Here is a 115,343-nt window from a genome sequence, read left to right on the forward strand (position 1 = left end):
ATGGCTTAAGGACCAGTATGGCGTCTCCTGGCAAATTTCACTGGGAAAACTATCCGATGTAAAACAAAAATTTGTCCCTTCACTGAAGTTTGTCGGGCAAAAATTCGGAAAAGTGGAGGCGGCCATTGACTTTTACTTGGACACCTTTAAGCATTCTTCTCTGGAGGGAATTACCCGGTATGAGGAGGAGGATCCCGATGAAACCGGCAAGGTCAAACATGCTCAATTTTACCTTCAGGGCTGCACCTTTATGATGATGGAAAGTTCGCTGGCACATCATTTTGACATTACACCGGCTATTTCTTTTATTATCTTTTGCGATAAGCAGAGCGAAATTGACTACTACTGGGATAAGCTGACCCAAGGCGAAGGGGATGCCGTGCAGTGTGGCTGGCTATATGATCAGTATGGCGTTTCCTGGCAGGTAGTTCCACGAATGCTGGCAGAAGGAATGAAAGATCCGGAAAAAACCCCCAAATTAACTGCTGCTTTTATGCCTATGAAGAAACTCGATATCTCGGTTCTGGAAAAGGCACTTGAAAGATAGCCGTAAAAGTAGACTTCCAAGTATTTGGAACGCCCACTAGTTTTTATTCATTATATTCAAAACACCTTATCATGGAAACGAATAGACAGGATTTCTTAAAAAAATTTAATGAAGCCTTTGCAACTAGTGATGTGGATTTTATCCTAACCGCTGTTTCGGATGATATACTTTGGACCATCGCCGGGGACAAGGTTATTCAGGGGAAAGATCAGTTTGCCAGTAGCTTACATGAAATGGCTTCACCGGAGCCCATGAAATTGAAAATCCGACACCTTATCACGCACGGAAAAGAAGCAGCGGTGGAGGGAACCATGACTACACCTAATGGGAAAACCTATTCCTTTTGCGATATATATACCTTTAATGGCTTCAAGGATGCCCAAATAAAGGAAATGAAGAGTTATGTGGTTGAAGAACATTGATGCAAAAAAGTAGTTTTCCTGCCTTTATCTGCAGGGAATAGCACGTCGGTTGTAAATTTTCAAAGTGCTGCAGGAGTTTTATCCTGTGTTTCCAGCTTTTGCTCCCTGTAATGTCAAGCATCCAGTTCTGGCTCCCCTGGTTTGAAGGGCATGATATTTAGTTTCGCTTTTTTGTTGGCTCCATAATGAAGGTTGATACCTGTAGGACCACCTTGGTGGAGCGTAACCGGTGCCCCATGCCCCGGGTAATCAGGAGTCGGGCTTGCGGCCATACAGCTGCCAGTTGTTTTGCGTTGGAATAGTGGACACGATCATCTTCCTTGTCGTGAATAATCAGACCGGGACTGGACAGGTTCCTGGCCAGTTGCGCTAACTCAAACGTTTCCAGGCCGCCAGGCGTGGAACCCTTCATTTCCTCAGTCATCCGATGCATCGTCCCTGGATTCAGGCACAGTGTCTTCCGAAATAATGAGACCAAATCATTGAGACTAATCGGGGGAGCCATCAATACCCATTTTTTTATTTCCGGCAGCGGATGTCTGGAAGAGGCGTATAGCAACGAAAGACTGCCCAGGGAATGGCCCACCACGGCTTCGAAATTACCCTGTCCATTCATCATCCGATGGATTAGTTCCGCATTTTCAGGTATGGTAAATTGCTTTCCTCCACTCAAGCCATGCCCAGGTGCGTCAAAAGCAAATAAGGTAAATTCGGAGCCAATCAGCATTTCGACCAGGGGTTTCCATCTTGCGGAAAGGCTTTGCCATCCATGAACCAAAAGTACTTTTTTGGGACCCGTTCCCCAGGTGTACGTACGGATGGATTGCCCGTGAAAATCTACATCACTCTGACTTGCGGTCTGAAGGAATTCCAGCTCTTCCCGATTAATTTCCCGGGGTTTTGGGGTACAAAATAGTTTAAAAACGGTTTTTCCACCCTTTCGTGGCCAAAATCGAGTAAGGGCATTAAGATACATCCCCAAAAACCGATATACAAATGTTTCCTTACTCACCAAATCTAAAAATTTATCATCCTCTATTTTTCTACTCCTGCCTTTACGGGTACTTTTTCCAGCACCGCTTCCGTGTCTACCACTTTAATTTTTCGAATCAAGGGAATACAGGACAAACTGAGAAGAATCGCAGCATATCCCACCCATTCAAAATGCATCAATTTACCATCTACCCCTTCTACCAATACCATGCCTGCCAAAAAGGAGGCTATTCCAGCACTCAATTGCTGGACAGAAGAATTAAAACTCAGGAAACTTCCCCTGTTCTCGGACTTGGCAGTACCGGTGATCAAAGCGGCAGCAGGGACCATTCGACCGTTTGAGGTAATAAAGAAAAACGTGGAAACAAGCAGAGCAAACAGGATCGGGGTCACACCCATTTGGGTTAGAATGGCAATGGGAATCACATTCAAGCTCATAAATACGGTAAATACCTTAACCTTTCCATAGGCATCGGTCAATCTTCCCACCCAGGGGGAAGTAAATACGGTGAAAAATCCCCCTGCCATGTAAATATAGGTCAATTGTATTTCGGAAAATCCCACATTGGATACCATAAATGGGCTTAAAAACGGAATGATCATGAACTGCCCCAACATCATCAGTACGGTGAGCGATATGGCGCGCATCTGATTGCCATTGCTGGTAACCCTGCGGATGACCTGCATCGGACTGGGCCTGGAATCGACTTGCTGAATATGTGCGGTAATGGAAGGCACAAATCGGTATATCAGCCCGAGGATAAGCAAGGCTAGAAATGCCAAAAAGAAGAAAGGCGCATGCCAGTTGGAAAGGCTGGCAATAAATAAGCCAAAAGGAACCCCAATAACCGAAGCGACAGAAAATGCTGCCATGACCAGGCCCATGGCCCTGCCCCTTCGGCCATCAGGAATGGCATCTCCAATCACTGCAAATATTAATGCAGAAGTAAGCCCTCCAAATAATCCGGAAACAATTCGGGAAACCAACAACAGCAAATAATTAGGTGAAAGGGCACAGGCCAGGGTTCCGACTAAGAAACCGACAAAAACCCATAAGAAAATGCTCCGTCGGTCGTATTTATCCAAGATAAAGGCCCCAATAAAACTGCTAATTCCAGCGCTAAAGGTATAGGAAGACACCAACAGGCCAAATTGCTGGGGAGAGATGTCAAAGACACGCATCAATTGCGGACCCAAAGGCATCATGATCATGAAATCCACTATATGGGTAAAATTAACCGCTGCCAGTGTCCAGAGTAAAAGTTTTTCCTTATTCATTCCCTTAAAATATCTTCAGTGAAAACCGGATAGGCAGACCGAAAGTTCTAAGCCTGGACAATAAACTTAAGCCTGTATAAATACGTAACCCTATCGGGTACCTATTTGAATAGGCTCCGGCCTATTCTCAATTTTGTCTACAAAATGGCTTATTTCCTGATATTTTGGCTTCTGTAGCGTTTTCCTTTCAATAAATCTAGCTACCTTTACAAGATTATAAAAGAAACGGGTAAGATAACAGCCGGTAAAAACGAGAATTACGCCCTTTTCCGCATCTTAAACCATCCTCCAAAATCGTCCTTTATGAGCAGATAGGAATCTTTCCGACTGCAAAATTCTCAAATGGATACCTGATCAAAATTCGCCTAAGACCCGACTTTTCTTTTTACAACAAATCATCTTATTATTTTTGGCCGACATGGCCATTTGAACCATGCTATTACATGACATTTAAAGAACTAAATTTAATCGATCCATTACTGAAGGCACTTCAGGATAAAAATTACGTTGAGCCGACGGCCATTCAGCAGAAAGCCATACCGCAGATTTTAGCCAAAAGAGATATTCTGGGAAGTGCCCAGACAGGTACTGGCAAAACGGCCGCATTTGCCTTACCTATCATCCAATTACTGCACACCGACCATTCACAGGAAAGGGGACGTGTCGCTATCAAATCACTGATCGTCACACCTACCCGGGAACTAGCCATTCAAATCCATGAAAACCTGGAATTTTACGGAAAGTACACCCGACTCAAGCATGCCGTCATTTTTGGTGGGGTAAAACAAGGCTCTCAGGTAAGCGCCCTGAACCGAGGCGTGGACATATTGGTAGCCACTCCCGGAAGACTTCTGGATCTGATCAACCAAGGATACATCAAACTGGATCAGATAAAGTTATTCGTACTGGATGAAGCCGACCGAATGCTGGACATGGGCTTTATCAATGACATCAAAAAACTCTTAAAATTGCTGCCGGCAAAAAGGCAATCGCTCTTTTTCTCCGCCACCATGCCTGCCAATATTGTAGAACTTTCGGATAAAATCTTAACCAACCCTGTTAGAATAGAAGTAAGTCCGGTTTCCTCTGCAGCCGAAACCCTGCAACAAAAAGTATATTTCACCAATAAGTCTACCAAGAAGGATTTATTATTCCATATTTTAAAAGACAAAAATATGGATCAGGTGCTGTTGTTTTCCCGAACCAAACATGGAGCGGATAAAATTACCAAAAATCTGAAAGCCGCAGGCATTCAGGCAGCAGCTATCCACGGCAACAAAGCACAAAATCACCGGCAAAAAGTATTGAGTCAGTTTAAGGACGGCAGCATCCGGGTCCTGGTAGCAACGGATATTGCAGCCAGAGGGATCGACATCGATAAGTTGCAATACGTGTTGAATTACGATATTCCAGAAGATCCGGAAACCTACGTACACCGGATAGGCCGGTCAGGAAGAGCAGGAGAGACCGGTACGGCCATCTCCCTATGCGAGCCGGAAGAAAATACGGACCTGAGGGCCATAGAAAACCTGATCCATCAAAAAATTGAGGTGGCGGATAACAACCCTTTTCCCCAGACCGACAAACCCATGTCGGCGCAGGAAAAGAAAGAGCACAACAAAGAAAAACAAAGGAAAAAGCAGGCCTTTTTTTCCAACCGGAAAAATTCACGGTGAGAACAAATTCACTTGCGTTCGATCATATAATAATATCACCGTCCGAACAAAATCAAATCCCCACTGACAGGGGATAAGGGGAATTTTGTAACGTAAACAACCGAAATACAAACGGATACAAGTTTAAAATATTCGAAAAAATTCTCCTGATTCTGGTCGGAACAGACTCTTCGCCCCATTAGGAAGGGGAAATTAGTTCCAATTTGGCTTAGGTAAAGAAGGAAACCGCTTGACAAAATAAACGCCATCATTGGTAAGTATAAAAATCGAATTGAGGATTAAAGGTAACTGATAAACTGCTTGCCTCTATGTGTTACCAGGATTTCCTGTTCTTTGCGAATGCGATCCCGGTGCTCCTGACCCGGACTGGACAATAGTTGAAGGTTGACTTGCCAAACTTCATTTCTCCAGGAACTGATAAGCTTTGAAAGCAACCATTCATCTGCCCTGCACATAATGATGTCCAGGGCGGCCATGCTCCAGGAGGAGGGATTTACGATACTATCCTGCACCGAGTCAATGGTTTGAGCAATTATTTCGTTTACCAATTCGTGGTCCTTCTTTAGCGTTTGTTTATGGGTTTCTGGCAACTGGAACCAGTTTTCCGCCAAACAATCATACAAAGCCAACGGCAGATCGTAATTAATGTGGGCATTTACTCCGAGTAGCAAATTTTGGATAACATTGATCTCCGGGTCCTTACTGGCGTCATGAACCTGGCGCCAAACCATGGGAGATAATTCCGGATTCTGATCGTAATGCTTCAGCGCATCAAAATAATACTCGGAAAATCGGATGAGTAATTGAGACACCCAGGGTGCATGGAAAAATTGGCCCTTATTGACGGCCTCGTGCATGGCTTGGCTCATCATGGAATAACAGCCCAAAAATACATGCCGCCGGTCACCGGTGCTTTTCCACCCGTCAACTCTTTCTTTCATGGTCAGTAATAGGGATGGGATATCCTGCATCATGGGTTAATTTTTTAGGATTGAACCAGCAACTACGATCACCAAACAGTAGCTTTAAGCCGCTGGTTACACTAGGTATATACCTTGACTGTTTTCAAATTTCAATATACTGATCCTGGCAAAAAATCAAATCATACAGAACCCTTTATGATTGAAAAAAATGCCGGGGCTCTCCGTCAAAACTGAATTTTCCATTCTCCATTACCAGTACCCGCTGTGCCATGCGGCTAATTTCCGATGCATCATGGCTCACCAGAAGCGTAGTAAGCCCGTATTCATTATGAAACTGAACCAGGTATTCCTGTAGTTTGGCCCGCATTTTCATATCCAGTGCAGAAAAAGGCTCATCCAATAAAAGTATTTTGGGTTTCCGTATCATGGCCCGGGCCAAAGCCACCCGTTGCTTCTGCCCGCCCGACAATACGGATGGCTTTTTGGAAGCCAGCTTTTTCAATCCAACCCTTTCCAGTAATTCCTGCACAATTACTGGGTTTTGGCCTTTGCTCAAAGCAAATTCCAGATTTTCGGAAATGCTCATATTGGGAAAAAGCGAATGCTCCTGAAATACCATCCCAATATTTCGCTTTGTGGGTTTCAGGTTGACAGCTTCGGTTTGTGAATACCAAACTTCCCCGTCTACTTTCAACAAACCCCGTTCAGGCTTCATCAGACCGGAAATCAGGCGCAGGATACTGGATTTTCCCGCTCCGGAAGGTCCATAGATCCCAATCAATTCCCCATTCTCAATTTGACAGGAAACCTGCAATTTCATTTTGCCTTCCGGCCCGAATAATGATTTTTCCAGCACCAAGTCAATCATAGCTCAGAACTCTGCTTTTATCACGATTCAGCCAATAGGTAATCAGCAAAACCAGAAAGGAAAATCCAATAAGAATCAAACTGTAGGTATTGGCCTGCGCATAATTCATGGCTTCCACTTCGTTATAAATGGCGACTGCAATCACTCGCGTTTCGTCGGGAATGTTTCCTCCCACCATCAATACCACCCCAAACTCCCCCACGGTATGTGCAAAAGACAAAACACCGGCTGTAAGCAGTGCACTCTTCATATTGGGAAGCATGACCCTGCTTAAGGTGACCCACCTTCCTTTACCCAAGGTTTGGGTAGTATCAATCCAGGCCTTTGGAATTCCGGTAAACCCGGAACGCAAGGGCTGAACCATAAAAGGCAAACTGTAAATAACAGAGGCCAGCACCAATCCCGGAAAAGTAAATACCAGCCGTAGATCAAAATAGCGATCCAGGAAGTCGCCCACCGGATTTTCCGGACTAAAAAACAAGAGCAGGTAGAACCCCAAAACCGTAGGAGGCAAAACCAAGGGTAAACTGACAATCGCCTCTACCACATACTTAATCCGAAGCCTGCTAAAAGCCAGCCAATAGGCCAAAGGAATGCCAATCAGGAAAAGGATTAGGGTGGTAAACAGTGCCAGCCTCAGGGTGAGAAAGAAGGGGCTAAAATCCATCAGATTGAAGGTTGGGAAAATCCAAAATAGCGAAAAATACCAATCGCCTTTTCACCTTTTAAAAACTCCATAAAGGCATACGATTCCGGACTACTTTCCCCGTGACTGGTAACTACCGCACCCTGTACTAAGGGAGAATGACTTGATTCCGGAATTAAAAAATATGATTTCTGAAGCTTCTTCATGGCGGGCGAGAGGGCCAAAGATAACGCAATAATTCCCAGATCTGCCGCTCCGGTAGAGACAAATTGGGCAGCCTGAGAAATGTTTTCTCCTTTTACAAACAAGGGAGCCAGCCTTTCATACAACCCATAAAAGGCCAGGGACTCCACCGCCCGTTTTCCGTAAGGAGCATGATCGGGATTGGCGATTGCTATCTTCCTTACCCAGGACTGCTGAAAAGCCTCCATCCCAAGATCCTTTACATCATACTTTTTGCTCCATACCACCAGCCTGCCTACTCCGTATAAATAAATTTCAGATGCCGTCATGCCCTTTTCGGCCAGTAATTCCGGATAGCGCACATCCGCCGACATGAAAATATGAAAAGGTGCCCGGTTGGAAAGCTGTTCATATAATTTCCCGGAGGATCCATAAATGGGCTTAACGGTGATTTCCTTTTCATGGTTAAAAACCAAAATAATCGAGTCCAGAGCAAATTTTAGGTCCGAAGCTGCAGCTACCAAAACCGGAGGCTCCCGGTGCGCATTTGCTGATTGAAAGAAAATCACAAAACTCAAAAACAAAAAAATCACTTTACCTTTCCTTTTCATAGATAGTCTTTGATTACAAAAATTATTCTCTCGCATCTTTTATTTCTATTTCAATAACTTCTCGTACCCACCTGGCCTGCTTTTTTTCATGGGCAACCACCAATCGCAGAGGGCCAACCCCTGGTCTGAGTGGGTCCCCATTTATCAAAAATGCAAGGAGAACAGACTGATCGGTAAAGGACGGGTCAATCTCTGGCAAGGCAAATACAACCTTGTACCCATCCCGGGCATGAATTAGAATGTATTTAGACAGGTTTTCTCCTCTCAGAGCTCCTTCCATTGGCATACCTGTTCTGTTCAACAGTTCCCAAAGATCAACCCCCTGGTAGATGACTTGATCGCCATTTTGGTTTTTGACCACCACTTCCCGAAGACCCTTTGCTACCAAATCTTCCATAGCCAAGTCCATCGGTGGTCCTGGCTGGCCGCTTATTCGAAGGTGTGTCGGGCCCTGATCTTGCGCTAACATCAATTTTGGCAAGCTTAGCATCATCATCAGGGTCAGAAGGCTGACCGTAATTGTAGATTTCATGAAAGAAACAACAGAATGAATATCGATATGTTTATAAATATATATCGATTTTGGTTAAAAGCAAAAACCACCACCTTTTGGGCAGTGGTCCACTATTCGGAATGCCATGGGAAATAGGAGAGGAATTAAATACTATCCAGGATTTCAACTTCCTCTTCCGTTATCTTTTCTAACTTTTCGGACAACTTTTCAAACTTCACAATGAGGTTTCTGGCATGTTCCGTGATTTCTGCCCCCCCGCCTTTTTCTCCCCCTTTTTTCAGGAGGACGTAAGGCTGGCTTCCCCGGCTGTTGAGGTCATTGATCATCTCCCAGGCTTTTTTGTAGGACATGCCCATTTGCTGGGCGGCTTTGGAAAGAGATCCTTCGGACTGGATCAGGGTAAGGAGTTGCAGCCTTCCCGGACCGAAAAATTTCTCCTGATCCAGGGTAATCCAACACCTGATTCTTAGTTTTTTTTCCATGAGCTAAATTTTGAAGCAGGGTTTTAAGATGAAAGAAAACGTATACCGGGCCATAATAAACTGACAGCGATCCGGAACGCATTCTATATCCAGAATTAAAAATACGATCCTTTTTGCTATTTTTGAATGAATCATTTAACTCTACCCAGAATTAATTCTGACATTTTTGTGGAATTATTTATGGGTGATCCGTTTCTAACCATTTATAAGGAAAATGGTGAATACTTAAATCCGAATATCGGGCAATTGTAGCATAAGCCCTCCACGGCTTTTTTTGTTTTAAGAGACTTTTTTACAGAAAGGATTGTTTAGTTCGTGATTATTATTAATTTACAATGTATTCAATTCTTTGTGCATTTAAACAACTTTTTTTATCATGAATCCATTCCCACTCTCTTCGATTCTCCACATTTTTTTGAAGGTCAATCGCTTTTTCCGACTCAAGTTAATTTTTGTTTTGGTTTTTTCCTTTGCTATTTCCTTTAGAGGAACGGCTCAAACAGAAACTGTTAGATTTACTGCAAAGCAGGCAGTCTATCTTGAGGTTGGTGGAAATGCGGGCCGGTATGCATTCAATTATGGGCGAATATTCTATCAAAAAGGGAAACTAAAGCTAAATGCGAGTGCAGGTTTTTCAATGTTTCATCACAGATTAAATGCTAAAACTACATGGCTCCCGGTAGTACCCTTAGAGATATCAGCATTTTATGGTAAGTCAAACCATCATCTGGAATTAGGTATGGGAGTTACTTCTTACCTAACCAGAAGTATAGGCTTTAATTCTGAGACGTTTCAAACAATTGATAAAGTGGTTTTTGATGCGGCCATACCTTTAAGAATAGGCTATAGGTATCAAAAGCCTGAAGGTGGATTCTTTTTTAGAGTGGGGTACACCCCATTTCTTGCCATGCCCATTAAGCCCCGCAAATATTGGGCTTTTCAGCCGGTTTTTGCAGGCTTGAGTTTGGGACTGAGTTTTTAATCGCCATCAATCAAACTCGTTTGCATGCTTACGATTGAATGAGATGGAGGAAGATGGACGATCCATTCTCAAAAGTCTCTCCCTCTCTTCGTTCTCTCCAGTCTCCCCTTCTCACACATCTGTACAAAAACTTTCTTTAGTAAAAACCATACTCTCCTAATTCAATGAACGGCCCTCCTAAAAGAATTTTTTACCAGCTCCTCGCTCCACCCCTCCCAGGGCCACCACGGTATCCTCCCGGTCTGTCGCCTTCATCAGGCAGATCAGACTTTTTGAAATTACCGATGATATAGGTAAAGGAAACCATGGCATAGCGGGTCAGTACATTGGAGTACACATCTGTCACAGCCACATCCGAAACAGTCCTGGAAATGCTGTTGTTCTGCTTGAGCAGGTCAAAGACATACACCTTCAATTCCCCTTTGTTGTTTTTCAGGAAGCGGTAACCTGCTTCGATATTCCATAACCAGACCGATTGGTCCAAACCCTCAGAAAGACCCCTGTAGAGCATGTTGTTGACATTATTAGCAATAAAAGTTTTTCCGTCATTGGGAGAATAATAAAACCGTAGGTTACTGCTTTGAATGAAATAATTTTGGTCAAGATTGCTTTGAAGGCTGCTGTTCACGATGGTGTAAGTGGCATTGGTGGAGAGATTAAAATCCACATCTTTGCTGATATTGCTGGCAAATGTGATGCCCTGCCGTATGTCGATATTTTCGTTCGTGTTCGTTTGTCCGTTGATCATTCCCGGGGTACGGCCATAGCTGATGCCCGGGTTCAAATTCACCTTCGTTTTCCATTTTGGAATGCTGGTTCCATAACTAAAAAATAGCCGCGCATTCATTTGTCCATTTAAATTTACCGGACTGGTGATTTGCCCGCCTCTCCTGAGCAGTACTTCATTATTTATCAGGGTGTCCTGAGGAGCCACAAACGTACTCGTCCCAATGTAATTATTATTCAAATTGGTAAACAAAAACACGAAAAAGGATTTGTTTGTCTCCATATTGAATTTAGACATGTTGACAAACATGGAGTGGTTGTAACTTTGCCCCAGTGAAGGATTACCTACGGAAAGATTCAAGGGGTTACTGTTATTAATCACATTTTGCAGTTGGTTTACGCTAGGCTCATCCGTACGAGTCCGGTACCGGAACCGGTAACTGGTACCCGTTTCGGTTCGGTAATTCATGGTCAGGGTAGGCATGATATTTTTAAAATCCCGATAGAAGGTTCCCTCTGTGGGAAACACACTTTCATTATCCAATACCGCATATTGGTAGTCCAGGTCCATATTGATATTCAATCCCTTGTTGTTGTACCGATATCCTAATCCGGCCCGCTGGGTCAAAAATTTATTATCAAATTCGTTGCTTAACGCCGTATCCAATACCATGATTCCCTGTTCGTTGGCCAATTGAAAGGTCTTCTGATCCGCAGCACTTTTATTGTTCCCAACCTGATAGGAGAATGTCGCTACCGATCTTTCGCTAATCGGCTCGGTATAGGTCAGGTTGGTCCGGTAATTAAACCCATCAGACAAAGCCGTTGTTTCCTGGACCAAGGTATCGAAAGCATTTCTGACGTAATCTTTGTTGGAAGAGATCAGATCCGTTAACTCATCCCGTTGGTTCCAGGAGGTAAATAAATCGACGGATACCGTCCGGCCCACCTTATCGAACTTATACCGGTAGGTAAGGTTATTGGAAATGGAATAGCCCTGAGTTTCATTCTCGGTTAAGTTTCGGGTGTCGCTAAGGGAATCCAGGGATTGATCCAGATTCAGGCCCTCCAGGTTGCTATACCTGTAATTATCCTGGAAATTAATGCTAGGGCTGATAATCAATGCATTCTTTTCATTGATATCGTATTCCATCCGGGCATTCATGCGGTGATTGTTATTATTAATGGTGCTGATTTGGTCTTCCTGATAAATCTGACGCTGGTCTTCCGTGATAACGGTTTCTCTGTTGGTATTTTCGAAAACCGTATTATCGGTGGCGTTAAAAAAATAACTTCCGGTAAAATTGATTTTCTCGCCCCATTTATCGCTGTAATTTAATCCCAGCGAGTTGGTAGTAACGATTCCATTGTTTGATCCTACACCGAAGCTATTTCCGCCCGGTCCACCTCGTCGCCCTCTTCGGCCACCGCCACCGAGACCTCCACTTACTCCCAGCAGGTCGTCTGATGCAAAGTTTTGCTGGTTCACATTATTGGACATACCGATAATGGAAATTCTTCGGTCTCCATTAAAAAAATTGATATTTCCACCTACCGAATAGGTATTGTCGGTACCATAACCACCATAAACCCTTCCGAAGTAGCTGTTGCGCATGTTTCCCTTCGTGATGATGTTGATCGTTTTGGCGTAATTACCGTCATCCAGTCCTGTAAGCCGTGATTGGTCGGAGCGTTGATCCAATACTTCGACGCTGGAAATCGCATCAGCGGGAAGATTCCTTAAAGCTATCGAAGGGTCATTTCCAAAAAACTCTCGTCCATCAACCAATATCTTTTGCACTTGTTCACCTTGAGCCTGGACCTGACCGTTTTCTATGGTAATGCCTGGAAGCTTGCCAATAAGGTCTTCGGCCATGGCATTTTCCTTTGTTTTAAAGGCACTGGCGTTAAAAACTGCCGTGTCTCCCTTCATTTCTCCTACCGAATTTTCCCCTTCTATCACCACTTCACCTAGTAATTGACTGTCCTCCCGAATGGAAATAATGCCAAGATCCAAAGGCATCCCTCTGGAAAATTCACGGGTGATTTTTACAAAACCCACATAGGAAACTTCCAATTTGAATACGGGAAGGCGGGGATAGGCAATTTTAAAAGTTCCGTCCGGACCAGTGGTAGTACTACTGATCAGGGTATCCCCTTGAGTTTTGAGTACTACGTTAGCGCCAATCATGGGGTCTTCACTGCCCTGCTCCACTATTTTTCCCTGGATCATGGGTGGAGTTGGTTGATCCTGCCGGGCTTCCAACTGGGTGCCCGCCATTAACATGCCCAGGAAACAGGCAAAAAGAGTACTAATCCTCATCGTATTTTTTGGTTATCATTTACGAGGATTAGACAGGCATTCTTCCGCTGGGTTTAATGACCAGAGAAAAAAAGTACCAGGGGATAAAAAAGAGAATTTAACGGTAAAATTCGGGGATAGTCTATTGACGCCTGGATTATACCGCTACCGAAGCAATGTCCCGATAGTTGATTCCCATATGGCTATTGTCGTAAATCGCTTTTCCATCTCTGATCACAATCACCTGTGGAGAGGCATGGGCTACTGCAAACTCTTTTTCAATGGCATTGGAAACATCCCTGTGAGCAATCAGGTCCAAAAAATAGGGGGATAAACGCTGGCTGTCCGCTTCTTGCCAGCTTCTTTCCATTCGATTCCAGGCCATGCTGCTAATGGAACACCTGGAAGAATGCTTGAAGATCACCACGGGCCTTTCCTTGCTTTCTTCCTTTATTTGTTCAATTTGAGATAATTTTTCTAACTTTTTCCAGCTCATATACTTTATTAATTTCAGAATAAATAACCAAAATCTTCGTCTTTTAAGTTCAACAGCTGTCCAAAAATTTGGAATAATTCTATATTTGTTCTTTCAAAACCAACTTAATTCTGGAAGTTGTATCCGGAGTATACAATTTCTGCGTTCTAACTATAATGTACCGATACCTTTCTAATACCTGTATTTTTATCCTTCTATTCACCGGTCTTGCCTGTAAGAGTCTGCAGCCGGGCAAACCCGGGTCTCCCCCAGCAAAGCCTAAGGCAATGGCAAGTATTCGTTTAAATCTGGATGTTCCACTGCCTTTTATTGAAGCCCGGATCAACCAGGGATTAAATGAGCAATTGGTAGATGAAGAGGGATTAGAGCTAGGAGATGGACTGGTAGCAGATCTTCTTCTCGAAAAAAGAGGAAACCTTTCGCTTTCAGCTACGGATCAGGGCAAACTCCAATTGGGGTTGCCGGTATTAGCGAACGGATCCATCCGGCTGGAGAAACGAATTTTTGGTCAAAAAGTATCCACAGCGCTGCCGTTCCGAGAGGAACTAAGACCCGAAATCCTATTTTTGCCAGCCTTACAAAATGACTGGAGTTTTGATTTGGAAGAACTCGACATACTTTCCTTGGGAAAACCGCTTTCTTTGGATGTTTTGGGCTTTCAAATGGATTTTGAACCTTTTGTGAAAAAGCAGGTGGCGAGCATCATGGAAAACCAATTACGAAACGGAGCGCTTGCAGCCCTTGATTTTAAAAATTTGGCTGAAAGTTTCTGGAGCAGCTTTGGAAAACCCAGGTACATTTCCAACGGCCTGTCTGGAAATTACGTGTATCCCCAACCGGACGAGTTAATCATCCACCAGCGATTCACATCCTCCCAGCAATTGCAAATCGGAATAGGTCTGACCGGTGAAATGCTCAGCCAAAAGGACAGGCCCCTGGCCACTGAATTACCTTCGCTACCTCCACTGACCTTGGCGGAAGTGGAAGAAAACGAATTGGACCTAACCTTCCCTATTGTCCTTAGCTATGAGGAAATAGCATCCTATCTGAACCAAACCCTGAAAGACTCTGTGCTTGTTCTGGACAGCAAAACCCGAATGCTTGCCGAAAATTTTACCTTGGGGCACCATGGTGACAGGGTATTGGTAAGCATGCAATTTTTAGGCTTGCGGGAAGGTAAAAAAGACCTGCAAGGAACCTTTCACCTGGCCGCAAAACCAAGGTTCAATAAACAAAACCAAACCATCGAATTTTCGGATATTGAATTCAAACTGGAAACGCCAGATTTCTTCACCAATACAGCCAATTGGTTGAAAAGAAGGAAAATCAGAAAAACCATCCAAAAACGGGCCGTCATTCCAGTTAATGAGTACCTGGAACCTGCAAAAGCTTCCCTGATGGAAATGGGGGCATGGCAAAGTCCGATTGCCAGTTTTGGACTACAAAACCCGGAAGTACAGGTAAAAGGCATCTATCCCACCCGAACTGATTTGGTCATTCATGTACGGGCCACCGCGGGTATTGAAACGCGGTTTATAGAGTAGGGATTAGCCCAACAAGTCTCCATAGGTTTTGATTCCCTTTGCTTCGGCGACCTTTAATAGCTTCACTAGAAGCTGGGCCGTCAATAAAGCATCTCCGGCGGCCGTATGCCGGTCATCCAGGGCTATCGCATACCGTTCACAAAGACGATCCAGAGAGTATTCTTTAGCAGGTACGGTGTGTGGATCGTAATACCTGCCTCTATCCAGCCGGACTGCCAGATCGTATGTATCCAGACCCGGATTTTTTATTTTGCGTAATCCCATGGATTTACCGACCCGCTCCAGCATAGCCAAATCAAAACCCAAATGATGTCCAACCAGTACCTTCTGCCTGGCATCTTCTAGAAAAGTTCGGATGAGCCGTTCCCTGCTTACATAGGGCCTTTCCTGTACCAGGCCATGGACTTTTATGGCTTCCCGATTTCTTTTTTTTGGCTTAAGGTAAAATTCCCTTGAGTTTGAAATTTTGATTCTATTGTCAATTACGAGTACGGAACCATAGGAGAGCACATGATCCTTTTTGATAGTTAAGCCAGTCGTTTCCGTGTCCAACACCAAGAACTCCACTTCAGATAACGGCTTTCCTTTTGGAAATTTTCGTTCCATGGACTTTTCGTAAGCTCTGATGAAATCCGGCTTGGGTAGCGAAGCAAAACCGAAAAATTTTTTCCAGTCCATATCAGTTGCCAAAATAGTCCAACTGAAAGCGCACTTTCAAAATCTTTTGGATTTCTTCAATCGGGAAAAAGGCATTTTTTAGAAGCTGCCGCTGCAATTTCCCCAGGGAATCGGGTTGAATGAATCGACCGGAAGACTCGGTAGCCAAACCTTCGAGGGCCCGAATGCGCATAAATATTTCGTAAGCCTTTCCTGCATCCCTGAATAGCGAAGCTTGGTTGGGTTCCAGTTCGGCCAGCCTTTCGTATCGCTTGAAAGTGTTATTGATTCCTACTACCTGATGACTTAGAATCAAAACCCTGGCCGCATCTGCCAAAGGCATCATTGCCCGGAGTTTGATATCAAATTTCTCTGCATGCTTCCCCGATTTTTCCACCATGAAATTCCTGAAAAAGCCCAGGGGAGGAGGGTTTAGCAAGGCGTTTTTGGCAAAAAAATTCAGGAAAACCTTTTCCTGATGGATTTCCTCATACACATGTTGCGTCAAAGCATCCGCCAGGGCCTGTTTTCCACCTACTGCCCGAAAGTCAAAAAAAATAGTGCCCATCATCAGCGATTGGGGATCGGGTTCCCTGATCCACTCGCTGAAATAACGCTTCCATTGGGAAAGCGGTTGACACCATCGGGGATTGTTAGCCATCATTTCTGCCGGGCAAGAGTGAAAACCACAGGCAAAAAGCACCTCCATGACATCCCTGCTTATTAAGTGCATGAAATTTTGAGCCTTTTCTTCCAGTTTATCAGGCACATCCTGATATACCAGCGCGTTGTCCAAATCGGTTCGCAATAGCTGTTCTCCCCGTCCTTCCGAACCCAGACCCAAAAAGCAAAACTCCAGATCCTGTACCTCCGGAAAGCTGGGCTGATGTTTGGTTAATGCAAGTACTATGGCTCTTCGGATGATCGTATCATTGATTTCCGTGAGGATTCCCGCTATGAAATCAATGGCCAATTCATTATCCAGGTAATACTTCAACATACCCTCTGCCTGATTCCTGAGTTTGGCCATCTCGTGGATGTCTTCACTCTCCTGCAAGGCTTTAATCAGTACTGCCGGACTGTTTCCCTGAGAAAGCAAAATGTCATGATCCGATATAATTCCCAGTAGGGGCGAATCCGGGCTTCCGTCCTCCGTGAATACGAGGTGATGCAAACGGTGCTTGACCATGGTCAGATAAACCTGGGAAAATTCCAACTCCTTACTGGCAGTCACTACCGGATGACTCATGATCTTTTCTACCGGCGTATCGTAAGGAAGCCCTTTGGCGATCAGCCGGTTTCTCAGATCCTTATCCGTAATGATTCCTTTGGGATGTAGGTTTTGATCTACCACCATAATGGACCCCACACTTGCCTTGCTCATTTTAGTAACGGCGGTGAAAACCGAAGTCCCTACCGGACATTGAACTACCGGATGGGAATACTGCAATGTTCGCTGTCCGGACAATAACATCAAACCGTTTTCGTCCGATTTTCTTCCAAGCAAATTCCTGACTTTCTGGCTTTGGGATAATCCGGAACGGACTACTACCTGACCGGAAGCAAATCCCGAAGCAAAATAGAGGCTAACCTGACTGTTTTCATTCAAAATCTTTTCAAAGATACCAACCGGTACAGCTATTATCAGACTGGGCTCGTTGGCTCTGGCATTAAGAATGTAAGGACGCTTTCCCAACAATGCCAGGACCCCAAAAACATCTCCTTCGTCACAGAACTCTACCGTTTCTTCTTTTCCTGATACATCATCGGTGAGCTTGATTGCCCCTTCCTTGACTACAAAAAAATAACTCTTTGCCGGCTCTCCTTTCTGAAATAGAAACTCTTCCTTCTCAAAATAGATTAAATCCACCTCGGCAGCTACCTGACTGAGTAATTCGCTGGACAAAAAACTGAACGGTGGATACTTTTTCAGGAAATCAATGATCCTGTTGACAATGACATTGGCCATAGGAATTCATTCTAGGAAAGGAAAGGAGAAGCACGGCTGATGCCATGCCTCCCTAAAAGAAATTGAATAAATTAAGGAAATTAGCTTATTCGATTCTTCCTTCGATTATTTGGTCTACCACATCCGGATCCAGTAGGGTAGAGGTATCCCCCATATTGTCCATGTTGCCTTCCGCCACTTTTCTCAGGATCCGGCGCATGATTTTACCAGACCGGGTTTTGGGTAGGCCCGGGACTATTTGAATTTTATCCGGCTTGGCAATAGGGCCTATAATTTTGGTAACCGTGTCTTTGATCTCTCCCACAAGATTCTGCTCGGTACGGTTTTTCATGTCGCAGATAACATAAGCATAGATTCCTTGTCCTTTTACCGGATGAGGATATCCAACTACCGCAGATTCAACTACCAACGGGTGCTCGTTTATTGCGTTTTCTACTTCCGCTGTACCCATTCGATGACCAGAAACGTTAATCACATCATCGACTCTTCCTAAAATTCGGTAGTAGCCATCGTGATCTCTTTTTACCCCATCACCTGTAAAATACATTCCTTTATAAGCAGTAAAATAGGTTTGTTTACACCTATCGTGGTCACCATAGGTGGTCCGGATCATTCCCGGCCAGGGAAATTTCACGCAAAGATTTCCCTCCACCGAGTTTCCAATCATTTCGTTTCCCTCGGTGTCCATAATCGCCAGTTGAACGCCCGGCAGGGGCAGCGTAGCATAGGCGGGTTTGGTGGGGGTTATTCCAGCTAAAGGTGACACCATTATTCCGCCGGTTTCGGTTTGCCACCAGGTATCTACTATCGGGCATTTTGTTTTTCCAATATGGGTGTGGTACCAGTGCCAGGCTTCCTCATTGATAGGCTCGCCAACGGAGCCAAGTACCTTCAATGAATCGAGTTTATAGGGGGCAATGGGATCGGTTCCATGTGCCTGAAGCGCCCGAATGGCGGTGGGGGCCGTGTAAAACTGATTCACCTTGTATTTATCAACAACCTGCCAAAACCGGCCTGCATCCGGATAGGTAGGGACGCCTTCAAACATGATGGATGTCGCTCCGGACAACAAGGGCCCATAGACTATGTAAGAATGGCCGGTGATCCAACCTATATCCGCCGTACACCAGTAGACATCCCCCGGATTGTACTGAAATACATTTTCAAAAGTATATTTAGAGTAAATCATATATCCTCCACAGGTATGAACGACTCCTTTTGGCTTTCCTGTGGATCCGGAAGTATAGAGTATAAACAGGATGTCCTCACTGTCCATTTCTACTGCCTGATGTTCGGTGGACGCACCGGAAATGGCATCCTGCCACCAGTAATCCCGGCCTTCTTTCATGGTGACCTCCTGTTGGGTCCGCTGGTATACGATAACCGTTTCAACGGTAGAAGTTGTTTCCAGCGCTTCATCTACGACGGCCTTTACTGGAATTTTTTTCTTTCCCCGAAAGTTCCCATCTGCGGTGAGGACCACCTTTGCCTCACAATCGTTGATTCTATCCGAAAGGGCATTGCTGGAAAATCCGGCAAAAACCACGGAATGGATGGCCCCAACCCTGGCACAGGCAAGCATGGCCACCGCAGCCTCGGGAACCATAGGCATGTAGATGATTACCTTGTCTCCCTTTTGTACTCCTTTTTCCTGCAGTACATTCGAGAAGCGGCAAACTTCCTCAAACAGTTGTTTGTAAGTAAGCGTCCTGCCCTCCTCATTGGGGTCATTCGGTTCCCATACGATAGCTGGTCGGTCACCGATGGTGTACTGGTGTCTTTCCAGGATGTTTTCGGTGATATTTAATTTTCCATTCAGAAACCATTTTACATCCGGTCCATCAAAATTCCAGTCCAATACTTTATCCCAGCGTTTTTTCCAATGAAACGAATCCGCAACGCGCGCCCAGAAGTTTTCCGGATCTGCCACGCTTTTTTGGTATTCATGGAAATAGCCGCTTAATGTATGAATTCTATCACTCATCGTCTGATATTTTAGGTTTTTATAGTTCTATAAAATTACAGTAAATTATTTCTCTATGCACCCTTTGGCCTACATAATCCGAGGTGACTAATGGTCCTGGGCCTTGCCTGCTCCTCTGGGAATCCGTATGTCCTGAATCATTTCCTGCACATCTTCCGGAGGAGCTGGCGTAAATTTAGAAACGATGAAACAGGCTACAAAATTGATCAGCATACCCAGGCTACCGATGCCCTCAGGGGATATTCCAAACCACCAGTTTTCGCTGACATTGGCCTCCGGACTAATAAATTTAAAATAGATGATGTAAGCCAGGGTAAATACAAGGCCACTGACCATTCCAGCAATGGCGCCTTCTTTGTTCATCCTGGTAGAGAAAATACCCATAATGATTACAGGAAAAAAGGAAGCGGCGGCCAAACCAAAAGCAAACGCAACCACCTCTGCTACAAAGCCGGGAGGATTGATCCCAAAATAACCGGCGATGACAACGGCCACTGCTGCCGAAACGCGGGCAATGATAAGTTCGGTTTTTTCGGTCATTTGAGGTACAAAAGTCCGGAAAAGGTCCCGCGATACGGAGGTAGAGATTACCAAAAGCAAGCCCGCAGCTGTGGATAAGGCTGCAGCCATTCCACCAGCAGCCACCAAACCTACTACCCAATTGGGCAGTTCGGCGATTTCGGGTGCTGCCAAAACCATGATGTCCTTGTCTACTGTTAGTTCGTTCTGATCCGGATCGGCCAGGTATTGGACCACCCCATCCTGATTCAAATCGTCCACGACAATGAGGTTCGTCTTCTGCCAGTTCTCTACCCATACCGGCAATTCGTCTACCGGCTTTCCAGCCACGGTATCGATGGCATTGTATATTCCAAATGCCGCCACTGCCGGGGCAGTAGTGTATAGAATCGCTATGAATACCAAGGCATACCCTGCCGAAAGGCGGGCGTCTTTTACCCTGGGAACGGTAAAAAAACGGACGATCACATGCGGCAATCCCGCCGTACCCACCATCAATGCAAGCGTGATGGCAAAAATATCCGTCACCGATTTTCTGCCTGAAGTATACTCATGAAACCCCAAATCCACTAGGATACCGTCTAACTTGTCCAGCAAGTAGCTGCCATCTTGGACCGTACCGCCAAGTCCAAGCTGTGGTACCGGATTCCCGGTGAGTTGAATGGAAATAAAGATCGCCGGGACCATAAAGGCAAAGATCAGAACGCAATATTGCGCCACCTGCGTGTACGTAATACCTTTCATGCCCCCCAAAACAGCATAAAAAAAGACAATCGCCATGCCGATAATGACTCCTTGTTCAATTTCCACCTCCAGGTACCTGGAGAAAACGATTCCAACACCGCGCATCTGTCCGGCCACATAGGTAAATGAGATAAACAAAGCACAAAACACGGCCACTACCCGGGCTTTATTACTGTAATAACGATCTCCTACAAAATCAGGAACAGTAAATTTTCCAAACTTTCGGAGGTAAGGGGCCAGCAGCATGGCCAATAAAACGTAGCCTCCGGTCCAGCCCATCAGATAGACGGAGCCGTCGTACCCGGAAAACGCAATAATACCCGCCATGGAAATAAAAGAGGCTGCCGACATCCAATCGGCGGCGGTAGCCATGCCATTGGCTAAAGGAGAAACCCCTCCTCCTGCAGTGTAAAATTCTTTGGTGGATCCAGCCCGGGTGTAAATAGCAATCCCAATGTACAAGGCAAATGAAAGGCCTACCAAAATGTAGGTCCAGGTTAATATATCCATATCAGGTCAATGGGTTTAGAAATTATTTTTCGTTGACATCAAATTCCTCATCCAATTTGTTCATGCGATACACGTAAACAAAAATCAATACTACGAAGGTAAATATGGATCCCTGCTGAGCAAACCAAAAACCCAGTTGGTATCCTCCTAATCTTATCGCATTTAACGGTTCTGCCAGGATAATCCCAAAACCAAAGGAGACGATGAACCAAACGGAAAGCAGTATCAATACCGTTCGGATGTTTCGCTTCCAGTATTTTTTCATTTGTTCTTTATGGGTAGGCATGTGCGGGCTTGTTTGTGCTTATCGTTTAAGAATAATCCTGAAAATATTCAAAAATTCCGTAACCATCAGCATGAATCCGTTATTCTCCTCAAATTATAACAGATTCGGTGAAAGAACAAGATAATTGGTTCTCCGATTTACGGGCTTGGGCCCCATTTTCCTTTACTTCTATTTATTACTTGGATAGCAGATTCCAGCCGATTAGTCTCAGATCCTGAAATTTTTACCCAGGGAACCCCCGAGGCATCCAGTTCGCTTTCGTACTGCGCCATGAAATGGGTTCGCAGATCCGGGTCCGGATGTTCCCTAAGCGGATCCTCCTGCCAGGGCATGTCAATATCCGTAAGCAGGTATAGATCATAGGCCCTTACTTTTATTTGCTGTCTAATCCAAGGGTCGGTAGTTCTGTACTTGTGTTCACTCCAAATTTTTATGACCCGCAAATCCGTATCACAGAATAGGAGTTCTTTTGCCTGGCCATCCAATTCCTCTTCGGCTCGGATTTGTCCCCGGGCTATTTGCAATAAGTCATCATACCGGTAAGGCCGTCCCAGTCCTTCCAGGTATTCCCGGGCATATTCCGGAACCCAGGGTTCGCCGTAGTGCCGGGACAAGGCCTCACTTAAGTGGCTCTTACCAGTCGATTCAGGGCCGATAATCACAATTTTATACATTGACTTCTTCGTATTTTTGGGCAGCACGGATCCAGGCAATTAAGCCCATTACCGCCAAAACTGTAAAGACAAAAAACTGTAAAGATGTCAGGATCAATCCTTTGTAAAAATACAGCGGCACCGACACCAGATCCGTAATAATCCAGGCGATCCAGTTCTCTACCTTCTTTTTTGCCATTAGCCACATCCCGACAAAGGCAGAGGCAGTGGTAAAGGAGTCCCAACGGGGTACGTCACTATCGGTATAATAGCGTAAAAGGTAAAATAGTACGCCATAGCCCAGCAGAAACAAGGCCAGGGATTGTAGGATTTCACGAGCATTCATCCAGGTAACCGGTACGGCCGTTTTGCCCGGCTTTGGATGGGACCATACATACCAGCCAAAAATAGACATGGAAAAATAATAGGCATTGATTCCCATATCCGCATACAAACCAATCTGTAAACAGATCCAAACATAAATTAGAGTGCTGATTATTCCGGTAGGAAATACCAATATGTTCTCCTTTATGGAATAATAAACCGAAGCCAAACCAAAGAAAACCGCTACGGCTTCCAGCCAGCTCATTCCTTGCAAGCCTGAAACCAGACCATCTACCATGTATTGCCCGTTCACGGATTGAAGTTGAGATAAATACCTAACATAAAAAAATCAGAAAGCGCTTCACCTTAATGAAGACTTTCTGATTTAATAAAAACCCGAGAATTAACCGATGTTTTTCTTCTTTAACTGGTCCACGATGTATTCGGACGTTCTGATGGAAAGGGCCATAATGGTCCAGGTCGGGTTTTTGTCTGCCTGGGATACAAATGAGCCGGCATCTACCACAAATAGGTTGTTGCATTCATGGGCCTGCGAATATTTATTCAAAACCGATGTCTTGGGGTCATTTCCCATACGAACAGTCCCTACTTCGTGAATAATACGTCCCGGTGCAGCCAGTCCGTATTGATTTTCCGGTCCGGGCTTATTGCCCATTACCTGAGCACCCATGGCATCAAAGATTTCTTCAAAGGTGTCCTGCATGTGGCGGGCCTGTTTCACTTCGTGATCGGTCCAATTATAATGAAACCGAAGTACCGGAATCCCGAATTTATCCACCGTGTGGGGATCGATTTCACAGTAATTATCGTACTGGGGCACGCTTTCCCCCCGCCCGGCAATACCTACCGTGGCGCCGTAAACACTTCGGATGTCCTTTTTCAACCCTTCCCCGTATCCACCGTTCGGCCTGGGTTTTCCAAATTCGTCCTTGAGATAATTCCTGACGGAATCCATACCAAAACCAAATCCATAGTTTGGCATTCGCATGCCTCCGCCAAATTCCAGGTGGTATCCTCTGGGAAAATCCAGCTTTTTATTATCCAGCCACCAGGGAGTATATACGTGCATGGAACCCACGCCGTCTTCATTGTACTTATCCCTGGCTAAAAACTCCGGCATAAGTGCAGATCGGCTTGCACCTGTGGAATCGTGCAGGTACCGGCCAAGGGTGCCACTGCTATTCGAAATTCCGTTGGGGTGCTGAGGTGAACTGGAGTTCATCATGATCCGGGCACTTTCACAGGCAGATGCTCCCAGTACCACTACCCTGGCCTTAAGTTTGTATTCCTGCATGTCTACCTTGCTCACATAGGAAATCCCGGTAGCTTCTCCTTTTTCGTTGGTGGTTACCTTGCGGACCATGGCATAGGTATATAAGTCGACCTTACCTTTTTTGATGGAAGGTTTTACCAGGACCGTACCTGCAGAAAAATCCGCGTAAACCTGACAGGCCCGATTACATTGCGCACAGAAAAAACACGCTCCTCTTTCGTTATTTACAGGCCGGGTCAGGACAGAAATCCGGGAAGGAATAACCGGAAGATTTATCTTTTTACCACCCTTCATAAATGCCAATTCATGCAGACGGGGTTTGGGGGGAGGAAGGAAAAAGCCATCCGGTTCGTTACGAATGCCCTCTTTGGTTCCAAAAACACCCACGATTTGATCCACCCGGTCGTAATAGGGTTTTACATCTTCATATCCTATCGGCCAGTTATCTCCCAGCCCGTCAATGTCTTTTCTTTTGAAATCATCCGGCCCGAAGCGGAGGGAAATTCTACCCCAGTGGTTGGTTCTTCCGCCTACCATTCGGGACCGAAACCAATCGAATTGGGTGCCGTCTTTTCGGGTATAGGGCTCTCCTTCAATTTCCCATCCACCGTAGGCGGCGTCAAAATCACCAAAGGCCCTGACCGTATTTGCTCCACGCCGGGGGGATTCCCAGGGCCAGCGTAGTTGGGTGCGGTATTCTTCCAAAGCCGGGTCAAAGTCACTTCCTGCTTCGACTACCGCTACACTCAAGCCAGATTCCGAAAGGATTTTACTGGCCATGCCGCCCCCAGCTCCCGAGCCTACTATGATTACATCGTACGTGTCCATGGATGATTGTATTTCAAAACTCATTGGTATTGATTTGATGTTGATTTTAATTGACGGCCTAAAATAGGGGATTCTCCCTAAACTTTCATCATCTCCCTTCAGAATCCTCTCCCCGGTGCATTGAAAATCGTAAATGGTTATCTAATTTTCTGCCTGTAAACCGGAGAGTGTCAGAATAATGATTCCTAGAAATTCTGTAAACCCTTTGCATCAGGTCGGAAATTGAAATCCCCTGTCAGGAAGACGATTTTTGAATTGTAAAATTTTATTTTGCCCAAACATTTGCTAATCTTATACTTTGAATCGAATAAAAGGACTACCATTCACTGGAAGTTACTTTTCTAATTGACAATAGAATCCAAAAAGATGAAGAAAAAGGAAAGGAGAAGCCAGGGCTGGTTTGGTAAAACCGGCAAGGATGGTCTGATTTACAGGTCCTGGTTTAAAAAACAGGGTATACCCACACACGAATTGGGAGGAAAACCCATGATCGGTATCTGCAATACCTGGTCTGAACTTACCCCATGCAATTCCCATTTCCGGGAGCTCGCTGAATTTGTAAAAAAAGGAATCCTGGAAGCAGGAGGTTACCCGGTGGAATTTCCCGTCATGTCTCTGGGCGAAACGGTAATGAAACCCACCGCCATGCTCTATCGAAACCTTGCCAGCATGGATACCGAGGAGTCCATTCGTGCTAACCCCTTGGACGGCGTGGTGCTATTGTGTGGTTGTGACAAAACCACCCCCTCCCTGGTGATGGGGGCTGCCAGCGTAAACCTTCCGACCATCGTGGTGTCCGGCGGACCCATGCTGACTGGAAGGTACAGAGGAGCCGAAATTAGCACTTCCGATATCTGGCGCTTTAGTGAAGAATCGCGCTCCGGAAAAATGAGTCAGGAAGACTTGTACGTGGCCGAATCCGGACTTTGCAGAAGCGATGGACACTGTGGGGTCATGGGTACTGCCTCCACTATGGCCTGTATGGTAGAATCTCTGGGACTTTCCCTTCCGGGAAATGCCGCCATTCCGGCACCCGACACGGGAAGAAAGGTAATGGCCCACCTATCCGGTATGGAAATTGTAAAAATGGTGGAAAATGACCTGAAGCTTTCGGATATTCTGACAAGAGAAGCCTTCGAAAATGCCATCATGGTTAATGCAGCCATTGGCGGATCCACCAATTTTGTCATTCACCTACTGGCCATCGCGGGTAGAATGGGAATTCCACTTACACTCGAAGATTTTGACAAGTTTTCTTCCAAGATCCCCCTATTGGCTAATTTGCAGCCTTCGGGAACGTACTTCATGGAAGATTTCTATTATGCTGGCGGCCTACCACCCGTCATCCGACAATTAAAGGATCATTTGCACAATGAGGCCATAACCGTAACCGGGCAGGCAATTGGTAAAATCAACGAGCGCTATGAAAATTACAACGAAAAAGTTATAGCAACCCTGGACCGCCCCTTCAATCCCCTATCGGGAATTGTGGTGCTAAATGGCAACCTATGTGAAACTGGCGCCATCATCAAACCCTCTGCCGCCAGTCCCGAATTAATGAAGCATACCGGAAAAGCCGTGGTTTTTGAGGACATCGATGATTATAAAAACAAAATCGATGATCCGGATTTGGATATTGATGAAAATTCCATCATGGTGCTGAAAAATGTGGGACCCAAGGGCTACCCCGGCATGCCTGAGGTTGGCAATATGGGACTACCTCCAAAGGTTTTGGCCAAAGGGATCAAGGATATGATACGGATTTCCGATGGGCGAATGAGCGGAACCGGGTTCGGCACTGTTGTATTGCATGCCACACCGGAGGCAGCGGAGGGCGGAAACTTCGCCGTGGTTCAAAATGGAGACCAGATAGAATTAGATGTGGAAAACCGAAAGCTAAATCTCCTGGTATCAGACGAAGAACTTCAACAGCGAAAAGCCGCCTGGAAGAAACCTGCCCCGATGACCGAAAGAGGATATGTTAGCCTTTACGTCAAACATGTAGAGCAGGCCAACCTGGGAGCGGATCTGGATTTTCTGAAAGGAAATTCCGGTAGCGAGGTTACAAAAGATTCACACTGACACCTCTTTTATAGTTAGGGACGGAACTTTTGCCTATCCTAAATAATCTACAAATCCTATAAACTAGATGAAATCGAGCATGACGTACCCGTCACACCCTGGGATGATTATAAGCCATGCGAGATTTCATCTGACCGTTGAAAAAAAATTATAAACAGATGAAAGCGCAAGATAAACCCGCCCATCAGGTAGCTCTGGTCACCGGCGCTGGTACAGGCATAGGCTACGAAATCTGCCGCTTGCTGGCCTCCCGAGGAATCTACGTGATGCTAAATGATCTGAAGCAAGAACTCACAGTTACGGCAAGTGCAAGAATTAACGAAGAATTTCCCGGTTTTTGTAAAGGCTTTGCTGGCGATGCTTCCAATACGGGTTTTATTACCCGATTGGTGAACGAGACGGTTTCCGAATTTGGTTCTCTGAACATAGCGGTAGCCAATGCAGGCATTACCGTTTTCGGGGAGTTTTTGACTTATAAGGAGGCAGATTTTAATAAGGTACTGCAGCTCAATTTGGTGGGAAGTTTTTTTCTGGCTCAGGCGGCTTCGAAACAAATGATTGCTCAAAATAGTGGAGGTAGTCTGCTATTTATGTCTTCGGTAACCGGGCATCAGGCACACAAAAACCTGGCAGCCTACGGAATGAGTAAGGCTGCCCTGGAAATGCTGGCAAAAACACTGGTATTGGAGCTTTCGCCACACCGGATAAACGTGAATGCAATTGCACCGGGAGCAACTATTACCGAAAGAACAGCGAAGGAGGAGGGATACGAAAAAACATGGTCCCGGATCACTCCTATGGGTAAACCCGCCCACCCCGAGGATATCGCCGAAGCTGTTGCCTTTCTGGTATCCCCCCGGGCAAGACATATCACCGGTCAAAGCCTGGTCATAGATGGGGGCTGGACAGCTACCAGTCCCTCCCCGTATGAGTAAAGGATTATCGAATAGAAGGATGTCAAAAACAGCTCTTTTTATTAAATTTTTCTGGTATTCAGGCTCTTTTAATGAAATTTGAATTGTTTTTGTGGAACGACCGTAGGGGCAAAGTGTATTTTACCTTTCAATCAGCATAGAACAGGACAGTTAAAAACTAATAATAAATTATATTCGCTTAATTTAACTTAAAATCAATTCTATTTAATTAAAATATGGCAGTTACGAAAAACACTTTTAAACACGTAGATTACCTGTGGGATGATGCTAAAGCAAAGTCATTGGGAGACGATCAAATCGCCCTACTGCTTTACAGATCCAACATTTTGGGTGCAGACCTAAGAATAACCAACTATGGTGGAGGCAATACCAGCTGCAAGACCATTGAAAAAGACCCCCTGAATAAGAAAGATACAGAAGTAATGTGGATCAAGGGATCCGGTGGTGATATAGGTACCCTAAAAAGGGACGGTTTGGCCGGATTATACATGGACAAACTGTTGGCCTTAAAAAATGTGTATAGGGGATTGGAATTCGAAGACGAAATGGTGGCATTATTTAACCACTGTATTTACGATCTGGACTCAAAAGCTCCTTCCATTGACACGCCCCTGCATGCAGTGCTACCCTTCAAGCACATCGATCACCTGCATCCTGATGCAGCCATTGCCATCGCTGCTTCTAAAGAAGGAGAGAAGATCACACAGGAATTATTCGAAGGCCAAATTGCCTGGGTTCCCTGGCAGAGACCGGGTTTTGACCTGGCATTGAAATTGGATCAGGCCCTGAAAGAAAACCCTGGCATCCGGGGGATCATGCTGGGAGGCCACGGACTTTTCACCTGGGGTGAGACTTCTTATGACTGTTACATTAATAGCTTAGAAGTAATTGATAAAGCCTCGCAGTACCTGGAAGAAAATTACGGGAAAAAGCGGCCAGTATTCGGCGGACAAAAAGTAACCTCACTTCCCGAAGAAGACAGAAAGTCCCAGGCATCAAAGATTGCACCCCATCTGAGGGGTCTTGCCTCCAGCTTTAATCGCATGGTGGGGCATTTTTCCGATGACGAGCGAGTATTGGAGTTCATCAATAGCAAAGATCTTGAAAAACTTGCTCCTTTAGGTACAAGTTGCCCTGACCATTTTCTGCGGACTAAAATCAGGCCTTTGGTATTGGAAATTCCCGCAGATAAAGACCTCACGGACATGACGGATGTGAAAGCTTATCTGGAAAAGGAATTCGAAGACTACCGGCAATATTATACTAAATACTACGAAGATCACAAGCGGCCCAACAGCCCAGCTATGAGAGATTCCAATCCGGTGGTCATCTTGTGGCCGGGAGTAGGTATGTTCTCCTATGCCAAGAACAAACAAACTTCCCGTGTGGCAAGCGAGTTTTACACCAATGCCATCAACGTAATGAAGGGAGCCGAAGCCATTTCGGAATATGTTTCCCTCCCGTTGCAGGAAGCATTTGATATCGAATATTGGTTGTTGGAAGAGGCCAAGTTACAACGCATGCCCAAAGAACAGCCCATGTCCCGAAAAGTGGCTTTTGTCACTGGCGGAGCTGGAGGAATCGGAAAAGCCATTGCGGATAAACTGGCCAAAGAAGGCGCCTGTGTTTTTATCACGGACATCAATAAAGAAAACCTGGATCAGGCACTTGATACCTACAACAAGGATACGGGATCAGGAGCCCTTATGGACGTCACCAGAATGGAGGATATCGAAGAAGCCCTTCGATCCGCTTGTCTTAAGTTTGGAGGAGTCGATATTATTGTAAACTGTGCAGGTTTGGCCATCTCCAAGCCAATTGAGCAGACTTCCGAAAAAGATTGGGATATTCTTCAAAACGTATTGGTTAAAGGACAGTTTGCCGTATCAAAAGCAGGAGTGGAAATACTCCGTGCTCAGAATAAAGGCGGAGATATCGTCAATATCGCCAGTAAAAATGCACTGGTTTCCGGACCCAATAACGTCGGCTACGGAACCGCGAAAGCAGCTCAGGTGCACATGAGCCGCCTATTGGCTGCCGAACTGGGTAAGGACAAAATCCGTGTCAATGTGGTCAACCCGGACGCGGTAATCGAAGGCAGCAAAATCTGGGAAGGCGAGTGGGCCAAAGGCCGTGCAAAGGCCTATGGTATCACCGTAGAAGAACTTCCCGCTTTTTACGCTAAGCGAACCATCATGAACGAAATCATCGGTGTAGAGGACATTGCCAATGGCGTTTTTGCTTTTGTAGGTGGCCATCTAAGTAAAAGTACCGGCAACATCCTGAATGTAGATGGGGGAGTTGCGGCCGCTTTCGTGAGATAAAACAGCCTTATGCAACTTGATAAAAATCAAATTAAATCACTCAATGACCAAGCTCTCCCGGATCACCGGGAGAGTTTTGAGTATCTAAGCCAACGGTTGATCCATCAAAATCTGGAAGTAGAAAAACTAATCCAGAAAATTCAGGACTTCCAGGTGGCTATCCCTAGTTGGGCTCTCGGCACGGGCGGTACCCGATTTGGCAGGTTTCCCGGTGGTGGCGAACCCCGCTCATTAGAGGAGAAAATAACCGACGTGGGCATGCTGCATGCACTTAATGCAGGTTCCGGAGCCATTTCTTTACACATTCCCTGGGATATTCCAGGAAATGTAGAAAAAATCAAAGCCCTGGCCACGGCCAATGGTTTACTCTTCGATGCTGTCAATTCCAATACCTTCCAGGATCAGCCCGAACAGGAACTATCCTATAAATTTGGTTCGCTCTGTCATACCGATGCAGGAGTTCGAAAACAGGCCGTAAATCACAATTTGGAAGTCATTCGCTACGGGGAGATGCTCGGATCCAAATCCCTAACGGTCTGGTTGGCTGATGGTTCTTCTTTTCCCGGTCAAATGAATTTCAGAAAGGCATTGCAGCGGACCTTGGATTCCCTGAAGGAAATCTACGCCGGCATGCCAGAGGACTGGAAGCTATTTGTTGAATACAAGCCTTTTGAACCCAATTTTTACCATACGGTTATCCAGGACTGGGGCACCTCTCATTTACTTGCGTCTCAATTGGGCGAACGGGCATTTACCCTGGTAGACCTGGGTCACCACCTTCCCAACACCAATATTGAGCAGATCGTAGCTACCCTGATGATGCAAGGAAAACTAGGCGGGTTTCATTTTAATGATTCCAAATTTGGGGACGATGACCTGACGGTAGGAGCGATGAAACCCTATCAGTTATTTTTGATTTTCAATGAACTGGTAGCCGGAATGGAGGACAAGCAGTCCACGAACCCTTCTCCTGCCTGGATGATCGATGCCAGCCATAACCTGAAAGATCCCATGGAAGATTTGCTCCAATCTATTGAAGCCATTCAGCTGGCTTACGCTCAGGCATTATTGGTAGATCGGGACGCACTGGAAAGCGCCAGGGAAGATAACGATCCGGTTTTTGCTCAGGAAATTCTTCAGGCGGCATTTCGAACAGACCTTAGACCTTTGATTGCAGAGGCACGGTTTCAGGCAGGCGCTGCCATACAACCCATTTCGGTATACCGAAAACTGGAGGTAAGAAAGCAACTCGTCCTTGAACGCGGCAGCAAAAGCCAAGCCACTGGGCTCTAAATGAAATCCATTCTATATTCCATTCTAAATTTACTATACAATGCCCCAACCGGTAATCGCTATTTTTGATATAGGAAAAACCAACAAAAAGTTTTTTCTCTTTGATGAAAACCTCAACGAGATCAATGAAACGTATGTAAAATTTCCTACTATAAAAGATGAGGATGGGGATGAATGCGATGATTTGGATAAAATCACCCAATGGGCCAAAGATACCGTAGAGGAATTGTGCAGGAATCCCGAATACGATGTAAAAGCACTTAATTTTTCTACCTATGGGGCCTCTTTTGTCTCTATTGGAGAAGACGGGAAACCCGTGACCCCTATTTACAATTACCTCAAGGATTTTCCGGAAGACCTTCACGAAGCTTTCTACAAACGCTATCCCGAAACAAGTATCAATCAAACTACCGCATCCCCCACCTTGGGAATGCTCAATTCAGGTTTGCAATTGTATTGGTTGAAGAAGAAAAAGCCGGAAACCTTCCGAAAAATAAAATATTCGCTTCATTTACCACAGTACATTTCGTATTTATTTACCGGAGAGGCCGTTACCGAACCCACCTCTATTGGCTGCCATACTAAATTATGGGATTTTCCGAAAGGAGATTACCACGAGTGGGTGTACGAGGAGGAGATTGACAAGAAACTCCCCCGCCAGGTACCTACCACGCACAGCTTTGAGAAAGTGATTTGTGGTAAAAAAGTACAGGTGGGCGTAGGCATCCACGACAGCTCTTCCGCATTGGCTTCCTACTTAATCAAAATCAAAGAGCCTTTTGTCCTGATCTCCACAGGGACTTGGAGCATCACCCTCAACCCTTTTCCAAAAAGGGAACTAACCACAGCCGAATTACAAAACGATTGTTTGAATTTCCTTTCCATCCATGGCAAAACGGTAAAGGCCAGCCGGTTTTTTCTGGGCTATGAACTGGACAAGCAATTGGAAAAAATGAATGCTCATTTTTCTAGAGAAGCAAAATATTACAAAGATATTCTCCCGGATGAAGCCTTGGTACAATCCTTACTGAGTGGTAAGACGAGTGGGACATTTTATCCGGAAACCATTGCAAGAACGCCTTTGGTAAAAGAAATATTCCCCGATAATCATTGGGAAATTTCAGCCTTTTCCGATTTTGACACCGCTTATCACCATCTGGTATTTGGATTGGCCAGGATGCAGGTGGCCTCCTTAATGATGGCCAAAGGTGCATCGGACACGAAAAAAGTGTATATTGACGGGGGCTTTGTGCATAATAAGGTGTTTATTCGGTTTTTAACCGAACTTTTGGAGGACTATGAATTGGTCTTTTCGGATTTTCCACTAGGATCTGCCTATGGAGCAGCCTTGATGCTAAAAGCATTTTCCTAATTCCTATAGTAAAATACTATGAAATCGAGCATGACAGGAACGGCACACAGTGGAATAATTATCCTCCATGCGAAATTCTCCCGATTTAAGGTCAGGACAGGATATCTGACCGCCGAAAAAAAATTATAAACAGATGAATAAACCGACCCTCCTTGCCTTCTTGCTTATGCTTACCGGTGTTTCCATGGCACAAACGTCTCCCCTAACTCTGGATATTTATCCTGGCGAAGTGCCCTTCCAAAAAACTACGGACGTTACCGAAACGATCCAAAGTAACGATATACTGGTGGTCAGCAAGGTTCAAAATCCCCAAATCCAGGTATTTCTGCCGGCAAAAAGATCGGCTACAGGCAAAGCAGTTATTATTTGCCCCGGAGGCGGATACGGTGTACTGGCTTACGATTGGGAAGGGCTGGACATCGCCAAATGGCTAAACAGCCACGGAATTGCAGGTATCGTCCTCAAATACCGACTTCCTTCTACTGAAACCCAGACTCAGTCTCATGTGGTACCCATGGCCGACGGGCAGCGGGCCATTCGCCTGGTTCGGCATCATGCTGAGGAGTGGGGAATTGACCCGGACCAAATTGGGATCATGGGCTTCTCTGCAGGAGGCCATCTGGCTTCCACTCTAGGCACTCATTTCGATTCGGGAAACCCGGGCAACGAAGATGCCATTGAACACCAATCCAGCCGACCTGACTTTATGATTCTGGGTTATCCCGTGATTTCCTTTACCGAACACATTACTCACATCGGTTCCCGAAACAACCTGCTTGGTGAAGATCCGGATCAAAAATGGGTAACCTATTTCAGCAACGAAAAACAAGTCAGGGCAGACAGCCCACCAACTTTTATTTTTCATTCTCAGGACGATGCTGCCGTACCGGTGCAACACAGTTTGCTGATGTATGAGGGTCTGTTGGAAAAACAGGTTCCCGTGGAAATGCATTTATACCCTACCGGAGGGCACGGATTTTCCCTTTCCATTAACAAAGAAGGTACCCAAAAAGGATGGATGGAAAGTTGTATCCAATGGATGCAACATTTGCCGTGAAGCCTTTAAAAATAAGTAAAAATGCGCGCTACCTGGAAAAATCCGATGGGGCACCATTTCTTTGGTTAGGAGATACCGCCTGGGAACTACTACATCGGTTAAGTCTTGAGGAAACCCAGTTTTATTTTCAAAACCGAAAAGAAATCGGTTTTACGCTTATCCAAACCGTCATCCTTGCCGAACTGGATGGATTACACTCCCCCAATGCCTCGGGGGAGATCCCCCTTCACAACGATGATCCGGAAAAACCCAACGAAGCTTACTTCAACCATGTGGATCAGGTAGTCCGACTGGCCCATGAGATGGGTTTGTACCTGGGCTTGCTCCCAACATGGGGGGACAAGTTTAACAAAAAATGGGGGCTTGGCCCGGAGATATTCACTCCGGAAAATGCACGAAAATTTGGTGAATTTTTGGGGCAGCGTTATGCGGATTTCCCACATATTATCTGGATCATGGGTGGAGACCGGGTTCCGGAAAACCCGGATCATGAAGCCATCATTGAGCAAATGGCATTAGGGATTCGCAGCTTTCTGCCGGAGAATCTCATGACCTACCACCCCAATGGGGGCTACCTGGCCAGCGACTTTTTCGCCAACTCTTCCTGGCTGGATATGGATCTCTTCCAAACCCGCCACCAAAAAGGGTTCCGCGAATACCGATTCACCCGCAAAGCAAGAAAACGAACCCCTACCAGACCGGTAATCGATGGAGAACCCGGCTACGAAAACATTCCCAACCTGCTAAACAAATGGCATTTTCAGCGTTTATCAGCAGCAGATGTCCGCAGAGCAGCTTATTGGAACTTTCTGTCTGGCGCTGCTGGTCATACCTATGGATGCAATGAAATCTGGCAGATGTACGACGGAAAAACGGATGCCAGATTCGGTGCGCAATTTTCCTGGAAAGAAGCGTTAGAGTTATCCGGAGCCCGTCATATGGGAATTCTTCGCCGGCTATTCGAAAGTTTGCCTTGGCAACGAATGAAACCGGATTCTTCCGTGATAGCAGGGATAACCTGGAAATGGAACCCGGTAAAAATTGCCCTTTCTACAGCCGAAAGGGATTGGATCCTGATCTACAGTCCCCAAGGCAAAACTGTTAAAATCAAATCCAGTATCATCCGTGGTGGAAAAAAATGGGCCTATTGGCTGGATCCTGAAACCGGTCTAAAAAGTGAAATACATGGGAGACTGACCGCTGAGTTTACCGTTCCCAACGATCAGAAAGACTGGCTGCTGTTGATCCTGGATGAATCCAACAATTCGAAATGGCCATATCTCTCCCAATCCACAGATTAAACGGATTTTCTAAATTGTGGGAACACTTGTTTGTATCTTTATTACTGAGTGCAAGATTACCTCCTGAGTAGTTTTTACACAATTGCCATACATAAACCCTAGTTTTCTATTAACTTTACGCCTCCTTTTGAGGAAGTTGTCCAGCGTTGGAAAAGCGAAAAGAGGGAATACCAAACCGAAAATAGTATCTATTTGCAGTGAAAAAATATAAGGAGTATAAACAGGTAGCGTATCCCAAAATAGGGGAGGATATATTGGCTTTTTGGAAGAGCCACCAAATTTTTGAAAAATCAGTCGAAAACAGGGAAGGAGCCCCCAGTTACACCTTTTACGAAGGGCCCCCGTCCGCCAATGGCACTCCGGGTATTCACCATGTGATGGCCAGAGCCATCAAAGATGTGTTTTGCCGATACAAAACGCTGAAAGGATTTCAGGTGAAACGAAAAGGAGGCTGGGATACGCATGGTCTCCCTGTAGAACTCCAGGTAGAGAAAGAGCTAGGAATTACTAAAGAGGATATCGGGAGCAAAATTTCCGTAGAGGCCTACAACCAGAAGTGCCGGGAAACCGTCATGCGCTATAAGCATGAATGGGATGATCTGACCGAAAAAATCGGGTATTGGGTAGATCTTGACGATCCATATATCACATTCGACGCAAAATACGTCGAAACGTTGTGGCACCTGTTAAAGAAACTGTACGAAAAGGATCTTCTGTACAAAGGCTACACCATCCAACCCTATTCCCCCGCAGCAGGAACCGGTCTTAGTTCGCACGAACTCAACCAACCCGGTTGCTACCGAGATGTGAAAGACACCTCCATTACCGCTCAATTCAAAGTTCGTGGGGAAACGGATCTCTACATCCTTGCCTGGACCACCACTCCCTGGACCCTTCCTTCCAATTCTGCCCTGGCCATTGGGGAGAAACTGGATTATGTGAAAGTACAAACATTCAATCCCTATACCTTTGAACCCCAAACCGTAATTCTTGCAAAGGACAGGATGATGGCCTACCTTCATCCCGATGGATCCAAGGTCGAATTGGAAACCTACAATCCTGGAGATAAAATTATCCCTTACCGAATCGTAGAACAGCTCAAGGGCAAGGAATTACTCGGCCTGAAATACGAGCAACTGTTCCCCATACCGGAGTTGTCCCTTCCAGACCCGGCATTTTCGGTAATCGCCGGGGATTACGTGACCACCGAAGACGGTACCGGAGTTGTACACCTGGCCAAAGCCTTTGGTGCCGACGATTTCAGAACCTTAACCCAGCAAAATGTACCCGGTATATTTCTCCGGGACGACCGGGACCAGGAAATTCCTGTGGTAGACAAGAAAGGGAAATTTCTCCCGGTAGTGGGCAAGTACCTGAAATCCAAAATGGCGGAACACGATATTCAAGCTCACAAGCCGCTGGAAGAAAATGACTTTTTCGTCAAAAATTATGCACTGGATGACGAAAATGATAAATCCTATAAAAGTACGGATGTCATCATTTCCATTATTTTAAAAAATGAAAATAAGGCTTTTAAGGTAGAAAAATACGAGCACAGTTATCCCCATTGTTGGCGAACGGACATGCCTATCTTGTACTATCCACTGGAGAGCTGGTTTATCAAAACCACGGCTTACAAAGATCAGCTGGTAGCACATAACCGAACCATTAACTGGAAGCCGGAATCCACCGGAACCGGCAGGTTTGGTAACTGGCTGGAAAACCTGGTTGATTGGAATCTCAGCCGCTCCCGTTATTGGGGCACTCCTTTACCCATTTGGAGAAACGAGGCTGGCACCCAAACCAAATGTATCGGGTCAATTGCTGAATTGGAAGCAGAAATCGAGCGCTCCATCGCTAAAGGCTACATGAAGGAATCCCCTTTTAAAGGGAAAGAGCCGGATTTGCACCGTCCTTATGTGGACGAGATTGTATTGGTGGCGGAAAACGGTGACAAGCTTTTCCGCGAGGCGGACCTGATTGACGTTTGGTTTGATTCCGGAGCCATGCCTTATGCCCAGTGGCATTATCCTTTTGAAAACGAAGAACAATTTAAGGCCAATTACCCGGCTGATTTTATTGCAGAAGGGGTAGACCAAACCCGGGGTTGGTTTTTTACCCTCCACACCTTGGCGGTGATGCTTTTTGACAGCGTGGCTTTCAAAAATGTCATCGCAAATGGACTGGTGCTGGATAAAAACGGCAACAAAATGTCCAAACGATTGGGCAATGCGGTAGACCCCTTTTTGACGTTAAAAGAATTTGGCCCGGACGCCTTGCGCTGGTACATGCTTAGCAACGCCAATCCCTGGGATAACTTGAAGTTTAATCAAGAAGGAGTAGCCGAAGTACAGAGACGGTTTTTTGGAACACTTCAAAACACCTATAACTTCTTTGCCCTTTACGCCAATCTGGATGACTTTGTCTACCAGACAGAGACTAAGATTCCGGTAAAAAACAGACCGGAGCTGGATCGATGGATCCTTTCCAAGCTTCAATCGCTGATCCGGGAAACCGGTAATGCCTATGAAGATTACGATGTGACCCCTGCCACACGTGCCATCATGGGCTTTACCGTGGACCACCTGTCCAACTGGTATGTACGGCTGGCCAGGAAACGCTTTTGGAGAGGAGACATGAATGCTGACAAGCAGGCAGCTTACGAAACCCTCTACGAATGCCTGGAGATGCTGTCAAAGTTAATGGCACCTGTCGCACCTTTTTATGCCGATTGGCTTTTCCAAAACCTAACCGAAAGTCAGGATAAAAGCCCACTTTCGGTACACTTAACAGACTGGCCTAATGCTGAAGAAACGCTATTCAATCAGCAATTGGAAAATAGCATGCAGCTGGCTCAGGAGATCTCCTCATTGGTGCATTCGCTGAGAAAAAAGGAAAAACTAAAAGTAAGGCAACCCTTGCAGAAAATCCTCATTCCGGTTTTACAAGCGGAAACGCAGGCCTACATCCAGCACGTGGAAGAATTGATCAAATCCGAAGTAAATGTTAAATCCATAGACTACATCGACGATACCTCTGGCATTCTGGTTAAAAGCATCAAACCCAATTTTGCCCTATTGGGAAAAAGATTTGGTCCGAAAATGAAATTAGTTAATCAGGCGATACAAAAATGGGGTAAACAAGAAATCGCTACCATTGAAAACGAAGGTCGGAAAACAATATCCCTCGATGGCACTGAGGAAATCATAGCATTGGAAGAGGTATTGATTCAATCACAGGATATTCCAGGTTGGTCGGTAGCCAGTGATAATGGATTGACGGTGGCGCTGGACGTGACGCTTACTACCGAATTGAAGGAAGAGGGAATTGCCCGGGATTTTGTAAACCGGATCCAAAACCTGAGAAAAGACCTTGGCCTGGAAGTTCAGGATAAAATTCGCATCAAAGCGGCCGCTTCGGATCAACTGGTAACCGATTCATTGAGCCATTTTTCGGATTATATCCAAACCGAAACCCAGGCTTTAGAACTGAAAATGGAAAACGAAATAGAGAATCCAACCGTACTGGAAATGGATGAGTACGAACTCTCCGTTACTATAGAGAAAGTGTAGCTATGAACTATTTGAAATATTTTGGCATCACCCTTATTGTGATCCTCCTGGACCAGGCAGTGAAAATGTTGGTGCATAATGGTATGGATTTCGGTACCGTCGGGCAAATAAAAGTTTTTGGAGATTGGTTTAAACTGCACTATACCACCAATCCTGGCATGGCATTCGGCATGCAACTGGGCTCTGAATACGGTAAATTAATCCTAACCAGTTTTCGGTTGATTGCCATGTTTGGAATTGGTTATTACTTGTATGCCCTAATCCAAAAAAAGGCACACCCGGGATACATCGTCTGCATTTCCATGATTTTAGGAGGGGCAGTTGGAAACTTAATTGACAGTGTTTTTTATGGGGTTTGGCTGGGAAATGCTCCCTTTGATGCACCCAACCCCTGGTTTCACGGTCAGGTAATCGACATGTTTTATATTGATATCTGGGAAGGTTTTATTCCGGAATGGGTTCCGCTGATGGGTGGAAGCTATACGGCACTTTGGCCCATATTTAACATTGCCGATGCCTCCATTTTCGTTGGGGTGGCGATCATTCTCCTCTACCAAAAAAGGTTTTTTGAAGAAAACGACTCGACCGAAGAAGAAGATGAAGTGCAGCGGCAATTTATCGATGAAAAAAAAGCGTAGCATGGCTTCCTTACCGAACTAACAGAAACGATCCTGATTTTGTCTCCTGCCCTCCGTCCGGTGCCGTATAGGATAGCCGGTATACGTAGCTTCCAGCCGGGGCAACTTTTCCCTGGTAGTATCCATTCCATCCCAGGGACTCCTCATCGTTGGTATAGAAAATCACTTCTCCCCATTTGTTAAAAACCCAGAATTCAAGCCCGTCAATCTTTGCAAAAACAGGAAAATAATGGGCATTGCTACCATCTGGAGCATCGGGAGTAAAGCCATCGGGCATGCGTATTTCAAAAGCCAAAATGGTCACCTCCCGGGTAAATTGTGCTGTACAGCCATTCCCATCAACCAGGTCCAGACTCACCGTAAAAGTGCCTTTTTGCCGGTATTGGTGGGAAGGGCTGGCCTCCTCGCTCTGGGTGCCGTCTCCAAAGTCCCACAGAAATGTTGTAACATTCCCTGCGAATTCAGCTTCAAATTCAATTGAATCTCCTATAAAAAATTCGGAAGCGGATCCATTTCCGGGTCCTGAATAATCAAAACTGGCATCCAGCACATAGGGTAGTACTTCTACCTCCTGACTGGAGGAACATCCTTTGTCATCCTGGACAGTAACCGTATAAATTCCCGGTATTACGTTGACCATGATGAATCCATCATCCGCTACTTCCCCTCCGGTCCATTGAATATCAACGGCATCCGCTTCCTCCTCCAAAATCACCAAAAAGGTGGTTTTTAACCCCGGCTCCCCGCAAATTACCTCGGTAGAGGAGGCAATGGTAAATTCCGGAGGCTCCGGAGACTCAATGGTAAACGTTTCTTCCCGGCTACACCCGGAGCTATTGGAAATGACTACGGAATAGGATCCGGGCCCAATACTCTCAAGTGTCGGTGTGGTGGCTCCGTTGGACCAGGCATAGGTAAGCAAGGCCGGATCTCCATCCGGAAGGATAGCGATGGATGCTGATTCCGGATTTTGACAGCTTTGCACAGGTGTAACATCCAAGGCATAGGAAAGAGCTTCGACCCCTCCCACCTCAAAAGAACTTTCTTTTAGGCAACCATTGGTATCCAAAGCCCGAATCAGGTAACTCCCTGCTTCCAAATCCCCAAAGCGAATATTTCTGCCCATCTCAAAATCCCGGCTACCGACCCTTTCTTCCGAACCATCTCCACTTATAAGATATAAGTCCGCGCTAACGGGAGCGGTTCCACCCTGAATTTCAAAGATTACCCATGCTTCTTTCTCCGGATCACATCCCAAATCCAGATTGGAGGCCTCCGTATCCGGAAGGATTTCTAACTGCTCCGGCTGCTCCAATGTCACGGAACCACTTGCAGTACAATTCTGGCTGTCGGTAATTAGGACGGTATAGGTTCCCCGAGGAAGGTTTTCGAGGCTGGGTGTAGTACTATCCGCTTTATCATCCCATTGGTAGGTATAGGGGGGATTGCCTCCTTCTACTTGCACTGAAACCGCGCCGTCGGATGCCCCAAAACAGGAAACAGGAAGTCCACCATAATCAGAAGTAACCGAAACCATGGCCTCCATGGTCTCATGTACCAAGGTAAAGGGCCGAAAACAAGATCTCTCATCACCCAGTACCGCTACAAAGGACCGAGCCTCACCTGATTTGGGGAAAGGATTGCCTGCCGTGTATTCCACAGCGTCATCCTGAACAGGAAAAGTATCGTAAAATCGGGAACCATCCGGGAAATAGCCCAGTATCTCGGATACATCAATCGCATCGTCCACCACATTGCAGAGCTGGATGGCAAGCGGTTCTCCGGCATCCGGACAAGCACCTTCTTCCACCAATACATCAAAATAAATCGGGTCGGACAAGGGACTGAGGACACAGTCGACATCGCTGGCAAAGCCCTGAATGACCGGGCTGGAAAAAGCAACATCGGTATTGGCATTTTTTCCCGTTACCTCTCCGGAAAGGTTAAAATTGGTTGCACATTGAAATCCCGCCGGCCCGGAACAGTTGTCAGGAGCGATTAAGATATACTCCATGTAACCTATTAAATCATCCGGATCTCCCGAGACGGGCACTTCCCCGATTTCCCAAACCAAGGTTCCTCCGGGACCTAGGGATGGATTATAATTGATGCCACCTGGCAGGCTTCCATTCCACCAAACCTCTTTTACTTGTTCGAACTCAACTGATGGCGGCAAGGGAATTTCCACTCTTGCGTCATCGATAGCCTCCTGCCCCTTATTTCTGATTTCTACCCGAAATTCTAATGGCTCCTTACCCATTACCTGATAAACATCATCCACCTGCGGGTTTTCTCCGGTAAACTGCTGGATAACCTCAAGCTTCGTCTGACGGGCATTTATCGAAAAGGTAATATTAAAAATGGCGTAGGTATCGATGACAGAGGCATAATTAAAACGGGTTTGCGTTTGTCCGTTGGCAATGACGCTGTTGTCCTCGTTGGGAACCTGAAAAACAGCCAGGTCCATGCCTGTGTTATTGATAAGTTCCGGTTTTCGGGGATTTCCACCAGTAAAGATACTGCTATTGAAAAAATTAAAGGTGTCGTTTATATCGTGTCGAAGCCGTACAAATTCCCCGGAGTTTACGCCTTCTTCTATTTCAAAATAATCTCCTGTACCGCCCCGTTCGCCTTCTGCTGCCATTATTCCCAATTTGACCTTCACCGGTCCGGATTCCACAGCGGAAAATCCCTGCAAATCAAGAATATTGTCCTGGTTTAGGTAAGATTCGACGTAAGCAAAGCCATCAAAAACAACAACATCTCTGGCTTCCATCAGGGCATTTTCGTAGACCACTACCATTCCCCAGCCTCCAAAAAAACCGATGGAACCACCCGTCCCTTCCTGCAAAGCCAAATCCGCCAGCCAGTACTCTCCCGATCCGGCAGATTTTACCAAATCAGTCACGTCCGCATAGCCAACAAACAAGCCATCCTGTTCCAAATAGGATTCGGGAAACCAGATTTGGTCATTTTGAGCCTGCACGGTAGTGTACTCCGCTTGTCCTGGAACTTTTATACTAACCTGCTTTTTATCGAGATTTTTGGTGATTCCTGATTTTGTTACGTTGAACCGCATGTCTTCAGAGGAACGTCCTGTCCAGTAGAGTCCCGCAAACAGCACTTGGGTACAGGCAGGATCTGCACCGTTTTCATTGGAAAAAACCAGGGTTGCAGCTGAGGAATTAAAGGTTTCCGAATCGTTATCCTCATCCACATACACCATGGGGTAGTTGTTTTGAAAATTCAGGCTGTAATCCTCTAGCGTCAGGTTCGTATTACCAATGATGGTAAAATCTCCATTGATGTTGTATATATTTGTGCTCGGGCCGCTGGGTGTTGATCTGGGCAAAAAGGGCTGAAGAACCTGAGCAGTAGCTGACAAAGCCTGTAATGTCATCCACAACAACAGGATGGCGTACGTTTTTCGCCAAATCTTCTTTTGAAATTTTTGTTTAGTAACCACCTGAAATCCAATTCACATTCCCGTTTTCAAGTATACAAAAAAATTTGAACGGAAATTGAATTACCTAATAAAATAAAACTTCAATTAATTCCTAATAAACAATAAGAAACCACCTATTCGGAAAATAATTCCATTACCTTTTCTTTGGGCAGGGCTTTTATCTGCCTACCATTTTTGCCCTTCATATCCTCGGCTGCAAACAAGGAATTGATAATGGCTTCCTCCGTCGCTTCGATGGCAGCCAAAAACAGAGGTGTAATGGCATTGTTATCCAGGGCTGCTATCGTTAGAGGTGAGGATATCAATTCTTTTAATGTACTAAAAGCAAGCACATAATCCCCGCTTCCATTGGAGGCAATCCCCCCAGTTCGGGCCAGACCCATGATGGCTCTTTTTGCTATGCGTTCCAGGTTCCGCGAGTCGACGGGTGCATCCGTTGCTACCACAATCATGCAGGATCCATCGGCAGATTCCAGTTGGTTTTTAAAGCTATATTGCCCCAGTATTTTACCCACCGGTTGGCCTCCAATTTGTAAAACACCTCCAAAATTACTTTGTACCAGCACCCCAACCGTATAACCACCCAGGTTTTCCGGTAATTTCCGGGAAGAAGTGCCAATTCCACCTTTAAATCCAAAACAAATTGTGCCGGTACCTGCGCCTACATTTCCCTCCTTTACTGGACCGGTTTTCGCTTTTTTAATCGCCTCTGTCACGTGTTCCCGCTTCACATGCCTTCCTCTGATATCGTTAAGATACCCATCGTTTGTTTCTCCTACTACTGCATTAAGGGATCCCACTTTTTCGTTGCCCTCCAAAAATAGCATGTAATCCAATATCCCCTCCATCCCGGTACCCACACTCAATGTATTCGTAAGGATTATCGGAGATTCAAGGTTTCCCAATTCCTGGATTTGCGTACTGCCCGCCAATTTTCCAAAACCATTGCCGACATATACAGCTGCGGGAACTTTCATTTGGAATAAATTGCCCTGATGCGGCATTATGGCCGTGACCCCTGTTCGCACTTCCGTGCCTTCCACCAGGGTAACCTGTCCGACGGCCACTCCGGGTACATCGGTGATGGCATTCCATCTTCCAGGATCCAGAACACCCAATGAAATCCCATAACTTCGGGCACTATTCTGGGCCTGGACTGTGGAATGAATAACCAGGGCCAATACAATCAATACAATTGAATTTCGCATCGTATCAGGAGTTTTGTAAAATGGAGGCCAAATCAGCCGGAGAATAGTGGATGGATTTTAAGGTTTTATTGTCGGTTGTCCGGTAAACTAAAAAGACATCGTCTGCTGGCACATAGTAGCAATCCGTGCCCTTACTTTTATAATACCGTACCGTTTCTTCCGCCTCTTTTTCATTTTTACATGCCTTGCTCATATTGGATCGTTGAACCTCTTCGAACAATGCATGAAATTTGTCCGCCAGGCCAAACTCCAGTATAGCACCGGATAGTACATATTGGATATCACATAATGCATCTGCTACTTCGACTAAGTCCTGCTTTTGGATCGCTTCTTCCAGTTCTTGCAATTCCTCGGCAATTAAAGACAGACGAAGCTGACAGCGGGATGGGGAGGGGATGGCCGGGCTTATTACCACCGGATGCTTAAAGGTCTGGTGAAAACGGGCTACTGAGGACAGGCTCTGCGGATCTTTCATAGGTAGGTCATTGGAATTCCTACCAAATAAAAAAAGAGCCTGCCTAGGAAGCAAGCTCTTTCAAAATAATTTAGACCTGGAATTAGGAATTCTTTTCAAAATTGACGGAGGCTTCCAGATTACTTTCTATCTCATTGTACAGACTGGCATTGCCATCGGCATCATTCGGTCCAATTTCTATGACTCCATCGGAATTTCCATCCACAGCCGCATCAAAATCCACTCCTTCAAACAACGTCTCCAAATCAAAAACGACCATCAGTTCGGTATTCTCGTTGACCTCATGTCCGTCATCGTTTACTGCTTCCGCATGTAATTCTTTTTCTGCATCCATCCAAACTTGAACCGGGTCTCCATTCATTTCTCCTCCTACCCAAAGTGACTTGTTATACAATGGATTGTCCGTCTCAACGGAGGTATTTTTATACAGATCGAATTGAATTTCCTGGTAATTTCCTTTCGGCGTATTCCCTTCACCTAAGGCAGACACTCTGGTCTGGCCTTCACTAATCAGCACCAGGGTTTGGGGCTCAGAGGCGGAAGTGCCCAATTCGGTATTTACATTGGACTTCAGACTGATACTTCCCAGGTCAATTCCGGCTACTATATCCGCTTCAGCAGCATATTTCATTTCCATTGACTTAGTTCCCACCTGGAAATCGGTGACCACAATTGTATTTAACAAGCTTCTGGCGCTGGCATCGGGATTGGAAGGTTGTCTGGCCGTGGATTGCAATTGCACATTTCCCTGATTATCAGGAGGCGTAACATCTTCTTCTGATTGGCAAGAAAATAAAACCAAGGCAATTCCAAAACTCAACCCTGAGGTAATCAAACTTTTTTTTGATACATACATAATAAATTGGTTTGGTTTAGGCGAACTGCTAGACAATCCATATGCCAAAAATTAAACCAACATTCTAAATTAGATTGTAAACAGTTTATTTTAAGTAGTTAATGACATTTTAAAAAGTTTCTTTATATCAGAAAGGAAAGGTGCTTTCAGGCTAATAGTTCAATTTGTGTGAACAATTTCCTCGATTAGAATCCTAAGTTCTTTCGAGGTAAGGAAACCGGGGCATCCCTGATCACGTATCTTTTACCAAGCCAACCCGTCAAAATGACTGATTGACTTCATTTGCGGAGTTTACCCGGTAAATACCATAGTAAATTGAATATAAGCCCGTAATTTCGAACAAGATGATTATTTTTGTAATCGCTTCAGGTATTGGTGGGGTTTTTGATGTGCTTAAGGCACAGATCCCGTCATGGAAAATGTTCTATTTACATTCCCCTGTTCGTCTAACTGGTTAAAATTCAAATGACTATAACGTTTTATAAATATCAGGGAACCGGCAACGATTTCATCATGGTAGATGGACGCGAACATTCCCTGGGAAAGGATCCGATTCCTACGATTAAAAATCTCTGCCATCGAAAATTCGGAATTGGTGCAGACGGTCTAATCCTCTTGAAAGAGAAAACCGGTTTTGATTTTGAAATGGTCTATTATAATGCAGATGGTTCCCAGAGTATGTGTGGCAATGGTGCCCGATGTGCGGTAGCATTCGCTAATTATTTGGGAATAATTGGAAACAGCACCGACTTTCTGGCCATCGATGGCTCTCACCAGGCCGAAATCAAGGGTGATTGGGTGGCCCTGGAAATGGGAACAGTGAAAAAGATACATTCTGCAGGCGAAGATTATTTTGTGGATACCGGATCTCCCCATCACGTGAGGGTTGTTGATGAATTGGCGACTTACGATGTGGTAGGAACGGGAAGAAGCATCCGCAACGATAAAGTAAATTATCCAAAGGGAACCAACGTAAATTTTCTAAAGCCGCTCAACAAAAATCACATCGAGGTAAGAACCTTCGAGCGGGGTGTGGAAGATGAAACCCTTTCCTGTGGAACGGGCGTTACCGCTTGCGCCTTGGTTTATGGCTCCCAACAAGGTCAAAACGAAATAAAAATTAGCACACCGGGAGGAAACCTGGAAGTCAGCTTTGTTGTACATCCAAGTGGAAGCTTTGAAAACATCATCTTGGCAGGTCCTGCCAAACAGGTATTTTCCGGGAAAATTTCGCTTGCCGAAATAGCATGAGGTAGCGGAAATAAAGAATTTAAGAAAGTGATAAAGCAGTAATATATATGATAGAAGCAATAGCAAAAGGGTTAGCAAAGGTTTTTGGTACAAAATCAGACCGGGATATCAAAAGCTTAAGCCCGGCAGTTGGCCTGATAAATGCAGCCTACGATAAACTGGCAACTATTTCGGACGATGAACTGAGAAACGAAACCAGAGCCATCCGAAGCGTCATTAACGAGGACTTAAAAGAATTTGATGAACGCATCGCTCAACTAAGAAGCGAAATTGATGCTATGAGTCCGGATCAGGTTCAGGCCAAGGATGCTTTATTTAACGATATAGACCGGGTAGAAAAAGAACGAGACGAAGCCTTAGAAGTAAGTCTGGAGAAGGTATTGCCCCGAGCCTTTGCAGTAATCAAAGAAACGGCCCGACGCCTGAAAGAAAACGAGCAGCTAACGGTAGCTGCATCCGAAGAAGACCGGGAAATGGCCGCCAACAAATCCTACGTGGAAATAGAAGGTGATCAGGCCATTTGGCACAACCGCTGGTCAGCGGCAGGTGTTGAAGTAACCTGGGACATGTTGCATTACGACGTGCAGCTTTTAGGTGGGGTGGCACTTCACCGGGGAAACATTGCGGAAATGGCTACCGGGGAAGGTAAAACGCTGGTTTCCACTTTACCTGCCTATCTCAATGCACTTGCTGGAAGAGGTGTTCATATCGTCACTGTAAACGATTACCTTGCCAAACGAGATTCTGAATGGAATGCTCCCTTATTCGAATTTCACGGATTGAAAGTCGACTGCATAGATAAGTATTCACCGAATTCTGAAGGCAGAAGAAAAGCTTACCAGTGTGATATCGTCTATGGAACCAACAATGAATTTGGTTTTGATTACCTAAGAGATAATATGGCACGCGACTCCAAAGACCTGGTTCAGGGGAAGCACCATTTTGCCATGATTGATGAGGTAGATTCTGTTTTGATCGATGATGCAAGGACCCCATTAATAATTTCCGGTCCGATTCCCAGAGGAGACGAGCACGAGTTTTATGACATGAAACCCCGGGTTTCCACCCTTGTCGACGAACAACGAAAACTGGTGCAAACCTATTTGTCCGAAGCCAAAAAGCTTATCAAGGAAGGTAAGGAAAAGGAGGGAGGGCTCTCCTTATTCCGAGCTTTTAGAGGCCTTCCTAAATACAAGCCATTGATCAAGTACCTTTCAGAACCCGGAATTCGGGTAATTCTGCAAAAAACTGAAAATTTTTACCTTCAGGATAACAAACGAAACATGCCTGAGGCGGATGAGCCCTTATTGTTTACCATTGATGAAAAATCAAATACCGTAGACCTTACCGATAATGGTATTGAAGTCATTACCAAAAAGAACGAAAATGCCAGCTTCTTCATCCTCCCGGATATTGGGAGCGAAATCGCTGATTTGGAAAAAGACGAGGCGATTGATGAGCGCGAAAAGCTGGTACGAAAGGAAGAGCTCATTAAAGACTATGGTATAAAGGCGCAGCGCATTCATACTGTCAACCAGCTCCTGAAAGCCTATTGCATGTTTGAAAAAGACACGGAATACATTTTGGTGGATGGAAAGGTAAAAATCGTCGATGAACAAACCGGCCGTGTCATGGAAGGACGCCGATATTCTGATGGACTACACCAGGCCATAGAAGCCAAAGAAAATGTAAAGGTGGAAGATGCCACCCAAACCTACGCCACGATTACCCTTCAAAATTATTTCCGAATGTACCACAAACTTTCGGGCATGACCGGTACTGCCGAAACGGAAGCAGGAGAGTTCTGGGAAATTTACAAGTTGGATGTAATTGTCATACCTACCAATAAACCCATTCAACGAAAAGACCGGGAAGACAAGGTTTATAAAACCGTTAGGGAGAAGTTCAATGCGGTGGTAGATGAAATCAACGAGTTGACGGATGCAAACAGGCCTGTACTGGTAGGTACCACATCAGTGGAAATATCGGAATTACTCAGCCGGATGCTGAACATCCGAAAGATCAAACACCAGGTATTGAATGCCAAGCAACACGCCAGGGAGGCGGACGTGGTAGCGGAGGCCGGAAAGCCAAAAACCGTGACCATTGCCACCAACATGGCGGGTAGGGGTACCGACATTAAGTTGACTCCGGAATCCAAAGGAGCTGGAGGTCTTGCAATTATCGGTACGGAAAGACACGAATCCAGACGAGTGGACCGGCAGTTACGCGGTAGATCTGGTAGGCAGGGAGACCCAGGTTCTACCCAGTTTTTTGTTTCCCTGGAAGACAACCTGATGCGTTTGTTTGGATCCGAAAGGATTGCCAAATTAATGGACCGAATGGGTCTGGAGGAAGGAGAAGTCATTCAGCATTCCATGATTACGAAATCCATAGAAAGGGCTCAGCGAAAAGTAGAGGAAAACAACTTTGGCGTAAGAAAGCGCCTACTGGAGTACGATGATGTCATGAACAGCCAGCGGGAAGTCGTTTATCGCAGAAGGAAAAATGCGCTGATCGGTGACCGTCTGGAACTTGATATCCTAAACATCATGTACGATGTATCCGAAGACCTGATAGAAATGGCCAAATCTACCGAAGACCTTGAAAACCTTCGGATGAATATTTTCAGTTCCCTGGGAATTGATTATCAATTTTCTGAATCGGATTTGAAGGATAAGGATCTTTCTACCCTTACCCGAACCCTTTTCAATGCAGCATACGAAAACTACACGAAGAAAAACCAAAGTATTTTAGAAAGGGCCATGCCCATTCTTCGGGATGTTCACAAAAACCGCGGGGCAACCGTAAAAGAAATCATGGTGCCCATCTCGGACGGAATCAAACAAATCGGGGTTGTAATCAACCTGGAATCTACCCTCAATAACGAGGGTAGGGAGCTGATTCGTGCGATAGAAAAAACGGTAACCCTGGCCATTATTGATCAAAACTGGAAAGAACACCTTCGCGACATGGATGATTTGAAACAATCGGTCCAAAATGCAGTGTACGAGCAAAAAGACCCCTTGCTTATCTATAAGTTTGAAGCTTTTGAAATGTTCAAACGATTTCTCGGCAAGTTAAATGATGATATTGTATCGTTTATTTCCAAGTCGGATTTGCCCAAACAGGATCCCGATCAGGTGAAAGCCGCGCAAACGCAACGAAAAAGGGAACCGGCGGTAACGGCTTCCAAAGAGGAGGCAGGAAACAGTCTGGGAAATGCTTCGGGACAACGCGCCGCTTTGGCCAATAGCAGGGCCCGCCCATCCCGTGAGCCGGTGCAGCCTAGAAAATCAGATAAATCCTACGGTAGAAATGACAAGGTAAGCGTAAAGTATGTGGACGGAAAGGTCAAAAAAGATGTGAAATACAAAAGTGTGGAACAGGATCTTTCGGACGCAAAATGCGTGATCATAGAAAATTAAACAACATCCCCATGGCCGGAAAAAAAAGTCTTCTCATCGTATTAAGCCTTATACTATTCAGCAGTTGCGGAATAATCAACATTCGAAAAAGCGGAGGAAGTGCAGAAATGTATTCCAATTACTCGGAAGATCTTAGTAGCACTCGAATTCAATTTGAGCCACTTCCTGATCCCGAGGATTCGAATTTTGAGCCCGAAGGCGACGCTGACCCTATAGATCAGGAACTCGGCCAAAGAATCAATCAAATCATCATGGAAAACGACAAGGAAATGTTCCTGGATGGTTTCACGATCCTGGTTTACAGCGGAGTGGGTAGGGATGCTGCTTTCGAATTACGAAACGAGGTCTATTCCGAATTTCCGGATATCCAAACCTACATGGAATACGAACAACCCCGGTACCTGGTAAAAGTAGGTCGGTACATTAATAAAATAGAAGCCCTGGCAACCTACGAAAAATTAAAACCTCTTTTTCCGGGCTCCCGAATTATTTCTGCACGCTTTCTAAAAGATCATGACCAGCAGAAAAAAGAAGAAGAAAAGATAGAAAATGCTGAAAGATAGAATTCAAAAACTAGCGACCAACTACAAGGAGGACACCATCAAGCTGAGAAGGCATTTACATGCCCATCCGGAATTATCGTTTCAAGAAAACAATACCGTGGCTTTTGTAGAAGAAAAGCTGCGTGGCATGGGTATTGATAAAATTGAACCCAAGGCAAACACCGGATTAGTAGCTTTGATTGAAGGTAAAAATCCTTCCAAAAAAATCATTTCCCTTAGGGCGGATATGGATGCATTACCGATCAACGAAGCAAATGACGTCCCCTACAAATCCACCAATCCGGGCGTGATGCACGCATGTGGACACGACGTACACACCTCCTCCCTACTCGGAACAGCACGAATCCTAAACGAGATCAAAGAAGACTTTGAGGGCACCATCAAATTACTTTTCCAGCCCGGAGAGGAAAAAGTTCCTGGTGGAGCATCGATGATGATCGCCGACAAGGCCCTTGATAATCCCAGACCTTCAGCCATCATGGGTCAGCATGTCATGCCCTTGATTCCTGTGGGGAAAGTTGGTTTTCGGAAAGGCATGTATATGGCCAGTGCTGACGAGCTTTACCTAACTGTGAAAGGAAAAGGGGGCCATGGCGCCATGCCTGAATCGCTGGTAGACCCGGTACTGATCACTGCTCATATACTGGTCGCGCTGCAGCAGGTGGTAAGCCGAAAAGCTGACCCCAAAACTCCATCCGTTCTTTCTTTTGGGAAAGTAATGGCCGATGGAGCTACCAATGTAATTCCGGATGAGGTAAGCATTGAGGGTACCTTTCGAACCCTCGATGAAGATTGGAGAAAAAAGGCACACGAACAGATGATCCGGATTGCAAAAGGAATCGCAGAAGGAATGGGTGGATCAGTAGATTTTGAAGTTCGCAAAGGTTATCCCTTTCTTAAAAACGAGCCCTTGCTTACAGAGCGATGTATACAGGCAGCAAAAGCCTATCTGGGTGATGAGAATGTGGTGGACCTGGATATCTGGATGGCTGCAGAGGATTTTTCCTACTACACCCAGGAAATAGACGGGTGTTTTTACCGACTCGGTACCCGAAATGACACTAAGGGCATCGTATCTGGTGTCCATACCCCTACATTTGATATTGATGAGGATGCCTTGGGGCTAAGCATCGGATTAATGGCCTGGCTTGCTGTTGAGGAATTACAGTATCGCTAATTTTTAATTCTCGCTACCAAAAATGAAAAAAGCAGCATTTTCTTTCCTATTTGCAATAGGGATTTCACTGAATACCTTTGGATGGGGTCAAACCGGTCACAGAGTAGTCGGGCAGATCGCTAGCTGGCATCTCAATAAGAAAGCAGCGAAGGCAATAGAACGAATACTGGGTTCGGAGTCCCTTGCCATGTCCGCAAATTGGATGGATGAAATCAAATCAGATCCGAAATACAGGTATCTCAATCCCTGGCATTACCTGACAGTCAAAACCGGAGAGAAGTACAACCCGGATACTCAGGAAGAGGGAGGAGATGCTTTCAGCAAAACGATAATGATCATTGATGCGCTTCAAAATGGAAATCTGGATGCTGAAACAAAAATAGCTTACCTTAAGATATTGGTGCATTTGGTAGGTGATTTACATCAACCCTTGCATGTAGGCACGGGAGAAGATCGGGGAGGAAACGATGTCGATGTATTCTATTTCAATCAGCAAACCAATCTGCATGCCGTTTGGGATACCCGGATCATCGAAGGAAAAAATTTAAGCTATACCGAACTGGCTGAGCACCTGAACAAAAGATCCAGCAAATCGCTGGTTCAGAATTATCAACGTGATCCCCTTGAAAACTGGTTACAAGAAGCAGTAGACCTGCGCCCCGTCCTCTATAATTTACCTGAAAACAACCGCCTTTCCTACGAATACGTATACCATACCTTTCCGGTCATAGAGGAGCGCTTGCTGGCAGGGGGAATCCGGTTGGCAGGAATTTTGAACGAAATATACGGTTAATATACTATTTCCCGGCGGCCAATACTGCCAAATCAATGCTTTGTGGATGAAATGCTTGCAAGGTCTGGGCACAGGCAGCCAAGGTGGCACCAGTGGTCATCACATCGTCAACAATTACAATTTTTTTATTTATTACCATACCAGGATCAACTACGCTAAATACATCGCTCACATTTTCCCAGCGTTCCATTCTGCTTTTATTAGTTTGGCTTTGGGTTGGAACCATTCGTAGTAAAAGATTAGCAGGGGTTATTTCCAGAGCGGAAGCGAGGCCCTTCGCCAGCTCCTCACTCTGATTATACCCTCTTAACCTGTATTTTTTTTGGTGCAAAGGGACTGGTACGATCAGGTCCCAGGTCTCCTGATACCCATTTTCTTTCAATAAGGTTCCGTACATTTGCCCTAACAACCTGGCGAGGGCAGGTTTATTTTTATACTTTATCTGATGAAGTATTTTTTGACTCATTCCACTTTTAGAAAACCGCAAGTACGCCATGACCTTATCGACAGGGGCCAATCCCAAGACTTTGGTTTTTAGATCGTTGTTTTCCGGAAGCAAATGATAATCCGTCAAGGGTAATCGCGAAATGCATATTTTGCACAACTGGTCTTCGAAAGGAAAAAGGCTTCGTTTACAAATGCAGCAGGTTTCAGGAAAAACCAGGGAGAGAAAATCCTGCCAATAATTGAAACGCATACCTAAAATGGGTTGTTTATAATTGTTGAGCCGTTTTACCTGTTATATTTGTAAGCGCTTACTGGAAATGAATTTACCTAAAATTCACAGCGAATAAAAGGTTTTGAACCAAGAAAACTAACAAGTCATGGCATTAGTCAAAAAGGACCTGGATCTGGAAAAAAGATGGGGAAAACTATTGGAAGGATTGCAAGAACTCCTCGGAAAAAAACCTACAGACATGAATGCCGTATTGTTTATCATTGGTGTTCATGAATTGGGCAAGGGACCAAGGCATTTTTCCAAAGAAGAGAAACAGGATTTGATGCACATCGCTACATGCAAAGTGCTCAGTTTTTCCGGTTTTTATTCCCTGGATTTTATTGACCAGGACGGATGGCCGCATTGGAAATTAGAAAAAACCTTACCACATTTGGACAGTACCGAACAGGAGAAAATGCTAAAACTTCATGTCTTGGAGTATTTTGAAGAGGAATTTGAAATAGATATACAATGAGAATTGTTTCATACAATGTGAATGGTATCCGTGCAGCTCTCAAAAAAGGGTTTCTAGACTGGCTTAAAGCTACAGACCCGGATATTGTTGGCCTTCAGGAAATTAAATCCCTTGAGAATCAGATTGATACCACTCTTTTTAAAGACCTGGGCTATGAAGTTTATTGGTATCCAGCCGTGAAGAAGGGATACAGTGGGGTTGCCATATTGACTAAGCAAATCCCTGAACGAGTAACCTATGGTATGGGCGTAGATGCGTACGATGACGAGGGGCGCATCATCCGGGCGGACTACTCTGATTTTTCCTTTATCAGCGCTTATTTTCCTTCCGGTACCACTGGAGACATCAGACAAGAATTCAAATACCAATTTCTGGACGATATTTATGGTTACAGTCAAGATTTAAGTCGAGAGCTACCGAACTTAATCGTAAGCGGGGACTACAATATATGTCACAAGCCAATCGATATACACAATCCGGTAGCGAACAAGAATACGTCCGGATTCTTACCTGACGAGCGGGCATGGATGGATAAATTCACCAGCTCGGGATTTGAGGACAGTTTCCGGCTTGTCAATCAATCGACGGATCAATACACCTGGTGGAGTTACCGGGCCAATGCAAGAGCCAATAATAAAGGATGGAGAATTGATTATCACATGACCAGTCCCGAAATGAGTAGGCGTGTTAAACATGCAGAGATTTTATCGGAGGCACATCATTCCGATCATTGCCCCATACTGTTGGAGTTAGCGTCAAATGAAATAAAATCATGATTAAAGGATAAAGAATCAATGAAATCAATAAAAATAGCAATTCCTTCTTTGATTGAAAATATTACAATCATTGAAAGTTTCATTGATAATGCCCGAGAAAAGTTTCACATCAACGATGACATTTACGGCAATATCATGATTTCGGTCACAGAATGCGTCAGTAATGCCATCGTGCATGGCAACAAGGAGGACAAGAGAAAAACGGTCCGCTTAGAATTACGTTTTCTAGACGACCAGATAAAATTCATTATCGAAGATGAAGGAGAAGGCTACGATTACCAACATCTAAACGATCCCACCTCTCCTGAAAATTTAGAAAAATCTGGTGGAAGAGGGGTATTTATAATGAAAAACCTTTGTGATGAAATTCAATTTGAAAATGAAGGAAGCAGAATCGTCCTTACTTTTTATATGAATTGAAATGGCCATATATTTCTTTGAGGAAGAAACTCAGGCAAGGCTCAAGCAACGAAGATTGGTAAAAAGATGGATACAAGACATCTCTCTACAGAAAGGCTTTCGTATACAATCGTTAAATTTCATCTTTTGCACTGACCCCTATTTATTGGACATAAACATCAGTTATCTCAAACACGATACGTACACAGATATAATCACTTTTGATCAATCTGAAATAAAGGGGAACATTGAGGCTGATATTTTCATTAGTACAGACAGGGTTAAGGAAAATGCTTACCAGCAAAATTCCAATTACCATACCGAATTATTGAGAGTAATGATTCATGGGGTTTTGCACTTGTGCGGGTACAAGGATAGTTCACCCGAAGAAAAAAACCAGATGCGAAGGGAAGAAACCCGAGCATTACAATTATTCGAAAGTCTAAGTGTTCCACGTGGAACACCAAAACGATAAGAATACTAAAATCAACTGTTCCACGTGGAACACCAAAAGAAAAATTATGTTTCCAACATACGATGTGATAGTAGTAGGTGCCGGCCACGCTGGCTGTGAAGCAGCACATGCTGCAGCAGCAATGGGTTCCTCGGTTCTATTGTGTACCATGAATATGAATACCATCGCACAAATGTCTTGCAATCCTGCTATGGGTGGGGTAGCTAAAGGGCAAATTGTAAGAGAAATCGATGCCTTAGGGGGTAAGTCTGGGATCATTTCAGATAAATCCATGATTCAGTTCCGCATGCTAAATCGATCTAAAGGCCCAGCTATGTGGTCACCGAGATCACAAAATGATCGAATGCGATTCGCTGAGGAGTGGAGATTGACCTTGGAGGCTACACCTGGTGTAGATTTCTGGCAGGAAATGGTTACGGGATTAATCGTTAAAGATAACCGCATTCAGGGAGTGACAACCAGCCTGGGTTTAGAAATTAAATCCCGAACTGTGGTACTAACCAATGGTACATTTCTTAACGGAATCATCCATATTGGGGAAAAACAAATGGGAGGGGGGAGAACGGGAGAGCGAGCGGCAAAAGGTATAACCGAAACCCTGACAGCCCTTGGATTCGAGTCCGGAAGGATGAAAACAGGAACACCCCCACGGGTGGATGGCAGGAGTTTAAATTATGACCTGATGGAGGTCCAAAAAGGGGACGAATTTCCGGAAAAGTTTTCTTATTCACCTGATACAACACCTCCAACAAAGCAACGCAATTGTTGGATTACCTACACCAATAAAGAAGTTCACCAGGCACTAGAAACAGGTTTTGATCGGTCTCCTATGTTTAATGGGCGCATACAAGGTCTCGGCCCCAGGTACTGTCCAAGCATTGAAGACAAAATTAACCGTTTTGCTGAAAGAGATAGGCACCAGATCTTTGTTGAGCCGGAAGGGTGGGATACCGTAGAAATATATGTCAATGGTTTTTCAACTTCTTTGCCAGAGGATATACAGTACAAGGCTTTAAGAAAAATTCCCGGATTCGAAAACGCTAAAATGTTCCGCCCTGGGTATGCTATCGAATACGATTTTTTTCCACCAACCCAACTAAAGCAAACATTAGAGACTAAAATCGTAGCCAATCTGTTTTTTGCAGGGCAAATCAATGGCACTACTGGATATGAAGAAGCGGCTTCCCAAGGATTGATTGCGGGGATGAATGCCCATAATTCCGTCCATGATAAGGAGGGATTTGTGCTTAAACGATCCGAGGCTTATATAGGAGTGCTCATAGATGATTTGATCAATAAGGGTACAGAAGAACCTTACCGGATGTTTACATCCCGAGCGGAATACCGATTACTACTACGGCAGGACAATGCGGATTTGCGCTTAACAGGCCTGGGCTACGCGCAAGGCCTTGCAACGGAAGCGGCTTTCGATTTGATGAAGGAAAAAGAAACAAAAACAAAGGAATTGATAACCAAACTGGAAAAATTGCGGTTCGCTCCAGACACAATTAATTCGAGTTTGGAAGAGCTCCAGACTGCAACCATCAAAGAGAATACCTCTGCTGCCAAACTCCTTAAACGACCACACTTAGGACTAAAAGAACTCATTGAATTAAGCCCTCAATCAATAAAAGAGGAGTTAATGGCCTACCCAACAAATACCCGCGAGCAAGCCGAAATTAAGATTAAGTACCAATCTTATATAGAAAAAGAACGGTTGATGGTAGAAAAGATGAACCATTTAGAAAATCTAACTATTCCCACACAAATGGACTATGCAAATATTAAGGCATTATCAGCAGAAGGAAGACAAAAACTTAATCGTATAAAACCAGCAACTCTAGGACAAGCATCCAGAATAAGCGGGGTATCTCCCGCAGATATGTCTATTTTGACCATCTATCTAGGAAGATAATATGTACGAGCGATTAACCAAATGCCCATTATGCAAAAGCGGGCTATTTATTAATCAACTGGTCGTGGAAGACAAAGCTATCAGTAAAGAATCATTTATTATATGCGCTTGTAAGAATTGCGATTTATGGTTCACCAATCCCAGACCAAACCATGAAAATATCCAAAACTACTATGAATCTCCTAATTACATTTCTCACCAGGAAAAAACCAGAGGAATAACCGATTTCCTTTATCTAATAGTTCGTAAATATACTCTACGACAAAAACTAAATTGGGTTAACTCCCGATTCCCTAAAAAAGGCAGACTACTGGATTATGGCTGTGGTATCGGACTCTTCGGGAAAACTTGCCAGTCTGATGGATGGGAAACTTACGGTATAGAACCAAATACTAACGCGGCCCAAATCGCAGAATCAAAAAATAAGCTAACACTAATACCTAATCTGGAGGCTTTACAGCAACAGAAAAAATTCGATGTCATTACATTATTCCATGTACTGGAACACGTTCATTTACTAAACAAAACAGTAAAAGTCCTGTTGGGTAAATTGAAAAAACGAGGATTACTGTTCATTGCTGTACCAAACCGAGACTCCCCTGATGCTAACGACTTTCAGGAAAATTGGGCCGCCTGGGATGTGCCACGCCATTTATATCACTTCAACGTAAAATCTATGAACTATTTGGCTAATAAACATGAATGTCGAATAGTTGAAACAATACCAATGAAATTTGATAGTTTTTACGTTTCTCTTTTAAGTCATCAATACATCGGCTCAAAAAACAAATTTATTAAGGCACTTAAATCAGGCTTATCCTCTAACCGTAAAGCCAATAATACCAAAAAGAATTATTCCAGCTTACTTTTTATCTTGAAAAAGAAATGAAATTAATCTGCTCCCTTATTTGCCTAGCCCTGGCAGTAATCTTCCTAAGTTCATGCGCTAAGCAAAGTTCACCTATGGGAGGGCCAAGAGACGAGGATCCACCCATCCTTATCAGTTCTTCACCAGAAAACGAAAGTACTCAAGTAAAACCCGAAAACATTTTTTTAGAATTTAACGAGTTCGTCAAACTCGAAAATCCAAATCAGAATATTATCATAACCCCTAAATTGGAAACAAACGAAATCGAATTTTTAGCTATCCAAAATCGCATTTCCATCAAATTAAATCAGGACCTGGAAGACAGCACAACGTACCTTTTCAATTTCCAGAATAGTGTCCAAGACATCACAGAAAATAACCCAGCAGAACGACTTAAACTGGTTTTCTCGACCGGAAGTACCATTGATAGTTTATCCATATCAGGAACAATAGATTTCATTCACCCATACGATAAACCTGATTTGACGAATGTCATCATTGGTTTATACCAAAATTCAGATACTACGGACCTATTTACTTCAGCTCCCTATTACATCACTCAGGCTGACTCAGCTGGTAACTTTGAAATTACTAACATCAAAGAAGGAACATTTCGGGCTTTTGCCTGGTATGACGAAAACAACTCTCTAAAGGCAGAATACAGAAATGAAGCCTATGGATTTTTAAAAGAACCTTTAGAAATAACCGAAAACCTATCAAACCTTCACATAAACCTGGCAAAAGCAGACCTATCACCATTAAAAATAAACCGCTCTGTGAGCACCGGATCTAATTTTGAAATCATATTAAGTAAACCCCCGGCTGAATTTAAAATAACACATCCAAGTATAAATGAAAGTCTATTTTATAGACTTAATGATAATACCATTCGCTTATACCACCGAAATTTAAACAACGATAGCACACAAATACAACTTCAAGTACGAGACTCAGTAGGAGTAGAAATTGATACGCTATTAATGGCAACCTTTGAAGAAAGCGAACGATCAAAAGAAAACCTGGAAGTTACTACTAATTCCAACCAGAACTTCGTTAACGAAATTCAAGCAATATTAACCTTTAATAAACCAATTATTCACATTAATTACGACTCACTTTACTTCACCTATGATTCAGCGAATATCCTACCCATCAAACCAGAGATGCTGACATTAAATGATAGTACCCACTTACGCACCCAAATTCTGATAAATCAAATCATTTCAGATTCCATACCACAAACGAAATTTACCTTATATGCCTCTGATTCTACTTTCCAGGATGTAGAAAATAGTTGGAATACGGAGGAAATAAAAGCAACCTATACCCGACTAAAAACCGATAATCTCGCTGATGGAATCTATGGAAAAATTAATACCCCGGTACAACCCTTACTAGTCCAATTACTAGATAGTAAAAATCAGGTTGTAAGGGAACAATATTTATTAAATACCACCGATTTCGAATTTACTAATCTAGAAGCCACAACTTATAAGCTCCAGGTAATTCAAGATACAAACGGGAACAGGCGATGGGATCCTGGCAACTACAACAAAAACATTCAGCCAGAACTGATTTTCTATTATATCGATGAGGCCACCGGTAATGACGAACTCATTCTTAGAGGAGGGTGGACATTGGAAGATCAAATCATACAACCAAGAAGGAGTTCCGGATTCGAAATACCAGAATCCAAAGAAATCGAATACGACGAAATCGAAATCCCGTTAGATGTACTAATAATAACACATGAGGATTTAGTTAATTGATAATCAATTACTTATATAACAGGAATCTTTATTATTTGAATGTGTATAAGCGATCATAAAAAGAGGATAACCTGTAGAAACTTTAAGCAATTCCACATTCAAATAGACCGAATACCCACACATTTCAACCAATCTTCAAACCATGGGGATAAGTCCCTATTTGTGCACAGCAACCAAAGAAATTACCCACAGACAACTTATCCAGAACCTCCAACAATAAGTTATCCACTTCAACGATAACAATTTTTATACTTAATTCATTTTCAATACTTTATATTTAAAATTCCTGTTAATACTTTGTGTACATAAGTTCTATAACATTCGAAACCGGTTATTAACTTATTAAGATCAATCTTACCAACATATCCACCGTATAATAATAACAACAGTTTTCTTTTAAATTAATCTCTCCAATTAAAATAGGGGTGTGGACAGCAGTTACCCAGAGCTAATCAAAATTTGGTAGTAAATTCAGAAAAGACAAGGTCTTGAAAAAATAGTTTTTATTATGCATGCATAATTTTTTTTAGTAAATTGATTGGAGTATCGCAAAATGAAAAAGGAAGAAACGATAGACTTTCATATTAAATCCTGTTGGCATTCGATTTCGAGAATTTATAACCAAAAAGCCCAAATCGAAGGGATTACAGGATCAATGGGTTTTGTTTTGATTAACATTCATTCTTCAGAAGGTACTGCTGCCACTAAAATTGCTCCTATGATGGGCTTGGAATCTCGTAGTTTAACGAGAATACTAAAAACAATGGAGCAAAAGCAGTTAATAGAAAAGCATCCCGATACTAAGGACGGGCGATCGGTAAGAATCTTCCTCACGCCGTTTGGAAAGGAAAAGAAAATGGTAGCGGTAAAAACCATCAAGGAATTCAACGAAAAGGTTCGCAATGCGTTAACAGATGATGAGATCAACAATTTCTTTAGTCTGTTTAAAAAAATTCATGCCGTCATAGAAAAAATCGATAAATAAATCAAACCGGAAATAGTTAGCCAGCTGAAATTAAAACCCTCCATGAGACGAACGATAAAAAAAATAGCAGTTTTAGGATCCGGAATCATGGGGTCCAGAATTGCTTGTCATTTTGCCAATATAGGTGTAGAAGTGTTACTTCTTGATATTATACCTAAAAGTATAAATGAAAAAGAAAAACAAAAAAACCTTACACTCCAAGACCAGGCGGTTAGAAACAGAATAGTCAATGAGGCATTAGAGAGCGCATTGAATTCCACGCCGTCGCCTATTTATTCGACCGATTTCGCTAGCCGAATTACTACAGGAAATTTTGAGGATGATTTGCCAAAAATAGCTTCATGTGACTGGATCATTGAAGTAATTATAGAGAATTTGGAAATTAAGCAGGGTCTTTTTGAAAAGGTAGAACAATTCAGAAAAAAGGGTACGCTGATTACATCCAACACATCTGGCATCCCTATACATCTAATGGCAGATTCCCGATCGGCTGACTTTCAGGAATGCTTTGCAGGAAGTCATTTTTTCAACCCTCCCCGGTATTTGCGTTTATTGGAAATAATTCCCGGACCAAATACTTTACAGGAAAATGTAGATTTTTTGATGGATTATGGGGATCGGTTTTTAGGAAAAGAAACGGTTCTTTGTAAAGACACTCCAGCTTTTATTGCCAATCGAATAGGAGTGTATGCCATCATGGCTGCAATCCATACCATTGAAAAGATGGGACTTGGTGTATCGGAGGTCGATAAAATGACAGGAACAGTAATTGGCAGAGCCAAATCCGCAACATTTAGAACGTTGGATGTGGTCGGTTTGGATACGACGGTACATGTAGCCAATAATCTCCATAAAGTACTGGAGCATGATGAATCCAGAGATACATTTAAACTTCCAAAGAGTGTTCAGGTTTTAAGTGAAAACGAATGGTACGGTGATAAGAGCGGAAAGGGCTTTTTCCACATGATCCGCCACGAAGACGGCAAAAAAGAATTAAAGGAAATTGATTTTCAGACTTACGAATACAAACCTGCCGAGAAGCCAAAAATTAAAGCCCTTGAAAAAGCGAAGGGCATCGATAATCTTAAGGAAAGGATTCGTTTTCTGGTAAATTTTGACGATACGGCTGGAGAATTTTACAGGGCTACGTTTTATGATCTATTCCGCTATTGTTCTTTCCGGATTCCAGAAATCGCAGACGAACTATACCGGATTGACCAGGCTGTAAGTGCTGGATTTGGTTGGGAATACGGTCCATTTGAAAATTGGGATATCCTGGGAGTAAAGGAAACAGTTTCCAAGATGGAACAAGCAGGCGAGAAACCGGCAGCCTGGGTTTATGAAATGCTGGAAGCGGGTATCCCTTCTTTTTACACCGTAGAAAAAGGAAAGAGGCACTACTATGATATTTCCGACAAAGCGTATAAAGAAGTTCCCGGGCTAGAAGAGTTCATTTTACTTGATACTTTAAAAGCGGCTAATCGAAAGGTATGGTCTAATGAAGGCGCCAGTATTTATGATATGGGAAATGATGTTTTAGGACTGGAATTTCATACAAAAATGAACTCGCTGGGTCAGGAGGTGGTAGAAGGAATCAATACTGCTATTTCCACGGCTGAAAAATCCTATAAAGGATTGGTTATAGGAAATGAAGGAGCGAATTTTTCGGCTGGAGCCAATCTGGCCATGTTGTATATGTTTGCAGGAGATCGTGATTTTGATGAAATCGATGTGATGATAGCGCAGTTTCAAAAAACGATGATGCGGGCGAGGTACTCTTCCGTTCCAGTAGTAGTCGCTCCCCATAACATGGCCCTGGGTGGGGGCTGTGAACTTTCTTTACATGCGGATAAGGTGCAGGCACATGCCGAGTTGTACATGGGCTTGGTAGAAGTGGGCGTGGGTTTGATCCCAGCTGGTGGTGGTACCAAAGAAATGGTTTTGAGGTTTTCGAAAAACCTGGTTTCAGGAGACGTGGAGTTAAACCGGCTGCAGGAATCATTTATGAATATTGCTACGGCCAAGGTTTCTACCTCAGCTGAAGAAGCAAAAGGATTGGGATACCTCGAGCAAAAGGATTCAATTTCCCTAAACCGAAAACGGCAATTGGCTGAGGCAAAGCAAAAAGTGTTAATGCTTTTTGATGCAGGCTATTCGCAGCCCATTGAAAAAAAGGATATTCGTGTTCTTGGGAAAATTTCCCTCGCTTTGTTTGAGGCGGGCATCACTGGCATGCAGTATGGTCATTACATTTCGGACCACGATGCAAAAATTGCACGAAAATTGGCCTGGGTAATGAGTGGCGGAGATTTATCTGCACCAACTGAGGTTAGCGAAAGTTTCCTGCTGGAATTGGAAAGAGAGGCTTTTCTTAGTCTGACCGGCGAACAGAAAACCCTGGAAAGGATTCATAGCATATTATTCAAAGGCAAACCGTTAAGAAATTAATTGGTTAGGAAAATAGCTGCTGAGATAGATTGTGTTTCAATCAAGTAAATCGACAGAGAATTTGGAAAATTAATTTAATCAGCAGCTCAACCGAATCTAAAGTGGTATACGCAAATTCGTAAAGACAATAATAATGGATGCATACATAATCAATGGTTACCGATCGGCAGTAGGAAAGGCAAAAAAAGGAAGTTTTCGTTTTTACCGTCCCGATGACCTGGCTGCAGATGTAATCAAATACCTGGTTGCCCATACTCCCGGATTGGAAAATAGACGGGTAGATGACTTGATTGTAGGAAATGCCATTCCGGAAGCTGAGCAAGGAATGCAAATGGGAAGGATGATTTCTCTTTTGGCACTTGGAGAAGAAAACCCCGGTTTTATTGTGAATCGCTATTGCGGTTCCGGATTGGAGGCAATAGCCCTGGCTACCGCAAAAATCAATATGGGGATGGCCGATTGCATTATTGCTGGAGGAACAGAGTCCATGTCCTTGTTGCCAATGATGGGTCACAAGACGGCATTAAACTGGGATATTGCATCCAATAACCCAGATTACTACCTGAGTATGGGATTAACGGCAGAAGAATTGGCCAAAGATTATAACGTAAGTCGGGAGGATGCCGACCAATTTTCAGTCAAATCTCATGAAAAGGCTCTAAGTGCCATTAAGGAAGGACGCTTCAAAGATGAAATTGTTCCAGTAGAAGTGGAAGAAACCTATCTGGACGAAAATGAGAAAAGAAAAACCAGGAAAAATACCGTGGACACAGACGAGGGGCCTCGTCCCGGTACCAGTATGGAAGTATTGGCAAAATTAAAGCCTGTATTCAGACAAGGGGGACAGGTGACAGCAGGAAACTCCTCGCAAACCTCTGATGGAGCGGCTTTTGTAGTAGTGATGTCCGAGAAAATGATGAAGGAGCTGGGTCTGGAACCCATGGCTCGGTTATTATCTTATTCAGTGGCAGGAGTCGAACCGAGAATAATGGGAATAGGTCCTAAATATGCCGTTCCCAAAGCCTTGAAGCAAGCGGGACTATCCCTGAATGACATCGACCTGATAGAGTTAAACGAAGCTTTCGCTACCCAGGCCCTGGCTGTAATCCGTTCCCTGGATTTCAATCCAGACATCGTTAATGTAAACGGAGGAGCAGTGGCATTGGGTCATCCCCTTGGCTGCACCGGAGCCAAACTTTCGGTGCAAATCATAAATGAACTTAAGAAGCGGCAAGGAAAATATGGTCTTGTAACTGCCTGCGTAGGAGGTGGGCAGGGAGTGGCCGGAGTAATCGAACTGTTACAATAGTTGTCTGAGATTTTTCTCAATGAATTAACGCTTTCCCAAATAATGGTATATGGAAAAATTGCGCAAGAAAAACAGCTTAAACGGAGGCGCGTTTCTAATTCAGGAAACCAACTTTTCGGATATTTTTATTCCCGAAGCCTTCAGTGAAGAACAAATGATGATGGCTCAGGCTTGTCAGGATTTCATGGACAAGGAAATCTTGTCCCGGATGGAAGAGATTGACAGCATGAAGCATCCCGATCTTGTTCCTTCTATACTTAAAAAAGCGGGTGATCTGGGATTGTTGGCCATTTCCGTTCCCGAATCTTATGGAGGGCTGGGAATGAGTTTCAATACCTCCATGCTGATAGCGGATATAATTGGCGCAGCAGGATCTTTTTCGACGACCTATGGCGCACACACGGGCATCGGAATTTTACCGGTATTGTATTACGGGAACAAAGAACAGAAAGAAAAATACCTACCCAAACTATCCAATGCCGAATGGGCTGCCTGTTATTGCTTGACGGAACCCGATGCTGGCTCGGATGCCAATAGTGGAAAAACCAAAGCGACCCTAAATCCGGAAGGAAGCCATTACCTCATTAACGGGCAAAAAATGTGGATCTCAAATGCTGGATTTGCGGACTTTTTCATTGTTTTTGCCAAAGTAGATGACGATGCCAACCTTTCTGCTTTTTTGGTGGAGAAAGGTTTTGGCGGCATCAGCATGAATGAGGAAGAACATAAGATGGGCATTAGGGGCAGTTCTACGCGACAGGTTTTCTTCAATGATTGCCCGGTTCCAGTAGAAAACATGCTTTCCGAGCGAGGTAATGGATTTAAGATTGCGGTTAATATTCTGAATATCGGGCGGATTAAATTGGGTGCAGGTGTTTTGGGTGGATGTCGTAGGGTGTTGGGTCTTGCGATTCAATATGCTGCACAACGAAAGCAATTCGGAGTATCCATTGATTCTTTTGGAGCCATCCAAGCCAAGCTTGCGGAAATGGCGATCCGAACCTTTGCATGTGAGTCCCTTTGCTACCGGGCTGGACAGGATGTGGAAGACCGGATAGAAGCATTAGAGGGAGAAGGAATGGAACCAGCCAAAGCCCGGTTAAAAGGAGTAGAACAGTTTGCCATTGAATGTGCGATCGCCAAAGTACATGGTTCGGAAGTGCTGGACTATGTAGTGGATCAAGGGGTTCAAATTTACGGAGGCATGGGTTATTCAGCGGAGGCTCCGATGGAGCGGGCCTACCGTGATGCTCGCATTTCCCGGATTTATGAAGGAACCAATGAAATTAACCGCATGCTAATGGTGGGCATGTTGCTCAAACGCGCAATGAAAGGCGAGTTGGACATTGCTGGTTCCGCCAAGCAGGTGGCAGAAGAACTAAAGGCGGTTCCGGATTTTCCGGATAGAGATTTTTCTCATCCGCTTTCAATGGAAAAATCTGCTTTGAAGAATCTGAAAAAACTTTTTTTGATGATTGGTGGACAAGCGGCCAATACGCTGGGGGAAAAACTGGAGGAAGAACAAGAAATCATGATGAACCTGGCCGATATCATGATAGAAATTTATGCCGCTGAATCAACTTTATTACGAGCAGAGAAGCTTTTCGAAGAAAAAGGGGAGCAGGCTTCGAAACATCAGCTTGCCATTAGCAAAGTTTACTTGTATGAAGCCGAAGAAAAAATTCGCAGTGTGGGCAAAGAGGCCATACTTTCTTTTACCTCCGGTGAGGAGCAAAAATTCCTGCTGATGGGGCTAAAAAGATTTACCCGTTATGGCGAAGCAGTCAATCCAAAGGAACTACGAAGAGAAATTGCTGCGGCATTGATTGAACAGGGAAAATATTTCTTTTTTCATGCCTAACAAGGAAACCAGAAAACTAAGAATATGAAATCGAGCCTGCCTGAGGCAGACAGGCATGACGAGAACGTAAAAGAGTGGGATGATTATAAAGCATGCGAGATTCCATATCGCCGCTTAAAGACAATTATAACCATATGAAACAACCGGAAGTGTGGCTTAGAGGACCTGTTCCAGATATCCCCTTTTTTTTGCAACCTGCGGCTCATGCAATATTACAGACCTTGGAAGAAGTGGAAGGGTACATGGGGGACTTTCCGGAAAAATACTTATGGAAAACCGTAGCAGGAAGAGCCTCGGTTGGTTTTCATTTACGACATTTGACGGGAGTGCTTGACCGCTTGCTTACCTATGCTGAAGGAAAGGAGTTGAGCGGAGCCCAGCTGGAATATCTGAAAAATGAAACCATTCCGGATTCTGAGGGGAGTGAAGCGTTGGTGCAGCTTTTTCGGGAAAAGGTTCGAGAAGCACTGAATATTTTCAAAGAGACTCCAGAAGAAAAATTGCGGGAGCCCAGAACGGTTGGAAGGAAAAAACTACCCAGCAGCGTTTTGGGGCTGTATTTCCATGCTGCCGAACATAGTCAACGACATTTGGGGCAATTACTAACTACCATCAGTTTCGTAAAAAATTTAGCGGACGCTTCTGCTGGATAATCTGATACCAAATTATTTTTTGCGGGTCTATAGTGACCATATCACGCATTCAAAACTTACCTGGTAGATCAGACGTAAACCTATTTGAAAAACCACTAACTTTCTAAATCTCCGCAACACTGTCTTGAAAAGACCAATCGGAGCCATTAACATTGGATGATAGAATAATAATCGTTCATGAAAAGAAGACATGCTACGCTGAGTGATATTGCAAAAGCCCTAAATGTATCCGCTTCGACAGTTTCCAGAGCTTTGCATGACAGCCCGTTAATAAGAAAGGAAACTAAGGATTCGGTTATAGCTATGGCCAAAGCGCTGAATTATCAGCCCAACCAACAGGCCATCGGCTTACTGAATAAAAAGACCAAAATAATCGGGGTAATCGTTCCTGAAATAACTGGGTATTTTTTTGCTACAGCCATTAACGGCCTCCAAGATTTTGTGGAAAATACGGGATACAAGTTAATAATCGGGCAATCGAACGAATCCTTCGATCAAGAAGCAAAATTGATGGAAACCCTGTCTCTTGCAAGAGTGGACGGGCTTATTATTTCCCCAACATCGGAAACAACCAGCAATATCCACTTAGAGAAATTTAGGGAATCGGGGATTCCGGTGGTTGTATTTGACCGGGATTGTCCCAATTTTTTATCTGACAAGGTATTTGTCGATGACTACGAAGGTGCTTTTCAAGCGGTGGATTATCTAATAAAAACCGGTTGCCGAAAAATTGCCCATCTAGGAGGTCCCGCAAATCTGACCACCTGCCGTTGTCGGAAAAGGGGATATCTTGATGCCCTTACTCAGAATGGAATTACGCCTGATCCGCAATTGATTTTGGAAGTGCCAGGCTTTACACCTGATTGTGGAGAGGAGATTATCCGGGATCTTTTGGACAGGGAGGCGATTCCAGATGCCATTTTTGCCGTTAACGATGCGGTAGCCATAGGTACCATGCCTGTTATTTTAGAAAAAGGATTGCGCATTCCCCAGGATATTTCCCTGATTGGTTTTGATGATGAACCCTACAGTCAGTATTTCATGCCGTCACTTACTACCGTTTGGCAACCAGTATACGAGCTGGGGCTGCTATCCGGTAGGATACTTATGAATCATATACTCCATAGTCCGGAGGAATACGACTATAGGTATGAGTTATTAAAACCGGAACTCATTGTCAGACAGTCTTCCAAGCCTTTGGTCTAAACCGATAGGATTAATATAGGTAACGTTTTCCATGGCAATAATCTGGTATGCCTATGGCGTTACGCTACTCTATTTTTTAACGAGCTAATGGAAAGAAGTGAACCAAATATCATTCGCTGAATCTCAAAACAGCCCCTGGAAAACCTGAGGGTATCAATGGTGAATTTTTATTATAGATAGTTAAATAATGAGGAGCGATGGTATTGCTTCCAAAAAAAAGAAAAAGAGCGGTTATTTAAAACTTAGTATTTACAAAATTTAATTCTGAACCTGATGGTATAACAACACCAAATAGGAATCAATTCTTCCATGCAAACCTTTGCATAAATATTTTTGTCAGACTGCACATTAACGCTTTAATTTGGTCCTTTCTTACGCTGGTAAGGTGAATATTCAGAACCGATATCACTAAACCAAAAAACTTTCCAAGTCATCGTTTTTCTAGAAAGAAGCGTGTCAAATTAAAAACTATCTAACCAATTTTATGAGACGAATGTTACAAATTGACCGAAAGGGGAGGTGTTTTCCTTTCCTAAAAAGCGGCAGCTTTCTGCTGCTGTTATTAATTTTCCTTAACCAAGGCGTTTTTGCTCAATCTACCGAGGTTACGGGCACTGTAATTTCTGGAGAGGATGAGCAACCTATTCCCGGTGCCTCTGTGTTGGTAAAAGGTACATCTACTGGTACAGTGACCGACCTTGATGGAAACTTTACCATTTCAATCTCTGATCCTTCCGATGCGGTATTGACCTTTTCATTTATTGGCTACCTTACACAGGATGTACCAGTGAATAACCGTTCGAATTTATCTGTGACATTATCTCCGAATGTGACGGAAATGGATGAAGTAGTGGTAGTAGGCTACGGTGAAACAAGTCGGCGCGACCTTACGGGAGCTGTAGTATCGATGGACGCCGATAACATTAAAGAAACAAATAAAGTAAATGCGTTTCAATCTCTTCAGGGACAGGTAGCAGGAGTGAATATTCAAATGGCGGATAATAAGCCAGGAGGGGGATTTAATGTACGAATCCGTGGATCCAACACCATTAATTCAAATGAGACGGTATCCCAGGGAGGCTTTACTCCTGGACAAAACCCGCTATTTGTAGTGGACGGGATGTTTGTTAATGACATTTCATTTTTAAATCCTGCGGACATAGAAAGAATGGACGTCTTAAAGGACGCTTCTGCTACTGCCATTTATGGTTCCCGCGGAAGTAATGGTGTAATCATCGTAGAAACCAAGAAGGGAAGTCAGGGAAGAGTTTCCGTGCAATACGATAATTATATAGGTGTCAAACAAGCCTATGACTTGCCGGATATGCTGCAAGGGGAAGAATTTGTGGCCTATTTCCGGGATGCCGTAGTTGGGAATGCCTATGCATCAGGAAATTTTGGTCTATCACCTGAAGATGTAAACCTGGAGGACTTCATGCGACCTAATGAACTTGAAAATGTGGCCAACGGAGACTATGTAGATTGGATTGATCTGGTGAAGCACAACGGTATCCAACAAAACCATTCCTTGGGATTAAATGGAGGAAACGAAAATACGGTTTACGGTTTAGGAGTTGCTTATACCCGGGATGAAGGTACGTTTGAGGGAGAAAATTACGAACGGTATACCATCCGGGGTAACATGAGCAGTAAACTTTCTGAATTGTTTTCCATGGCGTTTAGCAACTATGCCACCTTTTCTATCCGAGATGAAGGTAGCCGGGAGGGATTGAGAAGTGCTTACCGCTTGCGGCCGACGGGTACTCCCTTTGATGAAAACGGAGATCCATTATTCTTTCCATTGCAGGGTGAAACCTTTATCACCAACCCCCTATTTGAGCCTGATAATATTACCAGAGAAACACGTACGCTTAATTACCTGAGTAACCTTTCGCTGTCATACACGCCCCATCCTAACCTGAAGATAACTTCTAATTTTTCCCCAAATATTGAGTTTAATCGGTATGGAGAATACAGAGGACGTTATGCAAAATCCACCAGTGGCAATATAGGTAACAGAAGAGCAGACGTAACCAACGGAAATAGGATTTCCTATACTTGGGATAACATTGTCAATTACAAATGGGAACCTGGCGCAGATCATGTGTTAAACGCGACCTTGGTATATTCACTTTTTTCGGACCGGTATGAAAACTATCGGATTGAGCGAAGAAATTTTCCAACAGATGAATTTCTGTTTTACAACATTGATGCTGGGTCCGATTTGAGAACGGCAGAAGGAGGATTTTCCAAGCAGACCTTGATCTCTTATACGGGCCGGTTTAATTATGCTTACAAAGACAAATACCTGGTAACCGTTACTGGTAGGTACGATGGTTCTTCGATATTGGCGGAAAATAACAAATGGGCATTTTTCCCTTCTGCCGCAATCGCCTGGAGGGTCATTGACGAAGGTTTCATGCAAAACCAGAGCCTTTTTGAAGAATTAAAACTTCGATTAAGTTATGGGGAGACGGGCAATAACGGTTCAGGCGGAGGACTGGCCCCTTTAGGTTCCCTTTCGTTGATTGGTAACAATTTTACCAACCTTGGGGATCAGGTAGCCCAAACCGCATTTGTAACCAACCTTGCCAACCAAAATCTTACCTGGGAAAAAACCAAAGAGGTAAACTTTGGTGTGGATTTCGGTCTTTTCAACAACCGCGTTTATGGTTCCCTGGAATTGTATAACCGTAACAACACGGGAATTATATTTTTCCGTCCAACAGCACAAGTTACCGGATTTTCAGGGGTTTTTGAAAACGTCGGGGAGGCAAACAATAAGGGAATAGAGTTGAGCATCAATTCTGTAAATGTCGACAATGGAGATGTTAAATGGACCACTTCTCTAAACTTTGCGAGGAACGTTAACAAGGTAACCCGACTTTACGGGGATCTTGATCAAATCCTTTTTGGAGTTCAGGCGGGGTCTTACATTCATAAAGTCGGAGAGCCATTAGGCTCCATTTTCACCTATGAGTTTGATGGAATATGGCAGATGGACGAAGTGGACGTTGCCCAAAGCTTCGGCCAACAGCCAGGCCAGGTCAAGGTAAAAGACTTGAATGATGACGGTGTAATTGATGCCGATGACCGAACGATTATCGGTGCCAACCTGCCTGATTGGACCGGCGGTATATCTAACTCGTTCAATTACAAGAACTGGGATTTTACGTTCTTCGTTCGGACCAGCCAGGGCGCGGTTTCACCAAGTTATTTCCATATTTCTCACTCCGGAGGTTTCGATGGTACCCCTGCAAGATTTAATAGTTTGCATACCAACTACTGGACCCCAGAGAATCCATCGAATGAGTGGTATCAGCCAAGTAACAACGGACCCTTCGCCGAACCGTTGATTTACAGAGATGTGTCATTTGTAAAAGTGGGGTACATCACCTTGGGCTATAATTTTGGGCAGCGGCTTCTCGAAGGACTTAAGATCAACGATCTTAGGCTTTATTTTACAGCCCAAAACCCCTTTACTTTTAGCAGTTATGAAGGCTGGGATCCGGAAAACGCAGCCCGTAATAGCTGGGGCTCTGCCTATAACTCCCGGATTCTTATGGGCGGTATCAATGTGAAATTTTAATCAGAAGGCATCATGAAAAATAAAAGCATATTACTACTATTATATACGGCCGCACTTTTCACTTTTACAGCCTGTGCGGACTATCTGGAAGAGGAAAACAGGAACTTCCTTTCTGATCAGATCTTGCTTAGCAATCCCCAGGCATTGGACCAATTAGTGGCCAATGGATATGACAAATTGCGGTTAGCTACAAGTAATTTTGACCTGGACCACCAGGGTACCGATGTATTTACACGTCGGGATATCGTGGCAGGTATCAGCGATTTGAACGACTATGTAAACCTACTTCCTACAAACGGTGCTGTCGGTGCGTATTGGGCAAACTACTACAATGTAATTGCCGCAGTAAACACGGCCATCAGCAGGGTGGACGAGATACAAGGTCTCAGTGCTGCTGACAGAACCAGAGGATTGGCGGAGGCCAAATTTCTAAGAGCCTACGCCTATTTTCATTTGGTAGAAAATTACGGAGGAGTTCCCTTAATTTTGGAAGAAATTCAAACAGCTCAGGCAGAATTTAATCGTGCCAGCGAAACGGAAGTTTACAGTCAGATCATTTCGGATCTCGACGAAGCCTTGGCCGGTGTAGAAGAAACTCCCAGCCTTTATGGCAGGGCTTCGAAAGATGCCGTTCGACACCTGAAAGCAAAAGTATTGCTGACCAGAGGATACAAAGATTTTGGGAGTGCATCCGATTTTACAGAGGCAGCAGCATTGGCAGAAACAGTGATTGGGAACCGGCCTCTAGTGGATGATTTCGCGTCTCTGGTTTCGAGGGAAAATCAACGAAATAGTGAAGTAATTTTTGCCGTTCTGTATGGAGCAGACCCGGTAGCCAGGGGAATTGGTAATTTCCGGCATTTGTTGTTTAAGTTTGTTTATGATGTGTATCCCGGACAGACCCGTTCTACCTTATATCACAGAGGCCTTGGACGTGCACCTACACCTTACTTTTACGAACTATTTGAAGAAGGTGATGATCGTGAAGCCGCAACCATCCGAAGGTTGATGATCGCAGAAGTTAATAGTGCAGAGAGAGCTATCACAGCAGGTGATACCAGCATTTATTTTCCTAAAAACCCTTGGTCTCAGGAGGAAATTCAAAGTAAGGAGTATGAAGTAATTAATCCCGGGGAATACTATACGCCAAATGGAATTACCCAAGTACATTTTCCCATGTTCAAGAAGTTTGATGATCCCGGAGTTCCTTACACCAACCCAGGTATCAACCCGGATGGAGAAAGGGATGCTGTATTGATGCGTTCCGGGGAAACCAGACTAATAGCTGCTGAAGCGTATTTGCAAGCCGGAAATGCGACAAAAGCTGCCGAACATTTAAATGCACTGAGAAGCAGGGCAGGTTTGGACAATCCAATCGCGCCATCCGAGGTGACACTGGATCGTATTTTAGATGAAAGTGCCATTGAAATGGCAGGAGAGATCAGCCGGTGGATGGATTTAAAGCGAACCGGAAGGTTGATCGAACGGGTGTTGGCCCATAATCCGCATGCTGCACTAAATAACGCCATTAAACCCTTCCATTACCTAAGGCCCATTCCTCAGAGTGAAGTGGATGTGAGCGGAGGCACCATCGAGCAAAATGAAGGGTATAACTAATTCCTAACCCTAAATTTTAAGAGACCTTTCATGCTGAGAGGTCTCTTTTTTTTAAATCTTTGTATTTTGCATCTGCCAATTGCACCACCCTACTAGTAATATGAAGAAAATCACCAGAAATACATTTCTGAAACAATCCCTAAGTATGGGGGCTACCATGTATGCCTTGCCTAATTTCCTCTTAGCAGGAGATTTATCAATGGACGGAAAAAACTCATTTTCCGAACTCTGGAAGAAAATGGTTACGGCAAATGATGCCCATGTTTCATCACTTTTGGAAATGGGTGATGCTGCCAATAGGCATGGTGGAAGAAGTTTTGGTTATAATTTTGCCTTTCTGGCCGCCGCTTATGTCTGCAAGGATTCCGAATACTATCAGGCCAACAGGCTGATTCCCCTGTTGGAGAGTACCGCGGATAAATTGATTGCCAGCCAAAGACCGGACGGTACCATTAATGCCGGAAATCTGGAGTCACCTCCGGATACAGCCTTTATCATGGAGCCCCTCTGTGCCGGAGTTTATATCCTCAGCACACTACAGGATAGGCGCCTGAAACCGGTTATGTTGAAAATCGAAGATTTTATCAAAAAAGCGGGGGAGGCATTGGTAGTGGGTGGAGTACACACGCCTAATCATCGTTGGGTAGTGTGCCATGCACTGGCCAGGATCAACCAGCTATATCCAGATGGAAGGTACCTGGACCGCATTGACGAATGGTTGAGTGAGGGGATTTTTCTGGATGAAGACGGCCATTACCCGGAAAGAAGCATGAATTATTCCGATGTGGAAAACAACGCCTTTATTACACTGGGCAGGTTATTAAACAGACCGGAACTATTTGAAGCGCCCCGGAAATCGCTGCAAATGACCTACTATTACATGGAGCCCAACGGAGACCTGGTCACGTTTGATTCCAGAAGACAGGATCAATATTCCGCTCGAAGCATTGTTGTTCAGTACTTACACTACCGTTTTTTAGCCATTTACGATCAAGATGGAGTCTTTGCATCCATCGTTAACATGATAGAGGGCTTTCCTGGTTTTGACCGTGTCATTACCCGGGAGGCCTTGTTCTATTTTATGGAAAACGAATGGTTGCGAAAGGAATTACCTCATCCCGCACTAGTTTCAACCAATTTCGAAAAAGTTTTCCAAACCAGCAGCCTGCTTCGGATCAGACGCGAAGAAACTACCGTTACCCTATTTGGTGGTGTGGATTGGCCTCTGATTATTGCTTCCGGCCGATCGGTTAGCCCCAATTTTTTCTCTTTTAGAAAAGGCAATGCCATCTTGAAATACATGCGTATGTCGGCAAGCTTTTTTAGCATGGGGTATTTTAGAAGTGAAGGCTTATGGAAGGAAGGTGAGCGGTACGTGCTTTACCAGAAATTAGAGGCGCCCTACTACCAGCCTTTACCGGATCATCTCAAAAACGAAAGCGGAGACTACGAATTGACACCCAGTATAGATGGTCGATTTTGGAGCAAAATGGCTTTTGATAAAAGGCCTGTAAGCAATGTAAAAACCCTGGAAAGCAGGGTGACCCTATCCGAAGAGGACGGAAAAGCTTCCTTGCTTTTTGAAGTGAATGGGCTGGAAGGAGTGGCGGTTACCATCGAAATGTGCTTTGATGAATCCGGAAAACTTACCGGGGTAACTCCTTCCGATACCGAAAAAGACAATTATTTTCTGCCAGAGGCTTATGGAACCTTTAATAGAGAAGGCGATACCCTCACCTTTGGTCCTGGAATAATGGAACACCAACGAATCAGCAGGTTGGCCGGAGAGCAATATAGTGTCCATTTTGGATCGCTAAGGACCGCAGGGAATCACGTTTACCTGACTGGATACACCCCTTTCAAACATACAATCACTTTTGAGTAAGGAAAAAGCAACGTTTACATGCAAATTTCAAGGGAGTCGGCGCACAAATAGGAACACTTGGTGATCCCTTTAGAAGTACCAAATTGAAAACCAGGAAGTTAAATTATGGTTAATTGACCGAAAAAGCGGCGTCATGAAGGGAATGAAAAACGAAATCCGTTATCTTTATTCCTATGAAAAAATTAGCGCTTCTTTTCATCACGATGGGGCTCTCTTACGCAGTAAAAGCTCAGGAAATAACACAAACAGAGAATGTATTTTTGATTACGGTGGATGGCCTTCGTTGGCAGGAATTATTCCAGGGGGCGGACTCCCTTTTTGTGGACGATACCGGCATGATCGAGAAGCAGGGATCGCTTCTGGAAGCATTTTGGGATCCTAATCCCCTGAAGCGTCGCCAAATGTTAATGCCATTTACCTGGTCAACACTTGCCGAACAGGGGCAACTTTACGGCAACCGAGCCTTTGGAAATCAGGTGGACATGCGAAACAACATGCTTTTTTCTTACCCCGGGTACAACGAGATATTGACCGGAGTACCGGACGACGAACAGATCAATTCCAATTCAAAAACCAATAATCCGAATATTACCCTGCTGGAACACCTGCAGGGTTTACCCGACTACAAAGGAAAAGTATTAGTCTTTGGCAGTTGGGATGTTTTTCCCTACATCGTTAATGAAGACCGGAGCGGTATCCCGGTGAATGCCGGATTTGATAAGGCAGAAGGTCCCAACCTGAGTGAATCGGAAAGGATCATCAATAGGCTTCAGCAAGAGATCCGTGGTCCCTGGGAAGGAGTACGATTGGATCCCTTTACCCATCATTATGCCCTGGAGGCCATAAAAAAACAAGCTCCAAGAGTTGTTTTCATTGCCTATGGAGAACCCGACGATTGGGCGCATGATAACCGCTACGACGAATACCTTCATTCCATCAAGCAGTTCGACGGATACTTGAGGGAATTGTGGGATTACATTCAATCCACCCCAGCATACAAAGATAAAACCACCATGATTGTTACTACCGATCACGGCCGGGGAATCGACAAGTCCAGTTGGACAGGACACGGAACCGGAATTCCCCGGTCCAGGGAGGCCTGGATAGTAGGCATCGGTCCCGACAGTCGGGCATTGGGGGAGGTGAAAAAAGAAGGGTTATTGTATCCGGCCATGATTGCACGGACTATTTTTCAATTGCTAGGCTTGACTTATCCCGATGAAAATGCGGATAAGGTAATAACGGAAATACTGCCATGAGATTTCGGAACTGCTTAGCTTGGGCGATTCTTTTTTTGCCGGCTTGCCAGTCTGACCCTGCTGTACCCACCTATTTGGAGCCTTTTCTGGCGCAAGAGCGAAAGGTAGCCGGCATGTTCCCAAGTGAATTTCCGAAAGAGCCGTTGATGAACCTGGATTCTGGCTGGGTTTTCCTAGGTCGGGATTCCATTGCTGGAATTCATCGGGACTGGCCCGATCAGTTTTCCCATCCCAAAACCGTTTCCTTGCCACATCGCCTTCCGTTGCCCAATCATTCAATGTGGTATTCCTGGGAGGGAATGCTGGAACCAGGTATTCTTCTTGTCGATGCTGACGACGGGGTGCAGTGTTGGGTGAACGAAAAACGGATTCTCCGGTCCGATGATGGTGATTTTTTTGAGGTGGAAGCAACGGGAAAAACCGAACTGGGCCTTCGGGTGGTTAATAATGCGATGGCCGGAGGTCTACGTCGTGTTCAATTCTTTTCACAGACAGCTTACCAATTCTGGAAGGGTAAAAGAAAGCAAATCATTGATGGAATTTTGGTGGACCGAAAACTGGAATTACTGCAGGATCCTGATCTCAAACAGGACTGGGAAGGTATGTCTTATCCGGAGTTGAATGCGTTGCTAGCAGATTATCCGATTCTTTTAACGCCACCGGTATTGATTTGGGGCACGGACGGCAGGCCCTATGTACGGTGGGTAAGTGAATCCCCTGGTACCGCTATCCTGCGGCCGGAGCAGGGAGAAGAAATCCTCATTGAATCTACCAATGGGGTTTTTACGCATGAAATGGAAACTGGATCCAATATTACCTTTCATTTGTATCAGGGTAAGTCCTATCATGGAAGCTTTTCCATTAAAGCGAACAGTGTTTCCGATAGCATCAAACTGGCACTTTGGGGAGACTCCCAGGGAGGTTGGGAAACCTTTCGGGAAGTTGCCGATGCCATTAGCACACACCAGGCTGATCTTAGCGTTGGGGCTGGCGATTTGGTCAACAACGGTTCGGAGGAATGGGCTTACCCGCGATTCTTACAATTACTCTACCGTATGCAGACCCCTCAACTACTGGTTCCAGGCAACCATGATTACGATGGCTATTACGATGATTTGCATGCCATTAAGATGAATAAATACCTGTTTCAGCCAGAAACGCCTACCTATGGGATGCTGCGATTTGGCCCTGCAGCGATCCTGACCCTGGATCCAAATATTAATTTCCCGGTATCCGTACCGGATGAAACCACGCAGTGGGAATGGCTAAAGGAGCAATTGGATTCAGATACCTGGAAGAACGCACCTTGGAAAATCATTGTTTTACATCAGCCGCCTTATTCTCAAGGTTGGCCCGGGTATCAGGGTGAATGGACGATTCGTCAACTCCTTGAACCTTACTTCCATCGCGGATTGGTAGATCTGGTGCTGGCTGGGCACACTCACGATTACGAGCGGCTTTCCCGGAATTTTTCCGGGAATCCCGTTCATTTTCTGGTAGTAGGCGGGGCTGGTGGAGGCTTGGAGCCGGAAGGAGCACAATCGAATGTTCCCCAAATGGACCGGCTTATCAAAAAGCACCACTACGGAATCTTTGAGGTCAAAGCCGGTCGGATGCACTTTAAAGCCTACGACCTGGAAGGCAATATCCTGGATGAATTAATTGTAAGAAAATAAACAGTTTAGGTAGCTGTTACGGGATTTTGTGGATGGTTTGAAAAGCTATGCAGGAAGCCTTACCTTTTTTTTCCCAGGAGATAGTTCCCTCCTAAAATCACGGTTTCCAAAATTGCTCTTGTCGGAGGAAAAGTAGGTTCTGCAATGGATGATGGGTGAGGGTAGGGGATGACTAAAAATCTTTCTACCTTGTTACGAAATAGGGGTTTTGAATTTTGATTCCTGCCGCTATTTAATTTCTTTTAAACCGGACTAAAAAATTACAGACATGTTTTTAAGACTATTAACTGTTTTACTCTTATCGTCTTCGGCGCTCCGGGCGCAAGAAGGTCCCAGTTTTGACCTGGAAGCTTATGAAGTACATCTGGATGCGGAAAAGGAAGGCCAAAGGGTATTTCGATATGCCATCAAAAATTCCGGATCCTCCACTGCTCCGGCAGAAAGTTACCGGGTCTTTTTTAAGGTAAATGGAAAAATGATGAGTTTTGATAATAAAACGAATCCCATCAAACCCGGGCAAACCATTATTTATACCTCACCAGAAAAGATCCCAGCCAACCAGCCGGGAAAAAAACTCAAGTACAACCTTATCATTCATACGCGGGATGCCAATTCCAGAAACAACAAAAAGAAGGGTGAGATTATCTTATAATTCAATAATTCAATATTGGCTTTTTTGTGAATAGCTAGTCCGAAGCGCCTCATTTTCGGAAGGTTTTGTTGCGTTATTGTTTTCCCATATTTAGGAGACAAGTAAATATGCTGCAGGAACTTAGCTGTATTAAGCAAGTAGTTATTCTATACAGGATACAAATATTCGGTTTCACTTTTTTCTTATATATAATCAACGTATTTATTTGAAAAAACGTGAACCGCTGCCTTTTACCCTACCGCTTTGCCTTGCTGCTTTGCGCCCTCGTTGCTTTCTCATGAAGAGAGTCTGAGGCTCCCATCCAGGAAACTAAGTATTTCCTTAAATTTAAAGCCAATGGAGAATGGGTGGAAGACAAAGCGTATGATTACCAACTCGTAGTGTTTAGCTACGACCCCAATGGAAAAACGCATAACGCGCAGATTCAGGCCTTGGGTGAGGGAAGTGACGGAACAAGAGATTTTTTCAGTATTTTTTATATAGTGAAACGCCCTTTGAGGAAAAAACTACCAGATGCAAGAAGGCGTCCGGGACTATAAGAATTCCTTTTTACCGGGCTTAATTTTTACCCGCTCAGACCCAGCCGGAAATTTATAGAATACCTCTTTGCTCAAAACCAACTATCCTACCTTGGACATCCGGGATAGCGGGCGCCTGCACCTTACCCAAATTGGTTCGGATAGGGTGGACGGTACCTTTGAAGCCACGCTTTTTGGACCGTTTGCGGAAAATACCAGCCGGGGAAGCACGCAAATCAGCATTACGGATGGTTCATTCAAAATGAAACTTATCCAAAACTCCATACAGGATTAGCGGACGAGGTACTACCTGGCGGTGGGGAATTGAAAAACTCCATTGGGTTTTGTTAACATTTGCTTCTATTTTTGGTTTAGGAAAAGCAAAAACGAAAACCAATGAGTCAAAATAAAGCCAAAACAGGCATATTACTGGTGAATCTGGGTACGCCTGATAGCACTGCTACCGGAGACGTACGAAAATACCTGAGGGAATTTTTAATGGACGGCAGGGTAATCGATATTCCCGTGATTCCTCGTTGGCTATTGGTTAATCTAATTATTGCCCCTTTTCGGGCACCCAAATCTGCGGGGGAGTACCGGAAGCTTTGGACGGATCGGGGTTCTCCGCTGCTTTTCCACACCATGGACCTGAAAGAAAAACTGACGCCTCTGATTGATCAGTCCCGTTTCCAGTTGGAAGTTGCCATGCGATACCAATCCCCGGGGATTGAAGAAGGGCTTAAAGCACTTAATAAATCCAATGTAAAAGAAATCGTGGTATTGCCGCTATTCCCCCAATACGCCTCGGCTACCAATGGTTCGGTGATCGAACGGGTAATGGAACTCGCTACAAAATGGCAAATAATTCCCAGTATCCGGTTCATAAGCAATTTTATCGAACACCCCCTCTTTTTAGACGCCTGGGCAGAGTTGGGGCAAGAGATGATGGTGCTTCAGGAGTATGACCGCTACCTGTTTTCCTACCATGGTTTGCCGGAAAGGCAAATCCGGAAAGGATCTGTCGATGGGTATTGCCGCCTGAATGATACCTGTTGTGCACGATACACCAAAAAGAATCAGTTTTGTTACCGGGCACAATGCTTCCACACCACCCGCTTGATTGCCGAAAAGCTCCAACTTCCAGAAGAAAAGGTAGTCACCTGTTTTCAGTCCCGATTGGGCAAGGATCCCTGGATCAAGCCTTATACGGAAGATTTGGTTAGGGAAATGGCCGATAATGGGATCAAAAAAGTATTAGTATTCTCACCCGCCTTTGTAGCCGATTGCCTGGAAACCACGGTGGAAGTCGGTCAGGAATACAAGGAGCAGTTTTTGGAGCAGGGAGGAGAACGTTGGGACCTGGTTCCCAGCCTGAATTCAAGGGATACCTGGGTAGATTGTGTGAAAGATCTTGTTACCTCCAAGTCCTGAATTGAAAGGAATCCGGTGGTTAATCCAGCAGGTCTATTGCCATTTTTTTGTACTTTTCAAGTGAGGGAACGGGCACTTGGGTTTCCTTGGCTTTTTCATCCCATTCCCGCATCTTTAATATCAGGGCATGGTTTTCATCTGCTTCAAATGCCCGTGCTTCCTCCGGGCTCATCACTCCTCCCTGGTAGTTGAGGGTTTGCCTGCTGGCCTCAGATAAGCGGTTAAAATAATCCGGGTTTTTATACGTCAGGTATCTTTTGGCTTCAACATGGCTTTCCACCAAGCGGGCTAGCAGTTCCGGGAAACCGAATTTACGCAGGTAATCGGCTCCCAGTTTTTCATGGTCCATTACGCCAAATCCACCCATCTGGGAGAGTTGTTCCCGTTGGGCAAAAAGGTGTCCCAGGTCATGAAAAAAAGCGGCCAGAATCACCTCAGGTGGATAGCCTTCTGATTCAGCTAGCTGTGCCGCCTGACTCATGTGTTCCAACTGAGAAACAGGCTCGCCTATATAATCCGCATCTCCAAAAGCGGCGTAAAGGGCAAAAATTTCATCCACAATGTCCCGGTTAGTCTTATTCATGAGTTTGCTATTTTATTTTGAAAATACCCATATTCAGCAATAATGCCAAGCCGTATTCACGATAAATTAACAGAAGGATGAAAGCGTTTGGTTTTCTTCTATTATTTTTTTTACCTATTTTGATCCCAAAATTAATTTGCAATTACCAGTATTCACAAATGTATGAAAAACCCCATCAAATTGGCTGTTTTTGACATGGCCGGCACCACCATCAAAGATCAAAGCAATGTGGCAGAAGCTTTTGTCAGTGCTTTTGCCAGTCATGGTTACTCACAGGTAAGCTTGCAGGAAGCCAACGAAAAAATGGGTTATCCGAAACCTCTTGCCATCCGGGAAATGCTACAGGCCCATACCGAAGAGGTGACGGACGAAGAAGTGAAAAAAATCCACGATAGTTTTGTGAAGGAGATGATTCGGTTTTATAGGGAAAGTCCGGATATCGCTCCGATGGATGATGCGCTGGAAGTATTTGAATCTTTGCAGCAAATGGGAATAAAAGTGGGACTGGACACTGGTTTTAGCAGGGATATTGCAGATGTCATCCTGGAACGGATTGGCTGGGTGAATCATCCGCTGATAGATATTACCGTGTGTAGTGATGAGGTTAAAAAAGGCCGGCCTCACCCGGACATGATTTTAAAGATGATGGCTGCACTGGGCATTGGCAGTCCTTTAGAAGTAATCAAGGTTGGAGACACTGAGGTAGATATTCACGAAGGGCTGAACTCTGGTTGTCTGATGAGCGTGGCAGTGACCACGGGTGCTTATACCGAAGCAGAGCTAAAACCCCACCAACCTACCCACATCGTTCACCGGCTATTGGACATTCTGCCTTTGGTGGCAAAGGAAATCGGTGAGCCCGTGCAATAATGTTTGTTATTCCCTCTCTTACCAAAAAACTTGCTGTCGCTCCGCCACTGCTGATGAGCCTTTTTGCCGGGGTCATGGCATTTCTTACCTACAGTTGCATGTATGCGTTTCGGAAGCCTTTTGCTTCAGCAACCTTCGCAGGGGAAGAATGGTGGGGACTTGACCTGAAAGTATGGCTGATATTGATGCAGACGTTGGGGTACATGGCGAGTAAGTTTTACGGGATTAAAATCATTTCTGAATTAAAAGCTTCCGACAGGGCCAGACTTACGCTGAGTCTGATTGGTGTTTCCTGGCTGGGATTATTGGGATTTGCATTGTTACCTGCCCCCTGGAATATTTTATGCTTCCTGATCAATGGTTTTCCGCTTGGGTTGATTTGGGGATTGGTTTTTCATTACCTTGAAGGCAGGCGATTTACCGAAATGATGGGCAGCATATTGGCGGTGAGTTTTGTGTTTTCGTCGGGATTTGTTAAAACAGTGGGCCGTTATCTTCTGGTTGACCTGGGAGTGGACGCGTATTGGATGCCATTTTTGACGGGGGCCATTTTTATTCCGGTTTTGTTGGCAAGCGTTTTTCTTTTGAACCACACACCGCCCCCAAGTAGCGGGGATATTATCCTGAAAACGGAACGGAAATCCATGAATAGGGCAGATCGACGCACTTTCTTCCAGCAGTTCCGCTCTGGATTGATTATACTGGTGCTGGTCTACATGGTCTTGACAGCCTTCCGGGATATTCGCGATAATTTTGTGGTAGAAATATGGAAAGATTTGAGGATAACCGTGCCACCCGAGTTGCTTACGCAAACTGAAATCCCCATCACCCTTATCCTTTTGCTTTTGATGGGCATGCTGGTTTTGGTGAAAAACAACTTCAAAGCCTTGTTTATCTACCACTTGATCATCATCGCAGGATTGCTACTGGCGCTACTTGCTACACTAGCCCTGCTGAATGGCTGGCTATCACCAATATATTGGATGGTTGCAACCGGGACCGGTACCTATATGGCGTATATACCCTTCAATTGCCTGCTATTTGATCGGTTGCTTGCTTCTTTCAAATACGCGGGAAACGTAGGTTTTCTCATGTATTTGATTGACAGTTTCGGTTATTTGGGCTCTTCTGGAATCCTTATATTTAAACAATTTGGAAACTATGAGAGCATGAGTTGGTTGGCATTTTATTCCCAGGGCCTGATTTTGTTGATGGGGCTGTGCGTGCTCCTTATGGCGGGCAGTGGCATTTATTTTTATAGGAAACTTCAAGCCTATCACCTGCTTTCAGAACGGGAGCGATTGCCCGGTTTGCTTCACTAACGATCTGCCTGCTTAAACAAAATCAGGTTCAGGAATTGTCCTGTTGCCGCTTGTATCGAAACCAAAAATAGGCAGGAAATACGAGTGCCTTCAAGCGCCAATCGTTTTTTTCGTGGAATGAAAGGTGGGGATTTTTATTAATATGGCGGTAAAATAGGCTGGCAATTAGCAAATGGACCAGAACCAGTAGTAAGGCTGCAGAATAAATAATCAGTTCGTTCATTTTTTAATTCGGGGTATAATGGCAGGAATCTCTTTCTGATAAGCGGCATAGCGGTTGCCATGTATTTCCAGCAGCTTTTTCTCTTCATAATAAATGCCCACCGGTAGGTATAGCAAAAGGGCTGATAAATGAATGAGCGAAGAAAGATTAGGCGCGTATAAGAAATAACCAATAAAAATCAGAATCAAGCCTGCATATAGAGGATGCCGCATGTATCCATACCAACCTTCAGTAACCAGTGGTTCGGTTTCGGAAAGGTCATCTTTGGGACGAAGGCCGATAAACCTTCTGGCCGAAACGTTCCGCATACTCTTTACAGAAATAATAGTGCCGAAAGTAGCGAGCATAAAGCCCAGATAAGTGCTTACCGGACCGGAGCCAAAAAGCCAGATCCGGGGAATACTGCCTGCATACAGGAACAGGGCGAAAAAGAACAGGGTTGAAAACAAACTGTAAGACAGCCGGTACCATTTATACAGGCCTTTAAGCTGGGACCTGATTTTTCTTTTTATATTGAGCATGGCAAGGAAAGTGTGGCTGCTGTAAAATAGCATCCAACCAAGTCCCAGAAAGAGGTATTCCATAGACGCTCAAATATCCGTATTTTGATTGATTATGAAAAATTTACAACGCTATATTGAACACAGTGCCTTGCATCCTGTAGTGGATGAGCAAGCGATTCGGTTGTTGATCAGCCAGGCTTTAAAATATCAGTTTCGTGCCGTGTGCATCCCTCCGTTCTGGGTGAAGAAAGTCAAAAGAGAGTTGGCTGAGGAGGACATTCAGGTTGTCACCGTTGTTGGCTTCCCTTTCGGCTATAACATGAGCCAGACGAAGCTTGCCGAATGCAATCAAGCGCTGAAAGACGGAGCCGATGAACTGGATGTGGTCTGGTCGCTCTCGGCCTTCAAATCAGGAATGAATTGGCCCAAAATAGAACTGGCTCAGCTAGCAAATCGAATCCATGATGATGAAAAATTATTGAAAGTAATTGTGGAGACCGCCTATCTTAACAGCGAGGAGTTAGAGCAAGCATGCGTTATTTGCAGGGATGCGGGTGCTGATTATGTCAAAACTTCCACTGGATATGCACCAAAGGGAGCGGAAGTCGGGACGATTCTGGAAATGCGCCGGCTCCTTCCAAGTCAAATAGGTATTAAAGCCAGTGGAGGCATAAAAACCCTGGAGCAAGCCCTGGAAATGATCGATGCCGGTGCCGACCGGATTGGGACGAGTAGTGGCGACCAAATCATGGATGATTTTCTCAGGAATCATTGTTGATACTACCCACTTCTTCTGTCTTGGGAACGTCTGAGGGTGAATCGGTAGCCTTGTCAACATCCGACTGATTGAAGTAAATCAGGAAAAAAGGGATGATAAAAAAGGTTAAAAGAATATAAGCAAATCCAAGGAAACGGGTATTGGCTGTTTTTTTACCAAAATTCCGGGCAAGTATTACGGGGATTTCGCGCAAAGCGGGGAAAGGAAGGAAAAGTAAAGACCCGATAAGGTTAAACAAGACATGAACAATTGCCACGCTGATGGCTGCTTCAGTTTTATACAGTGCGGCGATAACGGCTGTAATGGTAGTACCCAGATTGGCGCCCATTATAAAAGGGAATACTTTCCGCAGGGCGACTTTGCCCGTGGCTACTGCTGTCACCATCAGAGAGGTAGTTATTGTGCTGGACTGGACGGCGGCTGTAAAAAACATCCCATAGGCAAAAGAGCGGTAGGGAAAACTAAAGATATGTTTCCGGATTTTTTTAAAGTTTGGAGTAATTAATGAGCGATAGGCCAGTGCTGAGAGGACCTTGATGGAACCTACCAGAAGTAAAATTCCCACAAGCAAGCCAAAAAGCGGCCAATGAAGCCATTCTGCCAGGTAATAACTTAGAGGCCGAAGAAAAAACCCTTGATAGCTCAAGTTTCCGTCAAAAGTATTGCTTCCGGCTCCAAGGCCACGGGTAATCCAGGCAGCTATTTTACTTAGAAGGCCAAAATAAACCTCCAGGGGGAGCAAGATTAATACCGTTATGATATTGAAAAGATCGTGTAAAACACCGGCTGAAAGCGCCTTACGGAAAGATTTTTTCTTCATAATGTATCCAAATGCCACCAGAGTACTTGTGAGGGTAGTTCCGATATTCGCTCCCATTATTAGCGGAACAGCCTGTGTCAGACTTAGATTTCCGGAGGCGACCAGTACCACGACCATGGCAGATACTGTAGAACTAGATTGGATGAGGGCAGTAGTCAACAAGCCAATAAACAACCCTACAAATGGGTTGCTGGTGGCCATAAACAGGGTATTGGCTATTTCGTTGTTTAATTTGGCCAGAGAATAGGTCAAAAAATCAATTGAAAACATGAACAGCAGCAGACCAAAAATAACGGTAACTGCCAAAATCAGATTTTTTTTATAGGATTTGCCCGCCGAAGTAGTGGTCATTCAAAAATCAAATTAGAAATAACTTCTTTCAATTCGCAAAATACGTATAGACACTATAGAAATACACACTTTTAGGATAAAACTTATGTTAAAATTAATTGCTGCCCATTTGCTCAGGAAGAAATGATTAAAATCCCAAAAGGGGCTGGGAAGAAATAAAATCTTTCTATTTTTGAGAAAGAGAGGGTTGCCAGAGAATCCGTGTATTATTTCATGTTGAAACCTATTTGACAGGGACTTAACAATTTGGTAACATTATCCTTAATTATTCTTATTTAATTTGCGTCCGTATTTCCAAGCCAAAACCAGCTTATGGCCAAACTTAAAGATCAAAACATTAACCAGGATACCTTATCCAAGGCAGCCTATTCACTTTTTGATTTTACCAAAAAAGAAAAATCCTTTCTTTTAATCATCTGCATTTTGATATCCATAGCAGGTATCATTACTCCTTATACCTATGCTGCCATGTGGTTTGGATTTGCGTTAGCGGCGTACTCGGCAATTGCCAATGACAGCATTCAGACCATCGGAACCTTTATCGCCTCCAACCAAAGTAGAAAATGGTATTTCTTGTGGTTATTTATGGGGCTGATCTTTGTTGGTACCGTTACCTACAGCTGGTTCACGTATAACGGTGATGTGAGTTATCAGCGACTTCAGGTAGATGGTCTGGATCAGGCACCTCAAAGTTTCGTCTTTTTGCAGATAGCGGCCCCTATCGTATTACTTGTAATGACTCGGCTCAGGATGCCGGTTTCGACCACGTTTTTACTCTTAAATGTATTTACCTACAAGGCAGGAACCATTATAGGTGTTATGCAGAAAAGTTTTATTGGATACTTTTTAGCATTTTTTGCTGCCATTATTGTCTGGTACGTATTGGAGAAATTCGTTACCAATTATCTTAAAGGAAAACCAGGAAACTATTGGTACCCGCTTCAATGGGTCACATCGGGTTGTCTTTGGGCAGTATGGGTCATGCAAGATGCCGCCAATATCGCTGTTTTCCTTCCAAGACAGCTTGGTGTTTGGGAATTTTCGGCCTTTACAGGTTTCGTATTTCTCGGATTAGGAGTACTTTTTTATATGAAAGGGGATAAGATACAGAGGATCGTGAATGAGAAGACCAGGGTTACAGACGTGCGGGCCGCTACCATTGTAGACTTGGTGTACGCTATTATCCTGTTTTATTTTAAATCTTACAGCAACATGCCCATGAGTACCACCTGGGTCTTTATCGGTTTATTGGGTGGAAGGGAGTTATCCATCGCATTAGCGAAATCGAAAAAACTTAAAAAACGTAAAGCCCGGCTGGTAAGGGCATATCGACTGGCCAAAAACGATTTCATCAAGGCTGGCATTGGACTGATTGTGTCGCTAATACTTGCGCTGATCATTAATGAAGGGGTTCGGAAAGAAATTTTTGACTTGGTTTTTTAAGAGAGGATTATTGGAAATATACTCAGATGAATATTGGATGAATGAAGCCCTGAAGCAGGCTCAAATCGCCTATGATGAAGGGGAAATTCCAGTGGGAGCCGTGATCGTGGTCAGGAACAGGATCATTGCCAGGGCATATAACCAGACGGAAAAACTTACCGACGTCACCGCCCATGCAGAAATCCTGGCCATAACGGCGGCTTCCCATGCTCTGGGTGCCAAATACCTAACGGAGTGTAAATTGTACGTGACGCTGGAGCCCTGTATCATGTGCGCCGGGGCTAGCTTCTGGTCTCAATTGGGAGAATTGCACTTTGCCAGTAACGACCCGCAAAGAGGATATTCCCGCATACCTCAACCTCTTCTCCACCCAAAAACGAAAGTCTTCAGCGGCTTGCTGGAGGATAAATCTAAGAAATTGTTGCAGGCATTTTTTAAAAATCTCAGAAATTAGAGATTCACCCGAATAAAAGAACCATTTTTCAAGTTCCTTGGTTTGACTAGTAGGTTTTTTAATCCGAACCTATGCCAACATTATAATTTTATGTTTCACTATAAATAAAAAAAAAATGGCTTTTAAACTTCCTAGTTTACCTTATGAAAAAAATGCGTTGGAGCCTCATATTGATGCAAAAACCATGGAAATCCACCATGGCAAACACCATAATGCCTATGTGACCAAGTTAAATGATGCCATTGAAGGCTCTGACCTTGCCTCGAAAAGTATTGAAGAAATAATGCAGGGAATTTCCTCCGCACCAACGGCAGTTAGAAATAACGGCGGTGGCCATTACAACCACTCCCTTTTCTGGACTATTCTTTCTCCAAAGGGTGGTGGAACTCCTAGTGGTGAGCTGGCAGCTGCTATCGACAAAAAATTCGGTTCTTTCGAAAAATTCAAGGAAGAATTTTCAAATGCAGCTGCTACCCGCTTTGGTTCTGGCTGGGCATGGTTGAGCGTTCATAACGGTGAGTTACAAGTAAGTTCCACCCCAAATCAGGATAACCCACTGATGGATATTGCCGAAACTAAAGGAACACCCATTTTGGGATTGGATGTTTGGGAACATGCTTATTACCTTAATTACCAAAACAGAAGACCTGATTACATTGCCGCTTTCTGGAATGTGGTCAATTGGGATGAAGTAGCCAAAAAATATGCCGCTGCAAAATAATTACAGCGACACATGCAAATATAAACGCATCCCTCCGGAAATTCCGGGGGGATTTTTTTGTCCGGTTACCGCACAATAAAAGTGTACGGTATTAGTACAGCCACTTAAACATGTTGTTTTATAAATAATTGATAATCAATGTTTTAAATTTTTTATTTTCGTTTGGCACCCTTTTCCCATGGCATTGCAGGAAACCATTAATTGCGATTAGCCATGAATTTTAGCAGGTATATCTTTGCCACCGTTTTATTTTACTTGTTGGGTCTTAGCCATCTGGCAGCCCAGGATCTTCCAGCTCAGGTAGCTGGAACCGTTTTGGATGAAAATGAAGCTCCCTTGCCCTTCGCCAACGTATTTTTACTTGATGCGGTGGAAAAGGAGTTGGTAACCGGAGCCATTACCGATGAGGCCGGAAACTTTTACCTTCCCGCTACCACGAGTCTACCACTAACCCTGGGCGTTTCCACCATTGGATACGATACCTTTAATAGTCAACCATTCCAGTTAAAGCCTGGAGAGAAAAAGAATTTCGGTACCATCCAGTTGACAGTCCAGGTTTCAGGTCTGGACGAGGTAACGGTAAGAGCAGCACGACCAGATGTGCTGATTCAGGCTGATAAAACGGTGGTGACGGTGGAAGGTACCGTGATGGCAGAGGGGAATAGTGCCCTGGATGTCATCGGGCGTTCGCCAGGAGTATTTGTAGATGCGGATGGAAATATCAATCTAAATGGCCGCACAGGTGTAATTGTTCTTGTCGATGACCGGCAGACATACATGAGTGCCGAAGACCTGGCCAATTTCCTCCGTGCCATGCCGGCGGACAATATACGAAGCATTGAGGTGATCCAAAACCCTCCTGCGAAATACGACGCCGAAGGTGCCGCTGGTGTAATCAATCTGGTTTTGAAGAAAAACACGCTAAATGGTACCAATGGTAACATACACGTTGGCAGTCAGTACAACGGAATACACACGCCATCAGCCGGTGCTACACTGAATGTAAAAAACAATAAATGGACCTCCAATGCCAGCCTGAATTACAACGAATTCGGGCGCTTCCTGGACCTGGAGATCTTTCGCAGGTTTCAATTGGAAAACGGCCTATCAGAGTTTGATCAGGAGGCCCGTCTGAAGTTGCTGAGAAAGAACCTGTTTTTTTCAGGGGGAACCGATTACCAAATCAACGAAAACCATACCCTGGGAATCAACCTTCAGGCTTCGTCTCAAAAAGGAACCGAGGATGGCAATTCGCTTACGGCCATCACCAATCCTGAAAACGCCAATCTGAATTATTTGAACGCCCTGAATGACGGCGAATCAGACAATACCCGGGTTTTTGGCAACTTCCACTATACCGGTAAACTGGATACCCTTGGAACAAAGTTATCGGCAGACATCGATTATACCCGCATGGATGCCGGAAGCCTGAGTTTGCTGGATAATCAATATTGGCTTAATGAAAACACGTCAGACGGGACTTCCGATAGGATTCGGACCGGAAACGAGATGGCCTATTCTATTTTCACAGCAAAAGCAGATTTCACGAAGCCTTTTGGCAAAGAAAAAGTATTGGAAACCGGGGTCAAGGGGAGTTGGGTGACCTCTGATAACCTGTTGGAAATCACCAAAAGTGTGGAAGAAGGTCCCTTTGCTCCGGATCCCAACAGCAATCACTTTATTTACAAGGAAAATGTGCTGGCTGCCTATGCTTCCTACAAGGCGCCGTTAAGTGAAAAACTGAGTTTTCAGGCTGGATTGCGAACAGAATACGCAGCGATAGAAGGGAATTCAATCACGGGTTCGGAAATCAATACGCAGGAGTATCTAAACCTGTTTCCCAGTGCCTTCCTGCAGCATCAGGTGTCTGAAAATTACCAAATCGTATACAATCTCAACCGACGGATTACCCGACCCTATTACCGGCAATTGAACCCTTATGTTTTCTACATAGATCCCCTTACCACCGAGGAGGGCAACCCCAACCTCAGGCCTCAGTATGCCAACAACCTGGAGATGAACCACATCATCAAAAATGCCTATCAGTTTTCACTTTCTTTTTCCCAGACCGAAAATGCCTTTGGACAAATAATGGTTCAAGATGATGAAACGAGGAAAACACGCATACAGATGCAAAACCTGGATCGGACGCAAAACCTGAGTCTGAGAGCAGTAGTTCCGGTAGAATTTGCCAGTTGGTACAGTACCAGCAACATGCTACAATTAAATGGCAATACCTTTCAGTCTCAGTTGGGAGATGAGTTATTGGATGAAAAGCAATTTTCCTTCATGGCCCGAACGCAGCATAACCTGATCCTTCCCAAGGGGTTCAAGTTGGAACTGGTAGGAATCTACCGAAGTCCGTTTCGGGATGGTCAGTTGGTGATAAACGCCATGGGCTGGATGGATGCCGGTATCACCAAAACCTTTTATGAGGACAAATTAAGCCTTACCGTAAACGGATCGGATATTTTTCGAACCATGAAATTTAAGGGGAACATTGACTTTGATCGCATTGATACTGACGTGAGACAGTATAATAGTGTTCAAAGCGTACGATTTACATTGCGTTGGAAGTTTGCACAGGGAGAGCAATTTAAGGTAAACCAACGAAGCGGAAGTACGGAAGAAAGAAATAGACTGGAATAAGTTTAGATTAGGTTTTTTAATAATACTAAAAACAGCGTCCGGTGGATGCTGTTTTTGTTTTATCTCCAGGAAAAACCATTCTAACAGCGAGTTTTATTCAAAATGGTAGAGAAAAATCAAATGGGCAGACAAGGCGGGTTTTCGCTCTCCCTTGATTTCAAGCTTCACCTTCATTTCCGTTTTGATGGTACCTCGAAGATCGCTGATGTTTGCCAGGGTAGCGACCATCCTGATCTCGTCGTTTACTTTTACCGGGTTGGCAAAGCGGAGATTTTCGATCCCATAATTGACCATCATTTTAAGGTTGTTTACCTGTACGATCTGATTCCAGAGATAGGGGACCAGGGAAAGGGTCAGGTACCCGTGGGCAATGGTGCATCCAAAGGCACCTTCGGCTTTCGCTTTTTCCGGGTCGGTATGGATCCACTGATGGTCCAGGGTCGCATCTGCAAACAGGTTAATCTGTTTCTGGCTGACCTGGTGGTAATCCGATACCCCTAGCTCTTTTCCTATATATTGCTGAAAATCTTCAAAGCTATTTATGATCAGTTTGCTCATGATTGGGTTGGTTATAAAAAAATAAAAGTATCAAAACCCCCTTGATTTAAAAACAATTTTCCAAATAAAAGCCTGCCAACCTTTTTTTTGGTCGGAAATACCTAGCTTTTTTTCCGGAAATACAACCACCCCAATGTCAGACTGCTGAGAAAAAACAGTAATGTGGTCCACTCATAGGTCCTTTTTTTTCCTTTTTCCTGCAGAATGTCCTCATCTCTCTCTAGCAAGGCTCGCTTCAATTTCACAATATCTGCTTCCGCTTTCTGGGCAATGTATTTGTAATCTTCTTTTTCGTATCCGATTTCAGTGGTTTGAATATCCTTCAGCATTTCCAACTCCTGCATGATTTGATTGTCTTTTTGAATGATCCGCCCCATCCATTCGTTGGTTGCTTCCATGTCCTTTTTAGTACGGTTTCCAAAGAGGCCTGACTTTTTGCTTTCGGAAGTTTGCCATTGCTGATGGAGGGTTTCCCTTTCCTGAAGCAACCGATTTAATTTTTCCTGCGCTACCGCCAGGTTAGGCAAGGTCATCAGCCACACCACTAATCCCAAAAAATACACCGTCCGATTATTCATACTACTCTTTCTTTCTTGGCCTATTGTTTCTATCCAAACTAGCCCTACTCAAAAAACATGCCTAAATCTAGTCGCTTTTGGTTTCCCGGATTATGGAAACCTTACTCTTTATTTCCCGGTAAAAATTCGTTGAGTACTTGCCGAAGGTAATCCCGGTCCAGGTGGGTATAGATTTCCGTAGTGGTGATGCTTTCGTGCCCCAGCATCTCCTGAACCGCCCTCAAGTCCGCACCACCTTCCACCAGGTGAGTGGCAAAGCTGTGCCTGAAGGTATGGGGACTGACTTTTTTGGTAATGCCAGCCCTTGCTGCCATTTTTTTTATGATTAGAAAAACCATTACCCTGGAAAGCTTCTTTCCCCGATTGTTAAGAAAAAGGTATTCCTCATGTCCCTTGGCTATGGGTCCTTGTTTCCGGACGTCTTCCAGGTAGATGCGCAGGTATTTGGCTGCCGATTTACCGACTGGCACCAGCCGCTCTTTGTTGCCTTTTCCCAAAACGCGCAAAAACCCAATATCTTCAAAATAATGCCCCTTTTTCAATTGGGTTAATTCTGATACCCGGAGTCCGCTACTATAGAGCATTTCCAGCATAGCCCGGTTACGATGACCTCCGGGCTGTCCCATTGGTACGGCTTCCAATATGCTTTCTATTTCCAGATAACTCAGGGTGTCCGGCAGTGTACGGGTTAGCTTTGGAGCCTCCAGAAGCAAAGCCGGGCTATCTGCAATTTTATCCTCGTATAGCAGGTACTTGTAAAAGGCTTTGATACCGGATATGATTCGTGCCTGAGAAAATTCAGAAATGTTTCCGCTGGCCAGTTTGTTGACAAACTGCCTCAAATGATACAATTCAGTGGTAACCGGGGTACAGTCAGGAAAATTTTTCTCCATAAAGGCAGCCAGTTTTTCCACATCCTGTCGGTAAGCCAAGAGGGAGTTTTCGCTCAGGGAGCGTTCTATTTTGAGGTAATACCCAAAGGCATTGATCTCCTTTTCCCAGGTCATCCGGTAAATTTAAGAGGTACTGCTGGTATTATCTCCATTAAAACAAAAACAATGGAATAAATCCCCTAATTAAGGGCCGATTGCTTACCTTTGTCGCTTGAATCCGTACCAATTAAAACGCCAGAAAACGTGAAAATAGCAATCATTAACGGACCCAACCTTAACTTGTTGGGAAAACGGGAACCGGAAATTTACGGGAGCCGCTCGTTTGAAGATTATTTTGGAAACCTGGTCCAAAAATACCCCGATCTGGAACTCTCCTATTTCCAAAGTAATGGGGAAGGAGAGCTGGTCAACCAGTTGCATGCCGTCGGTTTTGAAGTGGACGGCATACTGATCAACGCCGGGGCCTATACCCATACCTCGGTGGCGATAGGCGATGCTCTGGCGGCCATCAGCAGCCCTGCGCTGGAAATCCACATTTCGAATATCTACCAGCGGGAAGAATTCCGTCATAAAAGCTTTTTGTCCCGACAATGTGTGGGCATGATCGCAGGTCTGGGATTGCTGGGGTACGAATTGGGATTGCAGTATTTTATAAAGAAAGAAAATTCTTAATGTCTATGCTAACATTTGCTCCGGGACCTTCCAAAGTATTCGATAAGCTTCCCGATTATTTTCAGGATGCCTATCGGCAGGGAATCCTAAGTGCCAACCACCGAAGTTCCGTTTTTATGGACCTGTATCGGGATACCGAAAAACGGATGAAGCAAAAGCTGGAAATACCTTCGGATTACCGGTTACTGTTTACCTCCAGTGCGACCGAAAACTGGGAAATCATTACTCAATCTCTCGTGGAGCGGGCATCCTTCCATGTTTACTCCGGTTCATTTGGAAAAAAATGGTTTGGCTTTGCCCAGCACATTATCCCTGAAACGGACTCGCTGGTATTGGACAAGAACAAGGCATTATCCGTTGAAGACCTGGAGATCAGTAGTGCATTTGATATCCTTGCCATCACCCAAAACGAGACTTCCAATGCCACGCAGGTACCTAATGAGAAACTGGCAGCTCTGAGAGAGAAATTCCCAGACAAAATGCTGGCAGTTGACACCACCTCCTCTATGGGAGGTATTTTCCTGGATTTTAAGCTCGCGGATATCTGGTTTGCTTCGGTACAGAAATGCTTTGGCCTGCCTGCCGGGTTAGGCTTACTGGTACTCTCCCCCAAAGCCATCGAAAAGGCAAAAAGTATTGGGGAATACGGCCGATACAACAGCCTGAATTTTATGCTGGAAAATGCGGACATCTACCAGACTCATTACACGCCGAATGTATTGGGCATTTACCTCCTAAACCGGGTACTTGGAGACATGCCAGGCATTCGGGTCGTACAGGAGCAAACCGAAAGCAGAATGAGGCAATTGGAGCAACTGGTGGAAAACTCACCTTCCCTGGCGTTTTTGGTAAAAGAGGCTACCAATAGAAGTCGCACTGTACTGGGTGTGGGTGGAGAAGAAGGCTTTATCCAGTCGATAAAGAAAGCAGCGGAAGCCCAGGGGATGCAAATGGGTAGTGGCTACGGCCCCCTGAAACCCACCAGTTTCCGGATAGCTAACTTTCCTGCCATTACTGATGCTGAATTTACCAAATTGATCCGTTTTCTAACGAATTATTGACGCAATGGCCGCATGTTTGATTTCAGGGAAATACTTTCGGTTACACTGATACTCTTTTCGGTCATTGATATTTTGGGATCCATCCCCATCGTTATCAATCTCCGAAAGAAGGTAGGACATATTCAAAGCGGAAAGGCCACCATTGCCGCGGGGATATTGATGGTATTGTTTTTGGTTTTGGGTAAATCCATTCTGGAACTCTTTGGCATAGGAGTCGAGGATTTTGCCATTGCCGGGGCGCTCATCATCTTTGCTTTGGGTGCAGAAATGATTTTGGGAATAGAGATTTTCAAGCCCGATCCTTCTGCCGGCTCCACGAGTACCTCCATCGTACCCATCGCATTCCCGCTAATCGCCGGTGCAGGTACCCTGACCACCATCCTGACACTGAAATCTGAGTATTCCCAGGCTAATCTTGCCGTAGGCATTGTGCTAAACCTGATCATTATCTTTGTGGTACTAAAAAGCACCAATTGGCTGGAGCGGAAATTGGGGCAGACCGGTTTGGATGTACTGAGAAGAATTTTTGGGATTATCTTGCTTTCCATAGCCATCAAGATCTTCAAAAGCAACGTATTTCCAGAACTCTAAAGGCCTGTCAGCGGGAAAAACCGGCAAGGCGGCTCAAATTATTAGATAAATTGTTTTTATGATTTTTGATTTGCAAAAAAAAGAACTACTTTTGTCATCGCTTTGGGAGTAAAACCAAAAGCACGGGGTGTAGCGTAGCCCGGTCATCGCGCCTCGTTTGGGACGAGGAGGTCGCAGGTTCGAATCCTGCCACCCCGACCAATGCACAAAAAAACCTACCTTTTTAAGGTGGGTTTTTTTGTGCTTTAAACTTTCAATTCCTACAAAGTGGCAGGACGAGAACCGGGGTTCGCGTGGGGCCGTTCAGCATGCCTGTGGGTTACGAGTAATCCTGGCACCCCGACACAATAAAGGTGCGTTAGGCGGGGAATTTGCAACTCCTATCAGAGTGTTCACGCCGATACGGGCCAAAGCGATCGTAAACACCATCACTTTTTCCAATTAGACACCTAACATTCAAAAATAAGGCCCGGCCGCCCTCAAAAGAGTTTGGCCGGGCCCGATCCATCAACCTCAAAGACTGATTACGTTTTTGACTGAAAGCAAAAACTCAAATGGCAACCTGGAATTGTAACACCAGCATTCCTTTTCTATCTGTTTGATTAATTATTCCTTCCTGCACCGAATCAAAAACGGGTCTGCTCTGGTAGTTTAATGACATTTTTGTGGCATTCCCATTTATCAACCAATTTATACCATATTCATACATGAGCATGGAGTCGTTCAAACGGTCCCAATTTGCAAATTGGCTGGCAATGAAGGGTTGTAACGTCCCCCATCCTTTCAGCAAATTTTTCGGAAACAAATACCCCGTTTGGAAATAGGCTGCTTTTCCGGTTCCTATCATCGGGAAAGCGTTACCGGCTCCGTTGAAGCTTCCCTGACCGGGCACCACGCCATTGGTAGGGTTCATAACCCCCAGGTTTCGGATATAGTCTTTTCCATAGTTGTCAACATGCAGTGACGCATAAGCGGTCAGGGCAGTACCTGTTTTTTGATTCAACGGTTGATCGTAGAAAACGTCAAAAGCCAGCAAGCCCAAATCATCGTATTGGACGGGACCGCTTTCGCCCTGGGTAAACCACATCGCATCTTTTTGGTACAAAAATCCCGCACCCAAATTAAACACTCGCTTTTTGCCCAGATAGGATCCGGTATTGTAGGGCGTTAGATTTGATTCCTTGTCCAAAAACTGAAACATCAAATATCCATGGAACTGAGGATTGGGTGGTCTTGCGGAAAAAAGGGCATATTCCATGGGTTCGGATCCCTGAACGGCCGTATTTTCCACGGTCATCGGCTTACTGACGGCCACCCGATAATCCAGGATACCAATTTTACCTTTGGCATAAATGCTGTATTTCCGTAGAAACTGGTCCGTTACATCATTAGTAGCTTGTTGGTAGAGTGGCGCATCCAGGGACAATATGGAGCCAACTGACGGAGAAGAATACCTGGAAAGGCCATTCCAACCGGTAAGACCAGTACCAATCGAGAGGTGGTCTTTCACAACTTTCAACTCACCGAGCGCGTCATGAAAAAACAGCCCCTGTTTCCTGGTGCCTACATAACTCAGGTTATTGGTTCCGAATTGAGTGTAGAAAAACACCCGATCAGTTAGTTGCCCGTATACTTGCAGCCTTGTTCGTCTTAACCCGATATCGAAGGTTTGTTCCTCCGAATATCCATCAACTGTTGAGCCGGGGTTATTTTGGGTGCTTCTGATCCAGACTTGATTGAGAAAGGTGAATTTTACATAATTGGATCCGTTCTCATTAAGTTTGAATTTCAATTCAGAATTGGGGATATCTTTATCTTTTTTTTTCAGCGATTGGGAAAACGTTTGTCCAACGATTGAAACATAGATAACGACTATGAGTTTTACTATGCCTTTCATAAGATTAATTTAGCGAATTAATGAACTTGGGAAAATAGTCCAAATCAATCTCCCTGATCACGTTTTCATGGTTTTCGTCGATGACGATTCCTTTTACCAGAATGTCAAGACCGACTTTTTCCAGATAGCCATGGAGGATTTGAACCTGAAGGGTAGTGTAATGAACCATAAATTTAAGCTTGTCCGCCTCACTCATCTCCGAGTACCTGCCCAGCCAAATCTGTAATTGGTTCAATAGACTCTGTGCTTCGTTCCAGTGTGGATTATTGGATTCATCATCAAACAGGAATTGAATAACATGACAATCACAATGTCCGGCAATAATGATTTGCTCAATACCTTGTTCCTTTACCATGCGTTTGAACCAGTTTTTATCAAATCCGGTTTTCGGACTTACAAGGTTTGCAAAAGCTGTTGTTACGACGAAACGTGAATTTCCGATAACCTCGTTGGTAGTAAAACAATCATTGCAGAAGACAATGAGCGATTTAATATAGATTTGGTCACAGTACGATTTCAAAGTATCCATGGTAATTAATTTGATGGGGTTAGTTTTTTTGTTGAAAGTGGGTGATCGGAAAGGGAATCGTGATTGTCAAATCCAATGATTTGAAAATCCCCTCCTTTGTCATTGTATTCGTTTTTGAAGTGGGTGATAAAAGCCATAAAGGAATGATCCACTAATTTGGCCGCGCTGAAATCAATTTTTATTTGAAATTTTTCAGGAAAAGAGGTCACTAATTTTTTATATCCGATCAGGTTGGAGAAGACCGCTGCGTCGTACACTTTTATGTGGTAAAAATGGTCCGATTTATCCAGGTCATAATTGACTTTGAACAGGGATTTCAATGAGGCACCATTGTAAATATGGATAAGAAATTTTACCAGAATACCGGCTGCAATACCCATAAGAAGGTCTTCAGCCAAGGTAACGATGATGGTCGTAAGGAAAATAACCAGCTGTTCTTTTCCTATGTGATAGGTATGAAGAAACTCCCTGGGAGCAGCCAACCGGTAGCCGGCAAAAATCAACATGGCAGCCAAAGCCGCATTGGGGATCAGCTCAATCAGCGGAATAACGAATATCATGGCCAATAGCAGAAACCCTCCATGGAAGAAATTGGACCATTTGGTTTTGGCACCAAATCCGATATTGGCAGAACTCCTTACTACCTCCGAGATCATGGGCAATCCCCCAAGCATACCGGAAATAAAGTTACCAGATCCAACACCCATAAGATCACCATTGTAGCTGGAAGTTCTTTTGTAGGGATCCAGGTTGTCTACTGCTTTTACGGTTAGCAGGGATTCCAGGCTGTTGACAAAAAGAAACATAAACACGTATTTCCAGAAAGTACCTGTGGCGATCATGGAAAAATCAAAATTGAATCCCAGGGATCCCCAAAAATCTCCAATGGAAACCAACGAATAATCGGGTTCGGTCTCATTAAAATGCCAAAACACGGACAAGGGGATAGCTAATAATAAGACGACCATCGGCGCGGGCACTTTTTTAAGGAATTTTATCCCTATCATCGGAAGGCCAAACATTATCAACACTCCCAAAATACCCACAACGGCAATGTGCCAATGGGCGTGGGTGATGAAATTAGGTATGTCAAGGATTAGTTCAATCGGGCCTTCTCCTTTATAGATGGCCGGGTCATCCCCCAGCAAAACCGGAATCTGTTTGGCGATGATAATGATACCAATGGCGGCCAGCATACCGTGGACGGCGGAGTGAGGAAAGAAATCACTCAGTGACCCTAACTTTAACAGGGCAAAGGCAATTTGAATAACCGCCGCTACCATGATGGCAGCCGTGGCGATTTTCCAGCCTTGTTCGCTCCCGCCAAACTCTAAAACCGCTCCGGAGCAAATCGTAATCAAGCCCGCGGCAGGACCTTTGATGGTGAGTTCGGAAACCTTGAAAAACACGGTGAATAAACCGCCTACCATCGCGGTAAGTACGCCCATTGAAGCAGGGAATCCGCTGGCTTTTGCAATCCCAAGACTTAGGGGAAGGGCCAGCAAAAAAACCATAAATCCGGAAGGCATGTCCACCTTCCAATTTTGTTTTAATCCGGGAAATCCGGTCTTCGGAGAAACAATCGTATTTTTATTCATCTAGATGTCAATTTTTGTTTGTAATCAGTTAAATGCTTAATTCAGTTGGGTGTTGATAATTTTTGGTAAAGCTTCCCAGAAATACCCGGGTATAGATTCTGATGACAGCTATACCCAGAATAATAAAGGTTAGGGAGACCAAAGTGGCCAACAGGTATTGATCCGCTTTTATGTGGGTCAGAATCAGGTCCTCCCCAAAGAAGGTAGTGGTAATGGGAAAACCGGTCAATCCCAGGCAAGCCAGCAGAAAAACAAAGGCACTGATCGGGTGCTTATCGACCAGGCCATGAAAGCTGTTCAGGCCTATTCTGTGTTTTTCAAACGCCCTGACCCTGTACAGCATCCAATAACCTAAAATGCCCGACAAGGCAACTCCGCTTAAGTAAATTCCCGCTTCTTTTAAATCAAGGTGATCGTTAAACGTAACGGCGAGATCAATAAAGAAATGAGCAAAAACCAGGAGTAGCCAGGCTAAGCGACTGCTGCTTCTTTCATTGTAAGCCTTCATCACCATCATCAGCGCAAGCAGTCCGGCGATACCGGCCAGGTAATCTTTGGAATCCGCAAGAAATCCTGCCTTGGAATAGGCCACATATACTCCCGCCAGGTACAGCGGAAGCAGGATCCCGATGATGCTTTTCAGGCTTAGAAATCCCAGAAAATACCTGAGTTGCTTTAATGGTTTAAAAATGATTTTGAAAATGAAAGTGTCCAGATTCCATTCCTTTACAGCCATCAGGTACATCGCCGATTTAAAACGGTTCAGCCTTTTCCGGGGATTTTCCCTTATTTCCGAGGCTTCATAGGTGTAAAACTGTTCCCTTACCAGATAGGTCACTACTGAAGGCGATACCAATAACTGATAGGTCCTCAAAAAGGCATTGCCTACAAAATGAATGAGCGCCATCCAGTAAAAACCGGCGGCAATTTCAATGAAGATGATACCGATTTGAGCGGAAGAGCTGTACGCAACCTGCCCCTTAACAGTTGGCTGTACTCGTGCAATCATTGTAGTAATCACCGCCGTGAGTAATCCCATACCGCCGATTAGCCAGCGGACCAGTATTTGATGTTCCCAGAAAGGGAACGTTCGCATCAATAAAAAGGCACCGATATGCACCGATAGTGAACCGTAAAATATGGCACTGGAAGGAGTTGGGCCTTCCATGGCACGGGGGAGCCAGGCAGTAAAAGGGAGCTGCGCTGATTTGGCCAATGCTGCAACCAATAACATCAATGAAATAAATATCCCTATCTCACTTTTGGAGGTCAAGTGCTCATTCACCAATTCGTAATTATTCAATTGGAAAAAGGTGATGTTCTCGTGCCATAGATGATGACTCATCCACATGGCCAGTAAGATTCCCACGTCACCGATTCGGTAAATGGTAAAAACCTTTAATGCATTTTTTACCGGAAGGTACCGTAACCGGTAAAAGGCTATCAGCAGAAAAGAAGAGATTCCCAAAATTTCCCACCCAATAAAAAGGGTTTCAAAATTTCCGGAGAGCACGGTTATGATGTAACCGATATAGAAAAAAAGAATGGTGTTGAAAAAGCGCTTGTAACCAGACTCTTTATGCATGTAATACCGGCTGTATACCGACACCATAAAACTGATGATATTGCCAACCAGGAGGTAAACAGCAGCAATTTCATCGAAATAGAAATCAATGAAAAAGTTGAAATTTCCCTCGGAATACACGGTCCAATCGTGTAGATTGAAATTTTTAGCACCATCTGCTACCCAATAAATCACAAACCCCATCGAAACGATTAAATTTAGGCCTATGGTGTAGAAAACGACTTTTGATAAAAGAGCTTCTCTGGATTCGCTAATGATTAGGCTAAGAAGAAAACCGATTACCGGAACGATAACAAATAAATGAACTATATTTTCCATAGCGGATCTTAATTGGTGATTAGAACAGGGTCATTTTTATAAAACGCCGATTGGATTTCAATCTCGTTTTTGACTTTTTTCAATTCTCCTCCAAGAGAGACATAGGGTTCAAAAATGCCCTCGCGGAACCGGTAAATCATTCCGTTTTCAGGATTTTTTACAGTAAGAAGAACCCATTCATTGGCAATCCATTCGTAAACAGAGGGGTTGGACTGAATGACTCTTAATACCACATCGGGATCGTGCTCAATGATGAAAAGTATCCGTACCGGATCGTGTATTTCCACCATCTGACTCGGTAATCCAGGTCTTAAGTCACCGTCAATCCCATTCGCTACTGCGAATAAGCCCACGACATTGTGGGGCAACTTGGTGCCCGCTCCTAATTTTTGCTGATCTACCCTGGAAAAATAGTATTCGAGGTTTATCCCTCCACAAACGGGTACGGCAGCACTCAGAATGTTCATGAGGTATTTTCCATCCGGATCCTGGCTGCAATCATAGGAATTGATAAAGGGCCTTTTATCCAGGTAAAGGTGCTTATACAGTCCTTTTCTGCCCACGATGCACAGCGCATTGGCTGTATGATTCCACTCCGGTCGAGGCTCAAACAATGAAACGGATCGCTTTTTTACTTCCTGATGTATTTTCTCCTGATCCCACTGGCTGTTTACGGTATCAAACCGAAAGGACCTCTCTTTTGCATTCAGGCTGAGGGCTTTATGAAACAGCGGCTTGTTTTCTTCGTGTAACAATGCCTGGGGGGAGTCAGAAATGTCCTCTTCATAAAATTCTATTTCGTCCCTTGTCGTGTCGTGCATGGCACCAATAAAAATCGTAGACTCTGGTATGGTAATCCCCTCTTCCTTTAGCTTTTCCCTTACCTCTGGTTTATTGGCCATATAAGAAAAGACCCTTGCGTTTACAGCCCCTGGTCTACCCGCACAAGCACCACAATCATATCCGGCATAATAAGGGTTGTTTACCGAACTGCCTCCATGACCCACTATATAGACAATGGGTGCAAAATTTTCGGTCAGACCGATGCTTTTTAAAACGTTTCTTACCCTTGTCACCATTTCCGCCACTTCGAAACCTACTTTTAACCCCGCCTCTTCTTTCCCCTGGTATTCGATTCCCAGCTGGGCATGTTTATCCATATGGGAAAATGAATAGGCGGTAGCAGGACTTATCCCGGGTTTGAAAATATTGACAAAAAGACGAAGCGCTGACCAAAAGCCAAATGTGTTCGAAATGAGCCATCCCCGAAAGAGCGAATGGGAATGTTTGGTATAATGGATATCCTTTTTAAAGCCATTTTTCCTGCCCTTTTCTTTGATCAAAAACCCTGGATCCACTGGAGCCGGGCAAGCTTTGGTGTGAAATTTTCCATCTTCGGGCTGAAAATAAAATTCAACCCCAAAATACCCTGGGGTACCATACGTATCACAATCAGTAGCGACGTTTTCAAGGTGCCTTCGGAACGAATATTCCCTGTCATCAATGCAGAAAAGCCCCTGAAAGCTAACCTTTTTTTGTTGCGTAACAGGGGGATTTACACCTTGCATCCCTTTTAGTACACCATCAAAATAACTCCATTCAAATGCCTCCTGCCACAGTTGCAATACCTCATGAACTTCGCTATAAGTAGTTTTCTGAAAAAGGGGCTCGGGGGGTGTAGAAACCATCTCGGACCAGGGTTTCCAATCAGGCCCGAATTTGTGGTCCATGGCATCTATTTCCAGCAATAATTCAAGGATAATCAACTCCTTTAATGACACCTGTCGCGGACTTAAAAGCGTGGATGGCTGTTTTTCCACAACGGCCACAAATCCAGACCAGCCGGGGTGAGCAAACTGTTGTTCAAAAATATAGTCATCATACCATTCCTTATTTGCGATCAACAAGGATAAAAGCTTTTCAATGGAGATATCCGTCTCCATAAGCAATTGCCTGGATCGTTTTGATTTGAAAAAGCTGACCAGACCATTTTCTTCAAGCGATTTTATTCCCTCAAGAAACGGCAAGCCATTGTTAGGAAACGTCCATAACGAAATGCCTTGATCCAGAAATCCGGAGAGAAGCCGGAACAAGGTTGGATGAACCACCTTATTCATATTCAGCCCGTAGGAGTCTTTCCATATTTTTCTTCCTTTGCCTATCACTCCTCGTACCTCAATATCATATTCCTGATTCAGTACTCTCTCTTTCCAATTGTGAAAAAGTGGATCCTGCGCTGTCGCGTTAGGGTTTGATTTTTTACAATACGCTAAAATAACCCGATCTAAAACCTCCGGGATTATTTTCCTGGAAGCGTAATAACTTCTGTATTCATCCAGCGACAAATAGGTGGTATAGCCGAAAATTTGGGATGCTTGCTGTAACCCTGCATAAAACCTATCGTGCTGAAAGGCGTGCAAGGTATTGTGGTGAACAAAGTCTTTTAAGGAAGCCTGGCCAGGAAGAAAGTGCTTCAGGCGTTCCAAAGACTTAGATTCATCAAATTCAATGGTGTTCAATTCCATCTTTTTTTGATTTATATTTTTGTTAGATTTTTTTTCAATCCAGTATGGATTGAGCTTTTGTACGTAGACGGCCTCCCTGGATATCCAGGGGGCAGGTAGAAAAAATCAGCTTAGGTAGCTCTTCCAGGTATGGTATAAAATATATAATGAAATGGTTTTCCGGTTGGAAAACACTTTATTGAGTAGGCTCATTGAAAGCCCGGAACGGTGGATAAATGCTAGTCCTGAATAATTATTGGCATAAAAATATTCCGAATCACTCCATTCCTTTTCGTTACTGTTTTCTCGTTGATCTTCTTCTCCCGAAACAGGGATGGATTTCTCAGGAACTTGATTTTGTTTCCGGGATGCCTGATCCTCCTGTACCCGGCTCGGAAAAAAACTCCGACCTGACATGCAGGCAATGGCCGTTTCGTTTGGAGAAACTACGGATGAAACGCTGGCTGAAACACCCATTATTATCAACAGAAAGGTCAATAATAAATAAGTGGATTTAATAATGCAGCGTGTCGATTTTTTTATCATGATGCCGGCGTGCCAAATGTAACGTTCAATAATGGCGATAGCGGCAGGTCCCGACTGTTGTTGCATTAATACATGCAAAAGGGACTACCAAATAAGCAATTATTGTCGAATTTATTAGAAGGATTTTCCCCGAAGACAGATCGGGAAAATGGATCCACGACTTGGTGGATAGTAGCAAAAAATGCTTAAAATGTTAGGAAAGAAATGTTTTCCAACTGTGGTACAATACAAAAAGTGAAACTTTGCGCCTATTGTAAAAGCCGCTCTCTAATTGTTTGAAAAATAACCAGCTAAGCTTATTTTCCTGTACAAAAAGGGCTTGGTTAGCAAGCAGTCTGTCAGTATCGTCCCACTCCTTTTCATCCGGACTCTCCCGTTGATCTTCTTCACCGGATAGCGGGTCGCCATTATCCGGAACCTGAAATGGGAACTGATCACTATTCACCTGACTGATCTTGGTTACACCATAACCCGGATCGGAAGGGATATCAAAAAAAGACGTATTAAACGCACCAATCGAATAAAAATAAACCAACATACCGAAGCCCAAAAATAGACCAGTGGTCCACGTTGAATGGCAACGGATATTTAGTTTAGGTGACCTCACAAACGCTTATTTTTAACGGATTATTAAGACGTAAATGTAATTTTTTTTTTATTCATGTGTAGCAATTTTTAACTTTTTTTAAGGGGAATTCCTTTTTCTATTGTCTTTTCTCCAAAATCGACAACCAAACAGGGCTTTTATTAATTTATTGCCAGTTAACATCTCTGGTAAAACCAATGAAATACCGCTACTCCCTTTGATTTTGGGCGAGGTCTTTGCCTCAATGGCCATTGCCGGGGAGATAGGCTGGCGACAATTGTTAGGAAGGGTTACACCACATTGCAGCTAACTGCTTAGAAGTAGCTGTTTTTTACGGGTTTCAATTTTTTCGATTTCCGTTTTGTGTACTACGGATTTTCGTTTCGACAATAGAATTCAGGGCAAAACCAGGGTGCTTTCTAAACTTAATTTGACGATAGCACATTAAATCCGGATTATCCTGCTGGTTTATAAATGGTTGTTCAGTTTATTTTTCTTTGTGCTTATTTTTTGCAGCATAATTAGATTCAAATATCCGGTATTTAAATAATGCAACAACAATGGCACCGCCAACGCCGTTGCCGAATAAGGTAATGAGAAGGAACAGGATATAGTCTGAAAGTGAAATAGATGCGGCATGTAAAAACGCGCCAAAAACTTCAATATTTCCGACAATACTGTGATGAAAGCCTACGAAACCGATGGTGCCCGTTATCATTACTATCAAAAATATACGGGTTAAGGCATCGGTAGTACTGTTCAATAACCAGGTTAAAAGCCCCATTAACCAACCCGCAAAAATGGCACTGGACAATAGAACCAAGTAACTGTGGTCCAATATATGGGTTCCTATTTTTACCATCGTTTCTTGCTCAAATAGACCAAGTTGTGGCCCCATACTTCCAATAATAAATACAAATAGAATTCCACCCAGGATATTTCCTAAAATGACTACTCCCCATATACTTAATAATTCCAGGATGGTTCTTTGGCCATTTAAAGCAGGCAATGCCAAAAGAGATGTTTGCTCTGTGTAGAGCACTGATTTGCCTAGAATCACCATGATAAATCCTAAAGGATAAACCAAAGCGAATAATTTAAATATGATGCTCTCTGCCAATTTACCTCCCAAAAGAAAATATAAGATGCAGATTAATAAATAACTAAAGCCTATTTCGAGTCCCGCAATACAGGCACTTAGGAAGGTCGCTCTTTTTTTTATTTTAAATATTTCCTCTCCCTCATGAATGATCTGGCTTAGGATTTCAGTGTACTTTTTGGATCCTTCTACCTCATTTGATTTTTTCTCCAGATCATGTTGATGGTCTTTTTGTTCTTTATTTTCAGTTTTCATATATTTTTCAGTACTTTCAATTGGTTTTACCCCCTATGTCAACCACTTCATCTGGTGGAAAGTATTCGAGGCTTTTAGAAATTAGGTTCGGCCCTAATAATAGTAGCCATATAAAGGCTCTCAGAAATTCACTTTTTTTTTTACAAATTCAATAAAGTTCCTTTGACCATCATGCCAACATGAGTTTGACTAATGATAAAGGAAACAGGTGATAGGAAGGATTATTAGGAGATTTTTTCCTAACTATAATGGGCAATAATGCTGCCAAAAATGGTCTTTCTACGCTCAGGGGCGGAGCTTTCTTGTTGCCGTTTTTGCTTCCTGTTCAATTACCGACTACAAGATCCTCTTGAAGCAGGGAATATACCCGATCCTTGGTAATTTTTGAGTTCCGAATAATGCGCCAGGAAGGAAGATACGACAGATAGGGAACGAATCATTTTTACCCCTTTCCCCTTTTTCCGACTTCTATCTTTGGAAAGGATGGGTATTTTGCTTATTATATGAGATGAAATCACTCCGAAAAGATGACGTATTTATTAATTAACACCTTTATTTCATTACAATTTCTTTTGATCTACAATTCCCTGGAGCTAACCAACAAAAAAGAAACGTTAACCCGGCCAACCTCCAGTGTGGGTGTGGAATCAGATTTGGAACGCTTCTCCGAAAACAAAACCATTCCCGACGAAATTAGGGAGGTGACCTTGGAGGCCTTGTCTTATTTTCCGGATCTTCTCGAAACTGAAATTGATTTTCAATTTAAAAAGGCCATTCACGGGTCTGTCATGCAGGCGCAGCCCAAGATTTCCTCCCTGTTCTTTTCTTCAAAAAAAACCAGGGGATATCGAATAAAAATCAGTCGTGAATTAGTCCTGGAAGATGACTCCATTCCTATAGAAGACCTCCCGAGGGATGTATTGTTGGGTTGGATAGGGCATGAGCTTGGCCATATCAAAGATTACCTGGACCGGAGTGCGTTAAATTTACTAGGTTTTGGAGTCAGGTATTACTTATCCAATACCTTTATAACCGAAGCCGAAATTGCTGCGGATAGCTATGCAGTAGCCTTTGGACTGGGTGAAAAAATTATTGCCACCAAGAATTTTGTCCTGAACCACGAAAAAATTCCCCTGGATTATAAAAAGAAGATCGAAAAACTCTACCTCTCTCCCGGAGAAATTCTTTCCATGGTAGATACCGATACAGAAGGCAATCAAGAGGAAAATTGATCTGATCTGCTGAGGCAACTGAGTTATGGTATCGATGATCCCTGTAGAAATAAAACCAAAGCCTTACTTTGGAGTTTTAAAGAGAAAAAACACCCGAGTAGGATGGATTAAATCGTTTGAGCATGACGCAGGAATTGGCATTTTTCCCATTAAAGTTAGTAGCATTTCCCCAGGAGGATCTCAATCTCCATATATTTGAACCCCGATACAAGGAGTTGATTCAGGATTGTATACAAAGCGGTCAATCGTTTGGCATTTGTACCTACCTTGATAAGTTAATGCCCGTGGGAACGGAGGTATCACTGGTGGAGATCAGTAACGAATACGATGATGGCAGGATGGACATTAAGACAAAGGGAGTAAAAACCTTTAAAATCCTTGATTTTCAAAATCCGCTAAAAGATAAGTTATATGCTGGCGGAAAGGTAGCATTCTTACCCTTGGACTGGCAGGCACCGGTTGAAAAACTAAAAGCCTTCGAAACATTGCTGGAAACGTTTTTTGATTGGATGCACCATGCGGTCGATTTGAAAAGTACACCCATCAACTCCTTTACCTATGCCCACAAAATAGCCCTGAAACCGAGTCAGGAGTATCAGTTGTTGGAGTTAAGCACAGAGGAAGAAAGGCTGGACTTTTTACTGGATCATTTGCAGAACCTCATCCCTGTTTTGAAGGAAATTGAGGCTTCCAAGAACAAGATCAAAATGAACGGTCATTTCAAATACCTTGATCCCTTAAATTTTTGATACATCCGACTTTTTAATGTAGGCTTCGCGATTCTCCCAGGTGATCTTGTACCAGATATCCTGGCTAGAAGAAATCGTTACCCTATGACCCGCCTCAACACGCCGAACCAAATTCCCCGCAGCCGAAGGGCTGTCCATGATCAAGACGGGACTTCCGGTGACAATAGCGGTTTCCGATGTATGGATAAAATTGTTGCTGACAAAGGCCAGGATCAGGAAAACGGATGCGGGAAGCACAAAAACGGACCTTTTGCCGGGAAGTATAAAGGCCATGATAAGGCAAACGACAAGTAATAAGGCAAAAAAGGCGGTAATCTCCATTTTGTATTCCACAAGTACCGACAGAAAGCGGTCCTGATCAGAAAGCTCGTAGCCCTCCAGACGGCTCTGATTTGTGAGGGACTTGATTTTATCTATAACTTCGGGATTGGGATTATGCTCGTAATACCTGGACAAAAACAGGGAAGCTTGCCCAAATTCCCCCATTCCTTCGGAGATAAAACTCATTTTTAATAGCATGGCCGGTGAGTAGGTGTTTTCCTCATAAAGGATATCCTCGTATATTTTCAAAGCCTCCTTGTATTTCTTTTGAGAAAAAAGGCTATCTGCTTTTTGAAGCGAGGCAAGGTTGTTTGCCTGACAATCAGCCAGATGGGGATTCAGCAAGGAAATAGCTGATAAAAAAACAATAAAGATCCATTTAAGATTTGGCATTATCAATTCAGTGCTTTAAATTTGCAGTCCAATTACGGAAAACTAGTACGCAAAACCAAGTTTTCTTTTGAAATAATCCTGTAGTAGAATACAGGCAATTACCAGATTTTGATTCCGTAGCTCAGCTGGTAGAGCAATACACTTTTAATGTATGGGTCCTGGGTTCGAGCCCCAGCGGGATCACATTAATTTATAAACCCTGTTTTTCGGAGCAGGGTTTTTTTTTATTCCGCGCCTATGGGGCGAGCAATGTATCGGCATGTGAAAGTCTTTTTTTGGAATGGGATTTGTAACTTGTTTAGTTAGAGAAGCCAGGCTATTTATTCTTAAAAGAATAAATCAGGCTTTTCGTTTACTTAGTTAAATTCTATAAAATTAAGAAATATGTCAAGTCCAGAACACAAGAAGTTAATTTGGAACCTAATCAAAGATATTAAGGTGGGCATGCTTGTCACCAAATCAACAAAAGACGGCGAAAGTATGAGGGCCCGCCCGATGAGCCTTGTTCAGGACGCTTACGATGGCACCTTGTTCTTTTACACCTCTAAAAGTGCTGCCAAGGCTTTTGAAATTAAGCAAGACACAGATACCTGCCTGACCTTTACTAATCCGAAAGACAATGTGTATGTATCCTTAACAGGTAAGGCCATGGTTACGGAAGACCGGGAATTAATCGATAAATATTGGAATCCATGGGTGGCAGCCTGGTTTGAAAACGGAAAGGATGACCCTGAGCTGGCCATGCTTAAGGTAAAAATTAACAAAGGCGAACACTGGGATTCTACAAATAATAAGCTAGTTCAAATTTTTGAGCTCGCTAAATCCAACATAAAGGAATCTTCTACGCCAAAATTAGGGGAAAATGAAAAGTTCGGTACTGATTAACGGTAGCTATTCTTAATTAATACCCTAGAAAACCTCAGGAAATGATTCTTGAGGTTTTTTTATTATCGGAAGATGTGATCGCATATCTGTGAATATGTAAAATACCTGAATTTCAGGAGTTCAACTACCGAGATTAAACGACTTTCAGATGGAGTAAAATTTTGCAAAGAGCCGTCAAGTAAAAACACTAATTAAAATTGTTTGATCTATTAAAGAGTTTAAAATTTTTCAGTTTGCAGCTTCCTATACACCTCCGACGGGAAAAGGTAATACGACCTCCCATTCCGTGTTATTATCGTTAGCATATCAGTTCCACCTAACCTCATTACGACTAATTGTAGTATAAAATTATGAATTTTTAACTTGAGGTCGTCGATTCGGTGGGGAATTTAACCAAAATGGAATACGGTTGAGGCTGTGATTCAAAAAACAGTATTATATATTCCAAACAACGGTTGAAATCCATACTCGATCGGCGACAAAAAGCAAAATAATGACCCCTTGCTTTCAATCTACTAATGGTAAACCGCTTTCTAATTTAGCAATGTTGGTCGATATAAAAAGCACGCAAATTCATTTTTAATGTGCTATAAAATCGTCTAATGAGTAAAAAATCTCCTTTTTGTTGGGGTTTAGTACGTAGAAATTTTGTTTGGGGGATTTTTTTAGTTGGCTGGCATATCATTTGCTTCTTTACTACATGGAATCGATGTTGAACTATTAAAATGAGTTACTTATGAAACGGTACAATATAAAAAAGCAATTTGGATTTATTATATTAATGATGTTTTCCACCAGTCTTTTTGCTCAGAACTTGAATTTTTCGGATTTTGACAAAGACGATGATGGCTGGATTGAAAAAGAAGAGTTCAGAACTGTATTTACTGCAAACTATTGGGACGATTGGAACAACGTGGACAACTCGTATCTCGATGATGAAGACTTTTATACTTTTAATTACGCTCTTATTGATACGGATGACGATGATCTTCTGACAGAGGAAGAGTGGACCTATGGATATGATTATTATTATGGTGATTACCTGAAGGACGGTTATGATTCGTTTGAAGCCTACGACGTAGACGGTGATGGGTATATCGAATATACCGAATACTATGACGGGTTGTACGATACCGATTATTACGTTACCTGGGATATCGATAAAGATACCTATTTGAGTCAGGAAGAATTGGCCGAAAACGTGTTTGAAAACTGGGACTTAAATGATACCGGTTTGATGAGTAGAAGCGAATTCTACAACTTTGATGGTTTCTATAAGGATATCTAAGCCAAATTGCTTGTTTAGTTTTGTTTAATTAGAAACAGTAAGTATTTTTATTGAAATTATTATCCGATAACCCAGTCCGATGGAGGACTGGGTTATTTTTTTGCGGTATTCATATGCCGTACATCTGGCTGTGAAAGTTTCACAATGGGGGCTCGTAATTCCCGACTACTATCCAGGAGCACCGGTTTCCAATGCAAGAGAGAATTTGAAATTTAATTATCCATTCTGAAAAAATCAGAAGGTTTTTGACGAAATCAGAAAGTATAACACCCACGTGGCCACGCTTAAGGCTGAAATTAACAAAGGGGAACACTGAGATTCTACAAACAATAAACTCGTTTAGATTTTTGAGATACCAACGTCCAACCAGGAGGAATCCAGTACGCCCGATTTAGTAGAAAATCAAAAATTTGGTATTGACTAGCATCAGTAATGCTCAGGATAACATTTGAAGACCTATGGGTTAGAAACCTGGGTTTTTTCATTGCGGGAGGATCAAAACGTATTGTATTTGGTATGAATAGGTAGAAGTTTAATCCATCAGAAGTTAGCCGCCGAGAGGGGATTCTTTTAACAATCAGATGCCGGGAAGCGTAGAGGGCTTGCAGAAAAAAAACGCGAATTGGTAAAAGAAGCTGTTCTGCTCCTGATCACTTCTTTCCATATAGCAAAAGGTTTTACTAATGGGAGTATTATTTGATAAAAATTGGTTATTTGGGTAAAAAATCAGTTAATTTTATCTTTGTAAAATAATTAATCCATAGAATACTAATGTTCCTTCGTTACCTCTTCGCCTTCATTCTTCTGCTGACGTTCAGCTGCGCTCCGGACCTTCCGGAAGGCGTAGAATTGGCCATGGATGAGCTGCCAGAGCAACTGGATTTCAATATCCATGTAAAACCCATTCTCTCGGATAATTGCTTCTCCTGCCATGGCCCGGATGAAGCAGCCCGTCAGGCAGGCCTTCGACTGGATCTGGAAGAAGCGGCTTTTGCGGTTTCCGAAGAAAGCGGGCAGATACCGATCAAGCCCGGCAAACCCGGAAAAAGTGAATTGGTGCAGCGCATACTTTCTACCGATGCGGAATACCAAATGCCCACACCCGACTCTCACCTTAGCCTTACAGACCGGCAAAAGGCCATTCTGATCGCATGGATTGCCTCCGGTGCTGAATACAAAAAGCACTGGGCTTTTATCCCTCCGGAAAAGGCGGATTTGCCGGCAGGTAAATTCAAAGGTTGGTCTGAACAGCCGATTGACCTTTTTGTAGGCCAAAAACTGGAAGAAAATGAGTTGGAGCCCAGTCCGAGGGCTTCGAAAGAACTACTTCTTCGAAGACTTAGCCTGGACCTTACCGGTCTGCCTCCAACATTGGAGGAATTGGATGCCTTTTTAGCCGACGAATCCGAAGATGCCTACGCCAAACAAGTAGATCGATTACTGGCCTCGCCGCATTACGGGGAACAAATGGCCATGCACTGGATGGACCTGGCCCGCTTTGCGGATACCCACGGCTATACTGTGGATCGGTACCGCGATATGTCTCCCTGGAGGGACTGGGTCATTGAAGCATACAATCAAAACATGGGATATGATCAATTCATCACCGAGCAACTTGCCGGAGACCTACTGCCCAACCCATCTAAAAAACAACTGCTGGCCACAGCATTTAACCGCATTCATCCCCAAAACATGGAGGGGGGTATTGTACAGGAAGAGTTTAGAGTTGAATATGTGGCAGATAGAACTAACACAGTAGGCAAAGCCTTTATGGCGTTGAGTTTGGAATGTGCCCGGTGCCATGATCACAAATACGATCCTGTAAGTCAAAAGGAATACTTTCAAATGAGTAGCTTTTTTAATCAGGTGGATGAAGCCGGGCAAATCTCCTGGGACAACGCCATGCCCGTGCCCACCATGCTCTGGACGGACAGCGAAAAGGACGCGCTATTGAAAATGCTGAAAAAGGACATAACTGAGGCGGAAGAAGCGCTGACCTCCATCAAAAATGCTGAAAAAGCAGCTTTTGAGACCTGGATACGGAGTCACCGATATAAAGATACGCGCTTTTACCGCCCCGCTACTTCGTTGGTTGCACATTTCGATTTCGATAAAGTTCCCCTGCGGGACAAAGTAAATCCGTCTATTACCGGCATTATGGAAAGTATCGGAGAGGAAAGCAAACACCCCTCATTAGTGGATGGCTATCAGGGAAAAGCAGCTTCCCTGAATGGTGACTCCTGGCTGAAAATGGGAGGAGTAGGAAGTTTTTCCAGGGACCAACCTTTTAGTGTGGGACTTTGGGTCACTATTCCTGAAAACCTGGAAGATGGAGCCATCTTTCATACCGGTGACGGTGCCGTACTATACAACCGAAGGGGTTATCATTTATACTTGAAAGATAATAAGTTGGAAATGATTCTTGCCCACACGGCTCCCTACAATGTCATCAGTAACCTAACTTTGGAGGGTATTCCGAGAGGCGAATGGGTACACCTATTGATGACCTATGACGGGTCTTCCAAAGCCGCAGGAATAAAAACCTACCTGAATGGAAAACGAATGGCCAGCAAAATGGTCAAAGATAATTTATACAAAGACATTTTGTTTGCGCGCGATAATCAGCCAGGTATTCAACTTGGTGCCGTTTGGAGAGGGAAGGGGCTGAAGGGAGCCGCGGTTGACGAGTTGATGGTATTTGACAAGGAGTTGTCATCGGTGGAAATCCTGCAGTGGCTGCAACCGGATCTCCTGGCAACAATGCTTGAAAAATCTCCGGAAGATTTAGGTTCGGACGAACGAGATGCGTTGGAGACGTTTTACTGGCGCAACCTTTCTACTGCCTACCAAAGTCAGCTAAAAAAATTGACAGCTGCCCGAATGGAGCATTCGGAAACGTTAGAACCCATCCAAGAAGTCATGGTCATGGATGAAATGGATCCCAAGCGGCCTACCTACATATTGGAACGGGGCGAATACCATGCGCATGGAGAGGAAGTGCAGGCAGGGACACCGGAAGCGATATTACCCATGGCAGATTCCTATGAAAAAAACCGGCTGGGACTGGCCAGGTGGCTCCTGGACGAGCGGCATCCTTTAACTGCCCGGGTGGCGGTAAATCGGCTGTGGCAGCAATTTTTTGGCAGGGGACTGGTAGCCACAGCGTCTGATTTTGGCAATCAGGGAGAAATGCCAAGCCATCCGGAATTATTGGACTGGCTGGCGGTGACCTTTCGGGAATCAGGCTGGGAT

General features: G+C 44.1%; 95 protein-coding genes and 2 tRNA genes (2 of these 97 cut by a window edge). 58 read left to right on the forward strand and 39 right to left on the reverse strand.

Annotated elements, in window-relative coordinates:
- Together GKS34_RS12010 and GKS34_RS12015 are read left to right on the forward strand one after the other, a co-directional pair.
- Nucleotides 1-547, forward strand: partial view of a VOC family protein gene (locus GKS34_RS12010; RefSeq protein WP_163385071.1) — the 3' portion only. It extends 362 nt beyond the left edge of the window; the window shows 547 of its 909 coding nt (coding positions 363-909); the start codon falls outside the window, past its left edge; its stop codon occupies nucleotides 545-547.
- A 71-nt stretch (nucleotides 548-618) separates the two neighbouring features.
- Nucleotides 619-969: a nuclear transport factor 2 family protein gene (locus GKS34_RS12015; protein WP_163385072.1), complete on the forward strand. Its 351-nt coding sequence runs from the start codon at nucleotides 619-621 to the stop codon at nucleotides 967-969.
- Between the two features lie 157 nt (nucleotides 970-1,126).
- On the opposite strand, the gene GKS34_RS12020 is transcribed toward GKS34_RS12015, so the two are convergent.
- Nucleotides 1,127-1,981 (reverse strand): alpha/beta fold hydrolase, encoded by an 855-nt coding sequence (locus GKS34_RS12020; protein WP_163385073.1) that lies wholly within the window; start codon nucleotides 1,979-1,981, stop codon nucleotides 1,127-1,129.
- Nucleotides 1,982-2,004: 23 nt separating this feature from the next.
- Entirely contained in the window at nucleotides 2,005-3,240 is a 1,236-nt protein-coding gene (locus GKS34_RS12025; protein WP_163385074.1) for an MFS transporter, read from the reverse strand.
- A 443-nt stretch (nucleotides 3,241-3,683) separates the two neighbouring features.
- On the opposite strand from GKS34_RS12025, the gene GKS34_RS12030 reads away from it, so the two are divergent.
- Nucleotides 3,684-4,916: a DEAD/DEAH box helicase gene (locus GKS34_RS12030; protein ID WP_163385075.1), complete on the forward strand. Its 1,233-nt coding sequence runs from the start codon at nucleotides 3,684-3,686 to the stop codon at nucleotides 4,914-4,916.
- A 278-nt stretch (nucleotides 4,917-5,194) separates the two neighbouring features.
- Here the strand turns inward: GKS34_RS12030 and GKS34_RS12035 are convergent, their stop codons facing one another.
- The 6 genes from GKS34_RS12035 to GKS34_RS12060 all read right to left on the reverse strand — a co-directional run bounded on the left by GKS34_RS12035 (nucleotide 5,195) and on the right by GKS34_RS12060 (nucleotide 9,143).
- Entirely contained in the window at nucleotides 5,195-5,890 is a 696-nt protein-coding gene (locus GKS34_RS12035; RefSeq protein ID WP_163385076.1) for a DUF5995 family protein, read from the reverse strand.
- A gap of 142 nt (nucleotides 5,891-6,032) precedes the next feature.
- Nucleotides 6,033-6,707 carry a sulfate/molybdate ABC transporter ATP-binding protein gene (locus GKS34_RS12040; protein WP_163385077.1) on the reverse strand — a complete coding sequence of 225 codons (675 nt, stop codon included), beginning with the start codon at nucleotides 6,705-6,707 and terminating at the stop codon, nucleotides 6,033-6,035.
- Nucleotides 6,700-7,374: a molybdate ABC transporter permease subunit gene (gene modB / locus GKS34_RS12045; protein WP_163385078.1), complete on the reverse strand. Its 675-nt coding sequence runs from the start codon at nucleotides 7,372-7,374 to the stop codon at nucleotides 6,700-6,702. The genes GKS34_RS12040 and modB overlap by 8 nt, the downstream gene beginning before the upstream one ends.
- Nucleotides 7,374-8,147, reverse strand: coding sequence for a molybdate ABC transporter substrate-binding protein (modA, locus tag GKS34_RS12050; RefSeq protein ID WP_163385079.1), 774 nt, complete (start codon nucleotides 8,145-8,147; stop codon nucleotides 7,374-7,376). The genes modB and modA overlap by 1 nt, the downstream gene beginning before the upstream one ends.
- A gap of 22 nt (nucleotides 8,148-8,169) precedes the next feature.
- The gene (locus tag GKS34_RS12055) at nucleotides 8,170-8,679 is read right to left on the reverse strand and encodes a molybdopterin-dependent oxidoreductase (RefSeq protein ID WP_163385080.1); all 510 of its coding nucleotides are present in this window, start codon (nucleotides 8,677-8,679) and stop codon (nucleotides 8,170-8,172) included.
- 125 nt (nucleotides 8,680-8,804) lie between these two features.
- Complete coding sequence (locus GKS34_RS12060) at nucleotides 8,805-9,143, reverse strand: winged helix-turn-helix domain-containing protein (RefSeq protein WP_163385081.1); 339 nt, start codon at nucleotides 9,141-9,143, stop codon at nucleotides 8,805-8,807.
- Between the two features lie 376 nt (nucleotides 9,144-9,519).
- Between GKS34_RS12060 and GKS34_RS12065 the strand changes: the two genes are divergently transcribed.
- Nucleotides 9,520-10,125: a hypothetical protein gene (locus GKS34_RS12065; protein WP_163385082.1), complete on the forward strand. Its 606-nt coding sequence runs from the start codon at nucleotides 9,520-9,522 to the stop codon at nucleotides 10,123-10,125.
- 190 nt (nucleotides 10,126-10,315) lie between these two features.
- On the opposite strand, the gene GKS34_RS12070 is transcribed toward GKS34_RS12065, so the two are convergent.
- Nucleotides 10,316-13,174 (reverse strand): outer membrane beta-barrel protein, encoded by a 2,859-nt coding sequence (locus GKS34_RS12070; protein WP_163385083.1) that lies wholly within the window; start codon nucleotides 13,172-13,174, stop codon nucleotides 10,316-10,318.
- Between the two features lie 136 nt (nucleotides 13,175-13,310).
- Complete coding sequence (gene ytxJ, locus GKS34_RS12075; RefSeq protein WP_163385084.1) at nucleotides 13,311-13,649, reverse strand: bacillithiol system redox-active protein YtxJ; 339 nt, start codon at nucleotides 13,647-13,649, stop codon at nucleotides 13,311-13,313.
- Nucleotides 13,650-13,915: 266 nt separating this feature from the next.
- On the opposite strand from ytxJ, the gene GKS34_RS12080 reads away from it, so the two are divergent.
- The gene (locus GKS34_RS12080; protein ID WP_163385085.1) at nucleotides 13,916-15,193 is read left to right on the forward strand and encodes a DUF4403 family protein; all 1,278 of its coding nucleotides are present in this window, start codon (nucleotides 13,916-13,918) and stop codon (nucleotides 15,191-15,193) included.
- A 3-nt stretch (nucleotides 15,194-15,196) separates the two neighbouring features.
- Here the strand turns inward: GKS34_RS12080 and GKS34_RS12085 are convergent, their stop codons facing one another.
- The 8 genes from GKS34_RS12085 to GKS34_RS12120 all read right to left on the reverse strand — a co-directional run bounded on the left by GKS34_RS12085 (nucleotide 15,197) and on the right by GKS34_RS12120 (nucleotide 24,985).
- A complete protein-coding gene (locus GKS34_RS12085) occupies nucleotides 15,197-15,871 on the reverse strand; it encodes a 3'-5' exonuclease (RefSeq protein ID WP_163385086.1) in 675 nt (224 codons plus the stop codon).
- A 1-nt stretch (nucleotide 15,872) separates the two neighbouring features.
- Complete coding sequence (locus GKS34_RS12090; protein WP_163385087.1) at nucleotides 15,873-17,819, reverse strand: DUF294 nucleotidyltransferase-like domain-containing protein; 1,947 nt, start codon at nucleotides 17,817-17,819, stop codon at nucleotides 15,873-15,875.
- An 85-nt stretch (nucleotides 17,820-17,904) separates the two neighbouring features.
- Entirely contained in the window at nucleotides 17,905-19,803 is a 1,899-nt protein-coding gene (acs, locus tag GKS34_RS12095) for an acetate--CoA ligase (RefSeq protein WP_163385088.1), read from the reverse strand.
- Nucleotides 19,804-19,890: 87 nt separating this feature from the next.
- Complete coding sequence (locus tag GKS34_RS12100; RefSeq protein WP_163385089.1) at nucleotides 19,891-21,576, reverse strand: sodium:solute symporter family protein; 1,686 nt, start codon at nucleotides 21,574-21,576, stop codon at nucleotides 19,891-19,893.
- Nucleotides 21,577-21,598: 22 nt separating this feature from the next.
- Nucleotides 21,599-21,862, reverse strand: coding sequence for a DUF4212 domain-containing protein (locus GKS34_RS12105; protein ID WP_163385090.1), 264 nt, complete (start codon nucleotides 21,860-21,862; stop codon nucleotides 21,599-21,601).
- Nucleotides 21,863-21,999: 137 nt separating this feature from the next.
- On the reverse strand, nucleotides 22,000-22,536 hold the full coding sequence (locus GKS34_RS12110; RefSeq protein ID WP_163385091.1) for an AAA family ATPase: 537 nt from the start codon (nucleotides 22,534-22,536) through the stop codon (nucleotides 22,000-22,002).
- Nucleotides 22,529-23,152, reverse strand: coding sequence for a nicotinamide riboside transporter PnuC (gene pnuC, locus GKS34_RS12115; RefSeq protein WP_163385092.1), 624 nt, complete (start codon nucleotides 23,150-23,152; stop codon nucleotides 22,529-22,531). Before pnuC ends, GKS34_RS12110 begins: the two co-directional genes overlap by 8 nt.
- 90 nt (nucleotides 23,153-23,242) lie before the next feature.
- Complete coding sequence (locus GKS34_RS12120) at nucleotides 23,243-24,985, reverse strand: GMC oxidoreductase (RefSeq protein ID WP_163385093.1); 1,743 nt, start codon at nucleotides 24,983-24,985, stop codon at nucleotides 23,243-23,245.
- A gap of 342 nt (nucleotides 24,986-25,327) precedes the next feature.
- Between GKS34_RS12120 and GKS34_RS12125 the strand changes: the two genes are divergently transcribed.
- From GKS34_RS12125 to GKS34_RS12165, 9 genes are all read left to right on the forward strand, one after another.
- Entirely contained in the window at nucleotides 25,328-27,043 is a 1,716-nt protein-coding gene (locus GKS34_RS12125; RefSeq protein WP_163385094.1) for an IlvD/Edd family dehydratase, read from the forward strand.
- Nucleotides 27,044-27,201: 158 nt separating this feature from the next.
- Nucleotides 27,202-27,978, forward strand: coding sequence for an SDR family NAD(P)-dependent oxidoreductase (locus GKS34_RS12130; RefSeq protein ID WP_163385095.1), 777 nt, complete (start codon nucleotides 27,202-27,204; stop codon nucleotides 27,976-27,978).
- A 215-nt stretch (nucleotides 27,979-28,193) separates the two neighbouring features.
- The gene (locus tag GKS34_RS12135; protein ID WP_163385096.1) at nucleotides 28,194-30,302 is read left to right on the forward strand and encodes a bifunctional aldolase/short-chain dehydrogenase; all 2,109 of its coding nucleotides are present in this window, start codon (nucleotides 28,194-28,196) and stop codon (nucleotides 30,300-30,302) included.
- Nucleotides 30,303-30,311: 9 nt separating this feature from the next.
- A complete protein-coding gene (locus tag GKS34_RS12140; protein ID WP_163385097.1) occupies nucleotides 30,312-31,595 on the forward strand; it encodes a sugar isomerase in 1,284 nt (427 codons plus the stop codon).
- Between the two features lie 40 nt (nucleotides 31,596-31,635).
- Nucleotides 31,636-32,967 carry an FGGY-family carbohydrate kinase gene (locus GKS34_RS12145; RefSeq protein ID WP_163385098.1) on the forward strand — a complete coding sequence of 444 codons (1,332 nt, stop codon included), beginning with the start codon at nucleotides 31,636-31,638 and terminating at the stop codon, nucleotides 32,965-32,967.
- A gap of 133 nt (nucleotides 32,968-33,100) precedes the next feature.
- A complete protein-coding gene (locus tag GKS34_RS12150) occupies nucleotides 33,101-34,024 on the forward strand; it encodes an alpha/beta hydrolase (RefSeq protein ID WP_163385099.1) in 924 nt (307 codons plus the stop codon).
- The gene (locus tag GKS34_RS12155; RefSeq protein ID WP_163385100.1) at nucleotides 34,003-35,325 is read left to right on the forward strand and encodes a glycoside hydrolase family 140 protein; all 1,323 of its coding nucleotides are present in this window, start codon (nucleotides 34,003-34,005) and stop codon (nucleotides 35,323-35,325) included. Before GKS34_RS12150 ends, GKS34_RS12155 begins: the two co-directional genes overlap by 22 nt.
- 197 nt (nucleotides 35,326-35,522) lie before the next feature.
- Nucleotides 35,523-38,897, forward strand: a complete 3,375-nt coding sequence (gene ileS, locus GKS34_RS12160) for an isoleucine--tRNA ligase (protein ID WP_163385101.1) — start codon at nucleotides 35,523-35,525, stop codon at nucleotides 38,895-38,897.
- Between the two features lie 2 nt (nucleotides 38,898-38,899).
- Nucleotides 38,900-39,535: a lipoprotein signal peptidase gene (locus GKS34_RS12165; protein WP_163385102.1), complete on the forward strand. Its 636-nt coding sequence runs from the start codon at nucleotides 38,900-38,902 to the stop codon at nucleotides 39,533-39,535.
- A gap of 10 nt (nucleotides 39,536-39,545) precedes the next feature.
- Here the strand turns inward: GKS34_RS12165 and GKS34_RS12170 are convergent, their stop codons facing one another.
- The 4 genes from GKS34_RS12170 to GKS34_RS12185 all read right to left on the reverse strand — a co-directional run bounded on the left by GKS34_RS12170 (nucleotide 39,546) and on the right by GKS34_RS12185 (nucleotide 45,540).
- Nucleotides 39,546-43,001: a PKD domain-containing protein gene (locus GKS34_RS12170; RefSeq protein WP_205602065.1), complete on the reverse strand. Its 3,456-nt coding sequence runs from the start codon at nucleotides 42,999-43,001 to the stop codon at nucleotides 39,546-39,548.
- Nucleotides 43,002-43,114: 113 nt separating this feature from the next.
- Nucleotides 43,115-44,209, reverse strand: a complete 1,095-nt coding sequence (locus tag GKS34_RS12175; protein ID WP_163385104.1) for a DmpA family aminopeptidase — start codon at nucleotides 44,207-44,209, stop codon at nucleotides 43,115-43,117.
- 4 nt (nucleotides 44,210-44,213) lie between these two features.
- A complete protein-coding gene (locus GKS34_RS12180) occupies nucleotides 44,214-44,684 on the reverse strand; it encodes a pyrophosphohydrolase domain-containing protein (protein ID WP_163385105.1) in 471 nt (156 codons plus the stop codon).
- An 82-nt stretch (nucleotides 44,685-44,766) separates the two neighbouring features.
- On the reverse strand, nucleotides 44,767-45,540 hold the full coding sequence (locus GKS34_RS12185; protein ID WP_163385106.1) for a hypothetical protein: 774 nt from the start codon (nucleotides 45,538-45,540) through the stop codon (nucleotides 44,767-44,769).
- A 465-nt stretch (nucleotides 45,541-46,005) separates the two neighbouring features.
- Between GKS34_RS12185 and dapF the strand changes: the two genes are divergently transcribed.
- From dapF to GKS34_RS12210, 5 genes are read left to right on the forward strand one after another with little or no spacing between them, the layout of a single operon-like run.
- Nucleotides 46,006-46,791, forward strand: coding sequence for a diaminopimelate epimerase (dapF, locus tag GKS34_RS12190; RefSeq protein ID WP_163385107.1), 786 nt, complete (start codon nucleotides 46,006-46,008; stop codon nucleotides 46,789-46,791).
- Between the two features lie 47 nt (nucleotides 46,792-46,838).
- The gene (gene secA / locus GKS34_RS12195) at nucleotides 46,839-50,219 is read left to right on the forward strand and encodes a preprotein translocase subunit SecA (RefSeq protein ID WP_163385108.1); all 3,381 of its coding nucleotides are present in this window, start codon (nucleotides 46,839-46,841) and stop codon (nucleotides 50,217-50,219) included.
- Between the two features lie 11 nt (nucleotides 50,220-50,230).
- Nucleotides 50,231-50,782 (forward strand): hypothetical protein, encoded by a 552-nt coding sequence (locus GKS34_RS12200; protein ID WP_163385109.1) that lies wholly within the window; start codon nucleotides 50,231-50,233, stop codon nucleotides 50,780-50,782.
- Nucleotides 50,769-51,959, forward strand: coding sequence for a M20 metallopeptidase family protein (locus GKS34_RS12205; RefSeq protein WP_163385110.1), 1,191 nt, complete (start codon nucleotides 50,769-50,771; stop codon nucleotides 51,957-51,959). The genes GKS34_RS12200 and GKS34_RS12205 overlap by 14 nt, the downstream gene beginning before the upstream one ends.
- A 22-nt stretch (nucleotides 51,960-51,981) precedes the next feature.
- Nucleotides 51,982-52,752, forward strand: coding sequence for a S1/P1 nuclease (locus tag GKS34_RS12210; protein WP_163385111.1), 771 nt, complete (start codon nucleotides 51,982-51,984; stop codon nucleotides 52,750-52,752).
- A gap of 4 nt (nucleotides 52,753-52,756) precedes the next feature.
- Here the strand turns inward: GKS34_RS12210 and GKS34_RS12215 are convergent, their stop codons facing one another.
- Nucleotides 52,757-53,449, reverse strand: coding sequence for a ComF family protein (locus GKS34_RS12215; protein ID WP_163385112.1), 693 nt, complete (start codon nucleotides 53,447-53,449; stop codon nucleotides 52,757-52,759).
- 127 nt (nucleotides 53,450-53,576) lie between these two features.
- Between GKS34_RS12215 and GKS34_RS12220 the strand changes: the two genes are divergently transcribed.
- From GKS34_RS12220 to hemH, 22 genes are all read left to right on the forward strand, one after another.
- Entirely contained in the window at nucleotides 53,577-53,945 is a 369-nt protein-coding gene (locus tag GKS34_RS12220; protein ID WP_163385113.1) for a hypothetical protein, read from the forward strand.
- Complete coding sequence (locus GKS34_RS12225; RefSeq protein WP_163385114.1) at nucleotides 53,942-54,721, forward strand: exodeoxyribonuclease III; 780 nt, start codon at nucleotides 53,942-53,944, stop codon at nucleotides 54,719-54,721. The genes GKS34_RS12220 and GKS34_RS12225 overlap by 4 nt, the downstream gene beginning before the upstream one ends.
- Nucleotides 54,722-54,739: 18 nt before the next feature.
- Complete coding sequence (locus tag GKS34_RS12230) at nucleotides 54,740-55,141, forward strand: ATP-binding protein (RefSeq protein ID WP_163385115.1); 402 nt, start codon at nucleotides 54,740-54,742, stop codon at nucleotides 55,139-55,141.
- 1 nt (nucleotide 55,142) lies between these two features.
- Entirely contained in the window at nucleotides 55,143-55,595 is a 453-nt protein-coding gene (gene ybeY, locus GKS34_RS12235; protein ID WP_163385116.1) for an rRNA maturation RNase YbeY, read from the forward strand.
- Nucleotides 55,596-55,641: 46 nt separating this feature from the next.
- The gene (mnmG, locus tag GKS34_RS12240) at nucleotides 55,642-57,510 is read left to right on the forward strand and encodes a tRNA uridine-5-carboxymethylaminomethyl(34) synthesis enzyme MnmG (protein ID WP_163385117.1); all 1,869 of its coding nucleotides are present in this window, start codon (nucleotides 55,642-55,644) and stop codon (nucleotides 57,508-57,510) included.
- Nucleotides 57,511-57,574: 64 nt separating this feature from the next.
- Nucleotides 57,575-58,399 carry a class I SAM-dependent methyltransferase gene (locus GKS34_RS12245; protein WP_317167978.1) on the forward strand — a complete coding sequence of 275 codons (825 nt, stop codon included), beginning with the start codon at nucleotides 57,575-57,577 and terminating at the stop codon, nucleotides 58,397-58,399.
- A gap of 74 nt (nucleotides 58,400-58,473) precedes the next feature.
- The gene (locus GKS34_RS12250) at nucleotides 58,474-60,147 is read left to right on the forward strand and encodes an Ig-like domain-containing domain (RefSeq protein ID WP_240459284.1); all 1,674 of its coding nucleotides are present in this window, start codon (nucleotides 58,474-58,476) and stop codon (nucleotides 60,145-60,147) included.
- 553 nt (nucleotides 60,148-60,700) lie between these two features.
- The gene (locus GKS34_RS12255) at nucleotides 60,701-61,132 is read left to right on the forward strand and encodes a MarR family winged helix-turn-helix transcriptional regulator (protein WP_163385120.1); all 432 of its coding nucleotides are present in this window, start codon (nucleotides 60,701-60,703) and stop codon (nucleotides 61,130-61,132) included.
- Nucleotides 61,133-61,174: 42 nt separating this feature from the next.
- Nucleotides 61,175-63,580: a 3-hydroxyacyl-CoA dehydrogenase/enoyl-CoA hydratase family protein gene (locus GKS34_RS12260; RefSeq protein WP_163385121.1), complete on the forward strand. Its 2,406-nt coding sequence runs from the start codon at nucleotides 61,175-61,177 to the stop codon at nucleotides 63,578-63,580.
- A gap of 133 nt (nucleotides 63,581-63,713) precedes the next feature.
- Nucleotides 63,714-64,889: a thiolase family protein gene (locus tag GKS34_RS12265; protein WP_163385122.1), complete on the forward strand. Its 1,176-nt coding sequence runs from the start codon at nucleotides 63,714-63,716 to the stop codon at nucleotides 64,887-64,889.
- 49 nt (nucleotides 64,890-64,938) lie between these two features.
- Nucleotides 64,939-66,750: an acyl-CoA dehydrogenase FadE gene (locus tag GKS34_RS12270; RefSeq protein ID WP_163385123.1), complete on the forward strand. Its 1,812-nt coding sequence runs from the start codon at nucleotides 64,939-64,941 to the stop codon at nucleotides 66,748-66,750.
- Nucleotides 66,751-66,842: 92 nt separating this feature from the next.
- Entirely contained in the window at nucleotides 66,843-67,403 is a 561-nt protein-coding gene (locus GKS34_RS12275; RefSeq protein ID WP_240459285.1) for a DinB family protein, read from the forward strand.
- A 177-nt stretch (nucleotides 67,404-67,580) separates the two neighbouring features.
- Nucleotides 67,581-68,609, forward strand: coding sequence for a LacI family DNA-binding transcriptional regulator (locus GKS34_RS12280; RefSeq protein WP_163385124.1), 1,029 nt, complete (start codon nucleotides 67,581-67,583; stop codon nucleotides 68,607-68,609).
- A 484-nt stretch (nucleotides 68,610-69,093) separates the two neighbouring features.
- The gene (locus tag GKS34_RS12285; protein WP_240459286.1) at nucleotides 69,094-72,198 is read left to right on the forward strand and encodes a SusC/RagA family TonB-linked outer membrane protein; all 3,105 of its coding nucleotides are present in this window, start codon (nucleotides 69,094-69,096) and stop codon (nucleotides 72,196-72,198) included.
- A gap of 12 nt (nucleotides 72,199-72,210) precedes the next feature.
- Complete coding sequence (locus GKS34_RS12290) at nucleotides 72,211-73,815, forward strand: RagB/SusD family nutrient uptake outer membrane protein (RefSeq protein WP_163385125.1); 1,605 nt, start codon at nucleotides 72,211-72,213, stop codon at nucleotides 73,813-73,815.
- Nucleotides 73,816-73,915: 100 nt separating this feature from the next.
- Entirely contained in the window at nucleotides 73,916-75,700 is a 1,785-nt protein-coding gene (locus GKS34_RS12295) for a hypothetical protein (RefSeq protein WP_163385126.1), read from the forward strand.
- A 173-nt stretch (nucleotides 75,701-75,873) separates the two neighbouring features.
- Nucleotides 75,874-76,959, forward strand: a complete 1,086-nt coding sequence (locus tag GKS34_RS12300) for an alkaline phosphatase family protein (RefSeq protein ID WP_163385127.1) — start codon at nucleotides 75,874-75,876, stop codon at nucleotides 76,957-76,959.
- Entirely contained in the window at nucleotides 76,956-78,635 is a 1,680-nt protein-coding gene (locus GKS34_RS12305) for a metallophosphoesterase family protein (RefSeq protein WP_163385128.1), read from the forward strand. The genes GKS34_RS12300 and GKS34_RS12305 overlap by 4 nt, the downstream gene beginning before the upstream one ends.
- A gap of 268 nt (nucleotides 78,636-78,903) precedes the next feature.
- Nucleotides 78,904-79,287 (forward strand): hypothetical protein, encoded by a 384-nt coding sequence (locus GKS34_RS12310; protein WP_163385129.1) that lies wholly within the window; start codon nucleotides 78,904-78,906, stop codon nucleotides 79,285-79,287.
- Nucleotides 79,288-79,634: 347 nt separating this feature from the next.
- Nucleotides 79,635-79,826, forward strand: a complete 192-nt coding sequence (locus tag GKS34_RS12315) for a hypothetical protein (protein WP_163385130.1) — start codon at nucleotides 79,635-79,637, stop codon at nucleotides 79,824-79,826.
- A 67-nt stretch (nucleotides 79,827-79,893) separates the two neighbouring features.
- Nucleotides 79,894-80,100, forward strand: a complete 207-nt coding sequence (locus GKS34_RS12320; protein ID WP_163385131.1) for a hypothetical protein — start codon at nucleotides 79,894-79,896, stop codon at nucleotides 80,098-80,100.
- 101 nt (nucleotides 80,101-80,201) lie between these two features.
- Nucleotides 80,202-81,236 (forward strand): ferrochelatase, encoded by a 1,035-nt coding sequence (gene hemH, locus GKS34_RS12325; RefSeq protein ID WP_163385132.1) that lies wholly within the window; start codon nucleotides 80,202-80,204, stop codon nucleotides 81,234-81,236.
- A gap of 19 nt (nucleotides 81,237-81,255) precedes the next feature.
- Here hemH and GKS34_RS12330 read toward each other — a convergent pair whose 3' ends face one another.
- Nucleotides 81,256-81,819 (reverse strand): phosphonate degradation HD-domain oxygenase, encoded by a 564-nt coding sequence (locus GKS34_RS12330; protein WP_163385133.1) that lies wholly within the window; start codon nucleotides 81,817-81,819, stop codon nucleotides 81,256-81,258.
- A gap of 162 nt (nucleotides 81,820-81,981) precedes the next feature.
- Here GKS34_RS12330 and GKS34_RS12335 point away from each other — a divergent pair, with 162 nt between their 5' ends.
- Both GKS34_RS12335 and GKS34_RS12340 read left to right on the forward strand, forming a co-directional pair.
- On the forward strand, nucleotides 81,982-82,689 hold the full coding sequence (locus GKS34_RS12335) for an HAD-IA family hydrolase (protein ID WP_163385134.1): 708 nt from the start codon (nucleotides 81,982-81,984) through the stop codon (nucleotides 82,687-82,689).
- Complete coding sequence (locus tag GKS34_RS12340) at nucleotides 82,689-84,011, forward strand: DUF5690 family protein (RefSeq protein WP_163385135.1); 1,323 nt, start codon at nucleotides 82,689-82,691, stop codon at nucleotides 84,009-84,011. Before GKS34_RS12335 ends, GKS34_RS12340 begins: the two co-directional genes overlap by 1 nt.
- Nucleotides 84,012-84,039: 28 nt before the next feature.
- On the opposite strand, the gene GKS34_RS12345 is transcribed toward GKS34_RS12340, so the two are convergent.
- Both GKS34_RS12345 and GKS34_RS12350 read right to left on the reverse strand, forming a co-directional pair.
- Complete coding sequence (locus GKS34_RS12345; RefSeq protein WP_163385136.1) at nucleotides 84,040-84,234, reverse strand: hypothetical protein; 195 nt, start codon at nucleotides 84,232-84,234, stop codon at nucleotides 84,040-84,042.
- Nucleotides 84,231-84,818: a methyltransferase family protein gene (locus GKS34_RS12350; RefSeq protein ID WP_163385137.1), complete on the reverse strand. Its 588-nt coding sequence runs from the start codon at nucleotides 84,816-84,818 to the stop codon at nucleotides 84,231-84,233. Before GKS34_RS12350 ends, GKS34_RS12345 begins: the two co-directional genes overlap by 4 nt.
- A gap of 31 nt (nucleotides 84,819-84,849) precedes the next feature.
- Between GKS34_RS12350 and deoC the strand changes: the two genes are divergently transcribed.
- On the forward strand, nucleotides 84,850-85,515 hold the full coding sequence (deoC, locus tag GKS34_RS12355; RefSeq protein ID WP_163385138.1) for a deoxyribose-phosphate aldolase: 666 nt from the start codon (nucleotides 84,850-84,852) through the stop codon (nucleotides 85,513-85,515).
- On the opposite strand, the gene GKS34_RS12360 is transcribed toward deoC, so the two are convergent.
- Nucleotides 85,499-86,686 carry a Na/Pi symporter gene (locus GKS34_RS12360; protein ID WP_163385139.1) on the reverse strand — a complete coding sequence of 396 codons (1,188 nt, stop codon included), beginning with the start codon at nucleotides 86,684-86,686 and terminating at the stop codon, nucleotides 85,499-85,501. The genes deoC and GKS34_RS12360 overlap by 17 nt on opposite strands.
- 312 nt (nucleotides 86,687-86,998) lie before the next feature.
- Here GKS34_RS12360 and GKS34_RS12365 point away from each other — a divergent pair, with 312 nt between their 5' ends.
- The 4 genes from GKS34_RS12365 to GKS34_RS12380 all read left to right on the forward strand — a co-directional run bounded on the left by GKS34_RS12365 (nucleotide 86,999) and on the right by GKS34_RS12380 (nucleotide 91,953).
- Nucleotides 86,999-88,129, forward strand: coding sequence for a hypothetical protein (locus GKS34_RS12365; RefSeq protein ID WP_163385140.1), 1,131 nt, complete (start codon nucleotides 86,999-87,001; stop codon nucleotides 88,127-88,129).
- Nucleotides 88,130-88,139: 10 nt separating this feature from the next.
- A complete protein-coding gene (locus GKS34_RS12370; RefSeq protein ID WP_240459287.1) occupies nucleotides 88,140-88,583 on the forward strand; it encodes a nucleoside deaminase in 444 nt (147 codons plus the stop codon).
- Between the two features lie 115 nt (nucleotides 88,584-88,698).
- Nucleotides 88,699-89,304 (forward strand): superoxide dismutase, encoded by a 606-nt coding sequence (locus GKS34_RS12375; RefSeq protein ID WP_163385142.1) that lies wholly within the window; start codon nucleotides 88,699-88,701, stop codon nucleotides 89,302-89,304.
- A gap of 213 nt (nucleotides 89,305-89,517) precedes the next feature.
- On the forward strand, nucleotides 89,518-91,953 hold the full coding sequence (locus GKS34_RS12380) for a TonB-dependent receptor (RefSeq protein ID WP_163385143.1): 2,436 nt from the start codon (nucleotides 89,518-89,520) through the stop codon (nucleotides 91,951-91,953).
- Nucleotides 91,954-92,046: 93 nt separating this feature from the next.
- On the opposite strand, the gene GKS34_RS12385 is transcribed toward GKS34_RS12380, so the two are convergent.
- From GKS34_RS12385 to GKS34_RS12395, 3 genes are all read right to left on the reverse strand, one after another.
- On the reverse strand, nucleotides 92,047-92,511 hold the full coding sequence (locus tag GKS34_RS12385) for a MaoC family dehydratase (RefSeq protein ID WP_163385144.1): 465 nt from the start codon (nucleotides 92,509-92,511) through the stop codon (nucleotides 92,047-92,049).
- A gap of 101 nt (nucleotides 92,512-92,612) precedes the next feature.
- Entirely contained in the window at nucleotides 92,613-93,089 is a 477-nt protein-coding gene (locus GKS34_RS12390) for a Clp protease ClpB (protein WP_163385145.1), read from the reverse strand.
- Between the two features lie 101 nt (nucleotides 93,090-93,190).
- Nucleotides 93,191-94,096, reverse strand: a complete 906-nt coding sequence (locus GKS34_RS12395; protein ID WP_163385146.1) for a site-specific tyrosine recombinase — start codon at nucleotides 94,094-94,096, stop codon at nucleotides 93,191-93,193.
- A 129-nt stretch (nucleotides 94,097-94,225) separates the two neighbouring features.
- On the opposite strand from GKS34_RS12395, the gene aroQ reads away from it, so the two are divergent.
- From aroQ to GKS34_RS12415, 4 genes are all read left to right on the forward strand, one after another.
- Nucleotides 94,226-94,654: a type II 3-dehydroquinate dehydratase gene (aroQ, locus tag GKS34_RS12400; RefSeq protein ID WP_163385147.1), complete on the forward strand. Its 429-nt coding sequence runs from the start codon at nucleotides 94,226-94,228 to the stop codon at nucleotides 94,652-94,654.
- Between the two features lie 5 nt (nucleotides 94,655-94,659).
- A complete protein-coding gene (locus GKS34_RS12405; protein ID WP_163385148.1) occupies nucleotides 94,660-95,715 on the forward strand; it encodes an aminotransferase class V-fold PLP-dependent enzyme in 1,056 nt (351 codons plus the stop codon).
- A gap of 12 nt (nucleotides 95,716-95,727) precedes the next feature.
- The gene (locus tag GKS34_RS12410; protein ID WP_163385149.1) at nucleotides 95,728-96,306 is read left to right on the forward strand and encodes a MarC family protein; all 579 of its coding nucleotides are present in this window, start codon (nucleotides 95,728-95,730) and stop codon (nucleotides 96,304-96,306) included.
- A 123-nt stretch (nucleotides 96,307-96,429) separates the two neighbouring features.
- Nucleotides 96,430-96,507: transfer RNA gene (locus GKS34_RS12415), tRNA-Pro, on the forward strand.
- Between the two features lie 349 nt (nucleotides 96,508-96,856).
- Here the strand turns inward: GKS34_RS12415 and GKS34_RS12420 are convergent.
- The 8 genes from GKS34_RS12420 to GKS34_RS12455 all read right to left on the reverse strand — a co-directional run bounded on the left by GKS34_RS12420 (nucleotide 96,857) and on the right by GKS34_RS12455 (nucleotide 107,223).
- Nucleotides 96,857-98,203 (reverse strand): hypothetical protein, encoded by a 1,347-nt coding sequence (locus tag GKS34_RS12420; RefSeq protein WP_163385150.1) that lies wholly within the window; start codon nucleotides 98,201-98,203, stop codon nucleotides 96,857-96,859.
- A gap of 4 nt (nucleotides 98,204-98,207) precedes the next feature.
- Nucleotides 98,208-98,558: a hypothetical protein gene (locus GKS34_RS12425; RefSeq protein WP_163385151.1), complete on the reverse strand. Its 351-nt coding sequence runs from the start codon at nucleotides 98,556-98,558 to the stop codon at nucleotides 98,208-98,210.
- A gap of 179 nt (nucleotides 98,559-98,737) precedes the next feature.
- Nucleotides 98,738-100,330: a SulP family inorganic anion transporter gene (locus GKS34_RS12430; RefSeq protein WP_163385152.1), complete on the reverse strand. Its 1,593-nt coding sequence runs from the start codon at nucleotides 100,328-100,330 to the stop codon at nucleotides 98,738-98,740.
- Between the two features lie 28 nt (nucleotides 100,331-100,358).
- Nucleotides 100,359-102,233: a proton-conducting transporter transmembrane domain-containing protein gene (locus tag GKS34_RS12435; RefSeq protein WP_163385153.1), complete on the reverse strand. Its 1,875-nt coding sequence runs from the start codon at nucleotides 102,231-102,233 to the stop codon at nucleotides 100,359-100,361.
- A gap of 8 nt (nucleotides 102,234-102,241) precedes the next feature.
- Nucleotides 102,242-104,758, reverse strand: a complete 2,517-nt coding sequence (locus GKS34_RS12440) for a YbcC family protein (RefSeq protein ID WP_163385154.1) — start codon at nucleotides 104,756-104,758, stop codon at nucleotides 102,242-102,244.
- Nucleotides 104,759-104,863: 105 nt separating this feature from the next.
- Nucleotides 104,864-105,349 (reverse strand): hypothetical protein, encoded by a 486-nt coding sequence (locus GKS34_RS12445; RefSeq protein WP_163385155.1) that lies wholly within the window; start codon nucleotides 105,347-105,349, stop codon nucleotides 104,864-104,866.
- A 127-nt stretch (nucleotides 105,350-105,476) separates the two neighbouring features.
- Nucleotides 105,477-105,890 carry a hypothetical protein gene (locus GKS34_RS12450; protein WP_163385156.1) on the reverse strand — a complete coding sequence of 138 codons (414 nt, stop codon included), beginning with the start codon at nucleotides 105,888-105,890 and terminating at the stop codon, nucleotides 105,477-105,479.
- 466 nt (nucleotides 105,891-106,356) lie between these two features.
- The gene (locus GKS34_RS12455) at nucleotides 106,357-107,223 is read right to left on the reverse strand and encodes a formate/nitrite transporter family protein (RefSeq protein WP_163385157.1); all 867 of its coding nucleotides are present in this window, start codon (nucleotides 107,221-107,223) and stop codon (nucleotides 106,357-106,359) included.
- A gap of 527 nt (nucleotides 107,224-107,750) precedes the next feature.
- Between GKS34_RS12455 and GKS34_RS12460 the strand changes: the two genes are divergently transcribed.
- A complete protein-coding gene (locus GKS34_RS12460) occupies nucleotides 107,751-108,455 on the forward strand; it encodes a hypothetical protein (RefSeq protein ID WP_163385158.1) in 705 nt (234 codons plus the stop codon).
- Between the two features lie 122 nt (nucleotides 108,456-108,577).
- A complete protein-coding gene (locus GKS34_RS12465; RefSeq protein WP_163385159.1) occupies nucleotides 108,578-109,204 on the forward strand; it encodes an LON peptidase substrate-binding domain-containing protein in 627 nt (208 codons plus the stop codon).
- On the opposite strand, the gene GKS34_RS12470 is transcribed toward GKS34_RS12465, so the two are convergent.
- Nucleotides 109,193-109,918, reverse strand: a complete 726-nt coding sequence (locus GKS34_RS12470; RefSeq protein WP_163385160.1) for an SH3 domain-containing protein — start codon at nucleotides 109,916-109,918, stop codon at nucleotides 109,193-109,195. The genes GKS34_RS12465 and GKS34_RS12470 overlap by 12 nt on opposite strands.
- A 110-nt stretch (nucleotides 109,919-110,028) precedes the next feature.
- On the opposite strand from GKS34_RS12470, the gene GKS34_RS12475 reads away from it, so the two are divergent.
- From GKS34_RS12475 to GKS34_RS12490, 4 genes are all read left to right on the forward strand, one after another.
- Nucleotides 110,029-110,101 (forward strand) — tRNA-Lys (locus tag GKS34_RS12475).
- 201 nt (nucleotides 110,102-110,302) lie between these two features.
- A complete protein-coding gene (locus tag GKS34_RS12480; RefSeq protein ID WP_163385161.1) occupies nucleotides 110,303-110,803 on the forward strand; it encodes a pyridoxamine 5'-phosphate oxidase family protein in 501 nt (166 codons plus the stop codon).
- 736 nt (nucleotides 110,804-111,539) lie between these two features.
- Entirely contained in the window at nucleotides 111,540-112,091 is a 552-nt protein-coding gene (locus tag GKS34_RS12485) for an EF-hand domain-containing protein (RefSeq protein WP_163385162.1), read from the forward strand.
- Nucleotides 112,092-112,862: 771 nt separating this feature from the next.
- Nucleotides 112,863-115,343 carry the 5' portion of a DUF1553 domain-containing protein gene (locus GKS34_RS12490; RefSeq protein WP_163385163.1) on the forward strand. It continues 726 nt past the right edge of the window, so 2,481 of the gene's 3,207 nt are visible here — the first part of the coding sequence; its start codon is at nucleotides 112,863-112,865; its stop codon lies off the right edge, out of view.

It is taken from the genome of Cyclobacterium jeungdonense (assembly GCF_010994275.1).
GTDB lineage: Bacteria > Bacteroidota > Bacteroidia > Cytophagales > Cyclobacteriaceae > Cyclobacterium > Cyclobacterium jeungdonense.

Bases quoted from the DNA above. Each gene is read 5' to 3' on its own strand.
- GKS34_RS12310 (WP_163385129.1), top strand. From the start codon at position 78,904: ATGTTTTTAAGACTATTAACTGTTTTACTCTTATCGTCTTCGGCGCTC.
- GKS34_RS12410 (WP_163385149.1), top strand. From the start codon at position 95,728: ATGTTTGATTTCAGGGAAATACTTTCGGTTACACTGATACTCTTTTCG.
- GKS34_RS12180 (WP_163385105.1), bottom strand. From the start codon at position 44,684: ATGAAAGATCCGCAGAGCCTGTCCTCAGTAGCCCGTTTTCACCAGACC.
- GKS34_RS12225 (WP_163385114.1), top strand. From the start codon at position 53,942: ATGAGAATTGTTTCATACAATGTGAATGGTATCCGTGCAGCTCTCAAA.
- GKS34_RS12080 (WP_163385085.1), top strand. From the start codon at position 13,916: ATGGCAAGTATTCGTTTAAATCTGGATGTTCCACTGCCTTTTATTGAA.
- GKS34_RS12060 (WP_163385081.1), bottom strand. From the start codon at position 9,143: ATGGAAAAAAAACTAAGAATCAGGTGTTGGATTACCCTGGATCAGGAG.
- GKS34_RS12035 (WP_163385076.1), bottom strand. From the start codon at position 5,890: ATGATGCAGGATATCCCATCCCTATTACTGACCATGAAAGAAAGAGTT.
- GKS34_RS12480 (WP_163385161.1), top strand. From the start codon at position 110,303: ATGTCAAGTCCAGAACACAAGAAGTTAATTTGGAACCTAATCAAAGAT.
- GKS34_RS12165 (WP_163385102.1), top strand. From the start codon at position 38,900: ATGAACTATTTGAAATATTTTGGCATCACCCTTATTGTGATCCTCCTG.
- GKS34_RS12470 (WP_163385160.1), bottom strand. From the start codon at position 109,918: ATGCCAAATCTTAAATGGATCTTTATTGTTTTTTTATCAGCTATTTCC.
- GKS34_RS12330 (WP_163385133.1), bottom strand. From the start codon at position 81,819: ATGAATAAGACTAACCGGGACATTGTGGATGAAATTTTTGCCCTTTAC.
- GKS34_RS12210 (WP_163385111.1), top strand. From the start codon at position 51,982: ATGAAAAAAGCAGCATTTTCTTTCCTATTTGCAATAGGGATTTCACTG.
- GKS34_RS12070 (WP_163385083.1), bottom strand. From the start codon at position 13,174: ATGAGGATTAGTACTCTTTTTGCCTGTTTCCTGGGCATGTTAATGGCG.
- GKS34_RS12485 (WP_163385162.1), top strand. From the start codon at position 111,540: ATGAAACGGTACAATATAAAAAAGCAATTTGGATTTATTATATTAATG.
- GKS34_RS12440 (WP_163385154.1), bottom strand. From the start codon at position 104,758: ATGGAATTGAACACCATTGAATTTGATGAATCTAAGTCTTTGGAACGC.
- GKS34_RS12205 (WP_163385110.1), top strand. From the start codon at position 50,769: ATGCTGAAAGATAGAATTCAAAAACTAGCGACCAACTACAAGGAGGAC.
- GKS34_RS12360 (WP_163385139.1), bottom strand. From the start codon at position 86,686: ATGACCACTACTTCGGCGGGCAAATCCTATAAAAAAAATCTGATTTTG.
- GKS34_RS12285 (WP_240459286.1), top strand. From the start codon at position 69,094: ATGAGACGAATGTTACAAATTGACCGAAAGGGGAGGTGTTTTCCTTTC.
- GKS34_RS12025 (WP_163385074.1), bottom strand. From the start codon at position 3,240: ATGAATAAGGAAAAACTTTTACTCTGGACACTGGCAGCGGTTAATTTT.
- GKS34_RS12135 (WP_163385096.1), top strand. From the start codon at position 28,194: ATGGCAGTTACGAAAAACACTTTTAAACACGTAGATTACCTGTGGGAT.
- GKS34_RS12460 (WP_163385158.1), top strand. From the start codon at position 107,751: ATGACGTATTTATTAATTAACACCTTTATTTCATTACAATTTCTTTTG.
- GKS34_RS12395 (WP_163385146.1), bottom strand. From the start codon at position 94,096: ATGACCTGGGAAAAGGAGATCAATGCCTTTGGGTATTACCTCAAAATA.
- GKS34_RS12150 (WP_163385099.1), top strand. From the start codon at position 33,101: ATGAATAAACCGACCCTCCTTGCCTTCTTGCTTATGCTTACCGGTGTT.
- GKS34_RS12385 (WP_163385144.1), bottom strand. From the start codon at position 92,511: ATGAGCAAACTGATCATAAATAGCTTTGAAGATTTTCAGCAATATATA.
- GKS34_RS12105 (WP_163385090.1), bottom strand. From the start codon at position 21,862: ATGCCTACCCATAAAGAACAAATGAAAAAATACTGGAAGCGAAACATC.
- GKS34_RS12145 (WP_163385098.1), top strand. From the start codon at position 31,636: ATGCCCCAACCGGTAATCGCTATTTTTGATATAGGAAAAACCAACAAA.
- GKS34_RS12065 (WP_163385082.1), top strand. From the start codon at position 9,520: ATGAATCCATTCCCACTCTCTTCGATTCTCCACATTTTTTTGAAGGTC.
- GKS34_RS12250 (WP_240459284.1), top strand. From the start codon at position 58,474: ATGGGAGGGCCAAGAGACGAGGATCCACCCATCCTTATCAGTTCTTCA.
- GKS34_RS12465 (WP_163385159.1), top strand. From the start codon at position 108,578: ATGACGCAGGAATTGGCATTTTTCCCATTAAAGTTAGTAGCATTTCCC.
- mnmG (WP_163385117.1), top strand. From the start codon at position 55,642: ATGTTTCCAACATACGATGTGATAGTAGTAGGTGCCGGCCACGCTGGC.
- GKS34_RS12100 (WP_163385089.1), bottom strand. From the start codon at position 21,576: ATGGATATATTAACCTGGACCTACATTTTGGTAGGCCTTTCATTTGCC.
- modB (WP_163385078.1), bottom strand. From the start codon at position 7,374: ATGGATTTTAGCCCCTTCTTTCTCACCCTGAGGCTGGCACTGTTTACC.
- GKS34_RS12425 (WP_163385151.1), bottom strand. From the start codon at position 98,558: ATGGTAAAGGAACAAGGTATTGAGCAAATCATTATTGCCGGACATTGT.
- GKS34_RS12260 (WP_163385121.1), top strand. From the start codon at position 61,175: ATGAGACGAACGATAAAAAAAATAGCAGTTTTAGGATCCGGAATCATG.
- GKS34_RS12380 (WP_163385143.1), top strand. From the start codon at position 89,518: ATGAATTTTAGCAGGTATATCTTTGCCACCGTTTTATTTTACTTGTTG.
- GKS34_RS12265 (WP_163385122.1), top strand. From the start codon at position 63,714: ATGGATGCATACATAATCAATGGTTACCGATCGGCAGTAGGAAAGGCA.
- GKS34_RS12290 (WP_163385125.1), top strand. From the start codon at position 72,211: ATGAAAAATAAAAGCATATTACTACTATTATATACGGCCGCACTTTTC.
- GKS34_RS12300 (WP_163385127.1), top strand. From the start codon at position 75,874: ATGAAAAAATTAGCGCTTCTTTTCATCACGATGGGGCTCTCTTACGCA.
- GKS34_RS12185 (WP_163385106.1), bottom strand. From the start codon at position 45,540: ATGTATGTATCAAAAAAAAGTTTGATTACCTCAGGGTTGAGTTTTGGA.
- GKS34_RS12140 (WP_163385097.1), top strand. From the start codon at position 30,312: ATGCAACTTGATAAAAATCAAATTAAATCACTCAATGACCAAGCTCTC.
- GKS34_RS12215 (WP_163385112.1), bottom strand. From the start codon at position 53,449: ATGCGTTTCAATTATTGGCAGGATTTTCTCTCCCTGGTTTTTCCTGAA.
- GKS34_RS12445 (WP_163385155.1), bottom strand. From the start codon at position 105,349: ATGCAACAACAGTCGGGACCTGCCGCTATCGCCATTATTGAACGTTAC.
- modA (WP_163385079.1), bottom strand. From the start codon at position 8,147: ATGAAAAGGAAAGGTAAAGTGATTTTTTTGTTTTTGAGTTTTGTGATT.
- GKS34_RS12305 (WP_163385128.1), top strand. From the start codon at position 76,956: ATGAGATTTCGGAACTGCTTAGCTTGGGCGATTCTTTTTTTGCCGGCT.
- GKS34_RS12365 (WP_163385140.1), top strand. From the start codon at position 86,999: ATGGCCAAACTTAAAGATCAAAACATTAACCAGGATACCTTATCCAAG.
- GKS34_RS12430 (WP_163385152.1), bottom strand. From the start codon at position 100,330: ATGAATAAAAATACGATTGTTTCTCCGAAGACCGGATTTCCCGGATTA.
- GKS34_RS12030 (WP_163385075.1), top strand. From the start codon at position 3,684: ATGACATTTAAAGAACTAAATTTAATCGATCCATTACTGAAGGCACTT.
- GKS34_RS12130 (WP_163385095.1), top strand. From the start codon at position 27,202: ATGAAAGCGCAAGATAAACCCGCCCATCAGGTAGCTCTGGTCACCGGC.
- ybeY (WP_163385116.1), top strand. From the start codon at position 55,143: ATGGCCATATATTTCTTTGAGGAAGAAACTCAGGCAAGGCTCAAGCAA.
- GKS34_RS12270 (WP_163385123.1), top strand. From the start codon at position 64,939: ATGGAAAAATTGCGCAAGAAAAACAGCTTAAACGGAGGCGCGTTTCTA.
- GKS34_RS12120 (WP_163385093.1), bottom strand. From the start codon at position 24,985: ATGAGTTTTGAAATACAATCATCCATGGACACGTACGATGTAATCATA.
- GKS34_RS12255 (WP_163385120.1), top strand. From the start codon at position 60,701: ATGAAAAAGGAAGAAACGATAGACTTTCATATTAAATCCTGTTGGCAT.
- ytxJ (WP_163385084.1), bottom strand. From the start codon at position 13,649: ATGAGCTGGAAAAAGTTAGAAAAATTATCTCAAATTGAACAAATAAAG.
- GKS34_RS12405 (WP_163385148.1), top strand. From the start codon at position 94,660: ATGCTAACATTTGCTCCGGGACCTTCCAAAGTATTCGATAAGCTTCCC.
- GKS34_RS12125 (WP_163385094.1), top strand. From the start codon at position 25,328: ATGAAGAAAAAGGAAAGGAGAAGCCAGGGCTGGTTTGGTAAAACCGGC.
- GKS34_RS12220 (WP_163385113.1), top strand. From the start codon at position 53,577: ATGGCATTAGTCAAAAAGGACCTGGATCTGGAAAAAAGATGGGGAAAA.
- deoC (WP_163385138.1), top strand. From the start codon at position 84,850: ATGAAAAATTTACAACGCTATATTGAACACAGTGCCTTGCATCCTGTA.
- GKS34_RS12280 (WP_163385124.1), top strand. From the start codon at position 67,581: ATGAAAAGAAGACATGCTACGCTGAGTGATATTGCAAAAGCCCTAAAT.
- GKS34_RS12040 (WP_163385077.1), bottom strand. From the start codon at position 6,707: ATGATTGACTTGGTGCTGGAAAAATCATTATTCGGGCCGGAAGGCAAA.
- GKS34_RS12335 (WP_163385134.1), top strand. From the start codon at position 81,982: ATGAAAAACCCCATCAAATTGGCTGTTTTTGACATGGCCGGCACCACC.
- GKS34_RS12085 (WP_163385086.1), bottom strand. From the start codon at position 15,871: ATGGACTGGAAAAAATTTTTCGGTTTTGCTTCGCTACCCAAGCCGGAT.
- GKS34_RS12420 (WP_163385150.1), bottom strand. From the start codon at position 98,203: ATGAAAGGCATAGTAAAACTCATAGTCGTTATCTATGTTTCAATCGTT.
- GKS34_RS12090 (WP_163385087.1), bottom strand. From the start codon at position 17,819: ATGGCCAATGTCATTGTCAACAGGATCATTGATTTCCTGAAAAAGTAT.
- GKS34_RS12455 (WP_163385157.1), bottom strand. From the start codon at position 107,223: ATGAAAACTGAAAATAAAGAACAAAAAGACCATCAACATGATCTGGAG.
- GKS34_RS12200 (WP_163385109.1), top strand. From the start codon at position 50,231: ATGGCCGGAAAAAAAAGTCTTCTCATCGTATTAAGCCTTATACTATTC.
- GKS34_RS12175 (WP_163385104.1), bottom strand. From the start codon at position 44,209: ATGCGAAATTCAATTGTATTGATTGTATTGGCCCTGGTTATTCATTCC.
- acs (WP_163385088.1), bottom strand. From the start codon at position 19,803: ATGAGTGATAGAATTCATACATTAAGCGGCTATTTCCATGAATACCAA.
- GKS34_RS12230 (WP_163385115.1), top strand. From the start codon at position 54,740: ATGAAATCAATAAAAATAGCAATTCCTTCTTTGATTGAAAATATTACA.
- GKS34_RS12375 (WP_163385142.1), top strand. From the start codon at position 88,699: ATGGCTTTTAAACTTCCTAGTTTACCTTATGAAAAAAATGCGTTGGAG.
- dapF (WP_163385107.1), top strand. From the start codon at position 46,006: ATGACTATAACGTTTTATAAATATCAGGGAACCGGCAACGATTTCATC.
- secA (WP_163385108.1), top strand. From the start codon at position 46,839: ATGATAGAAGCAATAGCAAAAGGGTTAGCAAAGGTTTTTGGTACAAAA.
- GKS34_RS12155 (WP_163385100.1), top strand. From the start codon at position 34,003: ATGGATGCAACATTTGCCGTGAAGCCTTTAAAAATAAGTAAAAATGCG.
- GKS34_RS12055 (WP_163385080.1), bottom strand. From the start codon at position 8,679: ATGAAATCTACAATTACGGTCAGCCTTCTGACCCTGATGATGATGCTA.
- GKS34_RS12350 (WP_163385137.1), bottom strand. From the start codon at position 84,818: ATGGAATACCTCTTTCTGGGACTTGGTTGGATGCTATTTTACAGCAGC.
- GKS34_RS12345 (WP_163385136.1), bottom strand. From the start codon at position 84,234: ATGAACGAACTGATTATTTATTCTGCAGCCTTACTACTGGTTCTGGTC.
- GKS34_RS12295 (WP_163385126.1), top strand. From the start codon at position 73,916: ATGAAGAAAATCACCAGAAATACATTTCTGAAACAATCCCTAAGTATG.
- GKS34_RS12435 (WP_163385153.1), bottom strand. From the start codon at position 102,233: ATGGAAAATATAGTTCATTTATTTGTTATCGTTCCGGTAATCGGTTTT.
- hemH (WP_163385132.1), top strand. From the start codon at position 80,202: ATGAGTCAAAATAAAGCCAAAACAGGCATATTACTGGTGAATCTGGGT.
- GKS34_RS12110 (WP_163385091.1), bottom strand. From the start codon at position 22,536: ATGTATAAAATTGTGATTATCGGCCCTGAATCGACTGGTAAGAGCCAC.
- GKS34_RS12390 (WP_163385145.1), bottom strand. From the start codon at position 93,089: ATGAATAATCGGACGGTGTATTTTTTGGGATTAGTGGTGTGGCTGATG.
- GKS34_RS12340 (WP_163385135.1), top strand. From the start codon at position 82,689: ATGTTTGTTATTCCCTCTCTTACCAAAAAACTTGCTGTCGCTCCGCCA.
- GKS34_RS12015 (WP_163385072.1), top strand. From the start codon at position 619: ATGGAAACGAATAGACAGGATTTCTTAAAAAAATTTAATGAAGCCTTT.
- GKS34_RS12275 (WP_240459285.1), top strand. From the start codon at position 66,843: ATGCGAGATTCCATATCGCCGCTTAAAGACAATTATAACCATATGAAA.